Genomic DNA, 115,343 nt, shown 5'->3' on the forward strand with positions numbered 1-115,343 from the left:
TACTTGTTCCTCTAATAATTTGTTGAGATAGGTAAAAAACTACTTCTCAAAAACTGTTTTTATATGTGTTACCTTTATTTTGGATTAAAGGATATTTTACTACCTCCAAATATTATAAAGGATTAAGGTTATTTATTGACGAAAGTGTTCAATCTTATTTAGCGATAAATTTTCATTATAGTTTAGCATTTACATATTTTTAGATTAACATGTAAAATAAAATATATTCCGATTTCGAATATTTATATATTTCCAATTGAATCAAATAAATTAATTACTTTTCTTATAATTAAAATAATACATACTTAATGGCCACCAAAGTACGGTAAAGATTGGATAAACAGCCCAGATTTCTTGTGGTGAAAAGATAGCATTAATGCTGATAAAAAATAGACTAATAAACAAAGAAGCAGAGATAGAGAATCCAAAATAGGATTTTCGTTTTATGTGGTAAAGGGAAAGCGGCCACCAAAGAATCGCGAAAGCCGGAAAAATAAACCATGGAGTCTGAGGAGCTAAAAAGATATTTAAAATTATATAGTATAGAATAAAAGAAAAACTTCCTATAAGAGCTGTGGTCATGCTTTTTGCTCGCTTTCCAAGCAACATAAGGGCCGGCCACATTACAATAGGTTCCACCGTATAGAAAAACCACGGATAACTAGGCATATCAATATAGTTCTCTGTGATAAGAAAAAGCAAAAGCAGAAAACTTCCTACCATAGAGAATAGCGTATATTTCTTTGCATATACGCAGTACAACCCCAGTGGAAATAGCACTAATATGAAGACTGGATAAATAAACCAGGGGTATTGAACGCTTGTAAAATAATTGACTAGGATTAAAAATACAATGGTCATTACACTGCCTGTAGCAACAAATCCAATATCATATTTCTTCAATTTTTACTCTCCCCTTTCACTTTCATCCATCTAAAATACATCGTCAACGGCCACCAAAGCACAGCAAAGGTCGGATAAACAAACCAAATTACATGAGATGAATAATAGAAATTCATAAAGACAAACAAGGCAATGATTAATACACTTCCCCAAATCGAATATTCTAGGTTTAATTTAGTATTATTTTTCTTATTTGATTTCCCTGGTTTTGCGGACTTATTGACCCCAAGTTCTTTTGTCAAGTCCTCGATATCTCCAAATTCAACAATGGCTTTATTAATTGCATCCTCTTCAGCTTTCCCTTGTTCCATTAAGTCCCACACTTTTTCTTCGAGGTTTTGTAGCACTTCCTGCATAATCGATGCTTTTTGTTCACTTTCTGGAACATCTTTAAATAAGTCGTTTACATGTTGCGTTAATCGGTTCAATTAAATCCCTCCATAAATAGATCAATAATTTCCTTTGTTTCTTGCCATTCAACGACCGTTTCCTTGAAGAATGCCTTTCCTAGCGTAGTGATTCGATAATACTTTCTTTTCCCTCCCTTTGAAACACTTCCATAATATGATTCAATTAATTCCTTTTTCTCCAATCTTTGAAATACTGCATACAGCGTAGCTTCTTTTATTTGAAATTTGTTACCTGTACGCAAACTGATCTCCTTCGATATTTCAAAACCATAGCGATCTTTTTCCATTATTAATCGCAGAATAATGGAATCCAAATGTCCGCGAATAATATCACTTCTAATCAATTTGTCACTTCCTTGCCTGCAAACTACTCCATTACATAGAGTTCTATCTCATAGAGTAATTATAATGAACTGTACTCTATCTGTCAAAGTAATTTTTATATAAAATTTCAGGCGTGTTGATTATCCAATTTAATCCATAAAAATAGGGGAATTCGTTGATTGTAGCGAAGGCTTGCTCGCTTTCCTGCGGGAGTCGAGCAAGCCGCAGCGAAGATCTATATAAATGGTCCTGAAAATACAGGGTTTTTCAAAAATTACACCAAATAGGTATTCCTGATTTTTGTAAAATCAACACATGTGATAAAATTTACTACCACCCTACGAATAAAATCTGAATATTTAGTATTTTATTTTTAAAGTAACTATCATTGTTCGTAAAGCAGGAAAAAGTCGGGGCAAAGTTAAAGAAATTGATACTGTGATAGGTGCATATTCACGCATCTGCTTTGTTATGCACAGATATACAGCCACTATAAAATTAAATTAAAAAGCAGCATGAAACAGTTACTTTAGGAGCTCCCCTGCATCTAGTTTAAGTGCTATTTTGCACTATAAGTGACTATAAAAAAGCCCCATTTCTCAGCATTAAACTTGAGAAATGGGGCTCTTTTCGTTACTACGGAAGTGTCTACAGAACAACTTGGCATTCTAAAGTGCTTGGCAGCAACGATTATATTTTGAGACAAAATCGCAGTTTCCTTATGAAGGATCAAATTGTGCTCGAGTTGGTATACCGATCATTTTATAGACCCGCTCCATATCGATATGTTGCCGGACATGATCGGCTAATAATTGATAGGCAGCCTCTCTACGTTCTGCATCGGATTGGATTTGTTGGTCGAGTGGTTGCAATCCTTTTTTTACACGCAGTTGATTGACCATTTTTCGCGTAAATGCTTGATTGTTAAAGATCCCATGAAAATACGTACCAATCACTTGCCCATCCATCGCAATAGCCCCATCACAGCGGCCATCAGACAACTTCATAAATGGTACGCAATGATCATCTTCTATCACTGTTTGACCAAGGTGGATTTCATAACCTGTTAGTGACATCGTATCAAAAATAGTTGATACAGTATGACCGGACATCTGTACTGTTTTTTTATCCTTATTGAATATGGTAGTGACAGGTAATAGGGAAAGCCCAGTCGCGCTACGACCGTCCCCTTCGACTGCATAAGGATCTTGGAGCTCTCTACCTAATAGTTGGAACCCTCCACAAATTCCAAAAATGGATGTACCTTTTTTGGCGAGTTTTTGAATAGCTGAGGCGAATCCTTCATCCTTTAACCACTGTAGATCTTCTATCGTATTTTTTGTACCCGGAATGATCAGCAGATCTGGCTCCCCAAGCTCTTTTACATGACGAACTAAGCGAACCCCTACTTCTGGTTCATCAAAAAACGGATCAACATCTGTGAAATTTGAAATTCGTGGTAAACGAATCATGGCTACATCTATCGGAAACTCGCCTTGTTTTGGTCTTTTAAAGCGCAGTGAAGATAGAGCTAAAGAATCTTCCGCTTCGATATTCACCTGAATATATGGAATGATCCCTAATACAGGAATTCCTGTTTCCTTTTCAAGCCATGCAACGCCATCGTCCAATAGCTCTCTCATTCCACGAAATTTATTAATAATGATTCCTTTTACTCTAGCCCTTTCTGAATCATCGAGGAGTGCCAACGTGCCAATGATGGAAGCAAACATACCCCCTCGCTCAATATCGGCAACTAAAATTACAGCAGCATCCGTAGCATGAGCCATGCGCATATTCGCAATATCTCGGTCCTTAAGATTGATCTCAGCAGGACTTCCGGCGCCTTCTAATACCATCACATCAAAGTCATTTTGTAATTTATGTATAGATTGTTTCACAATGGGCATTGCCTTTTCGACAAAATCATTGCGATAGCTAGTGGCACTCATATCCATGAAGTGCTTGCCATGTACAATCACTTCAGAAACCATATCTTGTTTTGGCTTTAGTAAAATCGGATTCATATCTGTCGTGGCGATGACTCTAGCAGCCTCCGCTTGCACCCCTTGTGCTCTGCCAATTTCACCGCCATCGATCGTTACAAAAGAATTAAGTGCCATATTTTGAGATTTAAAAGGAACAACCTTCATCCCATCATCAGAAAAGATTCGACAAAACGCTGTACATATCATACTTTTTCCCACATCAGATGCAGTACCTTGAATCATTAAAGCTTTAGCGGTCATAGGCTTACGCTACCTTCTTCCATTAAAATTCTAATCCTTTGACAGCAGGTATTCCTCTTTCATAATAATGCTTGGTCGCTTCAATGGTTGACACTAAATCCGCTATCTCTTGTAATTCTTGTTTTGCATTTCTACCAGTAATAACAAGGTGCATCGTTGAGGGTCGATTTTGAATAGCCTCCACTACTTCTTGTAACGGTAGGACATCATCGATTGGAAATTTGTCGATCGATAAAGCATTATTTAGTTCATCCAGTACCAATAGATCAATAGAGGGATCCGCTAATGCAGCTTTCGCTTTTTTCCAAGCGATCCTTAAAGCTTCCCGGTGCTCTTCTGGTGTTTTCGTCCATGTAAAACCAATGCCCATTTGTTCGATTTCCACCCCTAGTTTTTTGAAAGCCAAAGCTTCACCATATGTACGTTCAGGTGATTTGATAAATTGCATATATTTCACCTGTAACCCTCTACCAATCGCTCGAAGTGTAACCCCCAGTGAAGCAGTTGTTTTTCCTTTTCCTTCCCCTGTATAGATCAAAACCAATCCTTGACGTGCCATTTTCACATCCCCCTTTTTCTATAACCAAGTTGTTTTTTCATCAAATGAGATTCTCTCTGTTGGAGGAACTTCTTTTCCCTCTTCAGGATATCCGATGAAAATAGTACCGATGACTTTTTCATTTTCGGGTGAACCGATAAATTGATGCATTCGTTCATCATGTACTAAGCCGACCCCTCTTGTCCGCCATACGAAGCCCAAGCCCAACTCTTGCGCTGCTAGCCACATCGAATGGATCGCACAGCAAGTCGCAAACATATTATCCTCTGAATCATCTGGTTTATCTGGAATTATTGCCGAAGTTACAACAATCGCAACAGGTGTCGTCGTGACAACTTTTAGAGAGCTTTCTACTAAATGTGGTTTTGTAGGAAAACGTTGTTGCAAGTACTCCGTCGCCATTTCTTCATATCGTTTCATCGCATCTCCTTGAATCACATAGAAATGCCATGGTTGTCGTAAGCGGTCATTTGGCGCATATGTCGCTACATCTAATAACTTTTCGATTTTTTCTTTTTCGATAGGCCGATCTGCATAGTTTCGAATGGCTCGACGGTTTTTAATCGCTTCAATAATCGTCATTTTCTGTCCCCCGCTAAAATTGTTTGTTTTTCAAACCATTTGATTTTTTCTCGTAATTGCACAACTTCACCGACTAATACCATCGATGGATTGTGGAATTTTTCTTGCGTAACAAGATCATAAATGGTTTCTAATGTTCCTGTGATAGTACGTTGCTGTTTTGTTGTGCCCCATTCGATCACTGCTACAGGTGTAGTGGAACATTTGCCATTGTCCATCAGCTTTTGACTAATATATTCAAGATTGCCAACACTCATATAAAAAGCGATCGTATCGATCCCACTTGCTAATGCCTGCCAATTTAAATGATCTTGTCCTTTTTCTTCACGACCATGACCTGTTACAATGGCGAAACTTGAAGCAAATTCTCTATGAGTAACCGGAATGCCTGCATAGGCTGGTGCCGCAATTCCCGCTGTAATCCCCGGAACAATTTCATAGTCAATACCATGTTCAACTAATACTTCGGCTTCTTCTGCTCCACGTCCAAAAACACAAGGATCTCCACCCTTTAAGCGTGTGACCGTTTTACCATCTAAAGCTTTTTGAACGAGTAATTCATGAATTTGTTCTTGGATCAGGTGATGCTTGCCAGGGGATTTTCCACAGTAAATCAGCTCTGCTCCTTCTTTCGCATGTTCCAATAGAGCAGGATTGACAAGACGATCATAGGCAATAACATCTGCCTTCTGTATACATTCTAATCCATAAACAGTGATCAGCTTGGGATCACCAGGACCTGCTCCAACTAAATATACTTTTCCTGGAGTCATTGAATCGTCCCCTTTTTCAATAATTTCTTCAATAGTTGATCGCGTTCTTGTATTTGTTTTGCTTTAGTTAGCGTTAAAAATTTTGAATCTAGTAATGCGGACAAAAGGACACTTTTTAATTCGGCATCTGTTATTTCATCAATAATTTGACGTCTTGCTTGTTGTAAAAATAAAACGTAGTCTTCATAAGTTTCATCATATTGTGTTTCTAACTCTTTCTTGATTTTTTGAGCAAGTTTTGGATTGGCACCGGATGTAGAAACAGCGATGGCTAATGGTCCCCGACGAACGACAGATGGAACGATAAATTGACTTAGATCTTCCCGATCGACAACATTACAAAGTTGATACGGATGAACAGATTGAGCTACGAATTCATTGATTTCAGAACAATTGGTGGCAGCAATGATCAAAAATGCACGATCTAGGTCATCTGGTGCAAATGTTTTCTTTCTCCATTCAATCGATTGTTCTTCCACTAATCGTTGAAGCTTTGGTGACAATTCTGGGCTCACTATTGTTATTTGAGGCTGTGCTTTTAACAGGCTAGTAACTTTACGTGTAGCCACTGACCCACCACCAACAACTACAACAGGCCGATCTGTTATGTTCAGCATGATTGGATAATAATTACCCATTTGTATTCACAACTTTCTTCTGGTAGTTTTTACATTGTTCGATCCATTGAGCAGCTAGTTGTGGGTTAGAAGCAAAATGAAAATGCGTATAGCCTGCGATTAAATTTTCATGCCTATAGCCTTCTCCTCGTTTTTTGAAGCGGCTTTTTGTTTCATAGGCATAATGAATATTTTCCGGTTTTGAATAAGTAGAATAATGGAATTCATGACCCTTTGCCTCTTGATCTTCCTTGATTAAAAAGTTTCCTTTTGTACCGAAGATTTCACGATATCCCAATGCAGCCCGCTTTGTTTGCATTTGTATCGTCCCCGGGATACACCCAACCATTTCAAAGCGCTTGCCATCTGTTGTGAAGATAGCCTCCGTTAAAAACATAAAACCTCCGCATTCCGCTAATGTTGGAATTCCTTTTGCTATCGCTTGTTGTATAGATTTCTTTACATCCGTTTGTTGCGCAAGCTGCTGCGCAAATTCCTCAGGGAAGCCTCCTCCAATATAGAGACCATCTGCATCAGCGGGTACTTCTTCACCATTTAATGGAGCAAAATACTCGATTGCCGCCCCGTTCGCTTGAAGTAATTCGATATTTTCTTCATAGTAAAAGTTAAAGGCAGCATCTTTCGCGACAGCAATTTTCACCTGCTGATCCTTTTGAACATCAAAAATACTTGGCTGAATAGCAGAAAGTTCAGGAGCCATCGATAACTCATAAATTTTTTCTAGATCAACAGTTGCACGGATCAAATCTCCCAACTGTTGAAAAAATGGTTGTAGTTCACCGCGTTCAATCGCTGGAATAAGTCCTAAATGTCTACTTGGCATTTCGATGTTTTGTTCTTTTTTTAGATAGCCAACCACTGGAATTCCACATTCTTGTTCCACCGCGGCTTTTACGATTTTATAATGTCCTTCACTTCCAACCTGATTCGCAATGACAGCGACTACATGGACCTTCGCATTGAAAAGTTGAAAACCTTTGACAATGGCCGCCACACTACGAGCCATGCTTGCACAATTCACGATAAGCAATATAGGACTTTTCGTTAAGATGCTGATTTCAGCTGTGGAACCTCGATCTTCTAATGGAGATTTTCCATCATAGAGCCCCATTACACCTTCAATAATGGAAATATCTGCATCTCGACTATTTCGTTCTAGGATGTCTACGACCGTTTTTTCATCAAACATCCAGCTATCTAAATTGCGAGAAGGTCTACCTGTAACTGCTGTATGGAATGTAGGATCAATATAATCGGGTCCACATTTGAATCCCTGAACTCGAAGGCCTTTTTGCTGTAAGGCAGCCATGAGCCCAATCGTAAAGGTTGTTTTGCCGACACCACTACCAGTACCGGCGATGACTAGTCTATTTGCTGACATCTTATTTTCCTCCTATCACGTTCTAACGGGCAGTAAGATCCCCATCTCAGGATTTAAAAAGAAACGAAAAAGATAGATGGAAGATCAACTGCCGCATGTGTCCGATTGGTTCGGGCCAATAGGATGTTGGTCCCTCAGGTGTTGCCACAGGACGTGGCGCTTTTCACCTGAGTTCTTCTATTTCAGTGGGGAAGAAGAAAACTCCACTGATGAAAGTTTCACTTTATCGTATCAATGCAACAGATATCGTCGTATTGCCTGATTTTTTCTTGACGAGTTCTAGATCTTCTGCACCAGTATAAATTCTGACGGCAGGCTCACTGACACCGTAGACACCTGTATATTTAAATACGGTGTCAGAAGGCGCCTCGATTTTCTGAGCATTCAATTGTTCTGGTTGATAATAGACAAATTCCCACCCATGTTTCGATGCAACCTGTAAAAAGCCTTCTTCATCTTTTTTTAAATCGATGGTACAAAGTGCTCTTACGCTTTTGACGGAAATTTGAAGTTCCTCTAATGTTTCTTGAATAACTTGTTCAATTTCTTCAGCAGAAGTCCCACGATTGCATCCCATGCCAATGACCACATTTTTAGGCCGATAAAGTACACCATTTTCAAGAATTTGTTCCTCTTCTTTGGTTAAAATACGGTGTGTAATCACAAGTGCTGCATCTGGTTTTGCCTCGATCGCTTGTTGAATGGTTGGATAGATTTTTAAATGATCAGGCATAGGGCTTTCTAAATGCCACCAATTGGTTTCACCAGATTCCTGAACGATTGCCACATGTTCTTCATTGACGACAGATGCACTAACGGGTGTTAGTTTTTCTGGTGAATCCCATTCCCACCCAAAACGTGAACCAAACAAATCAACAGGTATTGTTTTTTGCACATCAGAGGCAGTTGTAATAATCGCACGTGCATTCAAAACATGTGCGACCTCACGCGTTAATTGGTTGGCACCGCCAAGATGTCCGGAAAGTACACTAATGACATTTTCTCCACGATCATCTATTACAACAACAGCAGGGTCCTTTTTCTTATCTTTTAAAATAGGAGCGATCATTCGAACTACTGCACCAAGTGAAATGATTAGGATAATCCCTTTATACTGTTTGAAAAGAGTCGGAAGAAGTATTCGAACACTTCCTGAAAACAATTGAATCTGTTTTGTTTCTTCATCGCCTTGTTCAAACTTACTCATATAATACACATCTGAATGAATAAAAGAATGCAATTTTCGCGCAAGTTGTACACCATGCTTCGTAATGGCTACAATGGCATATGGATTTTGTTGGTTGACTTCTGGTTGAATCCCTTCTTGTAATTCAATCATTGTGGTGTCACACCTTTTCTAAATCCATGCGTAAATGTAGCATCATATAATTTGGAACGATATTCATCTTTGTCATATATATTTGGATCTAAAGCCCAACCGGCTAGGATCATCGCATGTTTTCGAATCCCGTTCTTACGCATATCTTCATCTAAATTTGCTAAAGTTGTCCGAACGATTTTTTGATCTGGCCATGAGGCTCTTTGGACAACCGCAACAGGTGTGTCATCCGACCAACCGGCAGCTTGAAGCTCTTTGACAATTTTTTTCGTTAATGTAGCACTTAAAAATAATGCGATTGTACAATGGTGACTTGCTAAATCCCGTAGTTTTTCGAATTCTGGTACAGGTGTACGACCTTCAGCTCGAGTCAAGATCAATGTTTGTGTTAAATCTGGAATCGTCAGTTCAGCTCCAACAGCCGCTGCAGATGCGAACACAGAGCTAACACCTGGAATGATTTCCACTTCAATACCAGCCCTTTTCAATAAGGCCATTTGTTCCATAATCGCTCCATACATCGCAGGATCTCCCGTATGGATACGTGCAACTGATTTGCCAGCATTGACACGATCAATAATGGCTTCAACCATTTCTTCTAAGTGCATACCCGCCGTTTTTAACACTTCTGCCTCAGGTTTTGCTTTGGCGATCAATTCCTCATTTACGAGGGAATCTGTGTACATCACAACATCAGCAGTTTGTAAAATTTGCAACCCTTTTACCGTGATTAAGTCTGGATCACCAGGTCCTGCTCCAACGATATAAATCTTCTTCATCATTTACGCACCACCATTAATGTTAAATATTCTAAATCTGCCCCTTCTAGTTCATCTATTGACCAAATCACTTCTTCCTCAGAAGTAACTTTGGTTACAACAGAAGCTTTGTCGAGTAAATTCAAATCTCTCAATACTTCAATCATCAAATCGATTACTTTTGCCACTTTGATAAAAACAACGGCATCATGATCTTCAATGGCTTTACGCATCACATCATATTCATCGGTAGCTGGTATAATCGCTACATGATCATCGCCATCCGCCAATGCAATACCGAGACGCGAAGCCGAGCCGTTAAAACTAGAGATACCCGGAACAGTTTTGACTTCGATCTCAGGGTGAAGTTGTTGCATCAGTTTCATCATATGGATGAATGTACTATACAAAAGGGGGTCGCCTTCTGTTACAAAAGCAACATCTTTTCCTTCTTGTAATTTGTCATAAACAATTTCAATGGTTTTACGCCATTCAGCATCTAAAATCGCTTGATCTTTTGTCATTGGAAAAACGAGTCCAAGCATCTCTTTTTCGCCTGGTCGTATGTATACATCTACAATGCGCTGCGCATAACTTTTACTGCCTTTTCTTTTTCTTGGGTACGCAATGACTGGCGTTTCTTGAATAACACGAAAAGCCTTTACTGTGATGAGTTCTGGATCACCCGGACCTACACCAAGACCATATAAAGTACCAATATTAGTCATTGATTTCTTCCTTTCTAGTAGCTGTTATCATATAAATAGGGTTAAGTGGTGTAAAGCGGTTCATCCCTAAAATCGGCTTATTGTGTGCTAACTGTGCATGTAGAATGCTCGTATGAAAATTCAATTCTTTGAAACATTCAAGTGCTTTATATAAATTTTCGATCGTTGCAGCATTTAGGACAATTCGTCCACCATCCTTTAATCGATCACAACAAACGTTCAGAAGGTCTGTCATATTTCCTCCCGTTCCTCCGATAAAGATAGCATCTGGATTCGGAAAAGTTTCTAAACCTTCTGGTGCTTTGCCATGAATGGCTGTAAGATCTGTTCGGAATTTATGTTGATTTTCAATGCAATTAGCTAAGTCACCTTCGTTTTTCTCAATGGCGAAAACTTGCCCATCACGTGCGATTCTCGCAGCTTCTATTGCTACTGAACCCGTGCATGTTCCGATATCCCACATAATACTGTCTCTTTGTAATTGCAAAGCTTGTAAACTCAATACACGAATTTCCTTTTTCGTAATCAAACCTTTATCGGGTCGTCTTTGTGAAAATTCATCATCTGGGATTCCGAATGTCCATTTGGGTGATGGTGCTATTCTTTTTAAAATGACGACATTTAAAGGTGAAAAATCACTGTTTTTCATTTCTTCTAAGGAGTACCAGCCTGTTTTTTCATCATTTCCCTGCAAATTTTCTGCGACGAATGCTTTATATTCCGTCATTCCAAATTGTAGCAAATACTTGGCGATCGTACTTGGGTTATTTTCTGAGTCTGTTAAAATCGCAATCTTATCATAGCCTTCGATTTTTTGAACTAAGCCTTTCATTGAACGGCCATGGACACTTGTAATATAAGCGTCTTGCCAACTTTCTCCTATTCTTGAGAAGGCTAACTGAATGGAACTCAGATATGGATATACTTCTATCTTTATTTTTTTGGATAAATACCCACCAAGTCCATAGAATAATGGGTCTCCTGATGCTAAAATAACTATATTTCTCGTATCATTTTGAATGGTTTCCACTAATTTTTTTAAGCCGCTTTTAACAACAAGCTTTTCACCTTTATAATAAGGAAAAAACGCTAACAATCTTTCGCCACCGATCAGCACATCACTTTCCTCAATCCACTTTATATACTGTGGTAATAAACTTGCTTGTCCGTTGTCACCTATTCCAATCAACTTAATCGATTGTGTCAATTCCATCAGCCCTTCCTAATAATTCACCCTTCATCGAATAGATAGCCGTATCCATCACAAGACCACCTTCTACATGTTTCAAAGAAGAAATGCAGCATGCCTCACACAAATGATCAAAAAATTTCCGATTGCCAGTTTCTATCATAATCTCACCGACATGTGATGCCGTATTTGCTGCTAAAACTTCATTTACAACTTCATCTGATGCCTCAACATCTTTCGCTAACTGTGCTAGAAATTCGAAGTTGATCGGTGCACTTTTTGAATGTACCATCATGACGCCTTGAGCAACCTTAGAAAATTTGCCCATCATTCCTACTAATGAAACTCTTTTGATCCCTTTCAGTTTACAATGCTTGATGGCAAATCCAACAAAGTCTCCCATTTCAATAAACGCTTCTTCAGGAAGCCCTTCATATTGTTTCATGGCATAACGTTCGCTTCTGCCTCCTGTTGTTAAGACGACATGATCATTCCCCGTTGCATGTGCAACGCTAATCGCTTCCACAACACTTGCTCTATAGGCAGAACTTGAAAAAGGGACTACTGTTCCACGAGTACCTAAAATAGAAATACCACCAATAATACCAAGTCGACCATTTAATGTGTTTTTGGCGATTTCTTCTCCATCAGGAACAGAGATCACCACTTTTACGCCGCGTTTCACGTTAAATTCGGATAAAGTTTCTTCGATGGTTGAATAGAGCATTTTACGAGGTACGGGGTTAATCGCTGCTTCACCAATTGCCACTGGAAGACCTGGTTTTGTCACTCGTCCGACACCAACACCGCCATCTAAGGTGATCCCTAACTCATGTTGCCAACTTACAGTGGAAACGATGGTTGCTCCATGGGTTGCATCTGGATCATCGCCACCATCTTTGATCGTTTCACAACTGACAGCATCATTGGTAAATAAGCTTTTCTCGATTGTAAAAGTTACATCTCTTCCAATCGGCAAATGAATCGTAGCCGTTTCTTGTGCCTCACCAGTGATGAGTGCCGTTAATGCCGCTTTCGTTACAGCTGTCGCACAAGCGCCTGTTGTGTAGCCATGACGCATTTGCGATGGATCTTTTTTATTTTTCTTTTGCATTTAGAATCGTTTTACACTTGATCAGCTAAAATGGAAATAGCATTTAAGGCAGCTACAGTAACTGTGCTACCACCTTTACGTCCAATATTCGTGATATATGGGACTTCTGTTACTTTAGCCAATTCTTCCTTGGATTCTGCGGCTGAAACGAAGCCAACAGGCATACCAATGATTAAATCTGGTTTTGCTTCGCCCTCTTGGATCAATCGAATAAGTTCTAATAATGCTGTTGGGGCATTCCCAATAGCGTAAATGCCTCCTTCATGCAATTTTGCGGCTTTTCGCATAGACATGATGGCACGAGTCACGCCAGCCTCTTTTGCCGCTTTTGCAACATCTGGATCAGAAATATAACAGTGAACGTCACCACCATATTTTTGGAATCGTTTATGCCCCGTTCCTACTTCGACCATTTGGACATCTGCAATAACGGGTTTGCCGGCACGAATGGCTTGAATACCTGCTTCAATAGCTTCAGGCCGAATAATGACACTTCTCCCTAAATCGAAATCTGCGGATGCATGAATAATACGGCGTACTACTTTCCATTCGTTTTCTGTAAAATCATGAGGACCATATTCTTCCGCAATCGTTGCAAAACTATGATCATAAATTTTATTAGGGTCAACAGTAACTGGTTTAAAATCTGATTTAGAATTCATGTTATTCCTCCTCGCTTTCTAATTTTGAAGATAGCTCTTGAATTATTCCTTCAAAATCAGAATGCATATTTTCATATTTTACTTTTGGTCTTGCTATCATGATTGTTTCAATGCCACACTCGAATGCGGCCTCCAATTTCTCATCAACAGAACCGACCTTGCCGCTTTCCTTTGTGATCATCAATGTGACATTGTATTGATAAATAAGTGCTACATTCAACTCTTTTGAAAAAGGTCCTTGCATAGCGATAATATCTTTTTGCGCTACCCCTAATGCCTGACATTTTTCCATATTATCAACTCTCGGCAGCATACGAGCAAGCACACGAGTATTTTCTAATCCTAATAAATATTTGGTGAAAATGCCGAGCGTTTTACTACCTGTCGTTAACATGATGACACCGCGTTTTTTGGCAGCAAGTGCTGCTGCCTCCTCATAGTCTTGAACGACAGTGACTAAAGGATGCGTGAAACTTTGACTTGCTCTTTCATAACGGATATAAGGAATTTTAGCTATTGAAGCTGCAGCTAAAGCGTTTTTGGAAGCCTCTTCAGCAAATGGGTGACTCGCATCAACAATTGCTTGTAAATGATGATCCTTGATAAATTGTGCCATTTGCTCCGCCGTTAAGCGTCCAACATTTGTGCTAATACCAGCCTCCCTTAAACTTTTGGCTGCTGTTTCTGTTACAACCGTTGCGATCACCTTCCAGCCGCTTTCTTCGATTTTGATGGCCAGTTCCCTTGCATCGCTTGTACCAGCTAACATGAAAATCATTTGTCAACACCTACTAAATAATCATGGTCGTGGTCAGTGTGATGATGGTCATGATCATGATGTTCGTGCTCGTGGTGATGACCATGGTCGTGATCATGATGATGCTCGACAAACTGAGCTGCATTCAAACGATACTGGCATGTATCACAATTCATCTTGACTTCACCTTGTAGCGATTCCGTGATGCGATCTTTCAGTACATTTTTTAAAGTTGGATGATAGCCAAAATAGTTAGCTAGCGTAATATCTATTTCTGGATAATTTACTGCATATGTTTGTCGCATATCTTTCATTCTTTCCATTAATATACCAGTGAATAGGAAATAAGGGAGCATAATGATTTTTTTCGCACCTAATTTCACACATCGTTCCATTCCCTCATCAACAGTTGGATAAGTGACCCCCATAAAAGCACATTCAACTGTCAATACATTAAGTTGTTCCCAAAGCATTCGAGAAATCTTATAGAAATCACTATTTGCATCTATATCACTTCCACCTCGTCCGATTAACAAAATGGCCGTATCGTCATTTTTTTCTTCAATCTGAAAACCCGTTTCCGTTAGGCGTTCTTTTAAGATCTCAAAAATACCTTCATGTACCCCAAGTGGTCTTGCGTAGATGATGTGAACATCTGGATATTTTTCTTTTCCTGCATCAATTGCAGCTGGAATATGAATCTTCGAATGTCCTGCTTGCAAAAGAATGATTGGCACTACATGAATTTCTGTTGCACCTTTTGAAACACAATGATCTATGCCTTGTGCGATATCGGGGGATGCGAATTCAAGGAAGCAGCTTTCAACAAGTAGATTTTTATCTAAAGTTGGTTTCAATTGTTCGACGAACTGTGTCACCTCTTCGTTTCCTGCTGCTAATCTACTTCCATGCCCTACAAATAGAATGGCTTTCATTTTTTTACCTCCATCATCATTAGTCACCACAAGGTGCTGGTTCAATCTTTATTTTTGGTGCTATATCTTGATAAATATATCCCTGAATATTTTTCACTCTTTTGAAATATTTAAATAATCGTTCATTTGGATGTGCATTTTCTTTATATTCTTTCATAATGTTTGAAATGACTTCTACGATTTTGTCTGGTTCAATGCCCTCTGCTACAGGCTGTCCGGGATGTGCAGTTCTTCCAACAGGTTTGGCCCCTAAAAATAAATCAAATTTCCCCTTTCGGTAAATAATGCCAATATCTTCATTGACCGCTTTATAACAAGCCATACCACAACCATTGAAGCCAATTGTCAACTCTTTTGGTAATTGCATACCACCCAATTTTTCTTGAATTTCTTCTGCGTAAGGAATCCCGCCCGTTTTTTCACCATCACAAAAATCACAAGCTTTTAATGTTAAAACATCTCCTACTGGTGATAGCAGGAAGCCTACATTTTGTAATTTGGATGTAATTTCATCGGGATTTGAAGTAGGTATTTTTAATAGAATTTGATGATTGGGTGTATATTCCATGGTGCCTTTTTCACCTACAACCATGGCTAAAGTCATCATTTGTTCGGGTGTAAACTTTTTATTGGCAACACCAGGACTTACAGCTAATTCAAATATTTCTTCAAAATCTTGATGGATGTATTGTGTAGTTGTAGTTTCAGGTTGTTTACCAGTCACGCGTTTTAAGGCTTCCAGAGCCATCTCATATGAATTTACTTTTGGATGCTCTGTCTTGATCGATTCAACCTTTGGGACTTTCTCAACAACAGCTACAGAAGATTGAATACGCTGAACACCTGTTTTTTGATCCATTGCCCATGGTTCAGCTTCCTCTTTTAAGCGTTGATGTGGTTTTAATGCTTGTTTATCCGCATGCAACGTGTATTTTCTTTGATAGCCACGTGGGGTAATCATTTTATTGTCATAAAGGAATGTGGAAGAGTTACCAATAATGACAGTCGTTAACATCCCGATATCATTTTCAAGCATTTCACTCAAGTTGGTAATCGTGATTTGCTGACGGTCACGATAAGCACTTTTCACTAATCCAACAGGTGTATCGGGTGATCGATATTGCAAGAGAATACGTTGAGCTTCAACAATTTGACGTGTTCTACGTCCACTACGTGGGTTGTAAAGTGCTATCACAAAATCCGCCATGGCGGCAGCTTCTATTCTTTTAGCAATTAAATTCCATGGTGTTAAATGATCACTTAAACTAATTGTGCAGGAATCGTGCATAATAGGTGCCCCTAATAGAGAGGCACATGAATTGATAGCAGAAATACCTGGAATGATTTCGATTGGAATCCCGTTTGCCTCGGTCCAACCTTTTTCGATTAACACCTCGTATACGAGTCCTGCCATACCATAGACTCCTGAATCACCACTTGAAATGACAGCTACTATTTTCCCGGTTTCTGCTTGTCGAACTGCTTCTTGAGCTCTTGAAACTTCCTCTGTCATCCCTGTGCTAATAATTGTTTTTTCATTCGTAATGAGATCTTGGATTAGTTCAACATAAGTTTTGTAACCAATGATAAAATCACTTTCTTGAAGTGCTTCTACTGCTCGCGTCGTAATATGTTTAAAATCACCAGGGCCAAAACCAACGACATATAGTTTACCTTGTTTTGCCATGTGAACTTCTCCCCTTTTTATTTATTTGTTTTTGTGAATCCCAATAGTGGCTGCAACTCGAGTTCTAGTTGTATGGATTTGTTCGTCCATCCCTAATTGTGTAATCTCATCTCGAATGGCGAGGGTGATTTCCTCTGCTCCTTTCTTCATACATGAACTTCCGTTACAAATGAATAAATGACTTTTCATTCCCGATAAATCCCAAGTTACCATATCCACTCTCCTTTTCATCCTATTTATCAATAGAAAAAGGAAAATAAAAAACCTTTATTCTTGGAATAAAGGTTTAAAAACTAGTTTGTTAGCTGGTACCATAGTTTTTACCTTTCCCTCCGAAAAGTATCGTACTTTTTAAAAGCAGGTTTCCTGGCTTACATTTCACTTTACTCTGATCTCTTCCCAGTCATTTGACCAGTGAGTTTTATCATTTCATCCATGTTTACAGTAGCGGGGGCTGCACCGGCTTTGAACCGTTTTCCCTATTATCCCTTGAAAATCTACAAGAGCACTTTTAAAAATAGTATGTAATTGTTCATTAGAAAAACAGGTGTATAGATCGATCAATTCAAAAAAACTTGTTGCATTATAATCAGCGAGTTTTCATCTCACCTGTTAGAAAAATTTTAAACTGTCATCATCATATACTATTTTGTCATGATTTAAAATATATTTTTTATCTTATAGACTGTTTTTCAATTTAAAAAATAGATTTCTTGTACAATATTTCTCTAAAATTTTAGTAATTAACTGTTATAAAACAAACTTTTATAATCATCAGAATTTCTTCTAATAAAAAGATAGAATTGGGCATATAATCGTGATACACTGGATTTGTAATATAACAATTCAATAAATTTTATGGTGCTGAATTTAGATATTTAGCTTAAAAGGGAAGTTTGTGCAAAACAAACGCGGTCCCGCCACTGTAAAGCCGAGTTATGCTTTTAAGATGCCACTGTCAATGATGGGAAGGTGAAAGTATAATGATGACGCTAAGCCAGGAGACCTGCCATGAAATGCGAATTAGTTTCAGCCTACGAGGATAGGTGTGAGAATAGACATGCTAAGCAATTAGTATTATTTTACTATTCATCAACACTTCTTCTATCCGTAAGAAGTGTTTTTTTATTGTCCTTATAGGGTGTGATGGAGGTGCAACAAAAGAAACTTTTAAATGTCACAATGGAATAAGTAATAGAGAGGATTGGTAAAATGAAAAATTTAAAAAAATATTTGAATTGGAAACTAGTTTATTTTCTTCTAGCCATTATGATTGTACCAAAACCAGCTTTTGCTATGCATATTATGGAAGGTTTTTTACCCGTTGAATGGGCTATTTTCTGGTGGGCAGTTTCCATTCCATTTTTAGTGATTGGATTCCGCTCCATCCGAAAAACAATTGTTGAAAATCCAGAAACCAAAATGATGTTAGGATTATCTGGAGCCTTTGCATTCGTATTATCAGCATTGAAAATTCCATCTGTTACAGGTAGTTGTTCTCATCCTACTGGTGTAGGCCTCGGTACTATATTATTTGGACCAATGGCTATGAGTGTGGTAGGTTTTATCGTTCTTTTATTCCAAGCATTATTGCTTGCACATGGTGGATTAACTACATTAGGTGCGAATACAGTTTCTATGGCGATTGTCGGTCCTCTTATTGCATACGGCGTATATAAAGGAGCTACTAAAATGGGATTATCTTTTTCATGGGCAGTATTTTTAGCCGCTGCACTTGGTGATTTGGGTACATATGTAGTGACATCTATCCAATTAGCACTTGCTTTCCCTTCTGATGTAGGCGGTTTCTTTGCTTCATTTACAAAATTTAGTGGCATTTTCGCTATTACACAAATTCCTTTAGCCATTAGTGAAGGGATTCTTACAGTTGTCATCATGAACTTCTTACAAAAATACAATTTAGCAGAGTTAAAAGCACTGAAAGTATTTAAAAAAGGAGCAGAACAACAATGAAAAAGAACTTATTGTTAATAGCATTAGTCATTATTTTGGCTGTTCTTCCTCTTTTCTTCCAAAAGGGTGCGGAATTTGGTGGTTCAGACGATCAAGCTGAAGCGGAAATAACGAAAATCGACTCTTCTTATCATCCATGGTTTTCTAACATTTGGGAACCGCCAAGTGGTGAGATTGAAAGTCTATTATTCTCCTTGCAGGCTGCTATAGGAGCAGGTTTTATCGGTTACTTTATCGGACTATCACGTGGTAAATCTAAAAAAGATGATAACAAAGAGGGCAAAGGAAAGCATGCTACTTATTGATCAATATGCTTATATCAATCATTTAGCAAAAACCCATCCCGTAGAAAAAATCGTTTTATCGCTCTTTCTTTTGATTTTTTCTTTGACAGTCAAGGATGCTTTGATTTCTCTTATTACTTTTTCGATGATGAGCGGACTCATTATTTTTGCAGCTAAAATACCTTGGACATATTATTTAAAATTACTTTGTATACCTGGATTGTTTTTATTGAGCAGCATGGTTGGAATACTATTCTCTTTTACTCAACATGCTGAATTGCTACACAGTTCGGTGTGGCAATTCTCATTTTTAAACAGCACTGTGTATATCACAACTCAAAGTATTCAAATGTGTATTCAATTATTTTTTTCGGTTTTAAGTAGTATTAGCTGCTTATATTTTTTAACGTTAACAACACCTGTCCATGATTTAATGCAAGTTTTAAAAAAATGCAGGGTACCACAACTAATGATTGAATTAACCGAGTTAACGTACCGATTCATTTTTGTATTTTTAGAAATTTCAGTTAGCGTTTTTCAGGCACAAAATTCAAGACTTGGCTATATTTCGATAAAAAGAGGCTTTCATTCTTTGGGAATGTTAATTTCCTCCCTATTCGTCCATGTTTTTCACCGTTCTAAGGAACTTTCAATAGCTATGGATTCTCGTGGCTATCATGAATCAGTGAATTTTCTTGAAGATTCTTATCATTATTCTAAAAGAAATTGGACTTTGATCAGTTTTGTCTTTGTACTCATCATTGGTGTTTACATTGAGTTTGGAGGAATCCTCGTTTGAATGATTTATACTTTGAAATTCAACATTTAACACATCGTTATGCCGATGGAACTGTAGCATTAAATGATCTATCTCTGACTATTTCCAAAGGTAAAAAGATCGCACTTCTTGGAAATAATGGTGCAGGAAAGTCTACACTATTTCAGCATTTAAATGGTATCCTTCAGCCGTCTTCTGGCAGTATTCTTTTTGAAAATCGCCCGATGAAATATGACCGAAAATCATTACTAGGATTACGTTCACGCGTGGGGATTGTATTCCAAGATCCTGATTCACAATTATTTGCTGGAAATGTACGTCAAGATATTTCATTTGGTCCATTAAATCTAGGTTGGTCTGAGGATAAAGTGAATGAAATGGTTGAATGGGCTATGACCGAAACAGAAGTTACTCCTTTACAGGACAAACCTATACATTTTTTGAGTTTAGGCCAAAAAAAGAGGGTCGCCATTGCTGGTGTATTGGCGATGAATACGGACGTTTTTATATTAGACGAACCTTCAGCTGGACTTGATGGGTATTATTCCAAGCAAATTTTACAGTTGCTTAATCAAATTCATCAATTAGATAAAACCATTATTTTATCCACGCATGATGTCCATTTTGCTTATGAGTGGGCAGATGAGATTATTGTCATGAGTGATGGTGAAGTGATTTATCATGGCGATCCTATTCATATTTTTAAACAAGAAGATTTACTATTAAAAGCACATTTAGAAAAGCCATGGATTTTTGAAATGGCAGAAGTTTTGCAAGCTAAGAACATCATTTCAAATATAAATGATTTTCCTAGAAATAAAGAACAACTGATCACCTATTTGAAATAGCCTTTCCCCCAATTGCTGCTAGTTTAAATAGTAAACCCGTTATGAAACTTCATAACGGGTTGTTCATTTATATTTATCTCGCGTTAACGTGGACAGTAAGACCCCGTCAATGCGGGATGAAGAAAACTCCCACTGATGGATGGAAGCTTCACTTTATCTAGGATTAACAGCAGTAAGATTCCACTTCAAAAGGAAGTATCAAGCAATCAGCGGCAGCTTTCCTCCTCATAAAATCACAATTGATTCGTTGAACACACAAGTTTGGGATGAAGAAAACTCCCAGCGTGTGTTTGTTTCATTTACGTTTAATGCCTAATCGTTTACTACAACCTTTGGCAATAACGCTTTGATCGCTGACTCATTCCCTTCATGGAAGGCTTTTACAATGGCACTACCTACGATTACACCATCTGCCATTGCTCCTATTTTCTCTACTTGTTCAGGTGTCGAAATACCGAATCCGGCAAGAACCGGAATATCACTGATTTCTTTAAGATTATGCAAATGCGCATCTAATGACTTGCCAAATTCATTGCGAACGCCAGTAATCCCATTAACAGTAACTGCATAGATAAATCCTTCCGCCGCCTTCGCGATTTTTTCAATTCGGTTTTGAGGACTCGTCAAGGATACAAGCTGAACCAATGCGACGGGAGATGTTATCAACTTTGATCGAATCATTTCAGATTCTTCTACTGGTAAATCGGGGATGATCAAACCGGCAATACCCACTTCCTCACACTTTGCAACAAATTTTTCAATGCCATAAGCAAGGATCGGATTCAAATAACTCATAATAATAAGTGGTACTTGAATGTCCTCTTTAAATTGAGCCATTTCATTTAAAATTACTTTTAAGTTTGCCCCTTCTTTTAATGCACGACTTCCAGCTTCTTGAATAACAGGACCATCTGCAACAGGGTCTGTAAAAGGAATGCCTAATTCAATAGCAGTGACACCCTCATTTTGTAAAAATAATATTTGCTTTCGAATAGCTTTCAGCCCGCCATCTCCTGCCATGATGTAAGGAATAAATGCTTTTTGACCGGCTTTTATTTTCTTTTCAATTGCTGATTGTAAAGGTTTAGTTGTCATGATTTTCTGCCCCCATTGCTGCTCGAACTGTTTCAACATCTTTGTCTCCGCGACCGGATAAACAAATGACTAAAATTTCATCAGGTTTCATCTCTTTGGCGATTTCAGCAGCGCGGTAAATGGCATGTGCACTTTCCAATGCTGGGATAATGCCTTCCGTACGGGATAATAATTTTAATCCCTCTAATGCTTCATCATCTGTGACTGAAGAATATTTTACACGACCAATATCATGTAAATAACAATGCTCTGGACCTACTCCAGGATAATCTAAACCTGCTGAGATTGAATGAGCCTCTTGGATAAAGCCATTATCATCTTGCAATAGGTACATATATGCTCCGTGCAACACGCCTTCTTTTAATTCGGCAAAAGCTGCTGCATGAAGCCCCGTTTGGATGCCACTTCCCGCAGCTTCGACACCATATAATTTGACGGATTCATCATTGACAAATGGATGGAACATACCGATAGCATTACTGCCTCCCCCTACACAAGCGACGATAGCGTTCGGTAATCTACCTTCTTTTTCAAGAATTTGTTTTCTTGTTTCATCACCGATAACTCTTTGGAAGTCACGCACAATACGTGGGAATGGATGTGGTCCTAAAGCTGATCCTAGAATATAATGCGTATCTTCTACATTTGTGACCCAATAGCGCAGTGCTTCATTGACAGCATCTTTTAAAGTGCCGCCACCTTGGTCAACAGAAACAACAGTTGCACCTAATAATTCCATACGAAATACATTCAATGCTTGGCGTCTGACATCTTCTTTTCCCATGAAAATAACACATTCTAAATCAAAAAGTGCACAAACGGTTGCCGTCGCAACACCATGTTGACCTGCCCCTGTTTCAGCAACAATTTTCTTTTTGCCCATTCTGAGCGCAAGAAGTGCTTGACCTAAGGCATTATTGATCTTGTGTGCTCCCGTATGATTCAGATCTTCACGTTTCAAATAGATTTTTGCTCCACCTATTTTCTTTGTTAAGTGTTCCGCATAATAGAGTGGATTTTCACGTCCCACATAATCTTTTAAATAATATTGTAATTCCTCATGAAAAGATGGATCTTTTGTCGCTTCATCATAAGCTGTTTCTAATTCATTTAAAGCCGTCATCAATGTTTCTGGCACAAATTGACCACCAAATTTGCCATATCGTCCCGCTTTTTGTTCACTTAGTTCTTTTACCATTTACAAGACACTCTCCTTTTGCTGCTTCGATAAATCTTTTGATTAGAACATGATCCTTTTGTCCGTTTTTTTCTACACCACTGGACACATCCAACATATAAGGGTTAGCAATATCAATGGCTTGTTTGACATTTGAAGCGTTTAATCCCCCTGCAAGGATAATTTTTCGCTCTTTTAATGCTGGATGGTTGAACAACAAGTTCCAATTGAATGTTTTCCCACTGCCACCTGCAAACTCAATACCAGGTGCATCGAACAACAAATAATCTGTATCATAGGTAGATGCTCGTTCAATGTCCTCTTCACATTTCACAGAACAAGCTTTTATGGAAGGAAGACCTAGTCTTTGAATCTCTTCATTTGTTTCATGACCATGAAATTGAACATAATCTAATGGCACTTCTTGATAAGCCTTGACAATAAATGCCGGCTCCGCATCAACAAAGACACCAATTTTTAATACACTCGCTGGAACAGCTGTTGCTAATTGGGCCGCTTTTTCAATAGAAACTTGTCTTTTACTTTTCGCAAAAACAAATCCAATCGCATCAGCCCCTGATTGAACAGCCGTATTTACATGTTCTTTGTTCATCAAGCCACATATTTTTACTTTTGTCATAGTGCTACAACACCCTTTGGAACTTGTAATGCTGTTAATGTTGTTTCAACATCATTACTTCGCATTAGCGTTTCACCAACTAAAATAGCACTAACACCACATGCGGCAACAAACTTCGCATCTTCAACCGTTTTCATACCACTTTCGCTGATTAACACCCGTTCCTCTTGAAAAGGAAATTTTTTGGCAATGGTTGCGGTATGTTGCAGATCCACTTGAAATGTCTTTAAGTCCCGATTATTAATGCCAATTATTTTCGCGTCGATTTCTAAAGCTGTTTGAAGTTCTTTGTCGTCATGTACTTCAACTAACACATCTAGATTTTTGGATGTTGCGTATTGGTACAGGGATGCTAGTTTTTCCTTTGATAACGCAGCAACGATCAATAAAATAACGGAAGCGCCATGGAATTTCGCATAATCAATTTGTATTTCATCAATAATAAAATCCTTACAAAGTACAGGGATTTGAACAACATCTGTCACATTTTTTAAATCTTCAAATGTTCCCTTAAAAAATGGGGTGTCTGTTAAAACAGAGATACATGCAGCACCCGCCTTCTCATATAATAAGGCTTGTTTTACTGGATTTACGCCATTATTAATGATCCCCTTTGAGGGTGAAGCTCTTTTAATCTCAGAAATCACTTGAAGTGTTTTCGCACTTTTTAACTTTTCATAAAGCGAAGGTCGAATTTTTTCCTCAGATTGTTGTAAAAGGTTTTCTTTTTTTAATCGTTGTACTTCTTCCCTCTTTTTTTCAATGATTGTATCTAGGATGGTGGTCATAATAGTTGCTCCTTTCGATGTGCTTCGCTAAAGGCTATGACGGCTTCTAATTTTTCCAATGCTTTGCCAGACTCAATCGTATCAATCGCAAGTTCTACACCGTCTTTTACTTTATCTACCTGACCATATGCAAATAATCCAATACCTGCATTTAAAGCGACAACATCAAAGTAAGCATCCCTTTTTCCTTTTAACAATTCTTTTAAAATCACGGCATTTTCTTCAGCATTCCCACCACGGATGGCTTCTATCGGAGCTTCTTTTAAGCCAACATCTTCGGGACGGAGGGAGAATGGGATTAAATCACCATGATCTACAAGTACTAATTGGTTTTCACCAGCTAATGATGCTTCATCCATGCCACCTGCCCCATTTACGACAACAGCGCGTTCTTTACCAAGTATTTTCATGACCGTTGCATATTCCATCAAGAAATCTGGACGATAAATACCTGTAAATTGTGTTGCTAAGTCAACGGGATTCGTTAAAGGACCCACTAAATTAAAAATAGTTGGTTTGCCAATCTTTCTTCTCACTTGACCAATTCTTTTTAATTTGGGATGAACATTTGGCGCGTATAAAAAAGTAAGATTTTCTTTATCTAAAAGCTCAATTGTTTCTGGAATTGTAAAGTTTGTATGGATTCCTAATGTTTCTAGTATATCTGCACTTCCAGCTGCACTTGAAATTTTGCGGTTACCATGTTTTGCGATTTTTACACCTGTTGCCGCTAATACAAACGCTGCTGTTGTACTGATGTTAAAGCTGTTACAGCCATCTCCACCTGTCCCACAATTATCGATATATCGTCCTTCTTTTGCGGGAACATTTAATGCAAAGGATTTCATGACCGTTGCAAGAGCTGCTACTTCAGAGGCGGTTTCCCCGTTTTGAGATAATGCGATTAAAAATTCTTCAATTTCCTCAAGGGGTGTTTCATCTTGAAACATTTCTGTAGAAGTATTTAACATTTCTTCATACGTTAAATGTTGACGATTTTTGAGTTGTTCAATTGCTTTTTTCATATTTATCTCTCCTCATTTTCTTTACTGTGCATTTGATCATACAGTTCAAGAATTTGTTTTGTGCAATATCTCTAAAACCATATATCTGTTCGAGATTGAGAAATGATGATAATTTTCTTTATGTTGCTGAGGGAGTCGATGAAATAAAAAAGCCCCCATGAAAGAATAATTCTTTCATGAGGACGATACATACCGCGTTGCCACCTCAAGTTGAAGTTCGAAAACTTCCCCTTAAAATCTGTAACGTAGATTAAACGTCATTCGCTACTCACTTTTTCACGAATGCTCTCCTAAGTCCATTCACATAGATCATTGGTCAGCTTTCCACCCACCGCTAACTCTCTTGACAATGATTGCATATGCTACTATTCTTAATCTTCAATTTCTCAGCTATGCTCAACTATTCTCATCTCAACTCAAAAGGCCAACCTTGCTATAAAGTTGCTACCTATCGAACAATGTTTAATGTAATTCTATTCATTCTAATGAGATATGTCAACATTTTTTTACTATTTCCATAGAAATATATTTTAATTTTCAATCAATTTCAATTTACTTTTAAAAATGCTCTTTTAAAAATGTGATGAGACCTTGTTGAATATCAGGCGTCACGCCATGTCCATCTTCAAAGGATTGAAATGTAACGTCTGCGCCCTGTTCGGCAAAAAAGTCTCGACTTGCCTCTCCCCATTGATAGGGAAGTACCATATCATATGTGCCATGTGAAATGAATACAGGTAGCCCTTCGATAGAATGCTTCTTATACTCTGTTTTCACAAATTCAGGAATGTATCCGCTCAATGCAACAATTCCAGCTAATTTTTCTTTTCCCATCGCAAAAGCTAAAGATTTGGAAAGAATAGCCCCCTGACTGAAACCCATTAAAAAGATTTTTTCTGCATCGATCGGATATTCAGTAATAGCTTCTTGGATAAAGTTCATAATATGCACAATCACTTGATCAAATACATGACGATGTGGTTTTCCAAATTCTTCAATCGTAAAAAAAGCATATCCCGGTTGTTGAACAATAGGACCTTGTAAACTAAAAATAAAACATTGATCCTTGATCTCGTCTAGTAATCCTGGTAAATCATGTTCGTTACTTCCCATACCATGCATGAGGAACACTGCGGGATATAACTTTCCCTGTTCTACGTCCTCTGGTGCTGAATATATAAATGTAAATGGAGAATTCATGTATATCTTCCCTTCGAGATAATTTAATTTTATGATAGCATACTACTAGTAGTATATTAAAATATTTACTCATAGCTTTATAAACAGAATTTCCATTGATTCATTTTTCACATGAATAGACAAATTTAAATCTTGAAAGTGTATATGTGGAAAATGTAGTTTTTCTATCTTTTTTTGAATTATGAAATGAAGTTAGTATGATATAAACTATGGTGAACGGATCAGATTCAAGCGTTTTTTTAACTTAGCGAATGGAAGATATGATCAATTCTATATTGATGTTTGAATTTTCTAATATTTATATGTAATAATAAAAAGGAAAAAAGGCAGGCGGTATAATGGAGTTTATTATATTTGATTTAGAATGGAATTCAGTTTTTCGAAATGGTAAATTATACAACCAAGATATTACAGAAATAGGCGCTGTTGAGGTAAGCGAAGTAGATCAGCGATTAATATTAGGAAGAAAATTTCACTCTTATGTAAGACCACCCCAAAAAATATCACCTCAAATTAGGCAATTAACAAATTTACAGGAAGTAGATCGTTGGTTAGCACATAAATTTCCTATTGTTCTAAAACATTTTTATAAATGGCTCGGGCATAAATCATACATATTTTGTTCTTGGGGAGAACAGGATCGCACTGTATTGCAAAAAAATTTACGATTCTATCAACTTAGGGGGAATTATTTTACACAATATTTTGATTTGCAAAAGGCATTTTCGGTTTTAAAAAATCATCAAAATGGAAACCAAATAGGTTTGCTAAAAGCAATAGAAACTTTAGGCCTAACCTTTGAAGGAACTCCTCATTGTTCAGTCGATGATGCTTTTAATACAGCTAAAGTTTTTATGAAAACTTTTCATCAATTGTCAATCCATCCTGAGCCATTTCTAAAAAATTGGCAAGATCATGAGTATAAAAAACAAATTTTGAATATTATAAAACTACGAAAAGAGCTGGACTTTAGCTATCAAGAATTGTCAATCATTTCGAATATCAGTCAAGAAGAACTAAAACAAATAGAAACATTTCAAGTGCAAAAAAAGCAAAAAGAAATTACAAGGTTAGTTAATTTACTTTATGCTATGAAAGCTAAGGGACTTTGAATAATAGGAAAAATTATTACGATTACCCTATTCCTAAACTTTTTAAATATTTATTCATGAATACATACAGACTGCAGACAAAGCCAAATTTTGAGTATGCCTGCCAGTCTTTTTTCAATGAAAATAGAATTCACCGATTTACGCTTTGAAAAACAGTTTTAATGGATATAGGTGAATTTCCATTCTTATTTGCACTTTGATATCGTTAAAGTTTAACGAATGAATACCATCTAAAAGAGTGCATAATACTTTTCCTTAATGCGGTTTGTTTTATTTAAAAATATAGACTATCGAGGTTTATAAAATAAACTATATTTTAGATCATTTAAATTTGTTTTGCTTACATAAAAAATCATGTTTTGTATCAGTCTATTGTTATAACTAAGTTTAAAAAGGATGAGTCAAAATGCGGAAAACGATCATTGTGATGTTACCGATTGTAGCTAGTTTTTTATCTGAACCTTTTGTGAGCAGTGCAGTTGAAAAGGATTTTGAAGAGTATTATGTTGATATTGGCTACACTGATATAGCAACTGCTCTTATAGATGGGCAAAAACATTTCAAAACGGATATTTCTTTGCCCTCAAAATTGCCGGGAATTTCGTTTACACATGCATTTGGTCGACTTAATGATTTAGATGGAGAAGTAGATGATGAATTAGAATTTGAATTTTTAAATGCCCAAAAAGATCAGAACCATTTTAAAATTTTGATCAAACCAGTTCAATATAAAGAGAAATTTGAAGAAAAGAACATCAAACAAAAGATCAAAATGAATAATGGCAGTGAAGCTATATATAGTAAAAGCTTAACTGGATTCGATACATTAGTTTTTGAAAAAAATAACTTACAATATATATTAAGCATGGATGAAAGCAGTAACTTAAAGTCATCGATGGACAGTTTAGTTGAGATAGCAAATAGCGTAAAGTAAACTGTCACAAGCAGTTGCTCCCAGGTCTGGCTCTACATGAAAAAATTTTCAAACAATAAAAGACTTGACCTAGTTTTTGCTAGGAACAAGTCTTTTGGTAAAAATTTCACTTTATGTTTTGTGCAGGTTAAATCTTGTGTATCCTAGTTAATCAATAGCGAAGTTCCTTTTTTTAAACAAGCCTTTTAAAATTCAAAGGAAATCTTCTATACATTAAATTTTCCTGTTTCTTCTTGAAGATTCTGAGCCAACTTGGCTAATTGTTCAGCGGCAGTTGCCATTTCAGTCATTGTTGAAGCTTGTTCCTCTGTGATAGCAGAGACGTTTAACGTATGATCGTTTGTTGCAACCGCTTGTTTACTGATTTCCTGAACTTTAAAAGTCACTTTTGTCAGCTTATCATATGCATTTGTTGTACTAAAACTAGTTTGCTCAATCGTTTGTTTTAATTCCAGAATTGCTTTTGCAATAGTATCAAAATTTACCCCGGCTTGTTGAACAGAAACAATCCCATTCTGAGCAATAGAACGACTTTGCTCCATCATTAAAATCGCTTTATTAATTTGATTTTGGACATTATGCACAAGTGTTGCAATCTCCTGAGAGGCTTGACTTGTTTGTTCAGCGAGTTCTTTCACTTCTCCAGCTACTACTGCAAAGCCCTTTCCTGCTTCTCCAGCTCGTGCAGCTTCAATAGCTGCGTTTAAAGACAATAAATTGGTTTGCTCTGTGATGGATGAAATGAGTTGGCTCATTTTCTCTATTTTTATAGAATGAACGCTTAAGTTACTAACTAAATTAGCTGAATCTTCTATCTGCGTATGCAAGTGAGTAAATTCATCAACAAATAATGAAATTTGTTTTGCCCCTTCTACTGCTAAATCAGATGTAGCAGCTGAATGGGTTACCGTACTTTCTAGGGTATTTTTAACGTCTGTCATTTCATTAGCCAATTGAGTAGTTGCGGATTCTAATTGATCACTTACAACCTGCTGTTTAGTTGTATTTTCTGCGACATCTTGAATAGAAATAGCTACCTCTGTTACGGAATGGTTGACCTCTTGCACGCTTGCAGTCAACTCTTCTGCGGTGGAAGCAACTGTTTCAGATTCAGTTAAAATGCTTTTGACCATTTTCCTTAATGCTTTGACAGAATGATTATAATATTGCGCCATCTCGCCAAATTCATCTTTAGTAGCAACAGACATTGTTTGCGTTAGATCTCCTGTGGCAAGATGACCTAAATGCTTATTGATTACCTGTACTTCACCACGCATGTAACGGGCTAACAAATAAATAATAATTGCAATCAATACTATCAAAACAATACTGACCACAATTTGTTGGTAGACCATTCCTTGTACATCTGCATATAACTCTTTTGTTGGAACAAGTAATACAAGTTTCCATGGTACACCATCTATTTTCTTATATTGTAATGTATAATTTATCCCTTTAATAGTCGTTTCCATTAGTTGTTGCTCTTTTGAAAATTTTTCAATAGGAATTTTTAAAAATTTTTGGACGGTTTCTTTATTAACCTTCTTAGCATCAGGATGTGTTAAAAACTTTCCGTTATGATCCATTAAAAATGCATAACCACTATCTCGTATTTTGACATCTGATACAATCGATTGTATGGAATCTAGCACGTAGTCACCTGTAATAACCCCAATTGGAGTTGAATTTTTCACTACTTGAACACCAAATGAGATAAACATTTTTCCTAATGATTGATCGAAATAAGGCTCTGTATAGGTTATTTTTGATGATTGTATGCTATCTGTATACCACTTTTGCGTATGAAAAGCATAAGAAGGTTTTTCATAGACATTTGTATAAACCATTTTTTCATTTTCTTTATATACATACGGTCCAAAGTTTTTTCCACCAGCTGCATTTTTTTCAAGCCAAAGTCCCATTCCATAAGTTTCTTTATTGGATGGGAGTAATTGCTCAGCAAACTGTTTAAATTGCTCCCTTGTCATCACTTTATCCGCAGATTCTATAGAAGATTTTGCACTATAAATGAGCTGTTCGTGTGAGTGTAATTTATTTTCTACTGAATTACCTACATTGTCTGCTAGCAACGCCATTTCGTTCTCAATTGATTTTTGCAATTCTTTAGATGCACTAATATAGTTGATGATGGACATTCCAGCTAAAAAAATTGTAATAATGGGAAAAAGTATACCGATTTTTAGAATGAGCTTAAGGTTCCCTAATAGCTTTTTCATTCACTTTTCTCCTTTGTATTTGGTTTTAAAAAACATGTTCATTTATATTTTTCAACTTCATGCTCACCATCATGGGCTTCATCTTTATTTTAGTTTAAATATAGCTAATGTTTGATTTAAATCATCCGTTAATTGACGTAAATCTGTTACTTTTTCTCCCATCTTTTTAAAAGATGTCAGTTGTTCTGCTGTTGAGGCTGATATTTCTTCCCCTCCTGCTACAGATTGTTCGACTACCGCGCTAATACTTTCCACATTTTGAAGCACTTGAGTCCCTCTCTTTTTTGACTGTTGAATAGCTGACTGTAAGCTTGTTAATTCGGTCGCAATTCCTTGGACTTTCTTCTCAATATGATCAAATGTTTTGTTTACTTCTTCCATTGACTGACGCTGTTGATTCGCAATAGTTACACCGTTTGTGACGGATTGTGAGATATCAACGATGCCAGTTTGGATGAGCCCCACCATTTCAAAAATTTGTGATGTCGCTTTTGTTGACTCTTCTGCCAATTTCCTCACTTCTTCTGCTACAACAGCAAAGCCCTTTCCAGATTCTCCGGCACGAGCCGCTTCAATAGCTGCGTTTAAAGCAAGCAAATTTGTTTGATCCGCAATATTTGAAACAGTTTGTGCCATATCCCCAATATTGGATGTGTAATGAACAAATAATTTTGTCGCTTCTTCAATTTGTTGCATAGTCTCTTTGTTCTTTACGATTAATTCTTGCTGAATGACCATCACCTGTTGACCAGATTGAATGGCTTCTACTGACTCCTCTCCATATGTAACTACTTCCTGTGAGCGTTCAACATTTGTTAGCAATTCAAGATCTACTTGTTCAATAAGTGACACAGCTTCTTGTAAATCTTCTGAAATAGTTTGAAAGCCCACTGATAATTCGTCAGTAGCAATAGCGACCTGATTACTCATTTGTGTCAAGCCACCATTGTCTGTTTCAATTTCTTTAGCAAATCCCTCAACTTCTTTACTAACTTTTTCAATAGAAAATAAAAGTCCCTTTAGCTGCTTGACCATCAGCGAAAAGGAAGTAGTTAGCGTACCCACTTCATCCTTTACTGCATATTTAAACAACTCCACATTTAAGTTTCCTTGTGAAATTTGGCTTGCATGAGAAGCAAGATTCTTTAATGGTTTAGTGATTGATCTCATCATCTGGATACTAATGATGATTGCAACAATGATTAGAGCAATACTGCCAATCACTACGGATGTAACTATAAATGATATTTTATTTTCTAAATTTTTTTGAATAGTATCATAATCATCATTCACATATAAATTAAGTAAATATATATCATTTAAAATACCGTCTATTCGGATCGATTGCTTCTTTGCCTCCGCTTGATTTTTTGTATTTAAAAAAGTAGTCGTTTCTTTTTTCCATATGTTATATTTTTGGCTTACTTTTTTAAAAACTTTGACGCTATCTGCATCTGTTAATTGTTTAGATAATTGTTTCATAAGCAAATCAATTTTTTCTATATTTTGCTCTACTTCTGCTTTGTTAGCATCTGTGACTGTAAAAGAAAAATTATTGATGGCCTGCTTAGTCATACTCATGTTAGCATCCAATTTTTGTACATCTATTAAAATCGCAACATTATCCTTATTTGATGATTGAATAGCAACCATATTGAACAATATGAACGCGATCATTAAAATTGCCAATAATAATCCAACTAAAGAGTTCAATATTAATTTCTTTTTGAGTGTCATGACTGATAACCTCCCTAATAATTACCATTGGTCAGTTTTTCTTTTTCTTTCTTCAAACGATCTTCTTGTTCTTTTGTTAAAGAAACAACCCTAATAGGAGCCAGTCCCACTCCATTTTCATCTATCCCCAATTCTTGCTGTTTCTTAGTCACTACACCTTTTTTGGTCAGTTGTGCCGCGATTTCAAACAAAGCCACATCTACATGTTTCAACATGGATGTCACTACAGCTTTTTCTGCATAGAAATATTGATCGGTATCTACACCAATTGCTAAAACTTTTTCTTTTTGTGCTTCTTTCAGCATCCCTACACCTGTAAAGCCAGCTGCTGCATAAATTACGTCTGCTTTTTGGGCAATCATCTGTTTTGTTATTTGACTACCAAGCTTGTCATCTCCAAAGTTACCTGCATATTTTTCAATAATCGTAATATTAGGTTTAACCACTTTAGCACCTTTCTGAAATCCTTCAGAAAATTGTTGAATAGTGGGAACATCGTCTCCACCTATGAATCCCAACACATTTGATTTCGTTGTTAATGCTGCTACAACGCCAGCTAAATAGCTTCCTTGATCTGCTTTAAAAGTAATCGAACTAACATTTTGAAGGTTAGATACGGCATCAATAAGAACAAACTGCTGTTTAGGGTATTTTTTTGCTACTTTTTCTAAATCTTCCTGAACCATAAATCCTAACCCTACAATGACATCATTGCCCTGTTTCACAAGTTCGGTTAACCCTTTTTCATAAGTTTTTGTATCTTTGATTTCTCGATAATCAAACAAAATTCCTAATTCATCACGTGCTCGAACTAATCCCTTAAAAGCCGAATCGCTAAAGGATTGATCGCCAAGTCCTACATCTGAGAGCATAATGCCAATCTTCATTTTATCTTTCACATGATCAATCTGACTTTCTTGCCCTCTGCCACATCCAGATGAAAGCAATATACCTATTAATATCAGTAATAGACATCTACGCCCCATAACGATCACTCCCTTATTTTTTGTATATTCATTATAGTACGATAGTCATCGATACAACCCACTTTTTGACTACTTTTTACAATTTTCTAACAATTTAATAACAAAAAATTGATTTTTATCCAAGACAGTAGTTTTTGAAGCAGAAATTCATATGTATTTTTTAATGAGATTGTCGCTTTCTAAAGAACAAAAAAACCGCCTTTTTTTATATTTGTAAATACTGATACAAAATAAAAGAAAAAGACGGTTTTTATAAACAATTAACAGATTGTCATACTCATTATAATGAGTAGAAAGGGCTCTCTATTATAAAAGATAAGTTTATTTCAAAAGATGAACTGAAATATTTTACACATTATCAGAAAAACAAAAAACTCTACGATTTTACACTTTAAATTCTTGTATTTGATTTTGTAATTTGACTGCTTGATCTGTCATTTCTTTCGTTACTGAATTAATTTCTTGAATCGTTGCTACCTGTTCTTCGGTCGCCGCGGCTACTGATTCAATGGCTCCAGCAGCACTATTTGCTCCATTTGCCATTTCTTGAACGGAGGCTGATACTTCTTCTGTTGCTGCAGACACCTCTTGCGCTGCGGATGACACTTGTTCAATACGGTCTGTAATTGAATCTACTGAATCTAAAATATGTGTAAAGGCTTGCTGTGCCTCTTCAATTAACGTTACACCACTTTCTACATCGACAACTGTAGTATTAATCGATTTTTCTACATCCTCTGTATCATTTTGAATGTTATTCGTTAATTCTACAATTTCGTCTGCTGACGCTCTAGATTGTTCCGCCAATTTCCGCACTTCTTCTGCTACAACAGCGAAACCTTTACCATGTTCTCCTGCACGTGCTGCTTCAATCGCAGCATTCAATGCTAATAAATTGGTTTGATCCGTGATATCTGTAATCACTTTCGTAATATCGCCGATTTTTTCAGATTGCTCTGCCAATTGGCGAACACGCGTACGCGTATCATATGATGATTCTTGAATACGTTTCAACTGTTCGTGCGTAGAGCTTAATGTTTGTCCACCACGTTCAGCTGTTGTTTGTGCTTCAGTTGCTTCCTGATGCACTTCTTGTGTGGAATGGGCAATAGATTGTACACTTTTAGCTGTTTCTTCTACCGCAATCGATGTATCTTTTCCAACTTCAGAAGAGGATGTCGCAGCATTTGATACTAATTCCAATTTTCCAGCAACCTCTTGAGAAGCCTTTGCTACTTCTTCTGTACTTGCCGATAATTCTTCAGCAGCAGCTGTGGAGTGCTCGATATTCTCTGACACTTTCGCGATTAAGTTTCGTAAACTATTTTTCATCTTGTTGAAAGATGCCCCAAGCGCACCTATTTCATCTTTTGTTTTAATTGAGATATCTGCTACTGTTAAATCTCCATCAGCAATAATATTTGCTGTATCATGAAGCAGGTTCAATGGACGAATAATAGTTCGACGTATGAATAAAATGAGGAAAACAACAATGGCTATTGAGATCAGCAGACTAATTAATGATGTTACATTAGAAGAGCTTATTGAGTGTTGAATACTATTTTTGGTATTATCTAATTGTTTATGCTGATAATTTATCATTTTCTCCGAACTATTTAAAATGGCTATATTGGCATCTTTTAAAGGACCATTAACAATTTCGGCAGCCTTTTTGTTATCTCCTCGATCAAGAGCTGTATTTAATGTTGCCATTTCATTATTAAATGAAATATTTGCCGTGTTAATCGTTTTCCAATATCCTTGCATGGTTTGACTTCGAATAAGTTTTTGTAATTGTGCAATGGAAGAGTCTAAATTTTTCGCGTATTCTTCAAGATTTTGACGATTTTCTTCATTTGGATCTATGATAGATGCTCTTGCGTAAAGTCCTTGCATCGCCAAATCCGTACGAATTTCATCCACTACCATGATTTGTGTCACACGGTTATCGAGCGCTTCATCAACATTTGCATCGATCGATCTTAAATTCATAAAATTAAGAATAATAGAGATAATAAATAAAATAATGATTCCGTAAAATGACAAATTTAGCTTTTTGCTTATGTTCATAAAAATTTTTCCTCCAATAGGATTATAATATAATAAATATATTTATAATACAATTTTATCACTTATATAGAAACAATCACCCTCTCTTTCCTATATAAAAATAGGAATACGCTTACATTTATGTGACTATATTCATTTTGTTTTTCTTAATTAATAAACCTAATGTACTATAATTTTATCAAACCTTGTATCTACGTCAAGTCTTTAGGTATATAAAGTTTTTCTTTTTTGTTCTTTACAATCTCTTAATAATCCCTCGTTTTGGTGCTATCTACAAAACAATGATTTGAGTACTAAAACTCATGAGTAAATTCTCAGTTGAAGATAAGCACTCATTAAATCTTTTCTTTAAATAGTTTTGTAGAAATTAAATAATTACGTAATAACAAAAATATGTTTATCTCAAAAGTAATAGGGTATCAACTTTGAAAAGTATGTTATGTACATTTTTTCTGTGATTGTACGATTTAATTGATAGATATAGATTTCAGCCCCATAGAACCAATCGAAAAAAGGAGACCCAAAAGCTTTACATACAAAAAAGCATAGAGTACTGATTTTAATAGTATTCTATGCCCTTTATAGTGGTATAACCCTTTCACTATTTTCATCATCATTATAATTATTTAAAAAAGTTAATCTTTATCAATTATACCACAGCGTAATTGCGTCCGGATCTTGCAAGCCTGCTTGAAAGGCCCCTCTTTAAAATGCGTGATATGCGTGCTAGCTGAAAACTTGTATCAACATAAGTTTTCAATCATTGCGGTTGACTCTACACTTCCTCACAGATAAAATGCCACAGGATTTTGCGCCTTTAGCCTGAATTTCTCTGATTAACGATTGTTTATACCCGTTGAATCAGGATAAAGCATTTTGGGGCTGATGGGCAATATATTGGCAAGAATTATGTATAGAAGTAAAGAAAAGGGAATTATAACAAATGCTAGTCTAACCCAAAATGATGGTAAATTTAGATACTCCGCAATTCCTCCGCAAACTCCAGCGATTGATCGATCTATTGCAGATCTTCTCAACTTTCGATGTTGCAAGTAAATCACCCTCGATTTCCTTATAATTAAAAGCTTTACATATAAATAGGTCGTCCTTTTTCTTATAAAATCAACTAAAGATTGATTTCAAAATTGATACAATAAGTCCTATTGAAACGTTATTATCATCTGATCTATAAAAAGTTTTCTTATCTCTACCACTGGGATATTCTCGGTATATTGGACAAATCCTCAGCTGATAAAATTTCTATTTTTTCCTCAAGAACTTTCCACCATACATCTTTTTCTTTCATGAATTAATGTCAAACGTAACTAATTCTTAAAGCATTCCAATAGATGTTTCCATTATGCTTTTCGCTGTTTTGGCCAGATGAAGTAAGAAATTGAGAAAATGAAGTCAACCCCTAAAACAATTGCCCATATTCTTAAAACATCTAGCAAAGCCTGCGTTTGAGATGAGTTATGGATTAAGAAAATGACTAATACTAACAAGCCTGCTCCTATCAAAAATGATACTACGTGTTTGCCAAAACCTTTTAAGTAATGTTTTGCATAGTCTAAGCCATACAAACGCCTAGGTTTTATTCCATCTTTTTTTACATAGTAAAGGAACCGCTCATCCGCCCATTTAACCATACTCTTTCCAAACCCAATCGAAACACCAATATACACTGCTGCAATCGCATGTGCTACTGTTGCAGTCGCTCCATGATATAAATCGATCCCTGCTGTAATCAATAAAGCCAAATCGATCAATGGCGTTAAAGCTAATAAAAAAATACCTAATTTGTTTAGATTCAAAACATATCGCGTCACCAAACCTAAAATAATCACGATCCAAAACATTATTTCACAGCCGACAATCATCCATGCAATGGAATTCAAAAATTCTCCTCCTCGTAAACATACTATTAAGAAACGCTACATGATATGTTGAAAATAGTATTAACAATATTTTCATCAGTGACAGTGCTATTATTCATATTTAATATACATGTTTTTTATATTATGTTAGTTTTATTATATAACAGTAGGCAGATGAAGAAAAGTGAGGGATTCAAGAATGACATTATTAGTTGAAATGGACGAATCGGATTTTCAAGATTATATCACTGACAAAGAAAAGCGATATACAGAAACTTTATCTAGTCATACCTACGAAATAGCAGAAGACCCTAAAATTCGTGCTAAAAATCTATTAGATGGTTATCTGGCAAACGGATTTAAAACTTCATATCATGAATTCTATAAAATTGTTCATGAAAAAGAGATTTGTGGGTATGTGTGGTTAAAGATTGAAGATGAAAAAAGGAGTGCTTTTTTATATGAAATCTATTTGTTCGATCTCTATAGAGCAAAAGGAATAGGTACACAGGTCATGTCAGAAATAGAAGAAATTCTTCAGGAAAGAGATATATTATATTTCAAACTTCATGTTTTTGGGACAAATCAGAAAGCGATGAGATTATATAAAACATTAGGCTTTAAAATTGCAGGAATCAATATGTATAAAAGACTACATGAGTAGAACAAAAAAGCAAACAACATTCATAAATCGCCTATGTTGCGCAGATCAACTCAAAAAATCAATCACGACCACATCAAATTGGATGAATAGATCTAATTCCTTAAAAATCTTGTAAGAACATGATAGATTCCAGATGTATTTGGTTTAAAAGCAAATCATGAGTGGCTTTACTCTCGCTATAAAAAACGATGTGAAAAGGAAGGGGTGCTGCTGTAAAATGATTATATTCTCTTCCCTCATTCCATTCAATCGTTGCATTCACTAGTATGTCTAAAAATATTTTTAAATTCTCTTGTTTGTTTTTAAACATTGCATCTAAATCATTGATAAATAGAATATATTGTTCACAATCTAACCATTCTAAATCATTGAGACAATCGTTGAGGGCATCCCAATTATTGCCGAAGTAATTAGGAAAACTCAACTTATCTGCCAATTCTTGAAATAATTTCTTTTCGTTGTGGCATTTTTCGCCTTCAATAATGGCGACAAATTTTTTAGAGTGATCCTTAAAATTTTTACACGTATCTTCATATAATCGATTAAATATTTTTTCATTAGTAGCTATATGAAAATAAGGCTTCTCATTTTTATTAAAAATATTGATATCCATATAATACACCTCATCATGTATTTAACCATTTTAAAATTTCTTCTATTATATTTTAACAAGTTTGTTGATTATCCAATTTTCTTCACAAAATATAAGGGTATTCACTGGTTTCCGCTACGGCTTGCTCGCTTTCCTACGGGCGAACGCGGGGGGCAACAGGATGTTGGTCACGGAGTCGTTGCCACAGGACGTGGCGCACTACAATTCCGTTCCTTAATCGCTTCGCTGCGGGGTCTCAACTGTTCGCTTTTCCCGTGGGACATTGAATGGACTTCCTGAATCCACACCGCACGAAGGAAATGCACAAGCCTAATAGAGGACTCGAGCAAGCCGCAGCGAAGATCTACATAAATGGAGCTAAAGATACATGTTTTTTTAGAATTTTGTCCAATTTATCACCTATTTTTTTCCTAATCAACACGCCTGATTTTAAAATAACTTATCATCTGTTGAAAATATATTCACTCTTTTTCCTTTTCGTTCAATTTCTCTTTCTTTCGTCATTCCTATATGAATGGCTACTTTTTGTGAGGCTAGATTACCCATTTGGATGAGAGCGATCATTTGATGCAACTGTAAGTTATTTTCTCCATATTCTTTTAATGCTTGGGCAATTTCTGTTGCGAAACCTTTCCCCCAATATGCTGGAGCAATCCAGTATCCAATTTCAATTCGTTGTTTTCCCTTAATCTCTTGAGGTACAAGCCCTGCATGTCCAATCGGTTTTCTTTCTTCTTTCCATTCAATTATTTTTAAACCATAATCTGGATGAATCGCATATGAAGCATAAATCCAATTCAAAAAGTCTCTAGCTTCTTCTGCATTTCTTGTTTTCCCGTTGCCTATATACTTCATCATCCGCTCATCTGCTAAAAAAGAGGACAAAAAAGGTAGATCCGCATCCCTATAATCTCTAAGCTTCAATCTCTCTGTCTGTAACATTTAAAATACACCTCTTTCTCTTTCTAATATTGGAGCGTTTTATTCATCAAGCTAAAACAATTTCATAACGCAGAATCTAGATGAAAAATACGAACACTTTTAATATTTAAAGTAAAATTTTCTAACTCTTTCGCATAAAAAAGTCACAAACAAACTCATAACCGTAAAGTCCATTTGCAACTTGATTAAAACCATTACCCTTCAGTTTTCTCCTCATCGATGCTCTTTTTATCTTCCTCATCCATTTGCCACTCTGTATTTCGTGCAAAGAAGCCCAATAAAAATGCCATGAGATGAATCAGCAAAAAGCTGTTCTCGTTAAAGTACCAGCTATTGGTATAGAAATTAAAAGCTCCTTTCCCATAAATAACGGAATCTGAATCATTCCAATTTCCGTGTAAAGCATGTAAAGATCGTTCAATGAGCTGATATTCGCCTGTTATCCCTACGAATAAAATAAAGATCGTTATCAATAAAAATACCCACGCTCTCTTTAAAGGGCGGATAGCAAAATATTTTCTTCCCACAGTCCAGGTAATCAATAGACTTAAAACCAAAAAGGGAATGAGAATTGTAATCGGTATAAAAGCATCATTTCCATGTGGAGCACTTTTAGAGGGTTCTTGCGTAAAATAAAATTCAATCATCATAAAGCCGAAAAATGTAATGGCCAAAGATATGTACCATGCTAAATTTCGCAAGCTCATTCTCCTTTCAAGGACAACAATCTTCAAATTTCGCAAACAGCACAGAATATTGTTGCCATCATCATCTTATAACATCTTGTTTAGAATTTTGGGAATTTCCTCGATGACAGTATTGGGTGTCACACCATAATGAGATAGCTCCTCCGCTTTACTCTCTGCGGCCATTGCATGTAAAAAAGTTGCACAAACTAAAGCTTGTTCTGGAGTTGCGCCTTGACATAATAATGATAATATCACACCTGTCAAAACATCACCGCTGCCTCCCTTGCTCAATGCATCATGGCCAAGTGGGTTGATCCAAGTCTTTCCTTCAGGGGTTACAATGATTGTGCGATGTCCCTTTAATAAAACATAGACATGATATTTTCCAGCAAATTGCTGGGCAATCTCCAATCTATTTGTTTCAACTTCTTTTACAGTTGTATCAAGCATTGTAGCCATTTCCCCTGGATGTGGAGTAATGATTACAGAACCCTTATAATCCTTGACTAAATGCATTTGATTCCTCAAAAAGTAGAGACCATCTGCATCAAAGATTATCGTCTGACGGTCAAGTTGTTTGAATAATCCTTGGACGAACTCTTCGCCACCAACAAATCGACTAATACCAGGTCCAAAAGCAATAGCTTTATATTTTGATAAGTCTACCTGATGCAGAGCTGTCGGTGTAAAATGTCCGTCTTCTGCTTTTAAAGGTAAAAATAGAGTTTCTGGAAGTTGGACAGCAGCAATTTCGTAATTGCTTTCCGGTATTGCTAAAGAAACCAAGCCAATCCCCGAATGAAAGGCTGCTTTTGCGGAATAAATAGGTGCACCAACATATGACTTTGAACCACCTATGACTAAGCCATGACCAAATGTTCCTTTATGCCCATTGGAAGGACGTTTTGGTAGCTGTGCAAAAACATCACTATCTGTGATTAAATGAGGTAATTCAAGTTTTAACTTTTTGACTGATGATGGGGGAACTGAAATATCAACCACTTTCCAATCACCAATGTATTTAGGTCCATCCTGCAAAAAGAAGCCCTTCTTCGGCATCACAAATGTAACTGTTTGATCAGCTTTTACCGCAAATTCTTCTACACGCCCATCATCTGCTTGTACACCCGATGGAATATCCACAGACAGAACGAATGCTGTAGACTCATTGACCAGTTGAATGACAGAACGATAAGGTTCTCTCAGCATGCCTTTAGCACCTGTTCCAAGCATGGCATCTACAATAATCGTAGCACATTTCAGTTTTTCACGAAGTTTCTCGAAATTTTCTGTTGTTAAGTGGAAATAAGGTAATTCACGATTTCGATAAATGGTAAAGTGTGTTAAAGCATCACCTTTCAGCTTTTCCTCATCAACCAGTAAGCAAAGCTCAACATTTAAACCGCGATCATAAAGTTTTCTTGCAATGACAAAGCCGTCCCCACCATTGTTTCCTGCACCGGCCAACACGACAATTTTTGCTTCAACATCTTCATAATGTTTCAATAATGTTTCCACAACTGCTGATCCCGCATTTTCCATTAAAATAGTCCCTGGCAGACCTAATGTCTCAATTGTATATTGATCTAAAGCTTGTAAATCTTTTTGACCACCTATGTACATAAAACCACTCCCAATCAAAACCAATTTTCCACTAATATCACTTTCTTTTCTGTCGCATTCAGTTCGACTTGCCGCCCCAATGGCATTGAATGCAAGGGATGTGTATGACATGAATCAAAATCCGCTAAAATAGGTATATCTCTTCCATCAAGTTGTTCCAATAAAATTTCGTATGGCTTCCTACCTGTTCCTAAATCATCATATTGCTCATGCTTCCCCAATATAATACCGGAAACCTTGTCCAAAATGCCATGTAGTTTTAACATCGCAAAATTTTTTTCAACAATTGCAGCTGTTTTAGTTGTATCTTCTATTAATAGAAGATCTCCCTCTTCAATGATTGGGAAATATTCAGTACCGATCGTGCCATACATCGTGTTTACATTCCCACCTACTAGTCTACCTTGTGCAATCCCCTTTTGCACACAAATCCACTTATTCCTATACAATTTCTTTTCAATTGTTTTCTCTAGCCAATTTACTTTCTCATCAGACCATTGTTCAGGCATTGGTACAATATAAGGTGTTTTCTGTTTTTCCATAAACATCTCTTGAAAATAGTGCATGGTATCATCGATTAATGGAGGAAATTCACCTAAAGTAGAGGCAACGGAAGGACCGTAGAAAACAGGAATTCCAGTTTTCCTGTATAGGGCTAATAAGATAGCCGTCACATCAGATAAACCAACGATCATTTTCGGATTTTTTCTAAACGCTTCATAATCGATATAGGGTAGAATACTATTCGCGTTTGTCCCCCCCATAGATGGCATAATCATCTTTACTTCTTGATCAAGAAGTAATGCGTTCAATTCTTCTGCTCGCTCTTTTGGCGTACCCGATCTATAATAATCTTCTTTTCCTGTTAAAATTCCTTCTTTTACTTTTAAGCCCAGCGATTGAAGCCTTTCTTTTCCTCTGACATAACGTTCGAAGGCCGTCACCGAAGCCGGTTTTGAAGGAGAAAACACACCAACTGTATCGCCTTTTTCCAATGGTTGAAACATACAAACCCTCATTTCTCTATTCACAACAATTGGTATTATTATAAATGAATTTTCTTGCTATGCCAAAGATGTTTACTATTTTCATAAAATACTTGTTTCTTATTCTAATTTCTTTTGTACATCATCACTTTCTCTAATTGCGGGAACTGATGATACTTTCTTTCAAATTCCTGATAACCAAACCATCTATAAGCTCTTTCTAAACCTTCTTTTAAAGAAATAGCAGGTATAGATAATCCAAAATCCTGCAATTTTTGCGTATCTAATAAAGTGAAACTCCATCAGTGGGGGTTTTCTTCATCCCCCACTGATAGTTAGTTGAACCAATCGGACTTTTACGGGCAGTTGTTCCCCCATCTATCTTTTCGGTTCTCTTTAAATCTTGAGATGGGGGTCTTACTGCCCGTTAAAGCGGGATAAATGTAAAGGAATAAACTATCCGATATTTTTTAGCTATTGTTTTTGATCTTTTGCATTAATCCCCCATCATCTAAGTATGTGATTTCACTAATCTTTCCTTTTTCAGGAAGTGTTACGATTCCTTTAATATTATAATCCTTTTCCGTACCACCATTTTTTTGATATTTTACTTTTACGATAAAATCATAACCTTGTTCATCGTCTTTATTCTTTTTAATTGAAATATCATTCACTTTAATATGGACATCTTTTGATTGAAGAGTATATTTAAAAGCCGAACTGATGAAAAATTTTTCAAATCCTGCTTCAGTGAAGGAAGATTTATATAAACCTTCAATGTATTTATATAGTTCACTCCCACTTGATGCCTTTACAACTTTCTCACCACCAACTATCGTAAAATTTTTGCTGTTTTGAATGATTTTGTTATACTTCAGTTTTGGACTTGTAAATTCGGATGTTAGAACATGTTCAATCGAATCTACACTTTTTTGATCTATAATTTTATCATTTTCTTCTACAATGACCTTATCTGCTTGAACAAGCTGATCTTTTACCAATTGATCACTTTGCGAACAACCAGTCCCTATCAATAGCACAAAAATCAAAATACTTAAACCAACAAAACTTTTTAATACGAAAAATTTTTTGAATAACCTATTTAGCATTAAACATCACCTTTCATTTTTCATTCATTTTCAGTAAAATCTTCTTCATATTTCTGCTTAAAACTAGCGATCCAGCTTTTTTTGAGCTAATCCCCCATGGTTATTTCACAAAGACTAAATTTTAAGAGATATGTTTGTAGTTTTCAATTTGATAACAGACGGTTGATTATCCAATTTAATCCATAAAAATAGAGGAATTCGTTGATTTCCGCTCCGGCTTGCTCGCTTTCCTGCGGGCGAATGCTGAGCCTCCTCGCTACGCTGCGGGGTCTCATCTATTCGCTTTTCCCGCGGGAGTCGAGCAAGCCTCCGCTCCAATCTTTATAAATGGTCCTGAAAATACAAGTTTTTCAAAAATTACACCAAATAAAAATCCCTAATTTTTGTAAAATCAACACACATGATTTGATAAAGTGAAACTTCATACAATGAAGACTTTCTTGATCCTCAACCTATCTATTTGAGTCTTAAAATAGAGACTGTCTGTCGTTCATGTAGGATAAATGATTGTATTTTGTTGTTCTACATCCTATTGAGAATTTAGCGTCAGTATCATTACAAAAGAGTTAAATATCGCCACGTTTTTGAAATGAATTTGTAACACAATTGTAATTTATAGGAATTAGAAGCTATAAACCAGGCTTTTTAAAGCTTGGTTTTGAGGATCATGTAATAGGTTACATTTTGAAAAGATTTTAAAAGAGGTATTCAAAAAATTTATCTCGTCAAGGAAATATCTAAAATTTTCCCTTTACGAACCTTTCTAAAACAACGGATTGAATAATATGATACAGTATCAGCCATTATTTTAATGATCATGATTCGAAAAAGGACGGTAGAATTGTGTATGAAATATTTGCGGCTTATCTATTTTTTTATCCTTGTTTTTTGCTTTTGGTACTCCATTAATCTAGAAAAAATATTTTTTATAGAAAAACAAAATATAGTTCAAAGCAGAATCGCACCAATGACTGAATTTGAAGTTGAATCTTTCCATTCAACGCCCAATAGAAATATTACCTTACGTGAAGCCATTATGCTTTCCATTGAACAAGGAAAAGCATACGATCACACGCCTGAACTAATCAGCATTTCTAGTGTCAATAACAAAGAAACAAGTGGTAAAGGAGGAAAGAAGCCAAATTGGAATAGCATGATCAGTCTCCCAAATGCACAATATCGTATGAATGTCATCATTGAAAATGGAAAACTAAAAAAATACATCCTATTAGATGCATCCGATGACAAGCCCATTAAAAATCAAGATATAAACATTGATAGTGATAAATTGATCAACTTGGCGATCAAAAAATATGGTCTTAAAGCCATTCATTCTAAAAAATCTTCTTCTGATGACTATCATTTTCAAATTCAACGAAATGATGAGCAGGAGCCTGTTTTTATCATTGAAGGAAAAACAAAAAAAGGAAAATATATGGAAATATATTTTAATCCCTTCAACGGTAAATATTTAGGAAAAGGTATTAAAGAACAAGCGGATTTGGATGAAAAAACTGGTAGCTAATAGGCTTATTCCGAATACTTTTCGTATGATTCAATCTTCCTTTTGTCATTTTTATGTATGGACGCATCCTAAAGTGAAACTTCACTTTATGGCGGTTTCATCCCAAGCCTTTGTCCCCCGTTTATACCTTTTACTGAATTCTCGATACGGGGGACTTGCTGCCTAGTCATGAGGATCAATCTGTCTTAAGATACTAAATCTGTTTCTAACGAATTCAGCATTTCATCAATTTTTTGTTCTCCAGCTTGGACCCACTGATTTTTATCTTTAATTTCCCCATCTTTGTCGATAGGTTCTTGGAACTGACTAAGTCCTCCAGTAACCGTTAGCAATGAATTTTCATCGTAATCTAATCCAAGATTTACAACATGCTTAATCACAAAAGGTCTTCCAAATTCAATATAGGCAGAATGATGATCTAATTCCCCATCTATAACACGAAAAGGCATCCGTAGATAAATGGTTTCGCCATCTTTCCTATGGAGAATGGAGTCGAATTTTCCTTCATGATATTCAAAATTAGAGCAAAAACTACAACCAAAACGTTCAAAACTATCTCGAATGTACCCAAATTCTGCTTTTTTACCTTCAATACTGGATTCAAATTGAATCATGATTTTCACCTCTGTAAGAATTATCTCTTCTTATTCTTGACAAAAAAATGAATATCATTCAAAACGAATTAAAGTATTTCTTTTTTATGCCAATATTGCTTCATTAATGAGGTCGTCCATTCTGGTTGAATAACTGTTCCTTTTTGGCAAAAACTCTTTCATTACAGATTTTATATCAATAATGTGTGTTCCATCAATCGCGTCCAAACCCTTTACTAAAAGTTGATTTTCTTTCACACTTAAAAGTTCGACCATGGTAGTACCTAATTTATTTGTTTTTATCAGACATTTTTAATTATCTAATTTTATCCATTTCAATATAGAGTATTTGCTGATTTCCGCTACGGTTTGCTCGCTTTTTCCGAGGAAGCAAACCAGCCGCCTCTGCCTTATGAATAGACCGAACGAAGGAATGTACGCGCTAGACGCCAAGAGAAATGGGAGGGTACGTCATCATAAGCATTGCAGAAATCTAATGTGTATCAAATAATGGCAATAGAGTTAATTCATTTCCAATTAACTTTAGCGTAGCGTACATTGACATTGTTATTTATTTAAACAAATGGAAATATCAAACTAGTTCTCACTCTATCTTGGCCAAGAAAAAATTTTTTTCACACGAAAAAACTCTAGCAAACGTTGATATAACAACATTTTAAGAGGGAGTCGAGCAAGCCGCAGCGAAGATCTACATAAATGGAACTAAAAAATATATTTTTTAGGATTATGTCAAATACATTTTCCAGTTTCTTCTTAATCTTAATCAACCCATCTGAAATTTTATAGCACAAATATCATTAGGTAAATGAATGGTAAATTAATATTTTTATAAGAATTTATTATAATTAAATTTAATTCCATAATGCATTTTCGAGGAGTCGAACAAGCTGCAGCTAAAATTTATATACATGGAGCTAAAAATACAGTATTCTTTAAGATGGAGCCAAATATTCACCCTGATTGTTTCCTAATTAACATACTTTTTTATATAATTTTGGCACAAAAATTTTTTCAATTCATCCGATAGTTTTATCATACTCTGAATATGTTTGTGCACTTTTTTCATAATAAATGTTCAATTCTCATTTTTATTGATGATCATGTTCCTCACAGTCACAAGCATCTGGAAAAACATAGCCATCTAAAACAAGCTCTACTTCTTCCCCACTATCATCAATCCCAATCGTTACATCTTTCAAATCATCAACAACAGCTTGTTCAATAGCAATCCTTATATGTTCAACAATTTCTATCTTGTCTCCATATTCTGCAGGCTCGAACTCAGCTGTCAATGTTGGATGACAGCAGCCAGCCAAATTATAAAATCGTAAAGTATCTTCCTTTTTTTCTGCCATTTCTTTTTTAAAAAAAGAGGCCGCTTGTTCTGTCATTTTCATCATCTATACCTCCAAAATTTGAAAATAGTATCACCATAGTTCTATTGTGGCCACACCCTTTTTACTTCATACATACTCAGAAGCTTATCGGCTTAATTTGGAAAAAACATGATTTTATTAGCTTAGTTTTATTTCAAATCATTTTGCAACAAGATTCTAACATCACAGAATGTACTACAAAAAGCTGTGTGGCATCACAAGACCGATACATTTTGCATGTCACATTATCTCTAGTCATAAATTAAACGGATTGACACCAACAAAGTGGCATCAATCCGTTTTACTCAAACATCCTTACATGCTATCTAATTCATGATTATAAATTTTCAATATTAATATTTACACTTACTCGTTTATTATTTCACATTAGCTGGTGGTTGTGATGAACCTGAATAATTCCCCAAATGCAATTTCTCTCTTGCAAAGCGACGGATGTATGGAATGACCCAATAATCTCCGCCGATTTTACCGGCATTGAACCCACTGAAAAGTAAAATAGATCCTAGCAAAATATAAAGTGGATTAACTGAAACTGTACCAGCAAACAGATATATGAAATTCATAAATAGTGCAAAGAAAGTAGCCGCAGTTGTCAGAACACCAAATAATAATCCAAGCCCTATCAGAAATTCTCCCCACGCCACGAAAAAGCTAAACAGTTGTGCATGTGGCAATGCAATATTTTCGATAAATCCATTAAACACTGGATATAAAACATCTTTTTCTGGACCAAGCACAGGATTTTTAACAACATTTTGCATATATCCTGCCGCATTAAAAGGACTCGAATCTCCCCACAATTTTGAAAAACCATCTAAAAGCCAATTGTATCCAAGATACAGACGAATCAATAACAAAACAACAGATGCATATTTATTTGTTCTTAACCAATGTACCATAACTTCATCCACTCCCAAAATATAATTCAACATTTTACTCTTTGGGCATCGTCATACCCCTTGCTACAGAAAAGTAGATCTACTAAAATGGTATATTCCATGGGATATATTTACTACAAATAAATTATATCGCAGTTCTTACTAATGCAGAAGTGGTTTTAGGACATTTTACTCAACTTTTAGACAAATGTTACAAAATACCAACAAATTATTTAACTAATATCTCTACAATGTATGATTATTCAAAACATTAACCATTTATTATGAATCAAAGGACCTGATTCATAAAAATATATAAATATTAAATTATCAAATGTAAATAAAAACAGGAGCTTAAAGAGATCAACTAAGGAGGCCGCTGAAAAAGTGTAGTAACACAATAATTTATAGTATATATATGATATTAATTGAAGTGGAATTAGCTTCGCTTTCCGTGGGCGAACTGACGAGCCTCCTCGTCCGCTCGCTTCCTGCGGGGTCTCGTCTAGTCCGTTTTCCCACAGGAGTCTTCGCTAATTCCACTTCAACAAAGTAGTAATATCGGATTTTTATGATAATGACAAGAGCATATCTCTGTTATTATGGAAAATGGCTTATGAAGAGGCATATACAAAAATTTATTTATGAAGAAATGGTTCTCTCCATCCCTGCCTATTCAACAAACAGCCAGATTGTTGAGTAATCCTTAATAGTGTTTAAATGTTGTTATAATGTGCCAATTGAATTCAGATAAGGTTCGTAACATTAGTTGTAGCATAACTTTCATCAAGTCTAGGTGTTTCTGATTCTTGTTTCTGATTCTTGTTTCTGATTCTTCCCCCAAATGGTCAAGCAGATGTGTAACTTGTGTAGTAATTGTACAGTGTTGATAAAAAAGTCGCGAAAACTATAATCATAACGCCAAAATAAAAATTCCCTACAAATGCTTATACACTAGCATCTATAAGGAATTAAAACATTGTTTATAAAACTTGCTTTTGCTACAATATGCCGACTAAGAGAATCGAACTCTTATCAATGGATTACGAGACCACCGTTCTACCATTAAACTAAATCGGCAATAATGAATGTGTCCCTTGTTAAGAACAGATATTATTGTAGCACGTATTATAAGGATTTTCAATAAAAAATTTTATCAATATATTAAAATATTCGTTAATCATTATGCATGCGTTGATTTTCTTAGTTTATAACGAAGTTGTTTTAGTTGGAAAAAGATAAAACAACCAATACAAAATCCTAAAATAGCGATACCAGAAGCCGCTGCAACCATTATTGTAAAGATATAGCCCATCACTGGTTTATCTAATTCAAATCCAATAAATCCTAGAAGTAAACATGTGATCGCAATACATGAATTAAATTTTTGCTGTACAACATCTTCAGGGATATATTCAGAAGGTTTTTTCTTTAAAAATAAACGAGCTAATTTCATAAATGGGTTAAAATTAAAGAATAACCCCATCAGATTAGCGATTAATGGGATCAATAAAATAAATGGTTGTTGAAATACCCACGTAGCAATTGTACTTAATAAAATAATCCATTGATTCACACGAACCAAAGGTCTTGGAATAAATAAAGGTTTTTCTGCCATAAAAACCAACCTTTCATATATGATTAATTAAATATTACTCCATTATAAGAAAAAACAAAAGAACTTTGTTTCAAAAATTCATCATGTAAAGTTTCACTTTATCTAAAAGTATCAACTTCGCAGAAAATAGGTTATGATATTTAAAAAGAGCCTATGAAAGGGGGCCCAATATGAAAAACTGGAAACTATTCTGTTCCATTTGTTTAACAGCTTCTTTACTTTTCGCTTGTGGAAATCCTACAGAAAAAAATTCAGAAGAACACAAAAAAACGGAAGCTTTTACAACAGAGAAACCATCTTCCAATGACAGTACGAAAGATACAGCTTCTAACAAACAAGATGAAGAAACAACAAGTATAACTGGTCAGAAAATGACGGATGTTGAGCAGCAAAAGTTGTCTGATTTTGTCGCAAAATATCCTGTCGAATATGCAAAAGCAATTGAAACGGGCGACTTTACACCTTTAGCAAATGAATATATTATGCATGATACAAAATTATATGAAAATCTTTTAAAGGAAATCGATGAAAAACATAAAGCCCAAACAACAGAAGAAGTAAACAAACTAACAATTTCTAACATCAATCGAAAGTCGGACACAGACTTTACCGTTGATACAAAAGAGATAATTGAAGAAACCAAAAATGGGAAAAAGAATACGATCGAACGTCATCGTCAATATTCCCTTTACTATGACTATGTTGAAGGTGATGTTGACAATAGTTTCTTCAAAATATCCGATATCAAAGAATTAAATGAATAACCAATAGATTGTCCAAATGAGACCAGTTCATCAATAGCCTCAGCATTTGTTCATCTACAACAAAAATCTTTAAAGCCCACTATTCAGGCTTTAAAGATTTTTGTGTTTTCCCCGGGTAGTAAAACCCCCATCTCAAGATAGAGAGAAACGAGAAAGATAGATGGGAAACTACTGCCCGTAAAAGCCTGATTGGTTCAAGCCAACAAGATGTTGGTCACTCGGGTGCTGCCACAGGACATGGTGCTTTTCACTTAAGTTCCTCTATTTTAGTGGGGGATGAGGAAACCCCCACTGATGGAGTTTCACTTTATTGAATTGCCTAAATCGATCCTATTTTCCATATCAGCGTCATTACAGTCTATACAAATTCAAAGGCATTTTGCTGAACGAAGCATTCATCCTAATCGTTTTTACAAACACTCAAAACTTTTCCTATTTATAGTTACCTAAAATTTTGACAGCTTCTTCGGTAACAGACGTATCGATGGCTTTATCAAAATCAAATTTCCCTTCTGTTGCACCATTGGCTTTATACATTTCGTATTGTTTATGAATATCTTCAATACGCATCGCACCATCTGGATCTAAACCTGTTACATGCACTTTATCCCATATTGCAGGATCTTTTAATGCTGTATATTTTGTCATGATATGAACGATTTCCGCTTTTCCTTCTCCTTTTGTAAAGGCATCATTATAATCACGAACACCTTTTAGATAAGCAAGCATGAAACGAAGTGATATATTTTTTTCAGTACTCATAAACTTAGGAGAAGCTAATACTAACGCGATCTGCGAATCCGGTGCAAAGTCAGTTGCGTCGCCAAAACGATGTACGATCCCTTTGCTGGCACCTTGCGCTATTAATGGCTCAATACTAAGCGCTGCATCAATAGAACCGTTTTCTAATGCACCTAGCATACTGCCGAAATCTGACATAACAACTGTTTTCACATCTTTTTTAGTTAATCCGGCGTGTTTTAGCATTAACTCATAAATATAAGCATCGATCGAATTTTTAGAAGAAATAGCGATTTTCTTTCCTTTAAAATCAGGATAATCTTTGATTACATCTTTCATTTTATTGCCAATGACAAATGTAAAATAAGATTTTCCAGGTATATTATGTCCTTTATCCCCTACTATTTTAACGTCAATTCCTTGTGCAATAGCATTAAAGAAGGATGCTGTAGAGACACCTCCTGCAATGTCTACTTCACCTGCGGCAACTGCTGGAAGCATATCATCGCTATTGGCAAATTGTGCAAACTCCACTTCAATATTGTAATCTGCAAAATAGCCTTTTTCATTTGCAATATAGAATCCTGCTCCAGAAGCTGCTCCATCCTCAGCAATTACAACTTTTGCTTTCTTTTTTAATGGTGCAAGATCCCCTGATGGATTATCTTTGTCTATTCTATTGTCCACTTGAGCATTATTGGTCGTAGTAGTGCTTTTATCGGAACATCCCGCAATCAGTATGGCAAACACTAGTAACGGAATCACGAGCGCCCATTTTAACCGTTTTCCCATTGAAATCCCCCTTTACTTTAAAACAAACTACTTTCTAGATTTTTGAACTTCTTCATGCAAGTGTTTTAATATTTCAATAAAGCTTTCTGCAGTCTGTTGGTTTGCACGAATTTGTTCGATATTTCGTGGCCTTGGCAAGTCATTTTTGATTTCTTTTATAATCTTTCCGGGCTGCGCACTCATCAATAAAATACGATCACTTAAAAGTAATGCCTCATCGATACTGTGTGTAATAAAAAGTACTGTCTTCTTTGTTTCTTCCCAAATAGATAATAATTCTTCTTGAAGGATAAATTTGTTTTGTTCATCAAGAGCTGCGAATGGTTCATCCATTAGTAAAATTTCTGAATCATTCGCAAATGCACGTGCAATGCTTACTCGCTGCTTCATCCCACCAGATAGCTCTTTAGGATATAATTTAGAAAACTTCTCAAGTCCCACTTTTTTAAGATAATAATCTGTTCTTTCTTTCACCACGTTTTTGGGTAAGTGCCTCATTTTTAAACCAAAAGCTACATTATCTTCAACTGTCAACCAAGGAATAATACCTCTTTCTTGAAAAACCATTGATTGAAGAGGTCTATCCTCCTTGCCCTGCTTAATCTCAAAGTCACCAGCACTAGTTGTTTCTAATCCCGCCAAAATTCTAAGTAATGTCGTTTTCCCACATCCACTCGGGCCGACTAAGCAGACAAACTCGCCTTCCGAAATATCTACTGAAACTTGATCTAAAGCCGTTACACTACTATTTTTTTTATAAAATACTTTCGTTAGGTTGCGAATCGAAATTTTTGTTTGCTCTCTCATTCCCTCACCTCCAAGGAAGAATTTTCTTTTGAAGAAACCGAAGAACTAGCGAAAATAGATAACCAAAAAATGAGATGAGTATAAGCCCAACAAACATTTCTTTCAGTAAAAATGCTTTATAAGAAGTCCAGATTAAATAGCCGATACCAGAAGTCGCACCCATCATTTCAGCAGCAACGATTGTTAAAAGTGCTATTGCCTGCCCCATTTGAATACCTTCCATCATGACTGGTAATGAACCTGGAAGAGCGATTTTAAAAAAGAAGTCTTTTGAATTAGCCCCGTAGTTTTTAGCAACATCCAAATAGATGGAATCGATATTGACCACTCCAGCAGTCGTATTGATGACAACTGGGAAAAAAACACTTCCTGCGATTGTGACAATTTTAGAAAAATCACCAATTCCAAATAAAATGATAATAATTGGCAACAAAGCTAATGTTGGAATCGGCATGAGTGCCATTACAATTGGTGAGATGAAATGTCGAATCGGTGAATATAATCCCATCAATAAGCCAATGACAATACCGGGTATTGCGCCTAACAAAAAGCCCGCAAATATCCGATAGAGTGATATCCATATATGATGGAATAATTCTCCACTAACAATCATGTTATAGAAGGTGCGTAAAATTTCTGTTGGCGGCGGGAAGAAACGTACATCAATCAAGTCTGTCTGGGATAAAAATTCCCATAAACATAAGAGAAAAATAGGTGAAGCGATTGTTAATGTCTGCTTCAGTCGATCATTTAACCGTCTTTTTTTCCATTCCTGCTGTTCAATTTCGACAGGGTTATGGTGTTTAGCTTGTTTTTCTTCTCTCATCCTTCACCACCTCTTCAGTAAAGGATATGTATTTGCCCTTTAAAGTGTGTCGATTACCTATGGAATAAACTTCAGATGAAAAAATAATGTGTTGAAGGGAGTATGATCATTTTGCAGCACTATAAAAACGATAGCCTGTTGCCGTATATCCACTTAAAAAGAGAAAAGCAGTGACGACTACTGTCCATTCAAGCAAACTAAAATTTCACATAATCGCATTAAAAAAAGGCGGATTTAAAACCAAATGAAAACAAGTGTTTGTCTAGTGAGTTAGCAAAAATAAAGTGAAGCTTCCATCAATGGGAGGTTTTCTTCATCTCCCACTGTATACAAAAAAAGCATGAATGCTGTTCAATTCAGCACCCATGCTTTTGCTGTTTTGTAGGATCTTGCCTTAAATTTAATAAGACAATCCTTACAATGTGATTGCACCTTTATCCTACATGATGATTAAAATTGCCGAGCTTTCGCTTCGCTTCTCAAAAGACGGTTATGAAGAGTAATCTCCGATTGACCTTTCACTTGAGATTTTGAATGTTTTAACCTAGTCCAGAGCTGATGAACTTTTTGAGATTTTGGATCTAAATGGTCCGATTTCCCCATAGGTTCTTCCCTCCTGATCATGTTGGATTTAACAGTGGAATCTTTTTTAGTATCACTGATATATTTCTTTTTATACACTTGAAATTGGTTCAGCATCAAAATCTGTTTTTCTATCTTATACTTTCACACTATCTACCAATATATAACCAAAAACCAATCCTGCAATCGTCGTTAAAGTTGTTGCAGTATCTCCTAGCAATAGCAATTGTTTGGTGAATATTAGCTTTTCCCCATATGATGTGTATATCAGATATGGTAGCAACGCAATATAGAGAGAGGGTAATGCAATCGCGATTAGCTTGAGCCAATCCAAATGCCACTTCTTTTTTCCTTTTTTCTCTCCTAGAAACTTAGGCAGTCGAAATAGCATACCCATTACAATAGGAAAAATGATGTTAAAAAACATAATTGGTAAGTTATCAAAAGATACTTCTGCCTCTTTCCCTAAATACACTCGAAATCTTAATCCTAAATATATGACAAATGTAATGATGATTAGCCAAACAACATAGTTCAACAAACGTTTCAACAATACAATCCCCTCCACTAACAGGATAACACTGCCTCTTACTCATTAACTTTCGCTATCCAACGAATAGATTCCTGTATGGGATGGTTGATCAATAAGAAAATTTGCTGTCTATAGAAGTTGGCTGCTTCTGACTTGTCGCTACAAAAAAGATTAGCTTTTGTCGCTGCACTTTCATCGCATGAAAAACATGTGCTCCTGCCGCTCTGCTTTTGTCGCATAAAAAGTATTGCTGGATCAAAATAAAAAACCCGGAAAATTAATTCCGGGTCCGATTTCACTCGATCCTTCATGAGATTAAATTGTTTTTAGCTTTCCTTCTCAGACTAATGCATGAAGCATTTTACCTGAGATATGGGACATAACTTTTAATGTAGCCCACAGTAGATGAACTTGCCATGAGGATTAAGAACTTTGTTCTGTTTCTCATTGGATATTCAACAAACTGTTCATAAAAGTTTTGAGCCTTTTATGATGGTCAAAATGTTCTGCTTTTCGCTTTTTCTCTGAGCTAATCCACGGGGTATTTCACTCCGTTTTCTAAGCTTGAGAATGGAACATTTTAATCTGCCCAGAGTAGATGAACTTTCTGAGTAATGAACGCTTTTTCGGCGGATCACCCATTGAGTTCTCCCTCCCAATCATGTTAGATTTACAAATCCTTTATGATGATTAAATGGTTATGCATTCGCTTTTTCCTCAGACCTGGTCCACGGGTCTTCACTCCGTTTCTTAAGCTTGAGATTTTTAACATTTTAATCTAGAGTAAATACTCACCTGGACTTGGTTCACCCATTGGTTAACCCCTCCTGTCATGAAAGGATCTCTCAAGTGAAATCTTTTATAGTATGGCTCGTACATCCTCTTTTATGCGCCTGCTAAAAAGTTTTTAGCATTATTCAAACATACGGCTTAAATTAGCCATTTCAATGGCTGAAACTGCTGCATCGTATCCTTTATTTCCTGATTTTGTACCAGAGCGTTCGATGGCTTGTTCAATATTTTCAGTCGTAACGATACCGAACATAACTGGAACTCCAGTTGTTAATCCTATATTTGCAATACCTTTCGCTGCTTCATTGCAAACATAATCATAATGTGAAGTTGCCCCTCGGATTACTGTGCCTAAACCAATGATGGCATCATATTTTTTAGTATCTGCCATTTTTTTTGCGATAAAAGGTACTTCAAATGCACCAGGAACCCATGCAACATCAATATCTTCTTCTGAAACACCGTGACGTTTTAAACCATCCAATGCCCCACTTAGTAATTTTGACGTTAAAAATTCATTGAATCTTCCAACAACAATCCCAATTTTTAAATCTGTCCCGATTAATTTTGCTTCAAATGTTTGTCCCATTTATACTCACTCCTACGCTAAAATATGTTTCATCTTTTCTTTCTTTGTTTGTAAGTATTTCTCATTTTCTGGCACAGCTTCAATCTCAATTGGCACTCGTTCAACAATTTCAATTCCATACTTTGTTAGGCCTTCAATTTTAGCCGGATTGTTTGTCATTAAACGAATTTTTGTAATGCCCAGATCACGTAACATCTGTGCACTTAGACCATAATCACGCATTTCTGCCGGAAAACCGAGATGAAGGTTTGCTTCAACGGTGTCATAGCCATGTTCCTGTAATTCATATGCTTTTAATTTATTGAGAAGCCCGATTCCTCTTCCCTCTTGGCGCATATAAAGAACGACACCATTTCCCTCTTTTTCGATCATTTCTAATGATTTTTGTAATTGAGGGCCACAGTCACAGCGTTTTGAATGGAAAATATCGCCTGTCAAACATTCTGAATGGATGCGAACAAGTGGCGCTTCCTCATTTTGTGGCTTTCCTTTGACAATGGCAACATGTTCTTTGTCATTTAGTCGATTGGCGTAACCAATCATTTGAAATTCGCCAAATGCAGTAGGAAGTTTAACGGAAGCGACTCTTTCAATTAATGTTTCAGTTTGATTTCGATAACTTATCAAATCTTCGATCGTCACGAATTTTAAATGATGTTCCTTTGCAATTTCATGTAACTGAGGTACTCTTGCCATTTTCCCGTTATCTAACATAATTTCACAAATAACACCCGCTGAAACAGAACCACATAGTATAGCAAAATCCACCGCTGCTTCTGTATGACCTTGTCTTTCAAAAACGCCATTTTCTTTTGCAATCAATGGAAACACATGTCCAGGACGACGAAAATCTCCAGCTGTTGATTTTTCGTTGATCAATTGCAAAATAGTTTCAGAACGTTCATATGCACTAATTCCCGTTTCGGTTGTTTGATAATCGACGCTTACTGTAAATGCTGTATGATGATTATCTGTATTATTTTCGACCATCGGGTTCAGCTCAAGGCGACTTGCTAATGTTTGAGACATTGGCGTACAGATTAAACCGCGACCGTATTTTGCCATAAAATTAATATTCTCAGGTGTTGCAAATTCGGCTAATACAAGAAAATCTCCCTCATTTTCTCGTTTCTCATCATCTACGACAATAATTATTTTACCTTTTTTTAAATCTTCAATTGCTTCTTCAATGGTATTAAACATTTCCAAACACCGCCTTTTAAAATCCATTTTCTTTTAAGAAATCTAATGTAATGCCGGACTTTTCTTCTTTTCTTTCTATATGATTGATCACATATTTACCAAGCAAATCGTTTTCAATATTCACAATATCATGTTCCTTTTTGATGCCAAGAATGGTTTGGTCAAACGTGTGTGGTATTAAAGACACCGTTAATTGAGTTGGTTTTATATCGAAAATCGTTAAGCTAATACCATCAATCGCGACAGAACCTTTCATCATGCAAAACTTACTCAATTCTTGACTGATACCAATATCTACATAAACAGCATTGGCGAATTTTCGTTTTCTTAAAATAACACCAGTGCCGTCTACATGTCCAGAAACAAAATGACCGCCAAACCTACCATTTGCAGGCATTGCCCTTTCTAAATTGACCAATTGCCCCGTTTGCAATGATTGAATATTTGTTGCTTTTACTGTTTCTGGCATCACATCAACTGTGAATTGATTGCTTGAAAAAGAAATGACAGTTAAACATACTCCGTTCACCGCGATACTATCACCGACATGAATGTCTTCTAAGATTTTCTTAGATTCAATTGTCAGCTGCATACTTGTCGTTGCGTTTTTAATTGCTTTTACAGTTCCTAAATCTTCTACAATTCCTGTAAACAAATGAAACACCTCATTTCGGAACAGAAGTTATTTTAATATCTTTCCCAATCATCTCAACTTTTTTAAATTCAAGAGGGTAAGCATCTTTTACTCGTGTAATATCGAGATCTCCTATCATGGGAACTGCATGATCATCACCAAAAATCTTTGGTGCAATGTATGTGATGATCTGATTGACATAACCTGATTTTAAGAAACTGGCATTAATTGCACTTCCACCTTCCACATAAAGGTTCATGATTTTACGTTTGCCTAGTTCTTTTAATACTTCTTCTATCGATATAGTTTGTTTTGATAATGGAATAATTTCGACATGTGCTTGTAAAAAGCTTTTAACCCTTTCCTCAGATACGTTTGAACCTGTAAAAATCCATGTAGGTGTGATATCTTCTGTCATTACTTTGGCATCATGTGAAATGCTTAAGTTAGTATCTAAAATGACACGAATAGGTTGCTTTTTCGTATAGCCAAAGCGATTTGTCAAGCTTGGATTATCCTTTAAAATCGTCCCAATGCCTACTAAAATGGCATCGTTTTTTTCTCTCTCCTGATGAACATCGTGTTGAACCTCGATACCTGTAATTGCTTCTCCATCGCCTGTTTTCGCTGCCAGTTTACCATCCAGCGTAATGGCTTGTTTCAAGGTAACATAGGGAACCTCATGTTGGATGAAATGGAAAAAAGCCTTATTTAACTGCCCCGCTTTCTCTTTTAAAACACCCGTCGTAACTTCAATGCCCGCCTTTTTCAAAATACCAATGCCCTTTCCTGCAACTAAGGGATTCGGATCTAATGATGCAACGACAACTCTTTTAACCCCTGCTTTCACTAGCGCATTCGCACAGGGTGGTGTTTTGCCATAATGACTACATGGTTCAAGTGTCACATAAATGGTACTTCCAAAGGCTTTTTCTCCTGCCATTTGTAATGCGTTGACTTCGGCATGTGGTGTCCCAGCTTTTAAATGGGCACCAAAACCAACTATTTCTTGGTCCTTTACGATGACTGCTCCAACAACAGGATTCGGATTTGTTTGTCCTTCAGCAACCTGTGCAAGCTGTAGTGCAAAATTCATGTAAAAATCATCTGTCATATGAATCGCTCCCATTTGGAAATTTTTTTGCTAAATGAATTAATTTCATAATGCAAGATTCAGATAAAAAACACGAACATTTCAAATCAGCATGAACATTAATATTCAGAAATTTTTGTTCCTCTCCAGACGGCGCTTTCCACGGGCTTGGCTTCAATCTCCTCGTCACTACGTTCCTGCGGGGCTTTCAGCTCAAGCTTTTCCCGTAGGAGTCGCCGTCTTCCGTTCCACAACTATCAAAATTAGTTATTATTAAACGTTCGTATTTTTTTAGAAGAAAATGATTTATGAAATTGATTCAAATAAAAAACTATTCAAAAGACGCTTCCTTAGGAGTAGTTAATAGGAGGATATGTAGTAAATGGTATTTTAAAATAGGCCAATTGAACTCTATTTTCGCAAACTTTACCATAACCCATGTTGTTGTTCTCCTATTTAAATAACTATGCAATTAGTTTTGGATTTGGGATAAAGTGAAGCTTCCATCATTGGGGTTTTTCTTCATCCCCCAATGATGGTTAGCTAAACCAATCGGACTTTTACGGGCAGTTCATCCCCCATCTATCTTTCTCGTTTCTTTCTAAACTTTGAAATGGGGGGTTACTGCCCGTTAAAGCGGGATAAACCTCACTAAAAAAACTTGCAGGTTTAGAATTTCTCCATCACCATCGATTGGGATTTTCATCTTTCATTTCATGAAGCGCGATCCATTATGTCCTCATGTAATGGCTTTTAAATGATGCTTCTGAATCATGAGGCTGATCAGTTAACGGTCGGTCGCTTTCATTGCAAAAAGCTTAAGGTAAATGAAAGTAAAAAGAAAACCCCATAGATTTTCTCTACGGGGTTGGATTGGAAGTTTAAATTTAGTCATCACCAAATAGACTCATGAAATCACGTAAATTTCATAAGCAAAAGCATTCCATACATCCTTCTCTCATCCAGACTATACTGTCGGCTTTGGAATTGCACCAAATCCTGCCTATGAAGGCTCACGGGCTTAGAATTTCTTCATCACCGTCGATTGGGATTTTCACCCTACCCCGAAGGATTATTATCTATAGGCAAAGTATAGCACTCTTTTTCTGAAAAAGCATTACTATTTTTATTTTTATGAATAAATTACATACAGCCATTAGAAAATTCCTATAAAAAGGAACTTTGCAAAGTGTTTTTTACATACTCACTGATCCAATTGTCACTAGATTCTAGAAGTTAAATAAACTTTCAAACGGGTTTGTTATCCAATTTTATCCACTTAAACTTAGATAACTTGCTGATTTCCGCCACGGCTTGCTCGCTTTCCCGCGGAACATTGAATGGACTTCCTGAATCCACACCGCACGAAGGAAATGCGCAAGCCTAATCGAGGACTCGAGCAAGCCACAGCGAAGATCTATATAGATTGGCGTTTACAATGAGGAATTTTTCTCATTTATACTCATATATTTCCTAATCAAAATGCCTGATGAATTTTATCTATTCAATCGGTAAATTTAAACCACTCGATTTGAATCTTCATAACGACTGATAATTACTTTATCTAATAAATCATACCGTTTTATCAGAACGCTGATCATCTGATGCCATTTTTTACAGAGCTTAAATGCATCCTTATATTCATCTGAATCTTGATCAATTGGTTCCTCGTTTTCTAAAAAGACATATTCGATGATAGGATCATCTAAATCATCCACAACTATTTTCAAACATAGTTTTTTGATCCCTTCCTTATCCTTTTCTTTATCTTTTTTTGATTTTTCCTCTTTTTCTTCCTCTGCCTCTTTCATGTCGTTTTTAGAATCCTTTTCTTTTTTCGTAACATTTATCAATGAGTTTTCTCTTTTCTCGAGTAAAGAGCCACCGAATAATCCTCTTCTGGATATTAAAGCGATTGGATGATCATTTTCCTCAATAGAAGTTTCATATATTTTGTCGAAAGGATAGTCTCTTACCTCAAAGCCAGAATCCGTATTTTCTCTATTTGCGATCAATAAAGTTTGTGATGCCTCGTCCAGTAAAAGCGCATTTAAATAATCAGAAGATACGGTCAATTGTGAATAGGCGAATTCTTGTAGTAATTCTTCCATTTCTTTTTTTATTTCTTCCTCTTTTCTTTTCTCCACTAATAGAATTTGATTCGTTCCCCATTTAAACAATAAAAATGAAATCAACAAAAAAAATAACTTAGCACCGAGTGTTTGAACGATAAACGTAAAGATAAAGAATATTCCACTTGTCAGAAATAGAAGTAATATACTCATTCACAAGCCACCTTTAAAGAATCATTTCATGTTAATAGAATTCTATTCATCTATCCTAGATTTCATGCCTATTTTTAGTAGTGTTAATGATATTTCATAATCAGAGCCACCAGTATAACTGGTGGTTTGCTCTGCGCGTGAAACGCTGGGGTACTGGCCCATGTCTAAAGACATACTGAAAGGTCCGCCAACCGCACTCCGTTCTCACACTACCACTAAAGTGGTTCTATTTATTTCCTCTTTTTAGGTTTTACTTCCTCACCTGTGAAAGGATCAATGAATTCTTTCATCGTCATTTGATCCTCCAAAATATCTTCCTGCAATTGATTTTTTATATACTCTTGTATCACTTTTCTGTTCCGGCCTACTGTATCTACATAGAATCCACGACACCAAAACTTCCGATTTCCATATTTATATTTTAAGTTTGCATGTCGGTCGAAAATCATTAAACTACTTTTTCCTTTTAAATAGCCCATAAAGGATGAAACACTTAATTTCGGTGGAATACTTACCAGCATATGAATATGATCAGGGCAAGCCTCTGCTTCTATTATTTCAACGCCTTTTCTTTCACATAATTGGCGTAATATTTTTCCTACATCTGCTCTTATCTTTCCGTATATAATTTGTCTTCTATATTTTGGTGCAAAAACAATGTGATACTTACAATTCCATGTTGTATGTGCTAAACTTTTATTATCCATTTGGATCCCCTTTCGTACAGAGTCGGTTGGCTAGACCTAACTCCATTGTACGACCGGGGTTTTTTTTCTGTCCATAGCTAAAAGCTTTTTAGAACCCCTCGCATAGCAAGGGGTTTTCAATTCTACAAAAAAAAAATAGCATGCTAGAATTATTTCTAGCATACTATTTTTACTTTTGAGTCATCTTTTAAAATGAAGTGATTCCATCTTGGACGGTCATTTCTTCACTTTTTACGAAGGGATTAGGCATATGATTTTTTATACCAAAATGATAAAGGATTGCATCGACAATTCGTTCAGAAGCATGTCCATCTCCATATGGATTAGAAGCTTTTGACATTTTTTCATATTCCGCAGAGTTGGTTAACAATTCTTTCAAAGCCTGATAGATCCTTGATTGATTTGTACCTACTAGCTTTAATGTACCCGCTTCTACTCCCTCTGGTCGTTCAGTTGTATCACGGAGAACTAAAACTGGAACACCAAGAGAAGGTGCCTCTTCCTGTATACCTCCTGAATCTGTCAAAATAATATGGGCTCTAGCTAAAAAGTTATGGAAATCGACAACTTCTAAAGGTTCGATTAGATGGATCCGTGGATTGCCATCTAATATTTCTTTGGCAATTTCCCTTACTGCTGGGTTTAGATGAACAGGATAGACCACTTGAACATCCTCATGTTCATCTACAATTTGTTTAATCGCTTTAAACATGTGTCTCATTGGTTCTCCAAGATTTTCTCTACGATGAGCAGTTAATAAGATCATCTTATCTTGGCCTATTTTTTCTAATATGTGGTGATGATAATTTGTAGAAACGGTTGTAGCTAATGCATCAATGGCGGTATTTCCTGTAATAAAAATCGTTTCGGGATCCTTACTTTCATTGAGCAGATTTTGCTGTGCTTTTTTGGTTGGGGCAAAGTGAAAATCAGCTATAACACCTGTTAGTTGGCGATTCATTTCTTCAGGGAACGGCGAATATTTGTTCCAAGTACGTAAGCCCGCTTCAACATGTCCAACTGGAATATGATTATAAAACGCTGCAAGACTTCCCACAAATGTCGTTGATGTGTCACCATGTACAAGAACTAAATCAGGTTTTTCATTTTGCATCACTTCATTTAATCCTTTAAGTGCTAAAGTTGTGACATCTATTAATGTTTGACGATCCTTCATAATATTTAAATCATACTTAGGATGAATATTAAAATCGCTAAGTACTTGGTCTAGCATTTGGCGATGCTGCGCCGTTACGGTTACAATCGATTCAATTTCTTCTTGATGCTTGTCTAATTCAAGTATTAATGGAGCTAGTTTGATTGCTTCCGGTCTAGTACCGAATATCGTCATGATTTTTATTTTTCTTTGGTTTGTCAATGAAAACTACCTCCGATTTTTTTAGATAAAGTGAAACCTCATACAAAGATCCCTCTCTAGATGTTGGTTGAACCAATCAAGCTTTTACAGGCAGCTGATCTCCCACTTGTCCATTCTGTTCCATTTCCACTAGAATCTAGTAGAAGGATCTCACAGCCTGTTAATGTGAGCTTAACATATATGTTGCACTTACAATAACCGCAACTAATAAAACAAAAGATTGCAAAATGACTGATAGATTGAAGCCATTCTTTTGCTGCTCTTTACTTTGTGGCTCATTTACATTTTCTGTATACTGTTTCTCCAACATTTTCGTTCTACTAATCTTCTTTTCTTCATCACTTAAAGCATTGAACGTATGGATAAATTTTTTATATTCACTGATTACCTTTTTGGTTTCGTCAAACATCTTGATTTCTCCAAAATGGATCCACATGACTCGATCACAAAATGCTTGGATCTGAGACAATGAATGACTGACAAAAATAATTGTTTTTCCTTCACTTTTAAACTCATTAATCTTATTAAGACATTTTTGATAAAATGTTTGATCCCCGACGGACAACGCTTCATCCACTATTAAAATATCTGGATTTGTATGAATAGATATCGCAAAACCTAATCGTGATTTCATACCACTAGAATAATTTTTAACAGGCTGATGGATAAAATTTCCGATATCCGCAAATTCAACAATATCATCCTGAATCATATTAATTTCCGCATTCGTTAAACCATGCATCAAACATTTCATCTTAATATTTTCCATCCCCGTCAAAGAGGGATTCAAACCAACAGAAATGGCAATTAATGATGTCTCACCGTTGATTTCTATATCGCCAAAACTTGGAGGGATAACCTGTGCAAGTATATTAGAAAGTGTCGACTTTCCAGAACCATTCAAGCCAATGATTCCAATTGCTTCACCTTCATTAATTTCAAAATCAATATTTTTTAAAGCATAGAACTGATCTCTATCTTTTTTTAACGAAATGATATCCAATAATTTATCAGATTGTTTACGATATAATCTGAAACTTTTTGATACGTTTGTGCAACGAATTTTCGGATTCATAGATTTTCCTCCGATTATAAATAATCAACAAATTTGTTTCGGAATTTAATATGCAAATAAGCTCCGATTGTCAGTATCAGCAAACTGATACTCCAAAAATACAGCGTATAGGCGCCATCTTCAAAAAACCATTGTCCACCTAAAATGGAATATCTAAAACCTTCGATAATATAAAATAGTGGATTTAGTTTTAGTATATTCACAAAAAAGGTAGGAAAGTTATGGACATTCCAAACAATAGGTAAAAAAAACATCATCAATCGCACAACCGATTGTACCATCATTTGAACATCTCGAATAATCGTTGTAAGTGTCGATAACAATAGTGTGATCGCAAATAGAAACAGATATAAGCATGCTAGATAGTAGAATAATTGTAGCAGGTATAGACCTGAAAATATGTCATAAAAGCAAGCAATTACAATTGTAATCACGATCATTGGGAATAATGAAAGTGAATTTCCTACAATTTTAATACTTGGTAATACGCTAACTGGAAAATGCATTTTTGATACTAAACTAACCTTTGCAAATACACTATTAGATGCTTGAACAATCGTTCGGCTAATATATAGCCATGGTACAAGTCCTATGATCAACCAAAGGAAAAATGGCGTACCATCAACTGGTGATCCCTTTCTTATACCAAGACCAAAGATAAGCCAATACACCATTATTTGAATGAATGGATTCAAGATTTGCCATAGCATCCCAAAATAGTGCATTGTATATTTTCCTTTTTCTTCATATAAACTAAGTCTAACTATTAAGTTAAAATGAAGAAATTGTTCTTTCAATACTTGCCATGCGAAGTTCATACAAGAGATGTTTCCTTATTATTTGTATATTTGTAGAGATTGCCATAGTTCATATAGTTAACATCTTGTGGTAACACTTTTACAACGTTTTTCGTATCAAAAATTCTTTTATTGGACATATTCGCTAACATAGAATCGCTAAATTGTTTGAATTCATCATGATCTGATAATATAACGATTAAATCTGAGTCTTTTACCGCTTGATCAAAATCTTTCATGACCCATTCCTCTTTTACATGTGGATCATATGCACGAACTTCAAAGTCGCTTTGCGCTTGTAGCATATGGTAAATTTCTAAAGCTGGGCTTTCACGAATATCATCAACATTTCCTTTATAAGTTAAACCAAAAACGGTGACGATTTTTCCATTTTCACTTTTCATTAATTGTTTAACATTATCTACAACAAATTGTGGCATAGATGTGTTGATCGTACGAGAAAGGCTAATAAGTTGGGCTGTTTTGGGAGCTTTTGCTACGATAAAATATGGATCAACTGCTAGACAATGTCCTCCAACCCCAGGTCCAGGAGTATGCAAATTTACGCGAGGATGTTTATTGGCCATTTCGATCACATCAAGTGCGTTGATTTCCAACTCATTACATACTTTTGCTAATTCATTTGCAAGTGCAATATTCACATCTCTAAATGTATTTTCCATCAGTTTAGACATTTCAGCTGTTTTTGCATCCGTTCTAATAATTTCCCCTTGAACGAAAGTACTATATACTTTAACACCAGCTTCTGTACATGCAGGTGTAATACCTCCAACAATTCGGTTATTAAACACTAATTCTTGAAGAATTTGACCTGGTAAAACTCTTTCAGGGCAGTGTACAAGGAAAATATCTTCACCGACCACAAATCCTGCTTTCTCAACTAAAGGCTTAACAAAATCGTCCATACTGCGAGGTGCGATGGTTGATTCAACAATGATCGTATTGCCTTTTTCAATATAAGGGATTATAGAGCGTACTGCACTCAATACATATGTTAAATCACAGGATTTATATTGGTCATTACAATTGGGTGTTGGAACTGAAATGATAAATGCATCAGCTTTTTCAGGTTCATAGGAAGCTTTAAACGTCCCCATTGAAATAACTTCTTCCAAAGCTTCTTGCAAACCCGGTTCTTCTAAATGGATTTTTCCATGATTTAGTGAATCCACAGCTTCTTTTTTCACATCAACACCTACAACATTTACATGATGTTTGGCAAACATGATAGAGGTTGGTAATCCGATATATCCAAGACCGATCGTACATAGTTTCATTTTAATTTCCTCCAATTTTCGAGTAGATTTTTAGTTTTCTTTTTTATCGCAACCTATATATTGAAAAGCAATTGCTTAAACTGATGAAAAAACGTTAGCCTTCTCGCATCACCCCTTTCAAATAAAAATTCAAATTTTTCTGAATCTATATTCTGGTGAAGTATTTTGCTATTTTCTTGTACTTTCCTTTTTTATAGAAAGCTTCGAATTTTTCACCTTCTATTGAATTTTTAACTATGAATTCTTTGTATAAAGAATAAATTTGATAGAGAATATCGATCGCCTCTTTTAGATCCTCATCTCCAATCCGTTTAATGCGGATCAAATACCAATTTTTGAAGTAAAAGTTGAATCGTTTATCCATATATAAATCGAGCAATTCATTTTTCTTTAAAAATGGTAATCTCTCTTTTTCTAATGTGTAATATTTATGAAAAAACTTTTTTGTTATCGTATTTGTAACAGATCCTGAAACTGCTGCATAATAGATGTGAATATCCAGATCGAGTACTGCTGCCTTCGTTGAATGCAATAACAGCTCTTGGAAAAACAGTGTATCTTGTCCGCCAGCATTTTCTACCATCTTCAAGTGATTATCCATAATGATCTTTCGCTTGACGATCAATGCTTGGATACTTTGAGTTCTCAGTTCTGTATCGATCAATAGCTGCTTCGGATTTTGAATGACCTTACTATGAATCACGTCTGTAACCGTTTGATAGTATTTGAAATAACTAATTTTTTTGTTATCAAATTTGACCATATTGCCAATTGCCATGTCTATATCAGGATTCCTTTTTAGCAATTGCAATAATTTCGCATATCCATCGTTGATCGCTTCATTATCCGGATCTAAATACGTTATATATTCACAACTTGCTAGTTCGACACCTCGATTTCTTGCCCTTGATGCACTACCACTTCCTCCTTTCGGGAAGAAATAAGTCATAACATTCGTATTTGACTCTGCAATTCGACGTATCGTGCTAATAGTTTCCTCATCAGTGGATCCATCATCTACTAAGATAATTTCCATCTTGTCAAAAATGCTGCTTCTTTTTAAGCTATTAAAACATTTGTTCAACAAGTATTTGCCGTTGTTATAAACAGGAACAATTACAGATAATTCATATTGACGATCATCTATCAACCCTTGCTGCAAGCATTCTTTGCTGTTTGTGTTGAGTTCAAAATGGTCAATGCAATACCCATATTGTCGTTTGTAATGAGTAGGCATTTTGAGCAATTCGTCGGTAGCAAAAGCTTCAGACCAAAACACGGTTTTATATTTATCTTGAATTTCATTCACGTACATGTGTTCTAACCCTTCTACTAATTTGTTTCCCTCGTAATAGCTGTTTTTCGTAATATAATCTGAATCTGTATATTTAAAACCGTTGATCATATCTTCTAAATAATATTCTTCGTATTGATAACCTGAACGGAAGAAAGCAATGATATCGTATTGTGCTCGAATCTCATCATTGAAATCTGCTTCAGCGATTAAAGCTTTTTCTTCATAGGATTGATTCTCAAAATTTTTGATCACTTCGTCATTCAATTGATCTGCTACGACCAAAGCTTTTTTCAAGGATACTTGTTTTTCCATTTCAATTTTTTCTAATAACCCATTGAATCTTTCAAATGTTGTGTAGGAAGACATGACATTTCGGATTCCTATTACTTGATGCTTATACACTTCTTCATCTGTAAATTCATTTAATATATCTTTGACCTCCTGCTGACTATTCACAATAAAGACATTTGGAAATTTATCGTTCACGCCAACACTATAATTTGAAATAATAATATTACCGATAGCTTGCAGCTCATAAATTCGATTGGCAAACATCGTTTCACTAAACTTCACAGAGTTTAAGTTAATCGCCCAATCATAAAGCTTATGCACTTTTTGAAGATATTGATGTTCAATGGCTGGCGACACATATTCTAAATACTCTTGTGGGAAGAAATAATTTAAATTATTTAAATGAAAATTTCGATCGATGATTTTTAGATCTCGATTCGCACTTTTTACACCCTCGAAAATATCAATTGTTTCCCTTTGCCTTTCGGGATATTTGTTCAGCCATGATCCTGCAAAAAACACATCTTTACTCTTTGGATGGTTTCGGATACCAATTGGATTATGGTAAAGTGGATTGATACCAAATTCCAAGACGAAAACTTTTTGGTGCTTGCAAGCTTTTTTATAGCTTTCCACTTTTTCTTTTGCTGTTGTAAAAACATAATCACATTTCTTGGCGATCCCGATAAATTTTTCATAATTGACAGGGTCTTCTTTCGAGTAAAATACTGTTTTGACGTGATTTTTTTTAAAATATTGAATTACCTTATATAAGTCTTTTCTCTTTTGAGACTTATCATTGGCTAAACCCGTCCAGCTACCATCTAACCCCTTCCAAGTCGTCACTACAAACAAGAAATCTAATTGGTCCTTATAAGACTGATAATTATCGCGAGTAATAGGGATGAAATTGGCCACATCTTTATAAGATTGGTACAAAAATTCATCTGCAATAATCCCAACCTGCATGGAATACTTATTGTAATATCTACTGCCATTACTTTCAGGGATATTGTCCAGTAATGGTTTTATACGATCAAAATAATGCAAATCTGCTACTTCATCACGATAATCCAAGTATTCTTGTTTGGTTGTTTTTAGTGGTGCTGTTTGAATTTCATATAGAAATAATGACTCTTCAGGAATACTTTCAGGTAGAATGCCATTTTCCTTAAAATAATCAATTTCATACTTTTCTCTCTTAATGGCATCTTCAAGTTGTTGTTTACGTGATTGAATCTCTCTCAATTGTTCTTCAATTTTTGATGTTTGCATTTCTTTTGCCTCGCTTAATTCTTTTTAAAACTCGCCAATAAACATAGGTCAGTCTTCCAAGCTTCGAATGACTGATTGCATAATGTTTTGAATGTAATTTTTGATATGAACTTAATAGATGTTCTTCTTGAATATACATTCGTAAAAGTTCTTCTTGAATCATTACTTTTTCTTTTTTTTCTTGTAATAGTAATCGTCTAAGAGACTCCAATTCTCTCGATAAGTCTTCCGTTTTTAATTCCAAAATTAGCACTCCTAGTTGTAAAATTGATAGCTTTTAAGATACTTTGGCATATACATTCACAAACAATTCTTTTTCTTTTTCCCAATTGAACAATTTGCTAGCCTTTCTACTATTTTCACTATATCGAGTTCGTAATGCTTGATTTTCAAGCAATTTGTTGACAGCGTCTGCAATTTCTTGCGGTTTATGTGAGTCTATACAGATTCCCGTTTCTTCTCCTTCAACGACCCTTCGAATCTCAGGAAAATTACAAGCAACAACCGGTATCCCTGCCATCATATATTCGAATAATTTATTGGATGAAGCTGAGTAATGGTTGTAATTTATATTGTTCAACACTTGAAATCCAAGATAGGCATTCTTCGTATATTGAGGCAACTCTTCCAATGGTACTTTGGGTAAGAATTTGACCTTTTCTTCAAGATTCATGTCCTTGACCATTTTCTCCAAGTCTGGTTTTATACGTCCATCCCCTATAAGGACAAGCGTTCCCTCATTAAACATTGGCACTGCTTTGATTAATTTATCTAATCCTCTTCCTGCCTGTATGCCACCTTGATATAGCAAGATTTTTTCATTTTCCGGCAAATGCAGAATCTCATGAAGATCGATTTTATGATTGAAAACTTCTTTTTGTATGAATGGATAATTATGCACTACATTTGGATAAAACCCATATAAAACTTCGTTGTATTTTGCTCTTGTGTGATTTTCAACAATCATAGAATCCATTTTTCGGATAAAAAACTTTTCCATTTTCGCGTATATTGAGCTATCATATCCAGTTCTACTCGTTTGAACTTCATGTGAATCATAAATTAATGGTTTTCTTCTTAATCTCCACTTTGCACATATATAACCTTGTGGTAATGTGTTTAAATCATTGGAATGGTATATATCATAATTTTTCATTCGACCTTTTAAAATCATTCGGATGATAATGCAGCCTCTTACGACCACTGTTTTGAGTCTTGTCTTAATGATTATTCCCCCAAGTAATGTAAGTGGAATAATGATAAATGGGAAAAGATAGGCTAAGAACAGCCATAAGACAAGTGCAACACTACCTACCAGCTTATTTTTTATACAAAATTGGAGTACGGTGAACATAATCGGATATCTTCTAACCCTATATACATTAAAATTGTCATTTCTTTTTTCAACATATTTCATGTCAGGATCATTTGGATCATGTATACAAATAAGATCAACCTTATAGCCCTTCTCTGATAGAGTCGTGCATTCTCGAAGTACTCTAGCATCATTGGTAAAATGATTCCAAACAAACATGCATACATTCTTTTTCATAATTTGATGTCCTTATCTATTCGTTTTAATAATGGTATGGGTTCTGCACTTGGTTCTTCTTTTAGTAAAGAAGTTAAAATTTTGATATTTTTTTCCCATATAAAATGTGATTGGATCAATTTCAAGCCATTACTTGCTGTTTTTTCTCGTAAATCTGGATTATATTTCAATAGCAAAATCTTTTTGACAATTTCGTAAGCGTCTCGTTTTTCTGAAACAAAGCCTGTTTGATATGTTTCTATAATCTCTTTGGAATAACCTGAAACAGCAGCTACAACTGGAATGCCGCTCATCATATAATCGATTAACTTACCCGGCAGCACAGTTTCAAATACTTCATTGTTGTTTAACGAAAGAATGCCCACATCATGTTTTGCATTTAATGCCAAGCACTCTGCCCTTGTGGTTGGATTTACGATTGAAACATTGTGTAATCTGTTTTCTTTTATAAAATGGATCAAATCGTTTTTCTTTTGTCCATATCCAACAATCGTGATTTGAATATGCTGTTTATCTAATTTTCGAATGAGATCTTTTAGAAATTCAACATCTTGAGCAAGTCCTATATTCCCTGTATAAATAACCCGAAAATTTTTATGGAATTTATAGGCTGGCTGTAATTCATATAAACGAGCCGCATTTGGTAAATAGGTGATTTTATCTGGATTGATCTTCGCCTTTTTCACTATATAATCTTTAAAACCGATACTGTTGATAATGATGTGATTCGATTTCTTATATAAGAAGATTTCTAAAAGCGAGAAAAACTTGATGATTAATGCGTTATCAAATACGCCTACTCCCTTTAAGGATTCTGGCCATAAATCTCGAACGTCCAATATAAATTTTGCCCTATACCTCAGTTTTGCAATGAGACCAACAAATGCGATAAAAATTGCTGGCGTCGTAACAAGGACAATATCAAATTTTTGTTTTTGAAAGAGAATAAATAGAAGCATTTTCATCGATATTTCTAGGTAATGGATTAAACGATTCAACATATTCAAAGCATACTTTCTATTTTTCACTTTCACTCGGTGGATTTTCTCTTCATTATCTAAAGACTTGTTATCCCAAAATTTCTTGTCTTCATATATATGCTTATTTGGATAGGACGGTTCAGTTGTTAAAACCGATACATCATACCCTTCTTGTTTTAATAGCTGAAATAGATTTGTCATCCGATTGGCATGACTACCGATTTCAGGGTAAAAATTTTGCGTGATGATCAAGATCCTAGATTTAGACAATTTGAGCATCCTCCTAGCTAACCTTTCTAAATAACCCTTGAAGATAAGATTCGAACTATTGTTCTAATTATTTGGTTACGCGTTAATTGTAGCACAACACTTTACATATTTTGTTAAGCCAATGATTCTTTATTATTAATGGTTTGTAAATTATTATTAATTTTATTAATTACCTCTTCTTTTTTTCATAAAGTAGTCTATTTTAAAAGAAGCCCCTATTATGAAAAAAATGAATAAAATCATTTTTTCATAAAGATTTCATGGCAACAATTTACAAATATTATACGGAGGCACACAATGGCTGTAGAAAGTAGAAGATTTCAAAAAAGGAAAAAAAGAAAGATATGGAAATGGATCGTAGGGATTGTTGTTGTGCTCGCACTTGGCATCAGTGGAGTAGCATTCAGTATGTATAACAGTTTTATGTCTAATATGGAAAAAACACATATTAATATCGACCGCGATCAATCAAAACATCGTATCAAAAAAGTAAATTTCGAAAGAAAAGATCCTTTTTCAATATTGCTTTTGGGTGTCGATGGACGTAGTGGTGAAAATGGGAGATCCGATACAATCATTGTTTTGACAGTAAATCCAAATTCAAAAGATACAAAGATGCTTAGTATTCCTAGAGATACATATACTGAAATTGTTGGTCATCATTCGTATGACAAATTAAATCATGCCTATGCATTTGGTGGCATCAAAATGGCCATGGATTCTGTGGAACAGTTGTTGAATATTCCTATTGATTATGTTGGTGAGATCAATATGGACGGGTTTTCAGATATGATTGACGCAGTTGGGGGAATAACGGTTAATAGTAAACGTGCTTTTGAACAAAATGGTTATCAATTCAAAATTGGTGAAAATCAATTGGATGGTAAAGGAGCTCTTGCGTATGTTCGTAATCGACATGATGACCCTGAAGGTGACTTTGGAAGACAAGAGCGACAAAGACAATTGATATCAGGAATTATTGAAGAAGCTGTTTCTGTAGATAGTTTGTTTAATTATCAAGATATTTTTAACTCATTAGGAAACAATGTTCAAACAAATTTAACCTTCTCGGAAATCATGAAGCTTCAAAAAAATTATAAAGATTCGATTACTCATATTGATCAGTTGCGTTTTGAAAAAGGCGGCGGTGAAATCATTAATGGAATTTGGTATTACAAAATGGATGAAAATGAATTAAAAGAAATTTCCTCAGAATTACGAAAGCATTTAGAATTATCAAAATAGGTTGGTGCTATCTATAAGCCAGTAGATTTCCTATGCTTATAGATAGCTTTTTGATTTCTGCTACAGCTTGCTCGCTTTCCTGTGGGCGAGCCGGTGAGCCTCCTCGCTTCGCTGCGTGGGATCTCCACCTATCTCGCTGTTCCCGCGGTCATTGAATTGACTTCCTGAATCCACACCTTACGCAGAAATGCGCATGCATTTTCGAGAACTCGAGCAAGCCGCAACGAAGATCTATATAAATGGGGTTAAAATTAAATATTAAACACTATTTTCACCAATAAATATGCCTATTTATTTCGTTAAGCATATGTTTTGGCAAAAGCTCATAAAAACCAATGTATTTTTTCAGTTCTTTCCTAACGACTTGGTCATTCACGCGATATCCTTCTTTTAACATGGCTATTTTAAGACCAAATGTCATTTGTAGGTGTGGATAGTCTTTAAAGTCTTCCCAATCACCACCCCAATCGAATCCAAGTTTCTTTGCCATATCTGCCACTTCAAACCAATCAGATTCCCCATTTTTATTGCCATCGTAGTCAATATCCCAAATGATAGTACCATTCGAATCCAAAAGTGCATAATCGAATGCTAATCCATAATTATGAAAAGACTCCCCTGCTTTTTTATGAGTAACGATATTTCCAGTTGTTGTCCTTCCTTGTTCATACAATTGCTTTTGTTTTTCAAATGTTCGGATTCCTTCTGTTATAACAACATCGATCTTTTGATTTGCTGCTTTGTTTATTAATATATTTTTTCTTTCTTCTACGATGGGATTTAGTTGTGACGGAATTGGCGCATCTTTTCCTAGATAAACATATCGTTTATCTTTTCTCTCTTCTTGTATGTCCGGAATAACATTAATGCTTAATATCACCATAAGGAAAAATAGAATGACGACACTCCAAATAATATATAGTTGATTTTTTTTGTTCTTCATATTTATTGATGTTCTCCTCGATGTAATCCCATTTAGTATGAATAATTTGTTATTTTTCATTCTTTTTAGAACATTTTAATGGCTAATAAAAATTTTTTATCATATGAATTAAGATGTGTTGATGATCCAATTTTGCCCACAAAAATAGAGAATATTCGCTGATTTACGCCACAGTCCTTGCTTTTTTTGTGGGATATTGAATGGACCTCACTGAGCGGACCATATGAAATATGTATGCATTTTCGAGGACTTAAGCAAGCCTGATCTATATAAATAGAGCTAAAAATACAATGTTTTTAAAATGACACCAAATATTTTTTCTTAATCGACAATCCTGAGAAAAGATCATTTAAATATTCATATTTTTTATCAGGCGTGTTGATTATCCAATTTTCTCCATGAAGATAGGGAGAATTCGTTGATTTCCGCTACGGCTTGCTCGCTTTCCTGCGGGCGAGCGCTGAGCCGCTTCCTTCGCTACGCTCGTGCAGGGTCTCAACTGTCTCGCATTTTCCGCGGGAGCATTCCTGTTTAGAAAGTTTTCAAGGTATTGCAAATAAAAATGTCCTCTAGTAGAATGCATGTGTATCAACCATCACATCAATCACATACATCTACTGGAGGACATATATGAATCGTAATATGAATGAGAAAATTAATCAAGTCAATGAAGACACTTTAGTGATTGGAATTGATATTGCTAAGCGTAAACACTATGCTTGTGCGATGGATGATCGTGGACGCGTGTTACAAAAATCGTTTCCTTTTCATCAATCAAGTGATGGATTTATGCACTTTTTACAGCGGATCGGTACTTTACAGACAACACACGCTAAATCTAATATCCTTGTTGGCTTTGAGCCCACTGGTCACTATTGGATGAACTTAGCGGACTTTTTGATGGTAAATGATATCCCTTTTGTGATGGTTAATCCGATGCATGTCAGTCGCACCAAAGAATTGGACGATAACCTTCAAACGAAAAACGATGCGAAAGATGCCCGTGTCATTGCTCAACTCATCCGTGATGGTCGATACAGTTTTCCACGAATTCTACAAGGCGTGGAAGCAGAGCTTCGCAATGGCTCCTCTTTCCGCTTAAAATGGCAGGAAGATATAGCTGCACTGAAAAATCGCATCATTCGTTGGACAGATCGTTATTTCCCTGAATTTCAATGGGTCTTTAAAGAAATAGGGAAAAATGCTTTAGCTGTTCTGGAGCAAACCCCTTTTCCAACAGATATGCAAGATAAAAGTTTAGAGGAATTATTACAACTCTATCGACAAGTAGAAGGATTAAAATATCCTTCTTCTCCAAAAATAAAACAATTACAACAATATGCCCATACCTCTATTGGCCTATCTGAAGGGCATGAAATGGCTCGTTTCGAGATTCACTGTCTTCTCGAACAATACAGACAATTACAGGCACAATACGAGGTGTTAGCTGAGCGTTTAACACAATTAGCTAAAGAAATGACGGATTACGAATATCTTCTGTCTATCCCTGGTGTCGGTGAAAATACGGTAGTCGAACTACTAGCTGAAACAGGTCCTCTCACAAATTACAAGCACCCACGCCAATTATTAAAATTAGCGGGGTTAACTTTACGAGAGAACTCTTCAGGACAACATAAAGGACAAAAGAAGATTTCTAAACGTGGTAGAAGAAAACTACGTGGCCTCTTATTTCGAGCCATTCTACCCATGATTCGTTATAACGTTGCCTTTCAAGCCTTGTACGAGTACTATATTACACGCCCTAATAACCCATTGAGAAAGAAAGAAGCGATGGTCGTTCTTTGTGGGAAATGACTAAAAATCGCCCATGCGCTTTGTCAGAAAAAGGTGTACTTTGATGCGCAAACCATGATGAAGGACCTCACTTGTCTGGAACCGTTAGCGTAACTTTTCTTCAAGAAAATTCATGACAATAAGATGACACAGAGAAGCAGGCGCTATAAACGACAATAGACCTTGAGTCCCAGCGGGAGCAAACCAGCCGCCTCTGCCTTATGAATAGACCGAACGAAGGAATGTACGCGCTAGACGCCAAGAGACATGGGAGGGTACGTCATCATAAGCATCGCAGAGATCTAATGTGCATCAAATAATGGCAATAGAGTTAATTCATTTCCAATTAACTTTAGCGTAGCGTACACTGACATTGTTATTTATTTAAACAAATGGGAATATCAAACTGGGTCTCACTCTATCTTAGCCAAGAAAAAATTTTTTTCACACGAAAAAACTCTAGCAAACGTTGATATAACAACATTTTAAGAGGGAGTCGAGCAAGCCTCCGCTCCAATCTACATAAATGGAACGAAAAATACATGTTTTTTTAAGAATTATATCAAAAATATTCCCTAATTTCTGCCTAATCAACACGCCTGATTTTTTATATTTGGCATTATAAAATTGATTCCTTCATTTAAAATGAAGAAAAAATTCATATTGTTGAAGACTTTCACTAGGCGAGACAAATTAATCAGGTCTATACTGAAAGAAGATCCTTTGTTTGTGATTTGTTTCTTGATATGGGGATCATAGTTCTAGTTGTTACAGATGAAAAGAGGGATGAAATGAAAAATATGATACAAAAGCGTTTATTTGAATGGCAAGATTTAAACTATCAAGAATTTAATGCAAAATTACTGCCAACGGTTGATAAAGAAAAGATTATCGGTGTTCGTCTTCCTACCATGCGTAAAATCGCAAAAGAATTAGCGAAAGGGGACGTACATACATATTTATCCACTTGGAACGATGATTATTATGAAGAAACAATGCTTAGGGGGATGGTTATCGGCTATGCAAAGTTAGATTTTGAATGGCAATTAAAATATATTGCAGAATTTATACCGCATATTGACAATTGGGCAGTTTGCGATAGTTTTTGTACAGGACTAAAAGGAACAAAAAAACATCAAAATGAAATGTGGCAATTTTTACAGTCTTATGCTGCTTCATCTGAAGAATACAATGCTCGTTTTGCAGCTGTTATGCTTTTAAACTATTTTATAGATGAATTGTTTATCCACAAAACTTTAATGTTACTGGACTCCATTCAAAATGAAAAATTCTATACGCAAATGGCCGTTGCATGGGCGATTTCTGTTTGCTATATGAAATTTCCTGAAATAACGGAAACTTATTTGAAAACAAGTACACAAGATCATTTTACTTACAATAAAGCTCTCCAAAAAATTATTGAATCAAAACAAATTGATAAAGATACAAAAGAAAAGATGCGCACGATGAAGAGAAAATAAAGTGAAGCTTCTATCAGTGGTTTTCTCCGTCCACCATTTATCTTTCTCGTTTCTCTCTATATCTTGAGATGGGTGTCTTACTGCCCGTTAAAGTGAGATAAAGTGAGATTTTCTTCATCCGCGCTGTATACGAGTAGAATCAAAATCAATCGGATCCATACTGCAGTGATCCCCACTAATTCTCCGCTTGTTAGTTGTATTTCGATGTGGGGATCATACTTCCCGTTAATATGGGATAAATCATTTCTTATTGCTTTTCGACCACTTTTTGAATACTTTCATGATACTCAGCCTTTAACCTTTCAACTAACTCAGCAACCGGCAATATTTCATGAATGCCACCAACTCCATGTCCAGCACTCCAGATATCTTTCCAGGCCTTGGTCTCCCCTTCAGCCTTGTGTAAGATTTCTAGTTGTTTAGGTTTTTCTAATGTTGCTGGATCTAAACCTGCATTTAAAATACTTTTTAAAAGAAAGTTTGCATGCACACCGCTAAGTTTATCTGTATAAATAATATCCCCTGCCTGTGCTTCTAGCAGCATCTTTTTATAGGCTTTGTTCGCTAAGGATTCTTTTGTTGCGATAAAACGTGTACCCATATAAGCAAAATCAGCACCTATTACCTGTGCAGCTAAAATATCTTGCCCATATGTGATTGCACCTGATAAAATGACCATTCCATCGAAAAATTGTTTTACTTCGTGTACAAATGCCATCGGATGTAATGTACCACCATGACCACCTGCACCATTACAGACAAGAATAAGTCCATCAATTCCTGCTTCCGCAGCTTTTTTAGCATGTTGAATACTAATGACATCAGAGAATACCAGTCCGCCATATTCATGCACGATTTTTGTGATATCAGTTGGTTTTCCTAACGATGTAATAACAACTGGTGGTTGGTATTTTTTGATCAGTTTAATGTCAGCCTCATAGCGATCATTAGACTTATGCACGATTAGATTAACTCCCCAAGGCGCAACCTTTGAAGTTGTTTTTTGTGCTTCCGCTAATTGTGTTGTAATCGCTTGCATCCACTCTTCTAAAGTCTCACTTGTTCTAGCATTTAATACGGGGAAAGTTGTGACCACTCCTGATTTGCACCCTTCTACTACGAGTTCAATACTAGAGACTAAAAACATAGGCGCCACAATAACCGGTAAATCTAACCTTTTAAATTGTTCTTTCACAATCTTCTTCAGCATATCATCCTATCCTTTCCAAAATAAATCAATCACGATACTGCACAAAGTAGAAAATCCTACACATAAAGGCAAATAAGATAGCATTTAAAAGAATGGCTATCATTTTCTCTAAAATGTATGATGTTTTTTCGAATATATGCTCAATCCCATACATACTGTAGCCTGTATGATCTGATACAAATTATCGCCTACTATTTAGGAGGAGCTGACATGATTGTCAAACAAAGATATGTAAAAAAAGTGAAGTTGTTTTTTGTAAGGAGACGGATCTTGCTTCATCTGTATTAGAGAAACTTTATGCTTCCGGTTATAGATGTATCCCCGTTTTAGATAAAAATATGGAAAAATTTATTGGCAATGTATATAGAGTTGATATCCTTGAATATCAAAAGAAACATGGTGCTCAAGATGTGCAAATTGCAGAGTTAGCGATCGATCAGGATGGGACCATCAATATGGAAAGTCCATTTTATAAAGTTTTTTTCAAGATTAAACGACTTCCCTATCTTGCAGTTATAGATGAATATGACAATTTTTATGGTATCCTTACCCACTCTAAAATATTTGAGCTGTTAGAAGAGGCTTGGGGGTACAAAACCGGAAGCTGCGCTTTAACCATTGCAATTCCCGTTGCTGAAGGTATTCTCGTCAAAACACTCTCACTAATTCGAAAAAAATGGCCAGTTCAATGTGTTTTCTCCATCGACGATGACGATTGGTATTTAAGACGAGTGATAATTACACTTGATAAAGGAGCAAATCAGCAAACTGTAAAAGAAATTGAAAGCATCCTCTATAAAGTCGGTACTCGCCTCGTTGATATAGAAGTATTCGATGAGGAAGAATTCCATAAAAAAAGAAAAATAATTTGATCAGGTACGTTGATTATCCAATTTTCTCCATAAAGTATTTATTCGCCCTTTGAGACAATTTATTCGCTCTCTCAAAGGATTTATTCGCTCTTTCCGCAGGACATTGGATTGTTTTTTTATCGAATATGTGCTACACAAAAGGAACAAGCAAGCCGCAGCGAAGATCTATATAAATGGTCCGAAAAATACAGGTTTTGTCAAAAATTACGCCACAGACAACCTAATTTTTGTCAAATCAACACGCGTGTAATTTGATCTTTTGAGTGAACGCATTTAACAATGAAGGCAACTGATCAACTGAAGGCAACAGAATTATCCAAAAAGCAGAAAAATACAATTCAATGTCCAATTAAATTATCAGGCGTGTTGATTAGAAGAAATCAGGAAAATATATTTGACATAATCCTTAAAAAACATGTATTTTTTAGTTTCATTTATGTAGATTGAAATTAGCCATAGTGGAAACAAACAAATCCCTCCATTTTTTATAGAAAAAATCGGATCATCACCACGCCTGATAGATATATTAAAAAAGAAAAAGTTATTCTCAGTAGTGTCTAAAGGCATATAAAAAAGAACCTTCAATCTAAAATTAGATCAAAGGTTCTATATTGGATTTCAATCATATTCTAATGACTTATTTCGTTCTCTAAATAAAATTTTTATTTTTCAGTTAAACCAAGCGCTTGTGCTGTTGAAGTGTGAATTTCATCGATAAGCTCTGGATGTTCCACTAATGCTAAGCCGTAAGAAGGAATCATTTCTTTGATTTTTGATTCCCATTCTTTTGCATGTTGTGGGAAACATTTTTTAACTACCTCAAGCATAACAAAAACAGCAGTAGAAGCACCTGGAGAAGCACCTAGTAATGCGGCAATTGAGCCATCAGCACCCGTAATAACTTCTGTACCAAATTGAAGTGTTCCTTTACCGCCAGCAGCAGTATCTTTAATAACTTGTACACGTTGCCCCGCTACGACAATATCCCAATCTTCACTTTTCGCATTTGGAACAAATTCTTTTAATTCTTCAATACGTTGTTCTTTTGATAGCATAAGTTGTTGCACCAAGTATTTTGTTAATGACATGTTCTTTGCACCTGCCGCTAACATTGTAAATACATTATTCGGTTTCACAGAACCTATTAAATCAAAATTTGAACCCGTTTTCAAGAATTTTGGTGAGAAACCAGCAAATGGTCCAAATAGCAATGATTTTTTGTTATCGATATATCGTGTATCAAGATGCGGAACAGACATTGGAGGAGCACCAACAGCAGCTTTTCCGTATACTTTTGCATGATGTTGAGCAATAACTTCCGGATTGTTACATACTAAGAATAATCCGCTTACTGGGAATCCACCAACATGTTTGCTTTCAGGAATACCTGTTTTTTGTAGTAGAGGAAGAGCACCTCCACCACCGCCGATAAAGACGAATTTTGCTGCATGGTATTCTATTTGACCGCTAGCATTACGCACTTTTAACTCCCATAAGCCATCGCTTGTACGTTTAATATTCTCAACTTTATGTTTATAGTTGACTTCGACGTTTTTACGTTTTAAATGTTCAAACAACATACGTGTCAAAGCACCAAAGTTAACATCGGTTCCAGAGTCGATTTTTGTTGCTGCTATAGGTTCGTTTGATTTACGGTCTGTCATAATAAGTGGAATCCATTCCAACAATTTTTCTGGATCATCAGAAAATTCCATTCCTTGGAATAGAGGATTATTTGAAAGCGCTTCAAACCTTTTTTTCAAAAATGCAACATTTTTTTCACCTTGTACTAAACTCATATGAGGGATCGGCATGATGAAATCATGCGGATTTTGAATTAGATTACTTTTTACAAGATAAGACCAAAATTGTCTTGAAAGTTGGAACTGTTCATTAATTTTGATTGCTTTGCTAATATCTATGGAGCCGTCTGGTTTTTCGACTGTGTAGTTAAGCTCACACAATGCCGAATGTCCTGTTCCCGCATTATTCCATTCGTTAGAACTTTCCTCTCCTGCTTTATCGAGCTTTTCAAACACTTTAATTTTCCAATCTGGCGCTAGTTCTTTCAAGAGTGTTCCCAAAGTAGCACTCATGATCCCGGCACCAATTAAGATAACATCTGTTGTAGTTTGTCTGTTACTCATTTTTTACCTTCCTCTTCCTTATACCCTAAGATTTGCAGAAAGGATGTAGGCACACCTGTTTAGGGACTACAGCAAACAAGGCACCGCCCAGTCACATACCTTTTCTGTATCAATTACAACCTTACCATAGTGTATCATAATTAATTATAGATTAAAATATCTTCTATTATAACACAGCTATAAGTTGTTTTAAATGGTGAAAAAAAGGAAAAAGTCATCTAGCCATTATAGAATTGCATAAAAAACATAACAAATGTCCTAGCTTTTTACAAAGGGCAAGACTACCTATTGAACCACCATTTCTTCATTCCACTATACCAACTAATTTCCATCTCCTCTATTATAACCAATGGGATTTTCCTAATCTTTTTTATCAGTTCTGTTTTGTCGACTTTTAACTTAGATCTTCCACTCCAAATGTGTACGCTTTTTTCTTACTAATATGGAATATTTCATCCCCCATTTTCTCTAAAATCTCCTGTAATATGAATCCGCACAGAATAAAATAACTCTTGTCCTGCATAAGCTCTAAAAATAATGTCAATTAGTCATGTGAATTATTCACTTATATAATGAAGCTTCGCACATAAGAATAGAGGTTTGCTAGCTGCTGATGTTGATGGAAATAAAATTTAATAATTATGTAAAGTTCCATAATTTATTGAAAAATTTATTGTATAATAGAATAATATATATTCCATTTTTATTGCATCACCATACCATTTGCATAGTATGAAAAAACTTCGCCTGTTGGCATTATGTATAAAGTGAAGCTTCCATCAGTGGAGAACACTGAAAAACTATAGAATCTCTATTTCATTGATAAAAATCCATCTTTTCTTTAATTTTATGAACTAAAAAGATTATTTTTATCATTTTTTTGAAGATGCATTGACTTTTTCAGTGGTCTCCCATCAGTGGGGGGTTCTTCATCCCCCGCTGATCTAGAGGAACTCAGGTTAAAAGCGCTACGTCCTGTGACAACACCTGAGGGATCAACATCCTGCCCGTCCAAGCCAATCGAACGCATGCGGCAGTTCATCCCCATCTATCTTTCTCATTTTTGTCTATATCTTGAGATGGGGAAGCTTTACTACCCGGAATAAAATCCAAAACATTATTTATGTATAGGATTTAATTATAACTAAAGAAAGGATGGTTCAATGAGATCTTTGGAATTTCAATTCATAAAAGGAACACCAAAATATCAACAAATTTATTTTCATATTAAAGAGTTAATCCTGAACAAATCTTTACATGCAAATACTAAACTGCCATCCATTCGCCAATTATCAAATGATTTACGAGTCAGTCGTAGCACGATAGTATCTTCTTTTAACCAACTATTAGCGGAAGGATATATACGCAGTGAAGGGAGAAAAGGATACTTTGTAAATCCCGTTAAGAAAAAACAAATTCAATGGAAAACAAGTAACTCCATCATTATTCGCAAACAAATACCGATCTATAAAATAAAATTTCAGCCAACTGCTGTCGATCAGGAATCTTTTCCATTAGCCAAATGGCGACAATGTACAAACTTGGCAATGGAGCAACCTTTTATCTATTCAAAGGATCATTACCAAGGAGATCCATTTCTAAGGCAACAACTTTCTTTTTATTTGTTAAAGTCAAGAAAAATCGATACAAATGCGCATTCCATTATTATAGGGAGCAGCAAACAGGAATTGTTTATGAAAATTGGTTTATTAGTAAAAAATGATTTTCATACTATTATCTGTGAAGATCCTGGCTCTGAAACGGCACGTAGATTCAGTTCTTTGTTTGATTTCGACATTTTGCCAATGCCCTTTTCGTCAAAAGGCACGCTTTTAAAGCAATTGCCAGAGACAAACCATCATATTTTCTATACGACACCATCTCATCAATTTCCAACTGGTGTAACAATGCCTATCTATGAACGTCAACGTTTGATTGAGTGGGCTTATCATACAGATAGTTTTATCATTGAAGATGATCATGACAGCGAATTTCGTTATTCACAACAACCTATTCCTGCTTTAGCGTCTCAAGATTTGAATCGTGTCATATATCTAGGAAGTTTCGCTGAATCATTTTTACCAACATTGAAAATTAGCTATATAATTCTTCCTCAAAAGTTACTGAAAGCTTATCATCACTCTTTTTCAAATATGGAGCAAACTACTTCTTCGATCCATCAAAGAGCTATGGCTATTTTTATGGAAAATGGTTTTTGGGAATCACATATTCGAAGAATGAAATCTATATATAAGAGAAAAATGGAGATATTAACTACTGCATTACAACAAGCATTTTCAGATGACATTGAAATTCTAGGAAAAGAATCAGGACTTTATGTATTATTACGTATTCGAAACGGTTACACAGAACAACAATTGATCCAAAGAGCTGCTGAAAATGGTGTAAAAGTGTACGCTGCTTCTCGTTTTTTCATTAAAAGGAAGCCAAAATATCCATTGATTCAATTAGGCTTTGGTGGTAATACAGAAGAAGAAATCTTAAAAGGAATCGAATTATTGCAAAAAGCATGGAACTAATCATGTATATCATGTTTCATCATTCGCTTTTCTAAAAAAACAAATTTCCTTAGTTTGCCTGTTGACATTATTAAAATGTAGCGTTATTATAATAAATGTCTTAAAGTAAAGGGCGTATGGCGCAATTGGCTAGCGCACCTGACTCTTAATCAGGGGGTTGTGGGTTCGACCCCCACTACGCCCATATTTGAAAGGACATCATCTATTGAGATGGTGTCCTTTTCTTTTTCATGCTACAGAAACGTTCTATATATTTGTAAATATTTTCTCATAAAAAGCCAAAGATAGAACGTCATATGATATACTTTATTCAATCAATCATCAATAAGAAAAAGAGAGGTTGAAGCATGCAGATTAAAAATCTAATTTTTGACTTTGATGGCACACTTGCAGATTCAAGGCAATGTAGTGTACTAGCCACGCAACAAGCTTTTATCGAATTTGGTTTAAAGAAACCGAGCGAAAAACAGATTGAATATTATATGGGTGTTCCCATTGAAGTATCCTTTAAAAAAATGGCAACTACAGGTTTCACGGATGAATCGTTTGAAAAATTGCTTACTATCTTCCGACAAGCCTACAAGAATTTAGAGAATAAAACGCTCTCTACATTTCCAAATATACCAAATGTATTAGAAAGTATAGCCTCAAGCGGTAAGCAGCTTTTTGTTGTATCAAGCAAAAAGTCGGATGTACTTCTTCGTAACTTACAAACACTCAATATCAATACATATTTTAAAGATATTATTGGTTCTGATAAAGTGACACATTATAAGCCTCATCCAGAAGGTATTTTAAAACTAATGGATTTTTATCAATTAAATGCAGATGAAACGGTAATGATCGGTGATACTATTTTCGATTTGCAAATGGCGAAATCCGCAAATGTTTTTTCATGTGGAGTAACATGGGGAAGCCATAGCAAAGAAGCTTTACAGGAGGAACGATCAACATTTTTAGTTGATGAAGTAAACCAATTAGCCATGTTAGAAGAATTATGGTTATAACAATTTAGAAGTTCACATTGTTGGATATTCTAGTGATACTTGTTATTGAAGTATTTACATAGCAACCTTTAAAAGATTTGATATTCGTTTGAACGGATTATTTGTTGTTAGATTTCACTACGTGTTTTCTATTCATCACAATATGCCAATCGAACAAAACAAGCTTATCAAGGCGTTTTCCCCCACCTATTGATTTGAATCTTGAAATATGAACTACTTCCTACCAATTAATATGTGAAAAAAATAGCTAATCCCTTTACATTATATAAATATAGTGATATGATAGTTAATGTCTTAAAACAAAGGGCGTATGGCGCAATTGGCTAGCGCACCTGACTCTTAATCAGGGGGTTGTGGGTTCGACCCCCACTACGCCCATACTGGAAGGACATCATCCATTCGATGATGTCCTTTTGTTTCTCATTCATGCAGAAATAAGCTTAACCATCTCCCATATCCTCTTCAACACAATCTTTTTCATCAATGTTAGCTCTAATTCTTTAGATATTAAAATAGAACATAAAAATACCGCTGTAAGAAATCGAATAACTTACAACGGATTTTTTACCATTACCTTCATTCCCATTCATAAGGTGTTTCTTGGTATACATAATAATTTAACCAGTTTGAAAATAATAGATGTGTATGTGCACGCCAAGTATTTAAAGGTGTTTTTGATGGATCATCATTTGGGAAATAATGTTTTGGAATAGGAACATCTAACCCCTTTGCTACATCTCTCTCATATTCTTCTTTTAACGTGCAGGCGTCATATTCTAAGTGACCCGTTACCATGATAAATCTTTCATCCTTTGAAATCGCTATAAAAAGCCCTGCCTCATCTGAAGAAGATAGTACCACTAAATCTGGATGTGCCTCCACTTCTTTAAGAGAAACTGAAGTATGACGTGAATGTGGAGCTGTAAACACATCATTAAAACCTCGTAATAGTTTAATGGTTGAATCATTTACCGTGTGCTTAAAAATACCTGAGCATTTTTCTGGTAGAAGGAATTTTCCAATCCCAAAATGATGATAAAGGGCAGCTTGTGCACCCCAGCATATATGCAAAGTTGATGTCACATTTGTTTTGGACCAATCCATGATTTGTTTGATCTCTTCCCAAAAATCGACTTCTTCAAATTCCATTAACTCAATTGGCGCACCCGTAATAATTAGTCCATCAAATCGACGGTGTTTTACTTCTTCGAATGTTGTATAAAATGTTTCTAGATGTGATTTACTTACATTTTTAGACTCATGAGTTGCTGTATTTAAAAATGTTACATTCGTTTGTAATGGCGTATTCCCTAATAGCCTAAGAAGTTGCAATTCTGTTTTCTCTTTTTGAGGCATTAAATTTAAAATAGCAATATTTAGCGGACGGATATTTTGACTTTTGGAACGATCTTCATCCATTACGAATATCTTCTCTTTCTTTAATAATTCTGTAGCAGGCAAATCTTTAGGGATATTAATAGGCATTCATAAACTCTCCTTTTTACTATCATTAATCAGCAAGCCGCTCATTAACGTATTCATCTACCGTATTGAGACATTTTCTCTAAACGAAAACCCCTTTTCTATGATAAGAAAAGAGGTTTGAAATGCACTCAATTCTTATCTTTCAAGACTGTCATCTGTCTTGTAGGACTTAGCACCTTTCTGCTAGGCAGAGGTTGCTGAAGCTTCGCTGGGCCATTTCCCTCGGCTTCTCTTGATAAGTGTGTTTTATGTAATTAATGTAATCCTAACATGGAAATGCTACAATTGCAAACTTTCACGAAATTAGAAACAATCAATAAACATTGATATATAAAGCTTTTTAAAACCATCAGCTTTATATGATCTAAAACATCAGAAGGTGTCAAGAAAGTATTTTTTGCATCATGCATAAGTAAATCAATTTCATAATGCAAAATTCAGACGAAAAACACGAACATTTCAACATGAACATTAATATTCAGAAATTTTTGTTCCGCTCCAGACGGCGCTTTCCACGGGCTTGGCTTCAATCTCCTCGTCACTACGTTCCTGCGGGGCTTTCAGCTCAAGCTTTTCCCGTAGGAGTCGCCGTCTTCCGCTCCATAACTATCAAAATTAGTTATTCTTAAATGTTCGTATTTTTTAAGAAGAAAATGATTTATGAAATTGATTCAAGTATGTATTAAATTAATTTTAAATACCCATATGATAAATATAATATTTTTTAGTTAATAATTTTTTTGAACAATCAATAGCTTTTTCAAGATTATTCATTATCTTTCTTCTATTAAAAAATTCATTATTAAAAGTGAATTCATCTGGTTTATCTTCTATTAACTCTTTCCATAATGAAAATGTTTTTATTAACTTTTCGGCAGATTCATCAATGAATAGACTATCACCACATCTACTATACCCATCCATTTTAGGGAAGCTACTCTTACTTGGATTTATACAAGGTACATCATCTAATTCATTTTCACCTAAATGCTCATATATATAATCAATAAAATCATCATCAATTATAAAACTTTCAATCACATATTGATTATAACTATCTCTATCATCTTCACTTGGGTAAAAAGCATTCACTAATTTCTTATCTATAGTATTTGGAATCAAGAAAAATTTATGGGGAATCATACAGTCACTCCTGCATTTATAAATAGTTAAATTATATAATTTATGGTAACACAATAAAATATAAAGATCATTTACTTTAAACCTTTAAAGCTAAAACTTTTGTATATACTTAATCTTGCTATGATTAGGTATCCCTTTTCGCCAGTTAATCTCCTGTTTTCCAAATCCAGCTGGTGGTGGGTCACCAACTTTAAGTTGGTACCACTTACTACGTAAACATCCTTTTCAGTAAATCAATTTCAGCAATCATATCTTTATCAACCTCAGCAACTCATTCCATTTTTTAGCAACTCCATCTCCCTGCTGATCAAATATTTTTATAAACAAATTTTTCAGAATCATTAAACGTATAATCTAATAACTTTTAGTCAAAGATGGGAGTAGACGGCTCCACACCGTCTTTAAACTCCCTTTTCGCACGTTTGATAATTCAAACGTGTTTTTTATTTTTGAACTACATTAATACAATCATATAAAACACCACCGTAATTGTGCCGTGCCCTGTTTATAAACGCGCCAGTCAAGCTCTTAGTGTTTTTCACACGTATGAAAGCATGCTTCATCACTTATTCAACTTTCTTATGATTTTAAAGATGCTCTCTCTAAGCTATTGAAAAGAAATTCCGCCGCATTAATCAGTTTGTTAGCTGTAATGAAACTTATAATGTACAAGTCTGGATCAAGTATCACAGGGAAGATGGTCAGTTTGTTTGCGTACATAGAAAGTGCCTCTTCTAGACTAATAGGTTTATCATGCTGGGAGGTCCTGAAAATTTTATGAGTTGTTTTGATTACAGGCTCGCGCAAAGCATCTATTACATATACATAAAGATAAAAATGGGTAGCACAAACCACAATCGTGGTGTTGCGCTATCCATTGTAGTGAATTTTTACACTAATCTTCAATCAATCTTCGAATCTGTATTAAATTTTTTGATGGCAGTAGAAAGTTCGTCACTTAAAAGCGTTAAGTTTTCAGAAGATGTCGAAACCGCTTCTACTGCATTTAATTGTTCTGTTGATGAAGCACTAACTTCTTCACATGCAGCCGCCGTTTCTTCTGAAGTTGCTGCGATATGTTGGATCAGTTCCACTACTTCATCTTTAAAATTCGTTACTTTCAGCACATCATCAGAAATTTCTTTAATCGAATTATCAAGACGTTGAATCAGTTTAGAAATGCCATGGAATGCCTCACTTGTCGTTTCAACCACTTCATTTTGACTTTGGAAGGCTTTTTTCGTTTCTAGCATCTGCTCTGTAACTTGATTTGATTCTTCTTGTAAAGCATTAACTGTTTCACGTACTTCTTCTGTAGCCTTAGCAGATTGCTCAGCTAATTTTCTTACTTCATCTGCCACAACTGCAAAGCCTTTTCCATGTTCTCCAGCTCTTGCCGCTTCAATGCTTGCGTTCAATGCTAGAAGATTCGTCTGATTCGAAATTTCCATAATGATCTTCATGACATTATTGATAGAACTAATTTTATTTTCTAAAGAAGAAATCATATTTGCCATTTCTGACATACTATTGCCCCATCCAGAGAAAGTAGTTTGTAAATGATTGAATTGCTTTTGCCCACCTTTATTCACTCGATGTGCTTCCTCAGCAACTTCTTTCATAGCAATCGATTTTGAGTGAATTTCATTAATTTGATTACTCAAGGCTTGTGCATGTTCCCCTGCAGTTTCTGCACGTCCTGCGGAACTACTTGCCCCTTTAGCAATTTCAGTCATAGCTGCTGTTACTTCCTGACTTGATGCACTTGTTTCTTCTGCCAATGTATTTAATTTTGTAGAGTTTTCGTTTACTTGATGAGAAGATTTTTTAACAACTTGAATGATTGAACTCATATTTTCAGCCATTTTATTAAAATCATGTGACAGTTGTCCAATTTCATTTTTTCCATTATAGGTTGAACGAACCGTTAAATCTCCATTAGCCATTTTTCCCATTAAAGTCCTAAGTGCTTCTATTGGCTTTGTAATTCTAGCAATCAAGAATACTAAAGCTACAAATAAGATCACTAATAAGATAGCTGACATTAGGAAAAAAATATTCCGAATATCCTTTGAAGTTTGATAGATTTGGTTTTCATCATAGACCGCAGCAATTTTCCAGTTTAAATTTGGCAATGTATCATAAATCGTTATATACGTTTTGTCTTTTTCATCTGTGCGGACAACGCCACTGTTTTTATGGCTTCCTAACATATCCTTTACATATGAGTAATTCGATAAATCTTTACCAAATTTTGTTGGATGAGCAATCGCGGTTCCGTTGTTTCCTATAATAATGGGAAAACCGTGATATCCTAATTCACGTTTTGAAATTTCTTTTGATAAATTTGATAATAAAATATCCGTTCCTACAACACCAATCACTTTTCCATCTTTCACGACAGCTTTTGCTGCGGTGATTGCATATGATTTAGTAGCTTGATCGATATATGGGGTAGTCCAATAAACCTTATCTGGATTATTGTATGCATTTTTATACCAATCTCGAGAAGTAGGATCAAAATCCTTCCCTAAATCAACTTTTGGTAAAATATCGAGATGTCGATTTGTTTGCGCATAATAAACAGAGGAAGCTGAAGTATATATGGACAAAAAGTCGTTAAACTTCGTACTCACTTCTTTGGCTGAAGAAGATCCTTTATAATTGAGAACTTCAGATGATTTTGAAAACTGAATAATGCCTTTTTCATAACTTCCAAGATAGTTTTCGATGGAAGAAGACATTTCCGTAACAAACACTTGACTTTGCGCTTTTAAATTAGCACTTGTTTTATGATTGACCGTATAAGTACTTACAGCATTCAATAAAAGAACCCCAATTACAACAAGCGCTATAACAGTACTTATTATTTTCCATTTTATTGTTTTTCCCATGGTTTTCTGTCCCTTCCACATACATTAAAACAAAAGTACAAATTGACTATCCCAATAGAAAAATAGTCATATGACTTAAGTTCATCACTAAGTATAACAAATTATGTATTAAAAGTTCATAAAATATTTACAAAAATCTAGTAATTTAAAAAATATTTTTTTGAATCCATTTCATACGCCTGATATTTTATGATGGCCGACTTTCTAGATTATAAAATTAAGCCTTATTATAGAAAGCCTTTTCCTTTATGATTATTCAGAAAAAATTTTAATTTACCCTGTTGTATAATAGATAACTATGGTAGAATATTTGTTATATTAAATTTCAATCTAAGGAGTGCTTACTAGTGAAAATCGAACGATCAAAGAAAATGGCTATGTTTCCAAAAGCAATATTCGGAGATTTAAAAGCCGCCGCCAATCGTAAAGCAGCTACAGGTACAAAGCTGATCGATTTGAGTCTTGGTAGCCCCGATCTACCACCAGATGAAAAAGTGCGTACAGAACTTTCAAAACAAGCAGCTTTGGCAAGTTCATACGGTTATACTTTAGGCGGAACAACAAAATTCTACAAAGCTGTTGCCAATTATTATAAACGCCGCAGCAATGTTGATTTAGATCCCGAAACGGAAATTATTCAAACAATGGGTTCTCAAGAAGGATTAGTTCATGTCCCTATGGCCTTTTGTAACCCAGGGGATTATGTATTAACAACTAATCCCGCCTATGTAGCCTATGATGCCGGTATTCACTTAGCCGAAGCGATTCCTTATTATATGCCTTTATTAGAAGAAAACTCTTTTTTACCAGACCTTGATGCAATACCTGCTGAAATCGCTGAAAAAGCGAAAATGATGATTTTAAATTTACCTGGAAATCCCGTTCCTGCAATGCCTTCAATAGATTTTTTCACTCAAGTTGTAGCATTTGCAAAAAAATACAATATTATCGTGCTTCATGATGCTGCCTATTCAGAATTCTATTTTGATGGTGGGCACCCAATGAGTTTCTTATCAACACCAGGTGCAAAAGAAGTAGGAATGGAAATCAATTCACTTTCCAAAAGTTTCAGTTTAGCAGGCGCTCGTATCGCATATATTGCTGGTAATGCTGAAATGGTTTCTATTATTCAAGAACTAAAATCGAATCTTGACTATGGTACGTATAGACCTATTCAAGATGCAGCTTGTGTAGCTTTAGACAATGCTGAAGAAATTACAGATCGTTTACGTGCAGTCTTTACAAAACGTCACCGTATTTTAGTAGATGGACTAAAGAAGATCGGCTGGACTGTTACCCCTTCAAATGGTGGTATGTTCGTTTTTGCAAAATATCCTAACCAAGAATTGAATGATATCGATTTTGTCTATGAAGCAATTGAAAAAACAGGTGTCGTGATGGTTCCGGGCTCCATTTTTGGTGAAGCAGGGAAAAACTATGTTCGTCTTGCGCTAGTTCAAGATGAAACCCTACTTGAAGAGGCTGTAGAACGCTTGGGAAAGCTTTCTAAAATAAAAGTTGGTATTTAAACGAAAACTCCAAACCAATGAATTGAGAAATGCGTAACTGTTTAAAAAATTCTGTTCTATAAAGTGAAAACTCACCCAGTATGATTTTCTTCATCTTATTGGGTGGCAATTGAATCAGTTAAGTTTTTACAAACGTTTATCCTCTCCGTTTACGCTCTGCTTTTGCTTGTATCATGATAAAGGATCAAATAGGCTTCGACTAGTTAATAAAAAATCTGCTCATTCTGTACATGAGAATGAGCAGATTTTTTTACTCTATATGAAAAGAAGAAGATCATCATAATTTATAACAAAATAAAAAGTGCTTCCAAATAAGAGAAAAGGTACCCGTTCCTTTTCTTTTTTAGAAGCACATTAAAAGAGGTTATTTGCTGTGAATAGCGGTTCTCGGAGCGCCTTAATTCACGATGATTATTTTGATGTAGTGACTGGAATGGAAGCTTGTAAAATTTCAACCGCTTGATCTAATTCATCATAGCTTACTGTAAGAGGTGGCAATAAACGCATAACTTTCTCTCCAGCTGGAACAAGCAATAATCCGTTCTTGTCTGCTATTTCAACTAACTTTGATGAATTTTCGCAAGTAATCCCTAGCAATAAGCCCATTCCCCTTACTTCAACTGTAGGTGGTAAGGCTGCCTTTAATTTTTCTTTAAAGTATTGTGATTTATCCTGAACTGTTTTTAAAAATTTCTCTGTGAAAATTTCATTTACAACAGCTGTTGCTACTGCCATTGCTAACGGATTTCCACCAAATGTCGTACCATGAGTTCCTGGACCAAAGCTATCATATAATTCTGCTGTTCCAAGCATAGCTCCAATTGGGAAACCGCCTGCCAATCCCTTTGCAAGTGTCACAATATCTGGTTTTAATGCGGTTTGCTCATAGGCATAAGCAGTTCCTGTACGCCCAATCCCTGTTTGTACTTCATCTACAATGCATAGAATGCCTTTTTCATCACAGATTTTTTGAATAGCTTCAGCAAATTCTGGTGTGATGACGTGAACTCCCCCTTCGCCTTGTACGACTTCTAACATAATAGCGGCAGTTTCATCATCCACTGTTGCACGTAAACTTTCAACATCGTTAAAAGGAATATAGCTGAATTTCTCTACAATTGGTCCAAATCCATTATGTACTTTATCTTGACCAGTTGCTGACATGGCACCAAAAGTTCGACCATGGAAAGAATCCAAACAAGTAATAATCTTATGTTTACCTGTATGCTTTCTGGCTAATTTGATCGCTGCTTCATTTGCTTCTGTCCCACTATTACAGAAAAAGGCATATGACAGATGTGTATTCTTTACTAATTTTTCTGCTAATTGCTCTTGATATGGACTCTCAAATAAATTGGATATATGCCAAAGTAATTCACTTTGATGTTTGATCGCATCAACCAAAATTGGATTTGCATGACCTAAACTTAATACAGCGATGCCGCTTGTGAAATCTAAATAAGATTTACCGTTCTTGTCCCATACTTTTGTTCCAAGACCTTTTACAAGTTGGATAGGCCTTCTTTTGTAATTGTCAAATAATGCACTCATAACAGTACTCCTTCTTTTGAAATTTTTGTTCCTTCAAAATGTTGATTGACAATATGAATAGCTGGAATCCCCGCCTCTAAACATTCAATAGCTGCTTGCACTTTTGGGATCATTCCACCATAGATATCTTCCGATTGAATCCATTGTCGGATTTTCTCAGGATTTACTTCTTTTTGCATTTTATCATTAATTTTAATACCAGCAGTGTCAGTTACTAGTAACAATGCGTCCGCATCGAGAGCTAATGCAAGTTCACTTGCCACCGTATCACCATTGATATTCAGCGGAATTCCTTCCTCTGTAGCGCCAAAACACGCAATAACAGGGAGTTTTCCTTCTTCTAAGTATTTTTGAATCGTTTCATGATGAACATTTTTGATCTTTCCTACATATCCATAAGTCGATTTGTCGAGAAAATCACTTTCAAAAATAGTTCCATCTATTCCATTTAAACCTATTGATTGAATACCCGAAGCGTTTAGTTCATTCGTTAAAAGTGGATTAACTTGATCAACAAGTGCTTGCTGCACAATTCCAACTGCTTCTTTTGAAGTAAAACGAATACCATTTACAGTCTTATAAGCAATGTTGCTATCCTGTAATGCCGCATTGATCGCTGGACCACCACCATGAACGATGATAATTTCATCACCTTTCGCTAAGTGATTCTTTAATGTGGAAAAAAATGATGGATCAAGACCTGCCAACATACTTCCACCCAGTTTGATGACTAATTTTTTATGATCTGTATGTGGCATTGATTTGGACATAGTCATATGTTAAATCACACCCCCATGCAGTTCCCTTACCATCACCAATTCCCATATCAACTGCGATTTTCACTTCGTTTTCCTTCAAATATTCAGTTAATTGATCATTTAAAAATGGAATAGGCTCACCAAATTCTACAACTGGAATTTCACCGATGTGAATTTTAATGGTTTCTGGGTCCACTGTCATACCACTATACCCAACTGCGCAAATGATTCTACCCCAGTTGGCATCACAGCCAAAGACAGCGGTTTTCACCAAGGAGGATCCTACAACTGTTTTGGCAATTTGTAATGCTTCCACATCTGTTTTGGCTCCTGTCACGTTGACCTCGATTAACTTTGTTGCACCTTCCCCATCTTTGGCAATCATTTTAGATAAGTCTTCACATGCAGCCTTGAAGGCTTCTGTAAAGACATTCCAATCTGGATGATTGGGTGTTAACTCATTGTTGCCTGCCAAGCCATTTGCCAACACAAGCACTGTATCATTGGTAGATGTATCCCCATCAACTGTGATCGCATTAAAAGTTTTTTCAGTAGTATCCGCAAGTAATGCTTGTAATGTTTCATGACTAATATTAGCATCTGTTGTGATATAGGCTAGCATTGTTGCCATGTTTGGTTTAATCATACCAGATCCTTTTGCGACTCCTGCAATGATCACTTCTTTACCATCTATTGTTAGATTATAGGCTGTATGCTTCGTGGCTGTATCTGTCGTAAGGATCGCTTGTGAAAAGTCTAATGCGTCTTCCAGTTGAGAACCCACTTCGATTTTTTCAATCCCTGCTTTGACGATATCCATTGGCATTAATTTACCAATAACACCTGTTGAACAGATACCTACTAAATCTTGTGCAATGCCTAATTTTTTGGCTGTTAACTTTTGCATTGTATAAGCATCATCTGCACCTTGTGATCCTGTACATGCATTTGCATTTCCAGAATTCACAATGATTGCTTGCATTTTTCCTGTATTTTGAACTACGTCTTTGGATAATAATATTGGTGCAGCTTTGATAACATTGGTTGTAAATACACCTGCTACATTCGCAGGGACCTCACTCACTAATAACGCTAAATCTTTCTTTTTATGTTTAAGGCCACAATGGATGCCTGCTGCTTTATATCCTTTTGGCGAAATAATATTATGACTTGCACTTCTCTTTAATTTATCTGAAACGGTCACCATGCGTTTCTCCCCCCTAAATCCAAATTGGAATTTGTGTTAAACCTGTTGTTTCTTCTAAACCAAACATGACATTCATATTTTGAATGGCCTGACCTGCAGCACCTTTGACTAAATTGTCGATAACAGAAATGATCGTGGCACGTCCTGTACGTTCATCCACATTTATATGAATATCACAATAATTTGTTCCTCTAACTTGACTAGTACTAACCTTTGAAGTGTTTTCAATAATTCGAATAAATGGATTTCGATCGTATTTATTATGTAGACTTTGTAGAAGATCGTCCTTTGATACGCCTTCTTTTAACTTTGCATAACTAGTCGCCATAATACCGCGATTCATCGGTACCAAATGTGTTGAAAAAGTAATTGGGCTATCTTTATGAGCAAACATTGCCATTGCTTGTTCAATCTCCGGAATGTGTTGATGTTGATTGATTTTGTAAATGGCTGTGCTATCGTTTGCTTCACAAAAATGGTTGTTGGCATTTGGCTTATTTCCTGCCCCACTTATACCACTTTTGGCATCAATTATAAGATTTTCTGAATCGATCAGATCATCATGTAATAGTGGTAATAATGACAATAAAACAGCCGTTGGATAACAGCCCGGATTGGCAATCAAATTTGCTTTCTCGATTTCTTTACGATTCCATTCAGTTAATCCATAAATACTTTTATCAATAAATGGTTGTGGAGCTGAAGGCAGCTTATACCATTTTTCATAATCTTCTGTATTCTTGATTCGGAAATCTCCTGAAAGATCAATTACTTTTATATGTTCAGTAAGGACTTCTGGAATTAGCTTACTTGATACACCTGATGGAGTACTTGTAAAAATGACGTCTAACTTTTGCAATGCTTCAGGTTCAATTTTTTGTAATGGCTGATCGATTAGTCTTCGGAGATGTGTATATTTATTCGAAAATGAAATGCCATCCTCTGATGAAGAGAAGAGATGGATTTTTTCAATTTCTGAATGATTATACAAAAACCTTAATAATTCTAGACCACCATACCCTGTTGCTCCAATTATACCAACCTGCATTGCTCTCACCTCTTGTATATGATGTTACTATTATATGTTTGGATATTTATAAAGTCAATTGTATTTTTATTATTTATTAATTTTTTTAAAATAGAATGCTTTAGAATCTAAATTTAAAAAGAAAAACATCCTGATGGCTTTTGTAACCATCAGAATGTTCTTTTTCAATTGGTTTATTCGTAAAAACACTTTAAACTGGGAAGTTGCATTCAAAATGATGCATGTCTTAGAAATGTCAAATGTGACTTTTGACGAAGAGCCTTTCAATTTCACATTAATCTTCTTTTTTCCAATCTTCCAACTCATACTCCAAAGCTTTATCATCTGTATACCTATTATAACGTTTTTTAAATAAATAAAATAAATGTGTGACTAAAACTTTTAAAACTGCATAACCAGGGATTCCTAGAATAACTCCTGGAACACCAAATATAGAACCAGCTGTTAATAGGACAAAAATAATCGTGATCGGATGTACATGCAGTGATTTCCCCATTATTTGAGGTGAAATGAATTTTCCTTCCACAAACTGTACGATTGTCCATACGACCACAAGCTTTAATAACATAAGCGGTGCATTCACAATCGCAATAATCGCTGCAGGTGTAACGGCTATGATTGGTCCAAGATAAGGCACAACACTTGTGACCATTGCAAGTACCCCTAAAACAACCGCATAATCTAATCCAATGATTAAAAAACCTATTGTCACCATGATTCCAATGCAAATAGCAACCAAAATTTGGCCTTGTATATAACTACTAATTTGATGATCAGCTTTGTGCAATACATAAGCAGTATCATCTCTCATGCGTGGTGGAAGAAGGTTTAATGCGTATTTAGGTAACTTTTCTCCATCTTTTAAAAGGTAAAACAAGATAAATGGTACTGTAACAATCGCTACAATTATACCTGTAAGGGTAGAAATAAAACCCGTAATCCCTGATGCGATTCCAGTTCCCAATCCTTTGGCAGCACCTTTAACTGTACTATTCAACTGATTCGAAATATTATTTAATACTTGATTTAAATTGAAATTATACTTAGCTAAAGTTTCACCAAAACTTGAAGTTTCTATTAGATTCTGCACAGAATGAACAACTTGCATAAAATAATTAGGAAATTCTTGTATCAGGTTCATAAATTGCTCTTTTAAAAACGGGAAGATAAGTGTCACGAACAAAGAGATAATCCCAATCCCAGCAATATAAATAATAAGTATTGCCCAGATCTTAGGAATTTTCCATTTCATCAATAAATGCAATACTGGTCTTAGTAAATAATACAAAATCAATGCTAGAATAACTGGTAAAACAACGGTTCTCAAAAAAACGATAATTGGATAAAAGATAAAGGAAATTTTGTCATAAACAAAAATAATACATCCCACTAATAATAATGTAATTAACCCAAACAACAAATTTTTGCCACCCAGAAACTGGATAAACCTTGTTGTAAAGAATGATCTTTTTTCTGGTTGCAATGAATTTCCCCCTCTTTTATACTAAAAAATCTTCTGAATCTATCTTACTATTGCCATTATACTCCCCTATTACGGATTAGAACCAAGAAATTTCTCTAACGCTTTTTTATTTTGATCCACATTAATATCAAGTACCGAACCGGCCTGTGGATAGTATCCATAATTATAGCTATGTTCAACAGGAATCGTTAGACGATGAATAGAAAGATTTCCTTCCTTTATAGCCGTAAACAGATAGCCTAATTCTTGACTATTGGTCATATCAGTTTGTACATAGCCTTGAATTGCCCCTAAAAGCTTCGGATAATTTTTAAAATTGCTTGGTGACAATGCCTCTTTTTTTAAGGCTTCTAGCGCTTTTTGTTGTCGATCCACACGTCCAAAATCTCCAAGATTATCATGGCGGAAACGTGCAAAGCCTAACAACTCTTTCCCATTAAGTTTTTGTTTTCCTTTTTTCAAGCTAACACCAATGTTTTGTGACATATCGTGATCGACATAGACTTCTACCCCATTTGGTGCAATGATATCCACTAGTTTTTCAAAGCTTTTAAAGTCAATCAATGCATAATGGTTTATTTCAACATCAAATGTGTTTTGCAATGTATCTTTTAATAACTGCACGCCATCTAAATAATAGGCCGTGTTGAGCTTATATGATTGATAACCAGGGATATTTGCGTAAATATCACGCATGAAAGAAACCATTTTAATATCATTCGTATCTTTGTCCCAAGATACTAAAATCATAGAATCTGTTCGAGATTTCTTTTCACCCCTAGAGTCTACACCTAATAGTAAGATATTCTCTATATTCGACTTTGTTTGTGTATCACCTTTAAATTGTTCTGTTTTTTGAACAGTGTTAGATGCTAGTTTTTGGCCTTCTTTATATTGAGTATATGAGTAAATAATAGCCGTAATTGCCAGTAGAATAAGTATAGTAAAGAAGACACGTCCTTTTCTTAACTTTCTTTTTTTCTTACGGACATATGAATGACGACTTTCGTCCATATGAATTTCTCCCTTCAACACTTCTTTTTTTCTAAGAAGTTATCGTGTAAACTACATAATAGTTGTAGAAACTATTCTACGCAAGTAAAATGGACAAAATAGACTTAAGGAGGTCAACTAAATTGACAGAAACAACTCTTTCAACTGCTACATTTGCTGGTGGATGCTTTTGGTGTATGGTCAAACCATTTGTCGAATGGGATGGTATCCATAGTGTCACCTCTGGTTATATGGGCGGACATTTAAAAAATCCTACATATGAAGACGTAAAAAAAGGCACCTCAGGTCATGTAGAAGTTGTCCAAATCCTATTCGATGAAAAAGTTTTCCCATATGAAAAATTATTGGATCTCTTCTGGCAACAAATCGATCCCACTGATGATGGTGGCCAATTCCAAGATCGTGGCAGCAATTATCGAGCAGCTATCTTCTATCATTCTAAACAACAAAAATTGGTAGCCGAAAAGTCTAAACAAAATCTAGCTAACAGCGGTCGATTCAAGAAGCCTATTGTTACAGAAATCCGAGCCGCTACAGCTTTCTATCCAGCAGAAGGTTATCATCAAGATTTTTATAAAAAGAACCCTGAACACTATAAGCAAGATCGTGCTGCATCTGGGAGAGATGAGTTTATACAAAAAAATTGGAAGTAGTAAAACACAAATAACCTATTCGATTTGAATCAAACAAAGCTATATTCGATTCATATGTATAGACGCTTGATAGATGAATAAGATGCATTAAAAGGAGCATAACCTAAAACCTATTTTTATTCATTTTTTTGCAAAAATACTTGCCATTCTTTCGAAACATGAAATAATAAAAATAGAAAATGATATAAGGAGGGAAATCGTTGGATTTGTTTTTCATTATTTTGCCCGTATTAATCGTGTTTTTGATCGGTTATATCGGACAAAGAATCATCGATTTTGACATTAAAACGATTTCTACAGTTTCGTTGTATTTAATGTCACCTTTTCTTGCTTTTCGTACATTCTATACAACTGCATTAACAATGGATTATTTATACATATGTTTGTTCGCAATCCTTTTAATTATTGTTTTATTTATCATTACATGGATTTGGGCTCGTTTTTTAAAGGCGGAGCGTTCTGAAGTTTCAGCAATGATGCTTGGTGCGGTCTTTATGAACAGCGGTAATTATGGCGCACCAGTCGTATTATTTGCGCTTGGCTCTCCAGGATTTCATATTGCTGTCATCATTATGGTATTGCATTCATTGTTTATGAACTCATTGGGTATTTTCTTTGCAGCCATTGGAGGAAAAGGAAAAGCAACGGTCAAACAAGCGTTCAAAAATGTCCTTCATATGCCAGTATTACATGCTTCCATCATTGGGATATTCCTTCAGCTCATTCATGTGCATGTCCCAAAGCCAGTGATGAATGGGGTTGATTTAGTAGCTGATGCTTCTATTCCTCTTGTTATGCTTGTATTAGGAATGCAACTTGCAGCTATTTCCAAAACGCGTGTTAAATATCGTTTTGTCACAGCGGTAAGTATTATTCGTATTATTTTATCGCCACTCGCAGCAGTAGCCATTCTTTGGTTTATGCCACTTAGTGATTTGATTAAATCCGTTTTAATTATCCAAGCAGCTATGCCTGCAGCGGCAAACACAACTATGCTCGCTTTACAATTTGATACAGAACCAGATTTAGTGTCTTTCACAACATTCGTTACGACTATTATTAGTATTTTTAGCATTCCAATCGTCATGCATTTTATAGGGATTTAAAATGGATATTTTCTAAAAAGAGAAGATGTTATCGATCCTATTAAGGATTTATATCGAATTTTATCCCATTCTCCAATCAACACATTTGTAAAATTAATTTATATTTTAAAAGTGAGGTCTTTTGATGAATAAGTTTCCTCCGGTTGTATTGCTTTTAATAGCAACCATATTATGGGGTGGCAATTTTGTAATAGGAAAAGCCGTTGCCAATGATTTACCGCCATTTACATTAGCATTTTTTAGATGGTGTGTTGCACTAATCATATTCCTACCGATTATTTATACATCACTGAAACGCGAATGGCCGCAAATCAAAAAACATTGGGCCATTATATTGGCATTAGGTTTTACGGGTATCGCAGGTTTCAACACACTTATCTACATTTCTTTGCACTATACTACTTCAATCAATGCTTCTTTGATGAATATGTTGACACCTGTCATTATTTACATGCTTTCATTTCTTTTCCTTCATGAAAGATTGAATCGCAATCAAATCATTGGTACAGCTATTTCTTTTATTGGAGTCATAACAATTATTTCAAATGGATCTTTAGAAGCACTCCGTCACTTTAGGTTCAATAAAGGTGATTTGATTGTCATCATTGCTTTAGTTTTGTGGAGTGTCTATTCCTTATTAGTCAAGCAATATGCAAAAGAACTGCCAGGACATTCAACATTTTTTGTATCTATTGCAGTAGGTATCGTTATGCTTCTACCATTTTACATCTATGAAACTTTAACAACTACAATGGTTGTTCATTGGTCGGCTACTTCTATTTTCGCTATTCTTTATACAGGGATCCTGGCTTCTATCGTTGCTTTTATTGCATGGAATACTGGTGTAGTCAAATTAGGGACAAATCGTGCCGGTATTTATTTGAACTTAATCCCTGTATTCGCATCTATCTTTGCCGTTATTTTCATAGGAGAAAAAATTGTATTGTCACAAGTCATTGGTGGCCTTTTAGTTCTAATAGGCGTCTATTGGACAGGGCGTAAGATTGCTGAGAAAAAACAAATAAAGTGAAGCTTCCATCAGTGGGGTTTTCTTCATCCCACTGAAATAGAGGAACAAAAGTGAAAGACGCCACGTCCTGTGGCAATACCTGAATGACCAACATCCTGTTGGTCCGAACTAGTCGGGCTTTTACGGGCAGTTTGATCCCACACCTTTCTTTCTCGTTTCTCTCTAGACCTTGAAGTGGGGGTCTTACTGCCCGTTAACGCGGGATAAATTAATCTATTTAGAATTTCTCAACGTTGTAATGGGACTCATTTCTTTAAAAAGAAAAGCCAAAATCGTCTTGAAAATCATATTCAAATCGTCCTTTTCCTTTGTTGGCTCAATCGCTAAACATTAAAAGAAAAGGACGATTTTTTGCATTCTTTTTTATAGATCAATTTTCATAAGTGATTGCTCCCATTCTCCTTCATCAATACGCCTAATCTTTTCACTTGAATATGTATATATGTAAATATCTTTTGCATCAGGCGTGTTGATTATCCAATATAATCCATAAAAATAGGGAGATTCGTTGATTACAGCGAAGGCTTGCACGACTCATGCGGGCGAATGCTGGAGGCAACAGGATGTTGGTCACGGAGTCGTTGCCACAGGACGTGGCGCCCATAGACTCCGTTCCTTAATCGCTACGCTGCGGGGTCTCATCTATTCGCTTTTCCCACGGGACATTGAATGGACTTCCTGAATCCACACCGCACGAAGGAAATGCGCAAGCCTAATCGAGGAGTCGAGCAAGCCGCAGCGAAGATCTATATAAATGGTCCGAAAAATACAGGTTTTTTCAAAAATCACGCCACAGACGACCTAATTTTGGTCAAATCAACACACGTGCTTTTGCATATATTTACATAGATATTAGCGATTTAAAATTCCATTTGCTTCCTATCTACCTACTTTTTAATTAGAAACTTCTTCTCATAAAAACCATTTTGCGTCATTTATAACTATTACAAAAGTATTCATTTTAAAAATGTTACAAAATTTACTTGTATTTGTAACATTCGTAATATATATTGTACTCAAGGAGGAATTCTTTATGAAAAACAAGTCCATTATTTCATTGTCCTTAACCGCTACTCTTGCCTTTGGAACGATTTCATCTATCATTTTGCCAAGTCATACAGCAGCAATCTCAAATATTTCAAATGTTACAAAAAATACGCAAACTTCTACATATAAAACGGCATCATTGAAATCATTTAAACTAGTTCAGTCAAATCATTCCGTAAAAATATATCGCAAAGCTTCAACAAAGAGTGGTGTTATGGATTCAGTAAAAAACAATCAAGGTGTAGTTGTTTTAAAGAAACTCAATAATGGTTGGTCAAAAGTTTCTTTACAATTTTCAACTGGCTATATTTCTTCAAAATACTTACAAAGTGCAAAAGCAAATACAAAAACACCATATGCTATGAATACAAATAAAACTTATTCGTACTATTCACCTGGAAACAAAGGCTCTGGTTTTCGTACATTATACAAAGCTAAATTTAAAACGGTCTTCTCTTCTAATAAAACATTGACTAATTTTTGGTATTTAAACGCTGAACCCGATCCATATGGAAGAATGGAATATGAAACCTCAAAAGGACTTTATACAGGAAATAAAGATGTTGGGATTGCCCAATTAGCTATCAAATACCCAGTTAAACTGAATAAAACTTGGAAAGGACTAGACGGTCAAACACTTAAAATCGTTGCCACGAATAAAAAGCTCAAAATAAAGGCTGGTACTTTTAAAAACGTCATTGTTGTCAAAGATAGTAAAGGCAAAACTTATTCTTACTATGCCCCTAAAGTAGGTCTCATCAAGCAAACTTTTAAAGGTAAAACATTTACAGAACTTTCATCAATCAAGTGAGAATTTTAACAGAGGGGATTTTCTACACTCCCTCTCTCAAGTGTTCGTTGAATAAAGAAAACTTTTACTGGCGGTTGCTCCTCTCTTTATGCTTTCTTATCTATTTCTTAAAATGCAATGCTTACTTTGCTTACTATTGCGAGGTCATAATTTACGAGGACCTTTCAGTAAAATTCTTAAACAATCTATAGTCAGTATATAAAAAGTTGGTCATGTTGTTTTTGACCAACTTTTTTGGGGATGAATAATTTGTTTTGGTATACAATAATCGTTCGATGAAAAATAATGTTATAATGTATATCTATGTTTGATATGAAAGGCGTTGAAATACTTGAATTTTAAAAAATTACCCCAAAAATTACAAAATTATGAGCATATCCATTTAATCACTCATACAGATTTGGATGGTGTCGGTCCATCTATTGTCTTACGTGCATATGGTATTACACATTCTCCTTACTATGTTGAAACACGAAAGGTGGATGAAGCTGTACAAGCTCGTCTAGCTGAATTGAACGATCATGAATTATTAATCATAACAGATTTGAGTGTAAACGAAGAAACAGCAGAAATGATTGAAAAAGTGAATCAAAAACCTGACAATCGTTCTGTTGTTTTAATGGATCATCACGCATCAGCTATCGCTTTAAATAAGTATGAGTGGGCAACCGTTCTTCCAACTCTAAATAATATTAAAATGTCTGCAACAACCTTAATTTTTAAAGCATTAAAAGACGCTGAATATGAATTATCCCCTATTTTTCATTCTGTAGATGAAGAAGGGGCTGAAATTGAAAAAACGCCTGAGTATACAGTTCTTGAAAAAGAAACCTTTTTCGATCGTTTAGCACATTTAGTAGAAGCTATTCGATTATACGACACTTGGGATTGGAATGTTCTTTCGATTCAAGAGGCTGCCGATCTAAATACTATTTTCTATGCAAGACGCCGACATGATTTTATCCATGCAAGATTGGATTATATCTTAACTGGTCAATTCTTCACACCAGAAGATGCTACCTATCTTGAATTTTCAAAAGAGGAATTGCGTAAGGTATTAAAGAAAAAAACAAAACAAATGGTAATTGTACCTAATTTCCATTTAAAAGGCCATGATGCACCATTAAATATTGGTGTTGTTGAGACAGATTCTTATTTTAGCGAATTAGGCAATCACTTGGCAGAGAAATTTGCTGAAGAAATTGATGTAGTATTTATCATTAGCCTTGTTAAAAATCGAGTCTCACTCCGTTCAATCGGTGATGCTATTAATTTAGCTGAAATCGCTAAAGCTTATAATGGTGGTGGACATCCAAACGCATCTGGTTGTGATCTTTCTGAATTAGGGACAGAATTCTTACAAGCAGTGTTAGAAGCAAGTAAGAATAAATAATAGAGACCATAGCAAACGACTACAATGATCTGCTTGAAACGTAGTTTGCTCAAAATTTATTTTGCAAAATGACCTTTAAAACGCAAGACTCCTAAAATTAGCCTTTTAGCCTTTTAGCCTTTTTAGGAGTCTTGTTTTTTATTCCAACTTCACAGGATGAAGACAATTCATCAATGATTGCCGGACTTTTTTTATTTTTTTAGATATTATTGAATCAATTTCACAAATCATTTTCTTTTTAAAAAACACGAACATTTAAGAATAACTAATTTTGATAGTTGTGGAGCGGAAGACGGCGACTCCTCGAAAATGCATGCATTTTCTTCGTGCGGTGTGAGTTCAAGGAGGCTTATTCAAAGTCCTACGGGAAAAGCTTGAGCTGAAAGCCCCGCAGGAACGTAGTGACGAGGAGATTGAAGCCAAGCCCGTGGAAAGCGCCGTCTGGAGCGGAACAAAAATTTCTGAATATTAATGTTCATGTTGATTCGAAACGTTCGTGTTTTTCATCTAAATTTTGCATTATGAAATTGATTCTATTTTACTTTTTAATAAAAAATATTAGAAAATTTTGATTTTTAAGCAGAAAAAACAGTATCATTCTTATTATATTAAAAATATTTTAATATTTTTAAAAAAAATTGTGGATTATTGTGATCATTTTGTGTAAAAATATAAGTAGAAACCGTTTACATTTTGTATGATAGTGTTTCGTCTAATATTAACTTTACCTATCTTACTTATCAGTAAAATGAGCAGACATGTAGATAGACTGAATTTCCTTCTAGCAAATTCATGTTATCTAAAAAGCTGTAGGATGAAGTTAAAACATTTAATTGTTTCACTTAGGGGGATGAAAATGGAAGCGACAGTTGAAAAACGTATTGGATTGAAAGAATTGGCAGACAAAGTAGTAACTGCACAGGAAGCTGCAGCACTTATTTCAGATGGTGATGTCGTAGGAATGAGTGGTTTCACACGTGCTGGTGATGCAAAAGTTGTACCTATGGCACTTGTTGAACGCGCAAAAAACGAAAAATTCAAAATTGATGTATATACCGGTGCCTCACTTGGACCAGAAGTTGACCAACATTTAGCGGAATCTGGCGTTATTCGCAAACGTGGTCCATTCCAAGCAGATAGAGCAATGCGTACTTTGATCAATAAAGGCGAAATCCTATTTGCAGATATGCACTTATCACATAGTGCAGAACAATATCGTCAAGGAATATTTGGGACAGTCAATTATGCAATTTTGGAAGCGTCTGCAATTACACCTGATGGCTATTTAATTCCAACAACTTCTGTGGGGAATAGCCCTATCATTGCCGAAGTTGCTGAAAACATCATTATTGAATTAAATGTTTCACACCCAGAATCTCTAATTGGAATTCATGATGTTTATGTTCCGGAAGAACAAGGTAAACGTCAACCAATTCCTTTAACAAATGCAGCTGATCGAATCGGCGAAAAAGGGATTAAAATTGATCCTTCTAAAGTTAAAGCGATTGTTATTTCTCACGAGCCTGATGCACCATCACTTATTGTGCCGCCAGATGAAGAAACACAAATTATGGCCAATTATTTACTAGATTTCTTCCGTTCTGAAATCAAGGCTGGTCGTTTAACAAACCGATTGGCACCTATTCAATCTGGTGTTGGTTCGGTAGCGAATGCTGTATTAGATGGATTTGCAGATTCAGAATTTGAACATTTACAAGTATATTCTGAAGTACTACAAGATGCTGTATTCAATTTATTTGATGCTGGAAAAGTAGATTTTGCTTCAGCTACTTCTATTACACTTTCTGCTGAATTAGGAAAACGTGTTTATGGCAATCTAGAAAAGTATGCTGATAAAATTTTATTGCGTCCACAAGAAATTTCAAACCATCCGGAAGTTATTCGCCGTTTAGGCTTAATCTCAATTAATACAGCTCTTGAAGCAGATATCTACGGAAATGTGAACTCTACTCACGTATCTGGTAGCAAAATGATGAATGGTATTGGTGGTTCTGGAGATTTTGCACGTAATGCTCGTTTAGGCATTTTTGTGACAAAATCATATGCTAAGGGCGGCGCAATCTCATCTATCGTACCAATGGTATCTCATGTCGACCACACAGAACATGATGTAGATGTCATTGTAACCGAACAAGGCGTTGCTGATTTACGCGGCTTAGCTCCAAGAGAACGTGTGCCATTGATTATCAATAATTGTGCACATCCTGATTATAGAGAACAACTTTGGGATTACTACAATGCTGCAGTTGAAGCAAAAGGCAATGTCCAAACACCACATATTTTGAGCCGTGCTTATGAAATGTATGAACTACTTGAAAAAACAGGATCCATGAAAAAATAATTTACGCTATCATGGAGGACCATTTATAATTCCTCCAAATAGTCTTGATCTATCCAAAATAGTATGCCTGCTTCTGGCATACTATTTTTATTTTTTAGATAGCTCTATTCGTTCTTCCCCTCTTTTCATGCACAATTATAATATTATAGAGCTTTACACATTTCCATGATATAATAGTAGCATTGCGAAAAAGGAGGCACTTACATGATTCAAGTAAGTAACGTAGGTCTTCGCTATGGCGACCGTAAGCTATTTGAAGATGTTAATATTAAATTCACACCTGGTAACTGTTACGGTTTAATCGGTGCCAATGGTGCTGGAAAATCTACATTTCTAAAAATTTTATCTGGAGAAATCGAACCTCAAGATGGGCATGTCAGTATGAATCCTGGTGAACGTCTTGCTGTTCTAAAACAAAATCACTTTGAATATGAAGAATTTGAAGTTTTAGAAACAGTTATGATGGGACATAAACGATTATATGACGTAATGAAAGAAAAAGACGCCATCTATATGAAAGAAGATTTTTCTGATGAAGATGGGATTCGGGCTGCTGAACTTGAAGGCGAATTCGCTGAAATGAACGGTTGGGAAGCTGAATCAGATGCAGCAATTCTTCTACAAGGTCTCGGCGTTCCAGAATCTATGCACCATCTAAAAATGTCTGAACTTACTGGTTCTGAAAAAGTGAAAGTTTTACTTGCACAAGCTCTATTCGGAAAACCAGACGTTTTGCTTTTGGATGAACCTACAAACCATTTAGACCTAAAAGCGATCCAATGGTTAGAAGAGTTTCTGATCAATTTCGAAAACACGGTCATCGTTGTATCCCATGATCGTCACTTTTTAAACAAAGTATGTACACACATCGCTGATCTTGACTATTCTAAAATCCAAATTTATGTTGGTAACTATGATTTCTGGTATGAATCCAGTCAATTGGCACAAAAAATGTTAGCAGATCAAAATAAGAAAAAAGAAGAAAAGATGAAAGAGTTGCAAGAATTCGTTGCCCGCTTCTCTGCTAATGCTTCAAAATCCAAACAAGCAACATCTCGTAAGAAAATGCTTGAAAAGATCCAATTGGAGGACATTAAGCCATCCAGTCGTAAATATCCTTATATTCACTTTCAAATGGAACGTGAAATCGGCAATGATGTATTAACAGTGGACGGCTTATCTAAGTCAATCGATGGCGAAGTACAATTCAAAGATATCCGCTTTACGATGAACAAAGAAGATAAAATCATCTTACTTGGCGATCCAATTACGAAAACGGCTCTTCTTAAAATCTTAGTTGGAGAAGATAAAGATTATGAAGGTAGTTACAAATGGGGCGTTACAACTTCTCAAAGCTACTTCCCTCTCGATAATGAGAAATTCTTTAAAGGTAATGAAAAAACGCTTGTTGAATGGTTGCGCCAATTTTCACCAGAAGATGAAACAGAAACGTTTTTACGTGGTTTTTTAGGACGTATGCTATTCTCAGGTGAAGAAGTAAAAAAAGCGCCTTCCGTACTTTCTGGTGGTGAAAAAGTGCGTTGTATGTTATCTAAAATGATGCTTTCTCACTCAAATATCCTTTTATTAGATGAACCGACGAACCATCTTGACCTTGAATCGATTCAAGCGTTAAACGAAGGATTGACGAACTTTAAAGGGGCTATGATTTTCACATCTCATGACCATCAATTCATCCAAACTATTGCAAACCGCGTCATCGAAATTCGCGAAGACGGCTCTATTCTTGATAAGCAACTTACTTATGACGAATTCTTAGAATGGAAAGATGCTCAAGGATTACAATAACTAATAAAAGAGGATTCCTTCAACGGGAATTCTCCTTTTTTTAGTTCTATAAAGGTCGGCAAAAATTTAGAAAATCTAATGAACACGGGTTCTATCTGTCCTTCCTGTCCTTCGCTTTTACCGACCACCATCAAGCTCTCCTCCACGATCATAACCAAAAAAGTCGACAGAGTACAAAAGCTAACTCTGTCGACAAATTTCTTTTCATATACGCTATTAAAGTTTCGTAACGTTTGCTGCTTGTAGCCCACGTCTTCCTTCAACTATTTCAAATTCCACTTTTTGACCTTCGTCAAGAGTTTTGAAACCTTCGCCTTGGATAGCTGAGAAGTGTACGAATACATCATCTTCCCCTTCTACTTCGATAAATCCAAATCCCTTTTCTGCGTTGAACCATTTTACTGTACCTTGTTTCACTTAAGAAACCTCCAAAAAATAAATATTTTAAAGAAATACGCAATTTTCAACCTAAATTATAGATTTACATATTATAGAAAGTGTCTATTCGCCAGATACTTTTTATAATACATAAATAGGACTCAGGCAAAAGTATGTAATTGAAAAAAGGGGTAAACAAAGTTACCCCTCCTATAAGCAGTAAATTAAAGTTTTGTAACGTTTGCTGCTTGTGGTCCACGGTTACCTTCAACAACTTCAAATTCTACTTTTTGACCTTCGTCAAGAGTTTTGAAGCCTTCACCTTGGATAGCGCTGAAGTGTACGAATACATCGTTTTCGCCTTCTACTTCGATAAATCCGAAGCCTTTTTCTGAGTTAAACCATTTTACTGTACCTTGTTTCATGTGAGAAAACCTCCAAAAAAAATAAAAGTGAACAAACAAAAATTAACAACCTAAAACAAAAATTCACATATTACATAAAGTACCGATGACAAGCCGATCACTTTTTGTAATATGTGAATGGAAGTTTGCGGTAAATCAATTTCATTTGTTGTAAATAGTATACCACGTTCAAAAGTATTGTCAACAAAATTGAAGATTTTTCTAAAAGTTTATTACTTTACAACTTGGTCATATCAGCTCTTCCCATATAATTCCATGATAAGTTTGAATGTTATCGTCACATGCCTCGCAAAAATGCATTTCATCATCTGACCAAAACGCCCAGAAGCGCTCTTTTTTATGCCCTTGATGCCTATACTTTTTTCCGAAATCATTTAATGTATCTTCTAAAAAACATTTTGCTTCTTCTTTGCTCTCAAAAATTTTTTCTTCCACTATGTTCTCTTCCCAACCATCAAATTGCCACCATGGCTCATAGTCGGCTTTCATATAAATGATTTTATACATATCTGTCAATCCCTTTTGTAAATTTTATATATCAATTTTCCCTTTATTTTAAACCTTCTTTATAACTAACGTCCTATATGCTAAACTTGTTATATAATGTATTAGGAGGCGGATGTCTATGTTTTCAACTATAAGGCCTAAGTTAGAAATAAAGCAACTGTTTGAAAGAGGTACTGATATTTCCATTAATGGACGATTTAAAGAAACATTAGCATTTAATCATTTTACGCACAAAGACGAAGAAAGATTAAAGACATTATATGACTCATTTTCAAACATAACCCCAACTTTAAAAGAAATCTTTATTTCTTATTTAGAAGAAATTTCTCCAAACAAGCATAATCTTATTGATGATCATTTTGTAGATCAATATTTACATATATTTTTCAATGCGCAAAGAGATGAAAAATACGTCAATGATGTCGTGAATTTCTTTTATCTTTTTAGACATTATAAATATGAACCCGGAAAGACAATTGTCATGTTTAATCAATTCGCATTTTATGTGACTACTCATATATTGTATAACTTTGGGTTTAAACCTGCCAAAGCTTTTGACTTCATGCGATCTTTTCAAGCTGCCATCAACATCGAACAGGAACTTTTATTTGAAGTGGCAACAGAAAGAATGGTCGAACATTCTGTTACTGAAGTGTCTTCACTTATGGATACAACATCACAAATTATGCAGATGAAAGATTTGATCTTCAATTTAGATCAACAATCAAATGAAATTCAATCTTCCACAGCGGCTACAGAAGAAATCACAGCTTCTATTAACGAAATAGCCAAAAATTCGAGTAGGATATCAGAAAAAACTGCGGAATCTGTTAAATATGCAACCGATTCAAAAAATAAAATAAGCTCTTCTTTAAATGATATTTTCAAAACAGGCGAAACATTTGCTTCCATCGTTCAATCATTCGATGAACTGCAAAAGCGAGTATATGATATTGAAAATGTCGTCACTTTGATCAACAACATTGCAGATCAAACGAACTTGCTTGCATTAAATGCTTCCATTGAAGCAGCCAGAGCTGGAGAGCATGGAAAAGGTTTTGCAGTTGTGGCACAAGAAGTTCGGAAACTTGCTGAAAACACGGTTTCTGCTTTAAGTGAGGTTTCTACAAACGTCCATCATTTAAAGGATTACTCTCAAAATGTCGCCAACTCGATTTCCGAAACAACCACTATTATCAAAGATGCGACAACAGAGGCAAAGGACTCGCTTCCTCTGCTCACTCAAATTGTAGATAATATTGAAGATATCAACAATGATGTTACACAAACAGCGGCTATTTCTGAAGAACAGGCGTCTGCTGCAGATGAAATTTCCAATCGAATGGTTCAAATAGCGGATCTGCAAGAAAAAGTGAGAGAATTAGCACATGACACATCTTCAGGTATTTATCAATTAGGAAATGAAATTAACCGTTTTAGATTAAGCTTAGTCGAAAATAATAATATTCAACTTTCCAGCCTTGCCCTACTACAATTATCAAAAGCAGATCATATTTTATGGAAATGGCGTATCTACAATATGTTCTTAGGTTTGGAAAATATTGAAGAAGGCGATGTTTCTTCACATCAAGAATGTCGACTTGGCAAATGGTATCTTTCACCAAAGGCACAACAACGTTTTGAAAATGATGCCAACTTTAAAGAACTAGATATTCACCATCAAGAAGTGCACAACCAAGCGAAGATAGCCGTTCAATTATTCCATGATGGGCGCATTGAAGAGGCAGAAAACGCCCTACATCAACTAGAGGCAGCTTCTAACAAAGTGATTGAAGCCCTTAACCAATTGATCGAAAAAATTGAAAAAGAGCGTTTAGTCTTTTAAGTTTATGTATATGAATCTTGATTTTAAAATGAACTCGAAGAAGAAAAATTGGCTGACAGGTTTAACCTCGTCAGCTTTTCGCATTTTTATTTAAAATATATTAAAATAAGAACGTACTTAAAATCTGTCAATCCAGCTATCATATAGATATGAATGAACCATTCTCTTATTTGTTTATACAGATGAAACTTTCTTTCACTTCATTCGTACATAAAATAAGAGCGTTAGAAGGAGGAAAATCCATGCTCAAATTTGGACAATTTATATTTAGAAATTTTCTCAATTTCATCGTCATTACAACTGCTTTTCTCGTATGTTATTGGAGTTTTGACATCAATTTTTGGATAAGCTCCCTTATCGGGGTCATTAGCTATTTCCTATCAAACACCATCATTAAAACGATTCAACGATTTCGCTATTTGAAAAGAGTAGGACTTAACCGTTCAGAATATAAACATATTCAAATACAATTAGACGATGCACATTCTGAATTGCGTAACTTAAATCGCTATTATACAAAGGTTCGTTCGATTTCAACTTTCAAACAACTTTTAGAGCTCCATCGTTTAGCAAAAAGAATTGTGAATATCGTGAATAAAAATCCGAAAAAATTTTATCAGGTCGAACAATTTTTCTATGCTCATTTACATTCTGCCAGTGAGCTGACTGAAAAATATGTACTTTTATCATCACAGCCCATTAAGGACGCAGACGTTCATCTAGCTTTGCAGGAAACACGCGAAACCTTAGAAGATTTAAATAACATTATGCAAGAGGATCTACATTCAGTACTTGCAACCGATATCGAAGAACTTAAAATGGAATTAGACTTCGCGCAGCTTTCAACAGCTCAAAAGCAAACTTCTGCAACTATGAGAGGAGAATCTAAATGACAAACTCATCGTCCAATTCTTCACCATCCATGGATGATTTACTAAACAATCCATTTGAATTACAATCTGAACCGCAACAAACGAATACAGCTTCGACTGAGCAAAAACCTCCTACCGTTCTTGAACGTTTATCAGAGGAAGAGCAAAAAAAAGCGCATCAATTGGCTGCTCAAATTCCCGTTGACAATTATGAAGCGATTTTAACCTATGGAGCGAATGCACAAAATGAACTATCACGTTTTTCGCATCAAATGCTCGATCATGTGCAACGAAAAGATATCGGTCCTATTGGGGATATTTTAAAAAATCTAATGGATAAGCTAAATGAACTGGATCCTGAAGAACTGCAGCAAGAAAAAAAATCAGGTCTTCGCAAATTTTTTAAAAGAGTTTCTCGATCCTTGCAAGAATTAATGACAAAATATCAAAAGTTAAGCACGCAGATTGATCGAATTGGTATTCAATTAGAACATTCGAAAACGGGTCTTATTGAGGATGTTCATATGTTAGATCAACTTTATGATCAAAACAAAGTTTATTTTCAAGCATTGAATGTTTATATTGCTGCGGCTGAACTGAAAAAAGAGGAAATTGTTCATGAAATGCTGCCCAAATTAAAACAAAAAGCAGAAACCTCACAAGATCAAATGGATGTTCAAGAGTTTAATGACTTAGCGCAATTCGTTACTCGTCTTGAAAAAAGAATTTACGATTTACAATTATCTCGTCAAATAACGATACAAACGGCACCACAAATTCGTATG

At 35.5% G+C, this 115,343-nt stretch carries 100 protein-coding genes, 3 tRNA genes, 4 pseudogenes, 4 riboswitches and 1 other annotated feature (1 of these 112 running past the window's edge); of the genes and pseudogenes, 29 read left to right on the forward strand and 78 right to left on the reverse strand.

The window, feature by feature from the left end:
* Positions 1 to 270: 270 nt before the first annotated feature.
* The 19 genes and pseudogenes from FEZ13_RS04430 to FEZ13_RS04520 form a co-directional block, all read right to left on the reverse strand.
* Positions 271 to 903 (reverse strand): hypothetical protein, encoded by a 633-nt coding sequence (locus FEZ13_RS04430; RefSeq protein ID WP_255473046.1) that lies wholly within the window; start codon positions 901 to 903, stop codon positions 271 to 273.
* On the reverse strand, positions 900 to 1,331 hold the full coding sequence (locus FEZ13_RS04435; protein ID WP_146551620.1) for a permease prefix domain 1-containing protein: 432 nt from the start codon (positions 1,329 to 1,331) through the stop codon (positions 900 to 902). Before FEZ13_RS04435 ends, FEZ13_RS04430 begins: the two co-directional genes overlap by 4 nt.
* Complete coding sequence (locus FEZ13_RS04440; protein ID WP_146548703.1) at positions 1,328 to 1,657, reverse strand: PadR family transcriptional regulator; 330 nt, start codon at positions 1,655 to 1,657, stop codon at positions 1,328 to 1,330. Before FEZ13_RS04440 ends, FEZ13_RS04435 begins: the two co-directional genes overlap by 4 nt.
* Positions 1,658 to 2,356: 699 nt before the next feature.
* Entirely contained in the window at positions 2,357 to 3,886 is a 1,530-nt protein-coding gene (locus FEZ13_RS04445) for a cobyric acid synthase (RefSeq protein WP_146551621.1), read from the reverse strand.
* Between the two features lie 22 nt (positions 3,887 to 3,908).
* Positions 3,909 to 4,445: a cob(I)yrinic acid a,c-diamide adenosyltransferase gene (locus FEZ13_RS04450; RefSeq protein ID WP_146551622.1), complete on the reverse strand. Its 537-nt coding sequence runs from the start codon at positions 4,443 to 4,445 to the stop codon at positions 3,909 to 3,911.
* Between the two features lie 18 nt (positions 4,446 to 4,463).
* A complete protein-coding gene (locus FEZ13_RS04455; protein WP_146551623.1) occupies positions 4,464 to 5,027 on the reverse strand; it encodes a nitroreductase family protein in 564 nt (187 codons plus the stop codon).
* Complete coding sequence (gene cobA / locus FEZ13_RS04460) at positions 5,024 to 5,800, reverse strand: uroporphyrinogen-III C-methyltransferase (RefSeq protein ID WP_146551624.1); 777 nt, start codon at positions 5,798 to 5,800, stop codon at positions 5,024 to 5,026. The genes FEZ13_RS04455 and cobA overlap by 4 nt, the downstream gene beginning before the upstream one ends.
* Complete coding sequence (locus FEZ13_RS04465) at positions 5,797 to 6,438, reverse strand: precorrin-2 dehydrogenase/sirohydrochlorin ferrochelatase family protein (RefSeq protein ID WP_146551625.1); 642 nt, start codon at positions 6,436 to 6,438, stop codon at positions 5,797 to 5,799. The genes cobA and FEZ13_RS04465 overlap by 4 nt, the downstream gene beginning before the upstream one ends.
* On the reverse strand, positions 6,431 to 7,819 hold the full coding sequence (locus FEZ13_RS04470; protein WP_146551626.1) for a cobyrinic acid a,c-diamide synthase CobB: 1,389 nt from the start codon (positions 7,817 to 7,819) through the stop codon (positions 6,431 to 6,433). The genes FEZ13_RS04465 and FEZ13_RS04470 overlap by 8 nt, the downstream gene beginning before the upstream one ends.
* Before the next feature lie 223 nt (positions 7,820 to 8,042).
* Positions 8,043 to 9,158: a cobalt-precorrin 5A hydrolase gene (locus FEZ13_RS04475; protein ID WP_146551627.1), complete on the reverse strand. Its 1,116-nt coding sequence runs from the start codon at positions 9,156 to 9,158 to the stop codon at positions 8,043 to 8,045.
* Positions 9,155 to 9,937, reverse strand: coding sequence for a precorrin-4 C(11)-methyltransferase (gene cobM, locus FEZ13_RS04480; RefSeq protein ID WP_146552744.1), 783 nt, complete (start codon positions 9,935 to 9,937; stop codon positions 9,155 to 9,157). The genes FEZ13_RS04475 and cobM overlap by 4 nt, the downstream gene beginning before the upstream one ends.
* Positions 9,937 to 10,644 carry a precorrin-2 C(20)-methyltransferase gene (gene cobI, locus FEZ13_RS04485; protein ID WP_146551628.1) on the reverse strand — a complete coding sequence of 236 codons (708 nt, stop codon included), beginning with the start codon at positions 10,642 to 10,644 and terminating at the stop codon, positions 9,937 to 9,939. Before cobI ends, cobM begins: the two co-directional genes overlap by 1 nt.
* A complete protein-coding gene (cbiE, locus tag FEZ13_RS04490) occupies positions 10,637 to 11,857 on the reverse strand; it encodes a precorrin-6y C5,15-methyltransferase (decarboxylating) subunit CbiE (RefSeq protein ID WP_186725766.1) in 1,221 nt (406 codons plus the stop codon). Before cbiE ends, cobI begins: the two co-directional genes overlap by 8 nt.
* Positions 11,835 to 12,947, reverse strand: a complete 1,113-nt coding sequence (locus FEZ13_RS04495) for a cobalt-precorrin-5B (C(1))-methyltransferase (RefSeq protein WP_146551629.1) — start codon at positions 12,945 to 12,947, stop codon at positions 11,835 to 11,837. Before FEZ13_RS04495 ends, cbiE begins: the two co-directional genes overlap by 23 nt.
* A gap of 11 nt (positions 12,948 to 12,958) precedes the next feature.
* Positions 12,959 to 13,609 (reverse strand): precorrin-8X methylmutase, encoded by a 651-nt coding sequence (locus tag FEZ13_RS04500; RefSeq protein WP_146548714.1) that lies wholly within the window; start codon positions 13,607 to 13,609, stop codon positions 12,959 to 12,961.
* A gap of 1 nt (position 13,610) precedes the next feature.
* Entirely contained in the window at positions 13,611 to 14,387 is a 777-nt protein-coding gene (gene cobK, locus FEZ13_RS04505) for a precorrin-6A reductase (protein ID WP_146551630.1), read from the reverse strand.
* On the reverse strand, positions 14,384 to 15,301 hold the full coding sequence (locus tag FEZ13_RS04510; protein ID WP_146551631.1) for a sirohydrochlorin chelatase: 918 nt from the start codon (positions 15,299 to 15,301) through the stop codon (positions 14,384 to 14,386). Before FEZ13_RS04510 ends, cobK begins: the two co-directional genes overlap by 4 nt.
* A 19-nt stretch (positions 15,302 to 15,320) precedes the next feature.
* Entirely contained in the window at positions 15,321 to 16,988 is a 1,668-nt protein-coding gene (cobJ, locus tag FEZ13_RS04515; RefSeq protein WP_146551632.1) for a precorrin-3B C(17)-methyltransferase, read from the reverse strand.
* A gap of 57 nt (positions 16,989 to 17,045) precedes the next feature.
* Positions 17,046 to 17,201: pseudogene (locus FEZ13_RS04520) on the reverse strand ((2Fe-2S) ferredoxin domain-containing protein); the annotation flags it as partial.
* A 126-nt stretch (positions 17,202 to 17,327) separates the two neighbouring features.
* A riboswitch (cobalamin riboswitch) is annotated at positions 17,328 to 17,516 on the reverse strand.
* A gap of 314 nt (positions 17,517 to 17,830) precedes the next feature.
* Positions 17,831 to 18,016: riboswitch (cobalamin riboswitch) on the forward strand.
* 184 nt (positions 18,017 to 18,200) lie between these two features.
* Between FEZ13_RS04520 and FEZ13_RS04525 the strand changes: the two are divergent.
* The 4 genes from FEZ13_RS04525 to FEZ13_RS04540 are packed head-to-tail and all read left to right on the forward strand — an operon-like array spanning position 18,201 to position 20,872.
* Positions 18,201 to 18,962, forward strand: coding sequence for an energy-coupling factor ABC transporter permease (locus FEZ13_RS04525; protein WP_146551633.1), 762 nt, complete (start codon positions 18,201 to 18,203; stop codon positions 18,960 to 18,962).
* The gene (locus FEZ13_RS04530) at positions 18,959 to 19,267 is read left to right on the forward strand and encodes an energy-coupling factor ABC transporter substrate-binding protein (protein ID WP_146551634.1); all 309 of its coding nucleotides are present in this window, start codon (positions 18,959 to 18,961) and stop codon (positions 19,265 to 19,267) included. Before FEZ13_RS04525 ends, FEZ13_RS04530 begins: the two co-directional genes overlap by 4 nt.
* On the forward strand, positions 19,254 to 20,045 hold the full coding sequence (cbiQ, locus tag FEZ13_RS04535) for a cobalt ECF transporter T component CbiQ (protein ID WP_146551635.1): 792 nt from the start codon (positions 19,254 to 19,256) through the stop codon (positions 20,043 to 20,045). The genes FEZ13_RS04530 and cbiQ overlap by 14 nt, the downstream gene beginning before the upstream one ends.
* Positions 20,042 to 20,872 carry an energy-coupling factor ABC transporter ATP-binding protein gene (locus tag FEZ13_RS04540; RefSeq protein ID WP_146548722.1) on the forward strand — a complete coding sequence of 277 codons (831 nt, stop codon included), beginning with the start codon at positions 20,042 to 20,044 and terminating at the stop codon, positions 20,870 to 20,872. The genes cbiQ and FEZ13_RS04540 overlap by 4 nt, the downstream gene beginning before the upstream one ends.
* A gap of 312 nt (positions 20,873 to 21,184) precedes the next feature.
* Here the strand turns inward: FEZ13_RS04540 and trpA are convergent, their stop codons facing one another.
* The 6 genes from trpA to FEZ13_RS04570 form a co-directional block, all read right to left on the reverse strand.
* Positions 21,185 to 21,967 (reverse strand): tryptophan synthase subunit alpha, encoded by a 783-nt coding sequence (gene trpA, locus FEZ13_RS04545; protein ID WP_146551636.1) that lies wholly within the window; start codon positions 21,965 to 21,967, stop codon positions 21,185 to 21,187.
* On the reverse strand, positions 21,957 to 23,165 hold the full coding sequence (gene trpB / locus FEZ13_RS04550; protein WP_146551637.1) for a tryptophan synthase subunit beta: 1,209 nt from the start codon (positions 23,163 to 23,165) through the stop codon (positions 21,957 to 21,959). The genes trpA and trpB overlap by 11 nt, the downstream gene beginning before the upstream one ends.
* Positions 23,146 to 23,784: a phosphoribosylanthranilate isomerase gene (locus FEZ13_RS04555; RefSeq protein ID WP_146551638.1), complete on the reverse strand. Its 639-nt coding sequence runs from the start codon at positions 23,782 to 23,784 to the stop codon at positions 23,146 to 23,148. The genes trpB and FEZ13_RS04555 overlap by 20 nt, the downstream gene beginning before the upstream one ends.
* Positions 23,781 to 24,572, reverse strand: coding sequence for an indole-3-glycerol phosphate synthase TrpC (trpC, locus tag FEZ13_RS04560; protein ID WP_146551639.1), 792 nt, complete (start codon positions 24,570 to 24,572; stop codon positions 23,781 to 23,783). Before trpC ends, FEZ13_RS04555 begins: the two co-directional genes overlap by 4 nt.
* Positions 24,569 to 25,597 carry an anthranilate phosphoribosyltransferase gene (gene trpD / locus FEZ13_RS04565; protein WP_146548727.1) on the reverse strand — a complete coding sequence of 343 codons (1,029 nt, stop codon included), beginning with the start codon at positions 25,595 to 25,597 and terminating at the stop codon, positions 24,569 to 24,571. Before trpD ends, trpC begins: the two co-directional genes overlap by 4 nt.
* 175 nt (positions 25,598 to 25,772) lie before the next feature.
* Positions 25,773 to 25,985 (reverse strand) — a binding site (T-box leader).
* Positions 25,986 to 26,155: 170 nt separating this feature from the next.
* The gene (locus FEZ13_RS04570) at positions 26,156 to 26,797 is read right to left on the reverse strand and encodes an alpha/beta hydrolase (RefSeq protein WP_146551640.1); all 642 of its coding nucleotides are present in this window, start codon (positions 26,795 to 26,797) and stop codon (positions 26,156 to 26,158) included.
* A gap of 338 nt (positions 26,798 to 27,135) precedes the next feature.
* Between FEZ13_RS04570 and FEZ13_RS04575 the strand changes: the two genes are divergently transcribed.
* Both FEZ13_RS04575 and FEZ13_RS04580 read left to right on the forward strand, forming a co-directional pair.
* Entirely contained in the window at positions 27,136 to 27,909 is a 774-nt protein-coding gene (locus FEZ13_RS04575; RefSeq protein WP_146551641.1) for a 3'-5' exonuclease, read from the forward strand.
* Between the two features lie 406 nt (positions 27,910 to 28,315).
* A complete protein-coding gene (locus FEZ13_RS04580) occupies positions 28,316 to 28,843 on the forward strand; it encodes a hypothetical protein (RefSeq protein WP_146551642.1) in 528 nt (175 codons plus the stop codon).
* Positions 28,844 to 29,049: 206 nt separating this feature from the next.
* Here the strand turns inward: FEZ13_RS04580 and FEZ13_RS04585 are convergent, their stop codons facing one another.
* The 6 genes from FEZ13_RS04585 to FEZ13_RS04610 all read right to left on the reverse strand — a co-directional run bounded on the left by FEZ13_RS04585 (position 29,050) and on the right by FEZ13_RS04610 (position 37,771).
* Positions 29,050 to 31,080, reverse strand: a complete 2,031-nt coding sequence (locus FEZ13_RS04585) for a methyl-accepting chemotaxis protein (protein ID WP_146551643.1) — start codon at positions 31,078 to 31,080, stop codon at positions 29,050 to 29,052.
* An 84-nt stretch (positions 31,081 to 31,164) separates the two neighbouring features.
* The gene (locus FEZ13_RS04590; protein WP_146551644.1) at positions 31,165 to 32,817 is read right to left on the reverse strand and encodes a methyl-accepting chemotaxis protein; all 1,653 of its coding nucleotides are present in this window, start codon (positions 32,815 to 32,817) and stop codon (positions 31,165 to 31,167) included.
* 14 nt (positions 32,818 to 32,831) lie between these two features.
* The gene (locus FEZ13_RS04595) at positions 32,832 to 33,803 is read right to left on the reverse strand and encodes a BMP family lipoprotein (protein ID WP_146551645.1); all 972 of its coding nucleotides are present in this window, start codon (positions 33,801 to 33,803) and stop codon (positions 32,832 to 32,834) included.
* 384 nt (positions 33,804 to 34,187) lie between these two features.
* A complete protein-coding gene (locus FEZ13_RS04600; RefSeq protein ID WP_146551646.1) occupies positions 34,188 to 35,873 on the reverse strand; it encodes a methyl-accepting chemotaxis protein in 1,686 nt (561 codons plus the stop codon).
* A gap of 836 nt (positions 35,874 to 36,709) precedes the next feature.
* Positions 36,710 to 36,934: a PspC domain-containing protein gene (locus tag FEZ13_RS04605; protein WP_370467613.1), complete on the reverse strand. Its 225-nt coding sequence runs from the start codon at positions 36,932 to 36,934 to the stop codon at positions 36,710 to 36,712.
* A 297-nt stretch (positions 36,935 to 37,231) separates the two neighbouring features.
* The gene (locus FEZ13_RS04610; protein ID WP_146551648.1) at positions 37,232 to 37,771 is read right to left on the reverse strand and encodes a hypothetical protein; all 540 of its coding nucleotides are present in this window, start codon (positions 37,769 to 37,771) and stop codon (positions 37,232 to 37,234) included.
* A gap of 178 nt (positions 37,772 to 37,949) precedes the next feature.
* Between FEZ13_RS04610 and FEZ13_RS04615 the strand changes: the two genes are divergently transcribed.
* Positions 37,950 to 38,414: a GNAT family N-acetyltransferase gene (locus tag FEZ13_RS04615; protein WP_146551649.1), complete on the forward strand. Its 465-nt coding sequence runs from the start codon at positions 37,950 to 37,952 to the stop codon at positions 38,412 to 38,414.
* Positions 38,415 to 38,514: 100 nt separating this feature from the next.
* Here FEZ13_RS04615 and FEZ13_RS04620 read toward each other — a convergent pair whose 3' ends face one another.
* From FEZ13_RS04620 to FEZ13_RS04645, 6 genes are all read right to left on the reverse strand, one after another.
* Positions 38,515 to 39,027: a barstar family protein gene (locus FEZ13_RS04620; protein WP_146551650.1), complete on the reverse strand. Its 513-nt coding sequence runs from the start codon at positions 39,025 to 39,027 to the stop codon at positions 38,515 to 38,517.
* A 429-nt stretch (positions 39,028 to 39,456) separates the two neighbouring features.
* On the reverse strand, positions 39,457 to 39,969 hold the full coding sequence (locus FEZ13_RS04625) for a GNAT family N-acetyltransferase (protein WP_146551651.1): 513 nt from the start codon (positions 39,967 to 39,969) through the stop codon (positions 39,457 to 39,459).
* Positions 39,970 to 40,163: 194 nt separating this feature from the next.
* Positions 40,164 to 40,670 carry a hypothetical protein gene (locus FEZ13_RS04630; protein WP_146551652.1) on the reverse strand — a complete coding sequence of 169 codons (507 nt, stop codon included), beginning with the start codon at positions 40,668 to 40,670 and terminating at the stop codon, positions 40,164 to 40,166.
* Positions 40,671 to 40,742: 72 nt separating this feature from the next.
* Positions 40,743 to 42,281 carry an NAD(P)H-hydrate dehydratase gene (locus FEZ13_RS04635; RefSeq protein ID WP_186725767.1) on the reverse strand — a complete coding sequence of 513 codons (1,539 nt, stop codon included), beginning with the start codon at positions 42,279 to 42,281 and terminating at the stop codon, positions 40,743 to 40,745.
* Between the two features lie 14 nt (positions 42,282 to 42,295).
* Complete coding sequence (locus tag FEZ13_RS04640) at positions 42,296 to 43,288, reverse strand: S66 family peptidase (RefSeq protein WP_146551654.1); 993 nt, start codon at positions 43,286 to 43,288, stop codon at positions 42,296 to 42,298.
* Positions 43,289 to 43,737: 449 nt separating this feature from the next.
* Complete coding sequence (locus tag FEZ13_RS04645; protein WP_146551655.1) at positions 43,738 to 44,376, reverse strand: hypothetical protein; 639 nt, start codon at positions 44,374 to 44,376, stop codon at positions 43,738 to 43,740.
* Between the two features lie 967 nt (positions 44,377 to 45,343).
* Between FEZ13_RS04645 and FEZ13_RS04650 the strand changes: the two genes are divergently transcribed.
* Positions 45,344 to 45,901: a hypothetical protein gene (locus FEZ13_RS04650; protein WP_146551656.1), complete on the forward strand. Its 558-nt coding sequence runs from the start codon at positions 45,344 to 45,346 to the stop codon at positions 45,899 to 45,901.
* 185 nt (positions 45,902 to 46,086) lie between these two features.
* Here FEZ13_RS04650 and FEZ13_RS04655 read toward each other — a convergent pair whose 3' ends face one another.
* The 6 genes and pseudogenes from FEZ13_RS04655 to FEZ13_RS04680 all read right to left on the reverse strand — a co-directional run bounded on the left by FEZ13_RS04655 (position 46,087) and on the right by FEZ13_RS04680 (position 50,408).
* Positions 46,087 to 46,515 (reverse strand): YugN family protein, encoded by a 429-nt coding sequence (locus FEZ13_RS04655; protein WP_146551657.1) that lies wholly within the window; start codon positions 46,513 to 46,515, stop codon positions 46,087 to 46,089.
* 68 nt (positions 46,516 to 46,583) lie between these two features.
* Positions 46,584 to 46,794: pseudogene (locus tag FEZ13_RS04660) on the reverse strand (TrmO family methyltransferase domain-containing protein); the annotation flags it as partial.
* 809 nt (positions 46,795 to 47,603) lie between these two features.
* Positions 47,604 to 47,915 (reverse strand): hypothetical protein, encoded by a 312-nt coding sequence (locus tag FEZ13_RS04665; RefSeq protein ID WP_146551658.1) that lies wholly within the window; start codon positions 47,913 to 47,915, stop codon positions 47,604 to 47,606.
* Positions 47,916 to 48,268: 353 nt separating this feature from the next.
* Positions 48,269 to 48,811, reverse strand: a complete 543-nt coding sequence (locus FEZ13_RS04670) for a DoxX family protein (RefSeq protein ID WP_146551659.1) — start codon at positions 48,809 to 48,811, stop codon at positions 48,269 to 48,271.
* 988 nt (positions 48,812 to 49,799) lie between these two features.
* Positions 49,800 to 49,870: transfer RNA gene (locus tag FEZ13_RS04675), tRNA-Thr, on the reverse strand.
* Between the two features lie 103 nt (positions 49,871 to 49,973).
* Complete coding sequence (locus FEZ13_RS04680) at positions 49,974 to 50,408, reverse strand: DUF4395 domain-containing protein (RefSeq protein WP_146551660.1); 435 nt, start codon at positions 50,406 to 50,408, stop codon at positions 49,974 to 49,976.
* 170 nt (positions 50,409 to 50,578) lie between these two features.
* Here FEZ13_RS04680 and FEZ13_RS04685 point away from each other — a divergent pair, with 170 nt between their 5' ends.
* The gene (locus tag FEZ13_RS04685; protein ID WP_146551661.1) at positions 50,579 to 51,172 is read left to right on the forward strand and encodes a TcaA NTF2-like domain-containing protein; all 594 of its coding nucleotides are present in this window, start codon (positions 50,579 to 50,581) and stop codon (positions 51,170 to 51,172) included.
* Positions 51,173 to 51,604: 432 nt separating this feature from the next.
* On the opposite strand, the gene FEZ13_RS04690 is transcribed toward FEZ13_RS04685, so the two are convergent.
* From FEZ13_RS04690 to FEZ13_RS04780, 19 genes and pseudogenes are all read right to left on the reverse strand, one after another.
* Positions 51,605 to 52,705 (reverse strand): ABC transporter substrate-binding protein, encoded by a 1,101-nt coding sequence (locus FEZ13_RS04690; protein ID WP_146548793.1) that lies wholly within the window; start codon positions 52,703 to 52,705, stop codon positions 51,605 to 51,607.
* Between the two features lie 27 nt (positions 52,706 to 52,732).
* The gene (locus FEZ13_RS04695) at positions 52,733 to 53,512 is read right to left on the reverse strand and encodes an ABC transporter ATP-binding protein (protein ID WP_146548794.1); all 780 of its coding nucleotides are present in this window, start codon (positions 53,510 to 53,512) and stop codon (positions 52,733 to 52,735) included.
* Between the two features lie 4 nt (positions 53,513 to 53,516).
* Positions 53,517 to 54,338: an ABC transporter permease gene (locus FEZ13_RS04700; RefSeq protein WP_146551662.1), complete on the reverse strand. Its 822-nt coding sequence runs from the start codon at positions 54,336 to 54,338 to the stop codon at positions 53,517 to 53,519.
* Positions 54,339 to 54,788: 450 nt separating this feature from the next.
* Positions 54,789 to 54,941, reverse strand: a complete 153-nt coding sequence (locus FEZ13_RS04705) for a YpzG family protein (RefSeq protein WP_146548796.1) — start codon at positions 54,939 to 54,941, stop codon at positions 54,789 to 54,791.
* Between the two features lie 115 nt (positions 54,942 to 55,056).
* The gene (locus tag FEZ13_RS04710; RefSeq protein WP_146551663.1) at positions 55,057 to 55,470 is read right to left on the reverse strand and encodes a hypothetical protein; all 414 of its coding nucleotides are present in this window, start codon (positions 55,468 to 55,470) and stop codon (positions 55,057 to 55,059) included.
* 895 nt (positions 55,471 to 56,365) lie between these two features.
* Positions 56,366 to 56,833 (reverse strand): 6,7-dimethyl-8-ribityllumazine synthase, encoded by a 468-nt coding sequence (ribH, locus tag FEZ13_RS04715; RefSeq protein WP_146548798.1) that lies wholly within the window; start codon positions 56,831 to 56,833, stop codon positions 56,366 to 56,368.
* Positions 56,834 to 56,845: 12 nt separating this feature from the next.
* Positions 56,846 to 58,036, reverse strand: coding sequence for a bifunctional 3,4-dihydroxy-2-butanone-4-phosphate synthase/GTP cyclohydrolase II (locus tag FEZ13_RS04720; RefSeq protein WP_146548799.1), 1,191 nt, complete (start codon positions 58,034 to 58,036; stop codon positions 56,846 to 56,848).
* A 16-nt stretch (positions 58,037 to 58,052) separates the two neighbouring features.
* Positions 58,053 to 58,691, reverse strand: coding sequence for a riboflavin synthase (ribE, locus tag FEZ13_RS04725; RefSeq protein WP_146548800.1), 639 nt, complete (start codon positions 58,689 to 58,691; stop codon positions 58,053 to 58,055).
* A 10-nt stretch (positions 58,692 to 58,701) separates the two neighbouring features.
* Positions 58,702 to 59,784, reverse strand: a complete 1,083-nt coding sequence (gene ribD / locus FEZ13_RS04730) for a bifunctional diaminohydroxyphosphoribosylaminopyrimidine deaminase/5-amino-6-(5-phosphoribosylamino)uracil reductase RibD (RefSeq protein ID WP_146551664.1) — start codon at positions 59,782 to 59,784, stop codon at positions 58,702 to 58,704.
* Positions 59,785 to 60,709: 925 nt separating this feature from the next.
* A riboswitch (FMN riboswitch) is annotated at positions 60,710 to 60,839 on the reverse strand.
* 441 nt (positions 60,840 to 61,280) lie between these two features.
* The gene (locus FEZ13_RS04735) at positions 61,281 to 62,048 is read right to left on the reverse strand and encodes a hypothetical protein (protein ID WP_146551665.1); all 768 of its coding nucleotides are present in this window, start codon (positions 62,046 to 62,048) and stop codon (positions 61,281 to 61,283) included.
* A gap of 230 nt (positions 62,049 to 62,278) precedes the next feature.
* Positions 62,279 to 62,755 carry an IS200/IS605 family transposase gene (tnpA, locus tag FEZ13_RS04740; RefSeq protein WP_146551549.1) on the reverse strand — a complete coding sequence of 159 codons (477 nt, stop codon included), beginning with the start codon at positions 62,753 to 62,755 and terminating at the stop codon, positions 62,279 to 62,281.
* Positions 62,756 to 62,942: 187 nt separating this feature from the next.
* Positions 62,943 to 64,106 (reverse strand): non-hydrolyzing UDP-N-acetylglucosamine 2-epimerase, encoded by a 1,164-nt coding sequence (gene wecB, locus FEZ13_RS04745; protein WP_146552745.1) that lies wholly within the window; start codon positions 64,104 to 64,106, stop codon positions 62,943 to 62,945.
* Between the two features lie 354 nt (positions 64,107 to 64,460).
* Positions 64,461 to 65,208 (reverse strand): annotated as a pseudogene (locus FEZ13_RS04750) (ABC transporter ATP-binding protein); the annotation flags it as partial.
* A gap of 14 nt (positions 65,209 to 65,222) precedes the next feature.
* On the reverse strand, positions 65,223 to 66,026 hold the full coding sequence (locus FEZ13_RS04755) for an ABC transporter permease (protein ID WP_146548804.1): 804 nt from the start codon (positions 66,024 to 66,026) through the stop codon (positions 65,223 to 65,225).
* A complete protein-coding gene (locus tag FEZ13_RS04760; protein ID WP_146548805.1) occupies positions 66,023 to 67,303 on the reverse strand; it encodes a nucleotide sugar dehydrogenase in 1,281 nt (426 codons plus the stop codon). Before FEZ13_RS04760 ends, FEZ13_RS04755 begins: the two co-directional genes overlap by 4 nt.
* Positions 67,304 to 67,448: 145 nt before the next feature.
* Positions 67,449 to 70,166: a glycosyltransferase gene (locus FEZ13_RS04765; protein ID WP_146551666.1), complete on the reverse strand. Its 2,718-nt coding sequence runs from the start codon at positions 70,164 to 70,166 to the stop codon at positions 67,449 to 67,451.
* Positions 70,147 to 70,410 carry a hypothetical protein gene (locus FEZ13_RS04770; protein ID WP_146548807.1) on the reverse strand — a complete coding sequence of 88 codons (264 nt, stop codon included), beginning with the start codon at positions 70,408 to 70,410 and terminating at the stop codon, positions 70,147 to 70,149. Before FEZ13_RS04770 ends, FEZ13_RS04765 begins: the two co-directional genes overlap by 20 nt.
* A gap of 33 nt (positions 70,411 to 70,443) precedes the next feature.
* Entirely contained in the window at positions 70,444 to 71,721 is a 1,278-nt protein-coding gene (locus FEZ13_RS04775) for a glycosyltransferase (RefSeq protein ID WP_255473128.1), read from the reverse strand.
* Positions 71,715 to 72,968 (reverse strand): glycosyltransferase family 4 protein, encoded by a 1,254-nt coding sequence (locus FEZ13_RS04780; protein ID WP_255473047.1) that lies wholly within the window; start codon positions 72,966 to 72,968, stop codon positions 71,715 to 71,717. The genes FEZ13_RS04775 and FEZ13_RS04780 overlap by 7 nt, the downstream gene beginning before the upstream one ends.
* Before the next feature lie 297 nt (positions 72,969 to 73,265).
* Between FEZ13_RS04780 and FEZ13_RS04785 the strand changes: the two genes are divergently transcribed.
* The gene (locus FEZ13_RS04785; protein WP_146548810.1) at positions 73,266 to 74,213 is read left to right on the forward strand and encodes an LCP family glycopolymer transferase; all 948 of its coding nucleotides are present in this window, start codon (positions 73,266 to 73,268) and stop codon (positions 74,211 to 74,213) included.
* A 271-nt stretch (positions 74,214 to 74,484) separates the two neighbouring features.
* On the opposite strand, the gene FEZ13_RS04790 is transcribed toward FEZ13_RS04785, so the two are convergent.
* Entirely contained in the window at positions 74,485 to 75,156 is a 672-nt protein-coding gene (locus FEZ13_RS04790; RefSeq protein ID WP_146551669.1) for a M15 family metallopeptidase, read from the reverse strand.
* A gap of 630 nt (positions 75,157 to 75,786) precedes the next feature.
* Here FEZ13_RS04790 and FEZ13_RS04795 point away from each other — a divergent pair.
* Both FEZ13_RS04795 and FEZ13_RS04800 read left to right on the forward strand, forming a co-directional pair.
* Positions 75,787 to 77,064: pseudogene (locus tag FEZ13_RS04795) on the forward strand (IS110 family RNA-guided transposase).
* 677 nt (positions 77,065 to 77,741) lie between these two features.
* Positions 77,742 to 78,431 carry a DNA alkylation repair protein gene (locus FEZ13_RS04800; RefSeq protein WP_146551670.1) on the forward strand — a complete coding sequence of 230 codons (690 nt, stop codon included), beginning with the start codon at positions 77,742 to 77,744 and terminating at the stop codon, positions 78,429 to 78,431.
* Between the two features lie 247 nt (positions 78,432 to 78,678).
* Here the strand turns inward: FEZ13_RS04800 and FEZ13_RS04805 are convergent, their stop codons facing one another.
* Entirely contained in the window at positions 78,679 to 79,641 is a 963-nt protein-coding gene (locus tag FEZ13_RS04805; RefSeq protein WP_146551671.1) for an NAD(P)H-dependent flavin oxidoreductase, read from the reverse strand.
* Positions 79,642 to 79,868: 227 nt separating this feature from the next.
* On the opposite strand from FEZ13_RS04805, the gene cbpA reads away from it, so the two are divergent.
* Positions 79,869 to 80,513 carry a cyclic di-AMP binding protein CbpA gene (gene cbpA / locus FEZ13_RS04810; RefSeq protein ID WP_255473129.1) on the forward strand — a complete coding sequence of 215 codons (645 nt, stop codon included), beginning with the start codon at positions 79,869 to 79,871 and terminating at the stop codon, positions 80,511 to 80,513.
* Between the two features lie 662 nt (positions 80,514 to 81,175).
* On the opposite strand, the gene FEZ13_RS04815 is transcribed toward cbpA, so the two are convergent.
* The gene (locus tag FEZ13_RS04815) at positions 81,176 to 82,660 is read right to left on the reverse strand and encodes a malate:quinone oxidoreductase (protein ID WP_146551672.1); all 1,485 of its coding nucleotides are present in this window, start codon (positions 82,658 to 82,660) and stop codon (positions 81,176 to 81,178) included.
* A gap of 847 nt (positions 82,661 to 83,507) precedes the next feature.
* Positions 83,508 to 83,690, reverse strand: a complete 183-nt coding sequence (locus tag FEZ13_RS04820; protein ID WP_146551673.1) for a hypothetical protein — start codon at positions 83,688 to 83,690, stop codon at positions 83,508 to 83,510.
* 133 nt (positions 83,691 to 83,823) lie between these two features.
* Between FEZ13_RS04820 and pdxR the strand changes: the two genes are divergently transcribed.
* From pdxR to FEZ13_RS04840, 4 genes are all read left to right on the forward strand, one after another.
* A complete protein-coding gene (gene pdxR, locus FEZ13_RS04825; protein WP_146551674.1) occupies positions 83,824 to 85,200 on the forward strand; it encodes a MocR-like pyridoxine biosynthesis transcription factor PdxR in 1,377 nt (458 codons plus the stop codon).
* 110 nt (positions 85,201 to 85,310) lie between these two features.
* A tRNA-Lys gene (locus FEZ13_RS04830) sits at positions 85,311 to 85,384 on the forward strand.
* 163 nt (positions 85,385 to 85,547) lie between these two features.
* Positions 85,548 to 86,207: an HAD family hydrolase gene (locus FEZ13_RS04835; protein WP_146551675.1), complete on the forward strand. Its 660-nt coding sequence runs from the start codon at positions 85,548 to 85,550 to the stop codon at positions 86,205 to 86,207.
* 304 nt (positions 86,208 to 86,511) lie between these two features.
* Positions 86,512 to 86,585, forward strand: a tRNA-Lys gene (locus FEZ13_RS04840).
* A 198-nt stretch (positions 86,586 to 86,783) separates the two neighbouring features.
* On the opposite strand, the gene metA is transcribed toward FEZ13_RS04840, so the two are convergent.
* The 3 genes from metA to FEZ13_RS04855 all read right to left on the reverse strand — a co-directional run bounded on the left by metA (position 86,784) and on the right by FEZ13_RS04855 (position 91,729).
* On the reverse strand, positions 86,784 to 87,692 hold the full coding sequence (metA, locus tag FEZ13_RS04845; RefSeq protein WP_146551676.1) for a homoserine O-acetyltransferase MetA: 909 nt from the start codon (positions 87,690 to 87,692) through the stop codon (positions 86,784 to 86,786).
* Positions 87,693 to 87,824: 132 nt separating this feature from the next.
* Positions 87,825 to 87,934: riboswitch (SAM riboswitch) on the reverse strand.
* A 451-nt stretch (positions 87,935 to 88,385) separates the two neighbouring features.
* On the reverse strand, positions 88,386 to 88,835 hold the full coding sequence (locus FEZ13_RS04850) for a hypothetical protein (RefSeq protein WP_146551677.1): 450 nt from the start codon (positions 88,833 to 88,835) through the stop codon (positions 88,386 to 88,388).
* Positions 88,836 to 89,737: 902 nt separating this feature from the next.
* Positions 89,738 to 91,729: a methyl-accepting chemotaxis protein gene (locus tag FEZ13_RS04855; RefSeq protein ID WP_186725768.1), complete on the reverse strand. Its 1,992-nt coding sequence runs from the start codon at positions 91,727 to 91,729 to the stop codon at positions 89,738 to 89,740.
* A gap of 347 nt (positions 91,730 to 92,076) precedes the next feature.
* On the opposite strand from FEZ13_RS04855, the gene FEZ13_RS04860 reads away from it, so the two are divergent.
* Positions 92,077 to 93,258 (forward strand): aminotransferase class I/II-fold pyridoxal phosphate-dependent enzyme, encoded by a 1,182-nt coding sequence (locus FEZ13_RS04860; RefSeq protein WP_146551679.1) that lies wholly within the window; start codon positions 92,077 to 92,079, stop codon positions 93,256 to 93,258.
* 411 nt (positions 93,259 to 93,669) lie between these two features.
* Here the strand turns inward: FEZ13_RS04860 and FEZ13_RS04865 are convergent, their stop codons facing one another.
* The 6 genes from FEZ13_RS04865 to FEZ13_RS04890 form a co-directional block, all read right to left on the reverse strand.
* Positions 93,670 to 94,809 (reverse strand): acetylornithine transaminase, encoded by a 1,140-nt coding sequence (locus FEZ13_RS04865; protein WP_146548823.1) that lies wholly within the window; start codon positions 94,807 to 94,809, stop codon positions 93,670 to 93,672.
* Positions 94,806 to 95,585 (reverse strand): acetylglutamate kinase, encoded by a 780-nt coding sequence (argB, locus tag FEZ13_RS04870; protein ID WP_146551680.1) that lies wholly within the window; start codon positions 95,583 to 95,585, stop codon positions 94,806 to 94,808. The genes FEZ13_RS04865 and argB overlap by 4 nt, the downstream gene beginning before the upstream one ends.
* Positions 95,548 to 96,774: a bifunctional glutamate N-acetyltransferase/amino-acid acetyltransferase ArgJ gene (gene argJ, locus FEZ13_RS04875; protein ID WP_186725769.1), complete on the reverse strand. Its 1,227-nt coding sequence runs from the start codon at positions 96,772 to 96,774 to the stop codon at positions 95,548 to 95,550. The genes argB and argJ overlap by 38 nt, the downstream gene beginning before the upstream one ends.
* 13 nt (positions 96,775 to 96,787) lie before the next feature.
* Positions 96,788 to 97,822 carry an N-acetyl-gamma-glutamyl-phosphate reductase gene (argC, locus tag FEZ13_RS04880; protein WP_146551681.1) on the reverse strand — a complete coding sequence of 345 codons (1,035 nt, stop codon included), beginning with the start codon at positions 97,820 to 97,822 and terminating at the stop codon, positions 96,788 to 96,790.
* 274 nt (positions 97,823 to 98,096) lie between these two features.
* Complete coding sequence (locus FEZ13_RS04885) at positions 98,097 to 99,305, reverse strand: AI-2E family transporter (RefSeq protein ID WP_146551682.1); 1,209 nt, start codon at positions 99,303 to 99,305, stop codon at positions 98,097 to 98,099.
* Positions 99,306 to 99,374: 69 nt separating this feature from the next.
* Positions 99,375 to 100,319, reverse strand: a complete 945-nt coding sequence (locus FEZ13_RS04890) for an LCP family protein (protein WP_146551683.1) — start codon at positions 100,317 to 100,319, stop codon at positions 99,375 to 99,377.
* Between the two features lie 89 nt (positions 100,320 to 100,408).
* On the opposite strand from FEZ13_RS04890, the gene msrA reads away from it, so the two are divergent.
* The 8 genes from msrA (at position 100,409) to FEZ13_RS04925 (ending at position 110,530) form a co-directional block, all read left to right on the forward strand.
* Positions 100,409 to 100,972, forward strand: a complete 564-nt coding sequence (msrA, locus tag FEZ13_RS04895) for a peptide-methionine (S)-S-oxide reductase MsrA (RefSeq protein WP_146551684.1) — start codon at positions 100,409 to 100,411, stop codon at positions 100,970 to 100,972.
* Positions 100,973 to 101,172: 200 nt separating this feature from the next.
* On the forward strand, positions 101,173 to 102,078 hold the full coding sequence (locus FEZ13_RS04900) for an AEC family transporter (RefSeq protein ID WP_146548829.1): 906 nt from the start codon (positions 101,173 to 101,175) through the stop codon (positions 102,076 to 102,078).
* A 124-nt stretch (positions 102,079 to 102,202) separates the two neighbouring features.
* Positions 102,203 to 103,108, forward strand: coding sequence for a DMT family transporter (locus FEZ13_RS04905; protein WP_146551685.1), 906 nt, complete (start codon positions 102,203 to 102,205; stop codon positions 103,106 to 103,108).
* 508 nt (positions 103,109 to 103,616) lie between these two features.
* Positions 103,617 to 103,790, forward strand: coding sequence for a hypothetical protein (locus FEZ13_RS19355; RefSeq protein WP_186725770.1), 174 nt, complete (start codon positions 103,617 to 103,619; stop codon positions 103,788 to 103,790).
* A 351-nt stretch (positions 103,791 to 104,141) separates the two neighbouring features.
* On the forward strand, positions 104,142 to 104,966 hold the full coding sequence (locus FEZ13_RS04910; protein ID WP_186725771.1) for an SH3 domain-containing protein: 825 nt from the start codon (positions 104,142 to 104,144) through the stop codon (positions 104,964 to 104,966).
* Positions 104,967 to 105,297: 331 nt separating this feature from the next.
* The gene (locus FEZ13_RS04915; RefSeq protein ID WP_146551687.1) at positions 105,298 to 106,359 is read left to right on the forward strand and encodes a DHH family phosphoesterase; all 1,062 of its coding nucleotides are present in this window, start codon (positions 105,298 to 105,300) and stop codon (positions 106,357 to 106,359) included.
* 856 nt (positions 106,360 to 107,215) lie between these two features.
* Positions 107,216 to 108,721, forward strand: coding sequence for a succinyl-CoA:acetate CoA-transferase ScpC (locus FEZ13_RS04920; protein WP_146551688.1), 1,506 nt, complete (start codon positions 107,216 to 107,218; stop codon positions 108,719 to 108,721).
* A 204-nt stretch (positions 108,722 to 108,925) separates the two neighbouring features.
* A complete protein-coding gene (locus FEZ13_RS04925; protein ID WP_146551689.1) occupies positions 108,926 to 110,530 on the forward strand; it encodes an ABC-F family ATP-binding cassette domain-containing protein in 1,605 nt (534 codons plus the stop codon).
* 216 nt (positions 110,531 to 110,746) lie between these two features.
* Here the strand turns inward: FEZ13_RS04925 and FEZ13_RS04930 are convergent, their stop codons facing one another.
* The 3 genes from FEZ13_RS04930 to FEZ13_RS04940 all read right to left on the reverse strand — a co-directional run bounded on the left by FEZ13_RS04930 (position 110,747) and on the right by FEZ13_RS04940 (position 111,840).
* Positions 110,747 to 110,947, reverse strand: coding sequence for a cold-shock protein (locus FEZ13_RS04930; RefSeq protein ID WP_146548835.1), 201 nt, complete (start codon positions 110,945 to 110,947; stop codon positions 110,747 to 110,749).
* A gap of 185 nt (positions 110,948 to 111,132) precedes the next feature.
* Positions 111,133 to 111,333: a cold-shock protein gene (locus tag FEZ13_RS04935; RefSeq protein ID WP_102692015.1), complete on the reverse strand. Its 201-nt coding sequence runs from the start codon at positions 111,331 to 111,333 to the stop codon at positions 111,133 to 111,135.
* A gap of 228 nt (positions 111,334 to 111,561) precedes the next feature.
* Entirely contained in the window at positions 111,562 to 111,840 is a 279-nt protein-coding gene (locus FEZ13_RS04940) for a DUF1033 family protein (protein ID WP_146551690.1), read from the reverse strand.
* Between the two features lie 118 nt (positions 111,841 to 111,958).
* Between FEZ13_RS04940 and FEZ13_RS04945 the strand changes: the two genes are divergently transcribed.
* The 3 genes from FEZ13_RS04945 to FEZ13_RS04955 all read left to right on the forward strand — a co-directional run.
* Positions 111,959 to 113,686 (forward strand): globin-coupled sensor protein, encoded by a 1,728-nt coding sequence (locus FEZ13_RS04945; RefSeq protein ID WP_146551691.1) that lies wholly within the window; start codon positions 111,959 to 111,961, stop codon positions 113,684 to 113,686.
* Between the two features lie 242 nt (positions 113,687 to 113,928).
* Positions 113,929 to 114,579, forward strand: a complete 651-nt coding sequence (locus FEZ13_RS04950) for a 5-bromo-4-chloroindolyl phosphate hydrolysis family protein (protein ID WP_186725772.1) — start codon at positions 113,929 to 113,931, stop codon at positions 114,577 to 114,579.
* On the forward strand, positions 114,576 to 115,343 hold the 5' portion of the coding sequence (locus FEZ13_RS04955) for a toxic anion resistance protein (RefSeq protein ID WP_146551692.1). It continues 414 nt past the right edge of the window; the window shows 768 of its 1,182 coding nt (coding positions 1-768); the start codon lies at positions 114,576 to 114,578; its stop codon lies beyond the right edge, outside the window. Before FEZ13_RS04950 ends, FEZ13_RS04955 begins: the two co-directional genes overlap by 4 nt.

The organism is Rummeliibacillus sp. SL167 (genome assembly GCF_007896505.1).
Taxonomy (GTDB): Bacteria; Bacillota; Bacilli; order Bacillales_A; family Planococcaceae; genus Rummeliibacillus; species Rummeliibacillus suwonensis.

Bases quoted from the DNA above. Each gene is read 5' to 3' on its own strand.
- FEZ13_RS04760 (WP_146548805.1), bottom strand. From the start codon at position 67,303: ATGAAACTATGTACGATCGGTCTTGGATATATCGGATTACCAACCTCT.
- FEZ13_RS04785 (WP_146548810.1), top strand. From the start codon at position 73,266: ATGGCTGTAGAAAGTAGAAGATTTCAAAAAAGGAAAAAAAGAAAGATA.
- FEZ13_RS04525 (WP_146551633.1), top strand. From the start codon at position 18,201: ATGAAAAATTTAAAAAAATATTTGAATTGGAAACTAGTTTATTTTCTT.
- FEZ13_RS04680 (WP_146551660.1), bottom strand. From the start codon at position 50,408: ATGGCAGAAAAACCTTTATTTATTCCAAGACCTTTGGTTCGTGTGAAT.
- FEZ13_RS04650 (WP_146551656.1), top strand. From the start codon at position 45,344: ATGACTGAATTTGAAGTTGAATCTTTCCATTCAACGCCCAATAGAAAT.
- FEZ13_RS04500 (WP_146548714.1), bottom strand. From the start codon at position 13,609: ATGAATTCTAAATCAGATTTTAAACCAGTTACTGTTGACCCTAATAAA.
- FEZ13_RS04670 (WP_146551659.1), bottom strand. From the start codon at position 48,811: ATGGTACATTGGTTAAGAACAAATAAATATGCATCTGTTGTTTTGTTA.
- FEZ13_RS04465 (WP_146551625.1), bottom strand. From the start codon at position 6,438: ATGGGTAATTATTATCCAATCATGCTGAACATAACAGATCGGCCTGTT.
- FEZ13_RS04790 (WP_146551669.1), bottom strand. From the start codon at position 75,156: ATGAAGAACAAAAAAAATCAACTATATATTATTTGGAGTGTCGTCATT.
- ribD (WP_146551664.1), bottom strand. From the start codon at position 59,784: ATGACAGATGATTTTTACATGAATTTTGCACTACAGCTTGCACAGGTT.
- FEZ13_RS04665 (WP_146551658.1), bottom strand. From the start codon at position 47,915: ATGATGAAAATGACAGAACAAGCGGCCTCTTTTTTTAAAAAAGAAATG.
- trpD (WP_146548727.1), bottom strand. From the start codon at position 25,597: ATGAAAAAAGCAATTGAACAACTCAAAAATCGTCAACATTTAACGTAT.
- FEZ13_RS04625 (WP_146551651.1), bottom strand. From the start codon at position 39,969: ATGTTACAGACAGAGAGATTGAAGCTTAGAGATTATAGGGATGCGGAT.
- trpC (WP_146551639.1), bottom strand. From the start codon at position 24,572: ATGACCACCATCCTAGATACAATCATTGAAAAAAAGAGGGAAGAAGTA.
- FEZ13_RS04620 (WP_146551650.1), bottom strand. From the start codon at position 39,027: ATGGATATCAATATTTTTAATAAAAATGAGAAGCCTTATTTTCATATA.
- FEZ13_RS04645 (WP_146551655.1), bottom strand. From the start codon at position 44,376: ATGCTAAATAGGTTATTCAAAAAATTTTTCGTATTAAAAAGTTTTGTT.
- wecB (WP_146552745.1), bottom strand. From the start codon at position 64,106: ATGACGATATTCGGTACTAGACCGGAAGCAATCAAACTAGCTCCATTA.
- tnpA (WP_146551549.1), bottom strand. From the start codon at position 62,755: ATGGATAATAAAAGTTTAGCACATACAACATGGAATTGTAAGTATCAC.
- FEZ13_RS04705 (WP_146548796.1), bottom strand. From the start codon at position 54,941: ATGGGGAAATCGGACCATTTAGATCCAAAATCTCAAAAAGTTCATCAG.
- FEZ13_RS04470 (WP_146551626.1), bottom strand. From the start codon at position 7,819: ATGTCAGCAAATAGACTAGTCATCGCCGGTACTGGTAGTGGTGTCGGC.
- cobA (WP_146551624.1), bottom strand. From the start codon at position 5,800: ATGACTCCAGGAAAAGTATATTTAGTTGGAGCAGGTCCTGGTGATCCC.
- FEZ13_RS04580 (WP_146551642.1), top strand. From the start codon at position 28,316: ATGCGGAAAACGATCATTGTGATGTTACCGATTGTAGCTAGTTTTTTA.
- FEZ13_RS04575 (WP_146551641.1), top strand. From the start codon at position 27,136: ATGGAGTTTATTATATTTGATTTAGAATGGAATTCAGTTTTTCGAAAT.
- FEZ13_RS04755 (WP_146548804.1), bottom strand. From the start codon at position 66,026: ATGAACTTCGCATGGCAAGTATTGAAAGAACAATTTCTTCATTTTAAC.
- FEZ13_RS04865 (WP_146548823.1), bottom strand. From the start codon at position 94,809: ATGAGTGCATTATTTGACAATTACAAAAGAAGGCCTATCCAACTTGTA.
- ribH (WP_146548798.1), bottom strand. From the start codon at position 56,833: ATGGGACAAACATTTGAAGCAAAATTAATCGGGACAGATTTAAAAATT.
- FEZ13_RS04925 (WP_146551689.1), top strand. From the start codon at position 108,926: ATGATTCAAGTAAGTAACGTAGGTCTTCGCTATGGCGACCGTAAGCTA.
- msrA (WP_146551684.1), top strand. From the start codon at position 100,409: ATGGACAAAATAGACTTAAGGAGGTCAACTAAATTGACAGAAACAACT.
- FEZ13_RS04695 (WP_146548794.1), bottom strand. From the start codon at position 53,512: ATGAGAGAGCAAACAAAAATTTCGATTCGCAACCTAACGAAAGTATTT.
- FEZ13_RS04935 (WP_102692015.1), bottom strand. From the start codon at position 111,333: ATGAAACAAGGTACAGTAAAATGGTTTAACTCAGAAAAAGGCTTCGGA.
- FEZ13_RS04765 (WP_146551666.1), bottom strand. From the start codon at position 70,166: ATGCAAACATCAAAAATTGAAGAACAATTGAGAGAGATTCAATCACGT.
- trpA (WP_146551636.1), bottom strand. From the start codon at position 21,967: ATGACAACTAAACCTTTACAATCAGCAATTGAAAAGAAAATAAAAGCC.
- FEZ13_RS04945 (WP_146551691.1), top strand. From the start codon at position 111,959: ATGTTTTCAACTATAAGGCCTAAGTTAGAAATAAAGCAACTGTTTGAA.
- FEZ13_RS04455 (WP_146551623.1), bottom strand. From the start codon at position 5,027: ATGACGATTATTGAAGCGATTAAAAACCGTCGAGCCATTCGAAACTAT.
- FEZ13_RS04720 (WP_146548799.1), bottom strand. From the start codon at position 58,036: ATGTTTAATACCATTGAAGAAGCAATTGAAGATTTAAAAAAAGGTAAA.
- FEZ13_RS04815 (WP_146551672.1), bottom strand. From the start codon at position 82,660: ATGAGTAACAGACAAACTACAACAGATGTTATCTTAATTGGTGCCGGG.
- FEZ13_RS04910 (WP_186725771.1), top strand. From the start codon at position 104,142: ATGAAAAACAAGTCCATTATTTCATTGTCCTTAACCGCTACTCTTGCC.
- FEZ13_RS04510 (WP_146551631.1), bottom strand. From the start codon at position 15,301: ATGAAAGCCATTCTATTTGTAGGGCATGGAAGTAGATTAGCAGCAGGA.
- FEZ13_RS04475 (WP_146551627.1), bottom strand. From the start codon at position 9,158: ATGATTGAATTACAAGAAGGGATTCAACCAGAAGTCAACCAACAAAAT.
- FEZ13_RS04940 (WP_146551690.1), bottom strand. From the start codon at position 111,840: ATGTATAAAATCATTTATATGAAAGCCGACTATGAGCCATGGTGGCAA.
- FEZ13_RS04595 (WP_146551645.1), bottom strand. From the start codon at position 33,803: ATGGGGCGTAGATGTCTATTACTGATATTAATAGGTATATTGCTTTCA.
- FEZ13_RS04600 (WP_146551646.1), bottom strand. From the start codon at position 35,873: ATGAACATAAGCAAAAAGCTAAATTTGTCATTTTACGGAATCATTATT.
- FEZ13_RS04890 (WP_146551683.1), bottom strand. From the start codon at position 100,319: ATGGACGAAAGTCGTCATTCATATGTCCGTAAGAAAAAAAGAAAGTTA.
- FEZ13_RS04640 (WP_146551654.1), bottom strand. From the start codon at position 43,288: ATGTTTCAACCATTGGAAAAAGGCGATACAGTTGGTGTGTTTTCTCCT.
- FEZ13_RS04590 (WP_146551644.1), bottom strand. From the start codon at position 32,817: ATGACACTCAAAAAGAAATTAATATTGAACTCTTTAGTTGGATTATTA.
- FEZ13_RS04905 (WP_146551685.1), top strand. From the start codon at position 102,203: ATGAATAAGTTTCCTCCGGTTGTATTGCTTTTAATAGCAACCATATTA.
- cobJ (WP_146551632.1), bottom strand. From the start codon at position 16,988: ATGGCAAAACAAGGTAAACTATATGTCGTTGGTTTTGGCCCTGGTGAT.
- FEZ13_RS04450 (WP_146551622.1), bottom strand. From the start codon at position 4,445: ATGGCACGTCAAGGATTGGTTTTGATCTATACAGGGGAAGGAAAAGGA.
- FEZ13_RS04820 (WP_146551673.1), bottom strand. From the start codon at position 83,690: ATGCGTTCGATTGGCTTGGACGGGCAGGATGTTGATCCCTCAGGTGTT.
- FEZ13_RS04655 (WP_146551657.1), bottom strand. From the start codon at position 46,515: ATGATTCAATTTGAATCCAGTATTGAAGGTAAAAAAGCAGAATTTGGG.
- FEZ13_RS04950 (WP_186725772.1), top strand. From the start codon at position 113,929: ATGCTCAAATTTGGACAATTTATATTTAGAAATTTTCTCAATTTCATC.
- FEZ13_RS04855 (WP_186725768.1), bottom strand. From the start codon at position 91,729: ATGGGAAAAACAATAAAATGGAAAATAATAAGTACTGTTATAGCGCTT.
- cbiQ (WP_146551635.1), top strand. From the start codon at position 19,254: ATGCTACTTATTGATCAATATGCTTATATCAATCATTTAGCAAAAACC.
- cobI (WP_146551628.1), bottom strand. From the start codon at position 10,644: ATGACTAATATTGGTACTTTATATGGTCTTGGTGTAGGTCCGGGTGAT.
- FEZ13_RS04800 (WP_146551670.1), top strand. From the start codon at position 77,742: ATGAAAAATATGATACAAAAGCGTTTATTTGAATGGCAAGATTTAAAC.
- FEZ13_RS04570 (WP_146551640.1), bottom strand. From the start codon at position 26,797: ATGAATTCTCCATTTACATTTATATATTCAGCACCAGAGGACGTAGAA.
- trpB (WP_146551637.1), bottom strand. From the start codon at position 23,165: ATGGTAAAAGAACTAAGTGAACAAAAAGCGGGACGATATGGCAAATTT.
- FEZ13_RS04555 (WP_146551638.1), bottom strand. From the start codon at position 23,784: ATGACAAAAGTAAAAATATGTGGCTTGATGAACAAAGAACATGTAAAT.
- FEZ13_RS04700 (WP_146551662.1), bottom strand. From the start codon at position 54,338: ATGAGAGAAGAAAAACAAGCTAAACACCATAACCCTGTCGAAATTGAA.
- FEZ13_RS04850 (WP_146551677.1), bottom strand. From the start codon at position 88,835: ATGATTCCCCATAAATTTTTCTTGATTCCAAATACTATAGATAAGAAA.
- argJ (WP_186725769.1), bottom strand. From the start codon at position 96,774: ATGGTGACCGTTTCAGATAAATTAAAGAGAAGTGCAAGTCATAATATT.
- argB (WP_146551680.1), bottom strand. From the start codon at position 95,585: ATGACTATGTCCAAATCAATGCCACATACAGATCATAAAAAATTAGTC.
- cobM (WP_146552744.1), bottom strand. From the start codon at position 9,937: ATGAAGAAGATTTATATCGTTGGAGCAGGACCTGGTGATCCAGACTTA.
- FEZ13_RS04805 (WP_146551671.1), bottom strand. From the start codon at position 79,641: ATGCTGAAGAAGATTGTGAAAGAACAATTTAAAAGGTTAGATTTACCG.
- FEZ13_RS04445 (WP_146551621.1), bottom strand. From the start codon at position 3,886: ATGACCGCTAAAGCTTTAATGATTCAAGGTACTGCATCTGATGTGGGA.
- FEZ13_RS04920 (WP_146551688.1), top strand. From the start codon at position 107,216: ATGGAAGCGACAGTTGAAAAACGTATTGGATTGAAAGAATTGGCAGAC.
- pdxR (WP_146551674.1), top strand. From the start codon at position 83,824: ATGAGATCTTTGGAATTTCAATTCATAAAAGGAACACCAAAATATCAA.
- FEZ13_RS04635 (WP_186725767.1), bottom strand. From the start codon at position 42,281: ATGTACATAGGTGGTCAAAAAGATTTACAAGCTTTAGATCAATATACA.
- cbiE (WP_186725766.1), bottom strand. From the start codon at position 11,857: ATGGAATTGACACAATCGATTAAGTTGATTGGAATAGGTGACAACGGA.
- FEZ13_RS04685 (WP_146551661.1), top strand. From the start codon at position 50,579: ATGAAAAACTGGAAACTATTCTGTTCCATTTGTTTAACAGCTTCTTTA.
- metA (WP_146551676.1), bottom strand. From the start codon at position 87,692: ATGCCTATTAATATCCCTAAAGATTTGCCTGCTACAGAATTATTAAAG.
- FEZ13_RS04735 (WP_146551665.1), bottom strand. From the start codon at position 62,048: ATGAGTATATTACTTCTATTTCTGACAAGTGGAATATTCTTTATCTTT.
- FEZ13_RS04690 (WP_146548793.1), bottom strand. From the start codon at position 52,705: ATGGGAAAACGGTTAAAATGGGCGCTCGTGATTCCGTTACTAGTGTTT.
- argC (WP_146551681.1), bottom strand. From the start codon at position 97,822: ATGCAGGTTGGTATAATTGGAGCAACAGGGTATGGTGGTCTAGAATTA.
- FEZ13_RS04530 (WP_146551634.1), top strand. From the start codon at position 18,959: ATGAAAAAGAACTTATTGTTAATAGCATTAGTCATTATTTTGGCTGTT.
- FEZ13_RS04615 (WP_146551649.1), top strand. From the start codon at position 37,950: ATGACATTATTAGTTGAAATGGACGAATCGGATTTTCAAGATTATATC.
- FEZ13_RS04835 (WP_146551675.1), top strand. From the start codon at position 85,548: ATGCAGATTAAAAATCTAATTTTTGACTTTGATGGCACACTTGCAGAT.
- FEZ13_RS04585 (WP_146551643.1), bottom strand. From the start codon at position 31,080: ATGAAAAAGCTATTAGGGAACCTTAAGCTCATTCTAAAAATCGGTATA.
- cobK (WP_146551630.1), bottom strand. From the start codon at position 14,387: ATGATTTTCATGTTAGCTGGTACAAGCGATGCAAGGGAACTGGCCATC.
- FEZ13_RS04495 (WP_146551629.1), bottom strand. From the start codon at position 12,947: ATGCAAAAGAAAAATAAAAAAGATCCATCGCAAATGCGTCATGGCTAC.